This window comes from Mycobacterium sp. NGS59 (assembly GCF_059812345.1).
Genome location: NZ_JCALCN010000010.1, coordinates 1 through 115343, shown reverse-complemented (window position 1 = coordinate 115343; position 115343 = coordinate 1). Strand labels below are relative to the sequence as shown.

Here is a 115343-nt window from a genome sequence, read left to right as displayed (position 1 = left end):
GAGGCGGAGCGCGACGGCGCGACCGGTGTGGTCGGGGTGCATTTCGCGGTCTCCAACTACGCCTGGGGTCACCACACGGTGGAGTTCTACACCGCGGGAACTGCGGTGCGGCGCACCGGAAGTGGCGAGACCATCAAGCCCACCTTCGTGCTGCCGATGGACAAGTGATGAGTGACCTGGACACCGAACGGGTCAGCCGCACCATCGCGGGCGCGCTGGCCGGTCCCGGCGGGGTCGCGTTGGTGGTCAAGGTGTTCGCCGGGCTGCCCGGAGTGATACACACACCGGCCAAACGTGGCATCTTCTCGTCCAATCCGGAGCGCATCCAGATCGGCGACTGGCGCTACGAAGTCGCCCGCGACGGACGACTGCTCGCCGGTCACATCGTGAACGGGATCGTCATCGCCGAAGACACCCTGCTGGCCGACGCCGTCGGTCCGCACATCACCCGTTCGCTCAGTCAGATCGTGGCACGCTACGGAGCATCGGTCATCCCGAACATCAATGCGGCCGTCGAGGTGCTGGGCACCAGCACCGGATACCGGTACTGAGATCCGGAAACGGTTGCGCTGCAACCCTATTCGTCACCGTCCACCGGCCGGGCGCGGCGGTCGGGGCACTCGAGCAGTTCTTTGAGCGCATCCGGGAACGCGTCGGCTATCTCCCAGAGATCGGGCAGCAGGTCGGGACAGGACAGGATGCCGATACCGAGTTCGCCGTTGAGCGACATGACGGTGATGTTGAGACCGGCGCCGCCCAGCAGCGGGCCGACCGGGATCATCGAGTCGATCTTGCTACCCAAGAAATACAGCTGCCCTTGCGGTCCCGGCACGTTGGACAGGATCAAGTTGTAGACGGGGCTGGTGCTCAACGGAATTCGCGGCAGTATCCGCATGGCGGCGCCGAACATCGTCTGCCCGCCGAACTCGGTCCAGTCGTGCAACAGGGTCGGGCCCATGGCCGCGGTGTGGTCTTTGGCGGCGTTGTTTCCCGCAGCGATCGCGCGAATACGCTCGGCCGGGTCGCTGATCTGACTCTCCATCCGGCAGAACATCCACGTCGTCTGATTGCGTCCCGGACGGTCGGACTTCTCCCGCACCGACACCGGCACGGTGGCGACCAACGGAATGTCCGGCAGTTCGTTCCGCTCCAAGAGGAAGCGGCGTAACACCCCGGCGCACAACGCCACCACCACGTCGTTGACCGTCACCCCAAACCTGTTCTTCACCCGTTTGACGTCTCGCATGTCGAGTTGGGTGTAAGCGATGTTGCGGTAACGCGTCAGCGTGCCGTTGAACGGCGTCGACGGAGCGCTGAACGGTGCGGCCATGGTGCGGCCTTCACGCGCTCGCAGCACCGTCTGCAAAAGCGTCAGCACCGTCGCCGGCACCACCGTCGCCAGTCGCAGCGGTCGCTTCGCGAAATTCCACAACCCGCTACCGGCAATCTGCAGCGCAGTTGCCGGCCCGGCGCCGCGGACCGGCAAGGGTTCGGGCGCCTCGGGCTGCAAACTGCACAGCTGCGCCAGCAGGTTCGCTCCGGCGACTCCGTCGACCACGGCGTGATGGACCTTGAGCACCACGGTCAATTTCTCGGGGTGTGCGGCGCCTTCGATCACCCACATCTGCCACAGCGGGCGATCGCGGTCCAGCGGCAGCCCTGCGACGTGCCCGCAGATCTCGGAAAGTTCCCGGCGGCCTCCCGGCGCCGGCACCGCGACCCGGTGCAGGTGGCGTCGCAACGAGAAGTCCTCGTCGTCGACCCACACCGGGTGATATCCGGATTCAGCTGTGTATCAGCCAGTTTCATGCGGAACTCCGGGACTGCCTTGACCTGCTTGGTCAGCGCAGCCCGCAACCGGGCATAGCTGTAACCGCGTGGCATCGTCGACGTATCGAGTTCCAGGACGCAGCACACATTCAACGGTTGCGTCGGTGTCTCCATATAGAGGAAAAATGCGTCAAGTCCGCTTAAACGTTCCATTTAGTCGCCTGCTCAATAGATGGCGTGCAGATTTCGCCCGAAGTCCCCGGCTCCCCGTCGAGTCCGTGCCCCGGGGTCCCGCGACGCTTACCCGCTTGATCGATTCACTAAACCGATCGCCCGCGGCCGGCGAGCTGTTCGACTGCCGAGTCGATCCGGATCCTCGTACGACGGCGGTGGTAGACAACTGACATGACAGCTGGTGCCACCGCGATTTCCATCTTCCACCCACCAACCGATCCCGGCGCTTTCGACCGGTGGGTGGATGGTTACCGCGCATCGGCTCGTCGCGCTGCGGGCTTCCTCGGCGCGCGCCAATCCGTGCGGCACGGCGAAGAGCTGGATCACGCCGTCGCGGTCTCGTTCGACAGCACCGACAGGCTGGACGCCTGGCTGGACGGGGCCGACCGTCGCGAAGCACTCGCCGATGGTTTGACCCAGGGTTTCGGGCGGTCGGCGGCCGACCTGGTGTTGGCACACGGCGAGCTTCCGCCGGACAGCGCGGCCGTCTTCCTGCACGACGTGGCTGCGGGTAAGGACGCCGAATTCGTAGCCGCGCAACATGATCTGACGCTGGTGAGTTCAGCGTTTCCCGGTTATGAAGGAACCGCGCTGTTTCCGGCGGACGCGTCCGGGCAATGGATGTCGCTGCTCCGCTTCCGCTCCGCCCGGCACTTGAGCGGATGGATGCGCTCCCAGGAACGTCGCCAAGCGTTGCCGCGCCTGCGCGACGAGTTGACCCGCGACTTCGCCGAATTGCCGCGCAGTGCGCCGTTCGGTTCGACCGTCCGCATCGCCGACGGCCAGACGAAGATCACGCCGGGCTGGAAGACGGCAATGCTGGTGGTGCTGTGCCTCTACCCGACGGTGATGCTGCTCTCCGCATACTTGGCACCCGCGCTCGATCGGCTCGGGCTCGCGCAGTCGCCGGCAGTCTTCGTGGGCAACGTCGTCAGTGTCCTTCTACTGCAATGGGTTCTCGTCCCGGCCGCGTCACGGCCCTTCAGGCGCTGGCTCGATCCGATCGACGGGGCGCCGCCGGGAATAAGCCTCACCGGGGCCGCGGTGGTGGCCGTGGGCTACGTCGCGCTCGTGCTGCTCTTCTCGCTCATCGGGTAGCTGAAGCGCCGATCATCTCGTGCAACTCGGCCAGCGACCACGGCGGGCTGACGTTGTGGTCGCGGTAGCCCAGCAACTGCGGCTCCGGCCGCTGGTATCGGCCGACGAAACCCCCTGCGGCAACGAAGATCTGCCCGGTGACGTCACGCGCGAGATCCCCGGCGAGGTACCCGTAGAGAGGTGCCACGAATTCGGCGGGAGCGGGGTGCAGCGACGCGCGCATCGTCATCTCGTCGAGGAGTCCGCGGTGGTGCAGATCGGCGATGTGCGATTCGTATTCGGGTCCGGTCGACAGGCGTGTCCGTGCGCCGGGACACACCACGTTGGCCCGCACTCCGTCGGCTTTCAGCTCCGCGGCGATCGCCATCGTCAGCGCATTCACTGCACCTTTGCCGGCGGGATAGCCCGTGCCCCCGTAGTCGCCGAGGAACGCCGCCGATCCGGTGTTGACGATCGCGCCGTGGCCCTGCTCTGCCATCAGCGGCGCCGCCAGCCGACAGGTGTGGAATACCGTGCCCAGATGCGAACCGATCAGGCGATCGAACTCCTTCGGGTTGATCCGCAGGATTGAGGACTGCGGCGGTTCTGCGATACCGGCGCAGTTGACCAGGATGTCCAGCCGGCCGAACGAACTCGTGCAGGTCTCGATCAACGCGGCGGCGACCCGTTCGTTGTCGGCCGCCCCGCTGACCGCAACGGCTTGACCGCCGGCGGCGGTGATCGCGTCCACGGTCTGCGCGACGGCATCCGGGTCACGGCCGTTGACCACCACGGAAGCACCCAGACTGCAGAGCAATTCGGCGACCGCACGCCCGATACCGCGGCTGCCGCCGACCACCACCGCGGCCTGGCCTTCCAGCCGCAAGCTCATAGCGTCTTTCCTCCCAAAAATGTTGGGACAGAAATAGATTCACGCACTGATCGGCTCGAGTTCCTCCTCGGCGGCGACCGGTCGTCGTGGCCACCAGAGAAAGCGGTCGAGCACCACCATCATGGCCGGCAGCACGAACGCGCGCACCACCAGGGCGTTCAGCAACAGCCCGAGGCCTACCGTGACGCCGATCTGCGACACGCTCAACACACTGCTCGGGGCCAGCGCGATCATCGTGATTCCCACCACCACTCCCCCGGCAGCGACCACCCCGCCCGTCGCGGCGAACGCGCGAATGATGCTGGTGCGCAGGCCCGCCGGCAGTCCCTCGCGGATGCGCAGGGCGAACAGCAGATTCCCCCCGGATGCCATGCCGACCATCGACACGAACGCGATCGGCGGTACCGACCAGTGCAATTCGTGCTGCAGCAGGCGGTGCCAGATCAGCACGCTGGCACCGAGGGCACAGACATAGGACGTCGCGATGGTGCCCAGCACCACCAAACCGGCGATCGGACTGCGCAACAGCGCGGCGGAGATGAACAGGATCACGCCGAACGTCAGCACCGCCAGCAGAACCAGATCACCGCCGATGACGTCTTGAAGGTCGCGGGTGACCGGTCCGACGCCGGTGAGTTGGATAGCGGTGGATTTCAAAGTGCCGTCCCGGGTTGCATCGGCAACCGCAGCGGCTATCGCCCGGGCTCGTACCGCACCCTCGTCGCCCCACTCGTGCCCGTTGCCGTAGACGTACAGCCGAGTGGCATGACCGTTCGGCGAGAAGAACTCATTCAGCGCGGGACGCATGTTGGGGTCGGTCAGGATCTTCCGGGAGGCGTAGAGGTCGACGCCGGGGCTGCCTTGCGAGATGGAGACGAGGCTGTGCAGGTAGGTCGGCAGTTCTTGCGCCGACACCGGACGGGGGTGGTTCAGCACCTCCTTCACGCTCGCGGCCAGCGCCCGCGTCTGGTCCATCTGGCCGCTGAGACCCAGCAACGCACTCGGCAAACCCGGTAGACCCGACACCGCTGCCGCGTCGGCGATCTGCTTGGCGAGTTGCTCGGCGGTGTCGACGAGGTTGTTCGAGCCCTCGACGACGGCGCCCGACCACTGCACCGCCTCCTGAGCGGCCGAACAGACCGGAGTCGTGCGGCAGCCGGTGATCGCGCCGACGAACCGGCGCAGTGGATCGAAGATCTCGGAGACTTCCGCGGAACGATCCCGGATCTTGGTGACGGCTTCCTGCGTCAGATGAACCGCCAGGCTGACACCACCGATCGCGTAACTACCCGCATAAGCGCCGGACTGAATCAGATCGAGTCCGTGGACCAGCTCTCCCACCGCGGCGTCGAGTTTGACGAAGGTCGTGTCCCGTGCCGCGACCAGGTCGCCGAATTCGTCGAGGCGGTCACCGACATTGCCTCCGGTCGCGGTCAAAGCGGCCTGCTTGGAGACCATTCCGCCCGGGTGACTGGCGGACTGCACCATGCGCACACCCGAGATCGCCATGACCGTGCCGGTGATCTGTTCGATGGCGGTCACGCCGGCGGGATTGCGGATGTCGTGGTCGGTCTCGATCGTGACGACGTTGGGCAGCAGTTGGTTGGGCGGGAAGTGCCGGTCGACCAGGTCGTAGCCACGGCGGGATTCGGATTTGGCCGAGGTCGCCGTGATTTCGTCCCACCCGATCGGCACACCGGGCAGACCGATGATCAGGATCAGCACCAGAATGCCGCTGGCGACCAGAATCGGCGCCGGCCAACGCGCCACCTGGATTCCGATTCGTCGCCACCGGCGCCTGAGTCGTTCTGCCTGCGGCGGTCTGATCAGGTCCGCCCGGCCGGCGAGCGCGACGATGGCCGGCGTCAGGGTCAGCGCCGACAGGCCGGTCGCGAGCACGCCGATCGCGCACAGAAATCCGGTCGTTGCGAACATGCTGATCCGGGACAGGCTGAGCCACGCCAAGGCACCCAACGGCGCGACGACCATGATTATCGAGCCCACGATCGCCGGCGCCACCGCCCGGTACGCGTCGGCGAGCGCGTCGACCGGCGGGAGATCCTGTCGTCGGCGTTCGTGGTAGCGCCCGATCAGAAAGATGGCGAAGCCGGTCCCCGCCCCGACGGCCACCGCGACACTGACCGACAGCGAGAACAACGAAATGCTGATGAGCTCCTGGGCGGCAAGATGGGACACCACCGGCTTGGCCACGGCCAGCGCGACGATGACCGACACCAGAGGCACCATCGCGGTGATCATCGACCGGTAGACGATCAGCAGCAGGACGAGCAGCACCACGACAGTCGTGGCGGTGATGACCTGCGTCTGCCGGTCGATTGCCTCGAACTCGTCCATGATGGTGGCGCCGGGTCCGCTGACGTAGACACGCAAACCGTCGGGCGGGTGCGATTGCGCGACGACCGCGCGCACCGCGTTGATCGAGTCGACGGCTTCCGAGGTGCCGATCATGCCCACCAACCGCAGGGGCGCGGTCATCACATGACGGTCCTCGCTCATTGCCGCGTCCGCCGTGACCGGTACCTGCCACCAATCCGTCACCTGCAGGACGTGCGCGGTGTCCGCGCGCAGGGCCGCCACCAGCTTGTCGTAGAACGCCCGGTCCCGGTCGTCGAGAGTTCCGTTGCGCGCCAGGATCAGGTAGTCGACGTTGTCGGTGGGCGCTTGCTCGAAGGCCGCCGCCGAACGCTGCACCGCCAACGATGTGGCGGTGCCCGACGGCATGAACGTCTGATCCTCGTCGGCGACGACCTGCTCGAGCGGCGGAGTGAGGCTGTTGCCCGCTACCGCCAACAGCGCCCAGACACCGACGATCAGCAGCGCAAACCGATAGATGAACCGGCCGATCAGCACGTGAACCTCAGCCGCGCCGCGCCAGCGGTGTCACGCGGCGCCTCGTAGGAGTGCAACTGGTGCATCACCTTCTCATTCAAGACCGACCCCCGGACAAAGTCGGCTAATTCAACCACCACCGTAATCAGATCGACAGTGGTTTCGTGGTCGACGCAGCCGCTGTCGTCAAACCCGGGCGTCTCCGGGCTCGATAGGGTCTTGCGTCATGGGTGCCGGGCAGTTCCTGTGGCGACGGGTGCTGGCCTTCGACCGACTCGGTTCCCGCATCCCGCAGCTGATCCAAGTCTGGCTGTTGGAGTTGCTCTTCGCGCTGCCGTTGATGTTCTTCATCGGAAAGTTGATCGACATCCATGGCGCTTTCGGGGTGCCCGGCACCGGTGAACGGCTCGACACGGTGTTCTGGGGAGCCCTGGTCGTCGCGCTGATCTTCGGGGCTCTGTTCGTACGGTCCTTGGTGCAGCCCCGAATGGTCGAGGGATCCTGGACGCCGACGGTCCACGCCGACGTGGGGCCGGTAACCGTCTACGGCGGCAACCGGGCCTGGACGGTGACCTATCCGTTTCTGACCAGCCACCCGTCCTACGCGCTGCTGTTGCTGCTCACGGCACCGATCCCGGCCGTGATGGTCGCCGCGACTGCCAACCAGGGCGACAGCACGTTCTACTTCCGGGTCTGCGGCATCGTCGGACTCGCCATCCTCGCCGTCATGGCGCTGGCGCGCATCCTGTCCTGGTACGTCTTCCGGTTCGGGCGCCGCGACCTCGACGAGCAGCTCGCCGGAATGCCGATCTCGCAGGCCCGCCTGGGTTGGGAGATCGCGTGGAAGCCGGTGCTCGTCTTGTTGGCGATGATGTACGCGATCGTCTGTGTCCCGCTCGGCGTCATGTGGGTCAAGGAGCAACACACCATAGCCGCCTTGCCCGTCGTCACCGTCGTCGACGCGCAGCATCCCGGCGACTACCGGCGGGTGCGGGGGACGGTGACGTCGGGTCCGATCTATTGGGCGCCGCGGGGCACCGGCCGAGGCGGCAACAACTATGCGGGCGCCGGCGTGCTGGTGCGGCTCCCGTCCGGCGGTGACGCATTGTTGCTGGCCGAGGCGTTGTCGGTGCCCGACTTCCGGGGTGTGATGGCCGACGCCCGCGGCGGGGCATTGCAGGCCACCGGAAAGGTGGTCGACGACATCACCGCCGAGCAGCGGCGATATTACGGCTTCGACGAAAGCGCCTTCCCCCAGCCGACATCAGGGGGCCGGGTGATGCTGCTCCTGTCGAATCCTTGAGCCGTCCCGAAAACCGTTCAACGACCTGCTGACCGGGTTCGCCGCGCAGCCGATCTACGCCGCGAAACGCCCATCTCGCTGCGGCGTTTACCCCCGTTCTCGAAGCCGAGTGTCGTAACGTTCTCACCGGTCCCGGGGCAGACCACGAGAAACGGCACCGCATCATCGAAGGGGGTCAGCGGCATGCGCAGGCCAGTCATCGTCGTCGCCGCCTGCGCCGCACTGGTGGCGGCCGGGTGCGGCGGGTCGAAGAACACCTCGCACCATTCCGACGACAGGTCGCCGGCGGCCGAATCGGCGGAGACCACGTCGATCACCGCGACCAACGAGCCCCCGGTGGCGGCCAAGATGACAATCCGCTACGAGGACGCCACCACCCCCGAGGCGCAGCGCGGCCGCCAATTGATGGTTGACGCCAAGCTGCTGGAAAGCGTCGCCGGGCACGTCAACGACACCCTGAACCTGCCGCACGACGTCGGGGCGGTGGGCAAGCAATGCGGTGAGGCCAACGACTACTGGGACCCCAACCTCAACGAGATCCAACTGTGCTACGAGGACATCCAAGAGAGCGAGGCGCGATTCGCGCGTTTCGAGAATCCCAATCCGGCGCTGGCCGCGGTCAACGCGACGATTTCGGGGTTCTATCACGAGCTCGGCCACGCCACCCTGGCCATCTACGAGCTCGCGTTCACCGGTCGGGAAGAGGACGTCGCCGACCAACTGTCGGCCTTCGAACTGCTGGACCCCGGCGCGGACGGAAAGCCCTACCCCAACGGGGTGCGCATCGCGACCGATACCGCGCAGGACTGGAAGCTCAGCGCCCGGGAGGCGGGCGATGCGAACGAGCTTCCCTTCTGGGACGGGCATTCGATGGACATCACCCGCATGTACAACTGGGAGTGCTGGATCTACGGGTCGGACATCACCGCCAATGCCGACATCGTCAGCTCCGGAGACCTGCCGGAAGACCGCGCCGGCAATTGCGAGGAGGAATTCCGCAACATGTCCAGGGCGTGGCACCAGATGTTAGGGCCGCATCTGAAGAAGCCCGGTTAACAGCGTCAGCAGCCGCTGCCGTGTGAGCGTGAAGCCTGGGTTTTGAGTGTGAATCCTGGGCGTTGAGGGTGAAGCCTGGGCGGGATTTTTGTCGATTTCCCCGCCCTGGGCTCACTCCGAAAGCCGTGACTTCACAATCGAATCCAACGATTCACACCGAAACCGCGCAGCGGCTGACGCGCCTCACCCCGCAGCAGGAAACACGCTGGAACTCATCACGACCCCCTCAGCGTCAGCGTAATCGCCGCGTCCTGGAGCAGCTATAGCTCAGCGCCGTGCTGATTTTTCTTCGGCCAGAGCTAGTTCGAGCAACTCACCAACGCGGTGCCGTTCCCATAGGTTGAGCAGATTCGACAACATCTGCAGTGGCGCGCGGACACTTTCGTCGTCCCTGATGCGGGGGTCCTTGCGATCAGCGGGAACGTCCGCGCCGAATCGCTTGCCGATCAACGCCGGTACGTCCAGCAGCCAGGCGACACCCATCGCGGCCGCATAGAGCAGGGTGTGGCGGCGCAGCCTGTCCGGGTCCAACTCCGGTCCGCCGTGACCGCGCACTTCGTTGGCGACCAGCCGCAGCAGCGCGTCGAAATGATCGTTCCACAAGTCGGTTTCGGCGCCCGACATGGCTCCCCAGATGGCCATACCGAGGTTCATCTGGCCGACACAGCCCCAGTCCAGTAATCCGCAGCGCAGCACGCCGCCGGGGTCGCGCCAGAACCAGGCGTTGTCCACGTTGGCGTTCCAGTGGCACAGCGCAACGTAGTCGGAGTCGTTGGCGAGCAACCGCATTACGGTGCCCTCGTGCTCGGCGATGCGTGGCACGTCCTCGCGCAGCCGGGCCACAAACATCGGATCCGCCACGTTCGCGGGCAGCAGCCCAGGCGCGACGTCGACGAAATCAGCCAGCTGGGACAACCTGCGTTCGAGCTGGTCCGTACTGAGCACACGGCGCTCCCCCACCGTGGCGCCCCGTACGTCCAGCGGAAAGTGTGCGGTCAGGTATGCCGGCAACCGACCGGAGCGGTGAGTTCCCGCCAGCCGGGCCAGCGCGGCCAACAGTGCTCCATAGTGTTCGGCGGGCGCGGGCATCTCGTAGTCGAGGCACTTGTGATATTGACGCTCAATCCCGTTGCGGCCGAACTCTATCCGCTCGGTGATCAGAATCCCGGTGCCGCTCGCCCGCTGATAGTCGGCAAACAGCGCGTGCGGCACCGAGATTGGGAACGCCGGTGCACGGGACAGCGCTGCGAACCGGACTTCCGGCTCCATCTGCGTCTTGCCGCGATCCCGAATCGGGTTGCGCAGATCACGGGAGAACTTCACGAACAGCTCGGTATGCAGCGCCGGGCCGGGGCTGGCGTATTCGACCGACAGTGCCACTTTTGCGTCCGGTACTTCCGGCGTCGATCTCGTCGAAAGCCGTGACGTCGGAGACGAAGTTGTCGGCAGCCAACGCTCCTGACGCCCGGAATGCGTCGGTCAAGAACCGTGGGCCACTGTCACGTAACGCGCTGGGCTCCAGGGGAATCATCAGCCCGCTGTCGTCGCCGGGGATCCATCGGCCGTCCATCACCAGGTCTGCTCGGCCGCACGCACCAGCATGTGGTTGACCGCCACCCGACGGTCACGAGTGACCATGTACAGCACGGCATCTGCGATGTCCTCCGGAACGAGCTTGACCATATCGGCGGTTTGCCGCTCGAACGCGTCGCGGGAGGGCGCGGCCAGATGCGTGAAGATCTCGGTGTCGACGGTCCCGGGTCCCACCACCCCGACCCGGACCCGCTTGGCGATCATCTCCTGCCGGATGCCCTCGCTGAACGCGTTGACACCGAATTTCGTCAGCGAGTAGACCGCCGTGCCCGGTCGGGCCACCCAGCCCGCGGTGGAGCTGACGGTGACCAGGTCGGCCACTCCACGTGGTGAATCCGCAGCCGCCGCAACAAGATACGGCAAGGCGGCACGGGTGACGTACAGCACCCCCTGGACGTTGACCGCGACCATGTCGTCCCAGTCCCGCAGTGATGCCTCGGTCGCGGCTCCCGGCTGCATCAGGCCGGCATTGTTCACCACGATGTCGAGCCGGCCCAGCTCGGTCACGGCGCGTTCGACGGCGGCGGCTACCTGCTCGGCATCGGTGACGTCCGCGGGCACCGGAAGTGCTGTGCCGCCGCTGGATTCGAGTTCGGCCTGCAGGGCCCGCAGGCGGTCGGCCCGCCGCGCCAACAACGCCACCGCGGCGCCTTGCGCGGCCAGCGCTTTCGCCGTCGCAGCACCGATGCCGCTGCTCGCGCCCGTCACCAGTGCTGCGGTGCCGGCCAGTTTTGCCGTCATGTTCGGGCATCCGATCGTGGTTCGGTGCGCACGATCTCGCGCAGCACATATTCGGTGTCCTCGCCCAGGTTCGGTGCGCCGCGCGTGATCTGCGCCGGGTCACGGGCCATCCGCCAGGACGGTCCCACGATCGGGCGCTGACCCTCGCGATGATCGCTGACGAACCGGTACAGCTCGCGGTCCCAGAGCCGTGGGTCGCTGATCACATCCAACGAGGTGGCGCTCTTGCACGCCGCGACACCCGCTCGGCGCAGCCGGCCGCTGAGTTCGGCGGCTTCGTGGTGTCGGGTAAGCAGCGCGATTTCGGCATCCAGCTCCTGCGCGTGCCGGAGCCGACCGCCCGACGTCGCGTAGCGCGTCTCGGTTGCCAGCAGCGGCGCATCGAGCACCCGGCAAAACCGTTGCCATTCAGCGTCATCGGCAATGGCCACACTGATCCACGTGTCGTCCGCGCACGGGTAGCAACCGTGCGGGCACATGTCGGGGTTGGTGTTGCCGACGGGTACCAGCGGCTTTCCGGTGAGGCTCTGTTCGAGCAGGCTGTCCCCGATCATCGAGGACAGCGTCTCGACCGCCGCCACGTCGACGAATTGACCGGTGCCGGTGAGTTCGCGATGCAGTAAAGCCACCACGGCCGCATAGGCCGCGGCCGCACCGACCGTGGAATCGCCGTAACGCATGCTCATCCCGAGCGGCGGACCACCCGCATAACCCACCAGCGCGGCGAGCCCGGCCAACGCGGCGAAACACGGCGCATACCCGGTCTGATGCGCTTGCGGACCGTCGTTGCCCCACATTTTGATCGATACCGCGATGATGTCCGCATTGATCGCCGCGAGATCCTGAAAACCCAGACCCTGGCGCTCCATAGCCCCAGGGCGCAGGTTGTTGATCACGATGTCGCTCTGCGCGATCAGCTCACGCAGTCGCGCCCGTCCGTCCGGCGTCTTGATGTCGAGGTCGACGCTGCGGATCTCGGGGTTGATGCTCAGGAAGTAGGGCGCGTGGTCGATGTCGGTCCCCCCGTAGGCGCGCATCTCCTCGGGACTGCTCGCGGTCTCGACCTTGATCACTTCGGCACCCAACAGCGCCAGCAACTTTCCCGCGTATGGGCCGGCCCACACCTTGGTCAGCTCGACGACCCGCACCCCTTGCAGTGGTCCGCCGCGCTCCGTGCCAGGCCGGGCGGGCCGCGACCGCGGCGTCGGTCCGACGCGGCGATCGGGGCGGTGCAGGATCTGATCGGTGTGCTGCCCGAGAGTTGGTGCGGCGGAGACGAGTTCGGCAGGAGAGGCACTCAGCGCATACGGGACGCCGGGATAGGATCCGGTGCCCAGCACCGGGTGCCGCAACGTTCGGAAGAAGCCGCGGTGCCGATACTGAGCGGATCGACGCAGATCCTCGGCGTCGTTGACCGGGACCAGCGGAACCCCCAGCCGCTGTGCGCGCTCGGCAGCGGACTCCTTGTCCAGGTTGCGAACCCATGCGGCGAATCCACGCTGGAAAGTGTCGACCTTCGCGGCCGTTACCGAGAACTCCAACCAGTCATCGTCGAACTCATCCAACCAAACCGGTTGGTCCAGCAACGCTTTGATGCCCAGCCAGTGCGCGCGGTTGGTCACGTACAGATAGACGAAGCCGTCCGCGCACGCGAAGAATGACGCTGGGCCCCGCTGGTCGTAATCGCCGCGGTCACCGGTGGCGGGATCCTCTCCGGCGAGGAACCGACCGACGATGCAGTCGGCTCGCGACACCAGCACGGCCTGTGCGGAGACGTCGATGGATTCACCCTGGCCGCGTCGCAGCCGTCCCAGCAGTGCGGACACGACGCACAATGCCGCGTCGAGCCCGGCCTCATAGTCGGCGAGAAATCGACCGGGACCCTGCAGCGGCGGCGCGGCGCGGTCGGCATGACTCGGGGTGTGGTAGCCCCAACCGCTGGCGTGGAACACGTTGATACTCTTGGCGTTCTCGAACTCTCCCACGCCGAACGGCGTGATCGAACAACACACCATGGCTGGGTGCCGGGCAGCGAAGTCCGCGGCGCTCGCGCTCAGCACGACGTCCGCTCCGCCGATCAACCGCTCCAGGCGGTGCATACCCGCGGAATCGGTGACGTCCAGCTCCACCGAGTACTTGTTGGTGTTCAGGTAGCCGAACAGCGCACTGCCGTCGCGTGTTTCGGCGACGACCGGTGACATGACCCGGGTGCGGCTGCCAACCCCCGGCGCTTCGATCTTGACGACCTCGGCGCCGAAGTCCGACAACAACTTTCCGCAGTACTCGACCGCCACCGAGTCGTCCAACTCGACGACGACGATGCCGGTCAAGGCCGACACGGCGATCAGGGCTTCTGACGACCCGATCGGCTCAACCGCCACTCCGGGGGAAAGTTCATGTCGTTGTCCTTGACCACATTGTTCAAACCCTTCTCGAAGGTGCCGGCGGTCAGGTCGACCTCTTGCGCATCGTTGGCGATCATCGGCAGCATTCCTTCCACCATGCCGGTGAGCAGGCTGCCGAAGTATTCACCCTTGTGCTGCTTGTAGAGCTCCAGGAAAGTCTTCTGCACCGCGACGGTGTCGGTCGGGCGGGAGCGCGAACAGGCGAGCGCGTATTTCTCGGTCTCGGCTTCCAGCTTGTCGCGGGGCACCACGCTATTGACGAATCCGCAGTCGTACATCTCCTTGGCGCTGAACGGCCTTCCGGTGAACAGCATCTCGGAGAACTTGCGCAGCCCCATGGTTTCGGCCCACCACCACAACCGCGGACCCCAGCCCACGTAGCGAAAGGCGGGGTGACCGAAAAGCGCGTCGTCCGAAGAGATCACCAGGTCGGCGTCGCCGGCCTGGTAGAAGTGCCACCCGTAGCAGTAGCCCTTCGCTTCGATGATGCTGATCTTGCGTAGTTCTTGAAGCGGGCGGTTTCCGGCTCGTGCCTTGGCGTAGAAGTCGGTGACGGTGGACAGGTACCGGTACGACCCGCCCGGTGGGTATTTGACATCGTCGTCGTTGATCGCGAGTTCGTGCAGCAACGGCATGCCCGGGTTCTCGAGCATCCCGCGCTGTTCGGGCAAATCCCCGCCACTGCCGAAATCCTCGCCCTCACCCCGGATCACCACCACCTTGACGTCGTCGTCCACGTTGCATTTGTGGATCAGGTCGGCGTAGTTCTGCCGCATGCCCAAGGTGGTGGAGTTCTGGGCGTCCGGACGGTCGAAGGTGATGTAGGCGATCCGGTTCTTCACATCCTTTTCGAACTTGATGTACTGCTCGGCTTCCTTCTTCATCTCTTCGTAGTCGTATTCGGGCATGGGTTCTCCAGTTCTGTTGCGTGGTTGAGTCAGGGATTACTTGAGCAGTGCGCCCGCGTCGACGGGCAGCGAAACACCGGTGATGTAACGGGATTCGTCTGAGGCCAGGAACAGCACCGCGTTACTGATGTCGACGGCCTCCACCCACGGCACCGGCAGCGTGTGCGTCATCTGGGAGAACGGCGCGAAGTCCTCGGGTCCGGGATTTTCCAGGTCCGGCCGAAACAGCCGAAACGTCACCTCGTTCATCGTCATCGGGGTGTTGACCTGGCTGGGGTGGACCGAGTTCACCCGGATCATGTGCTGACCCAGCTCGACGGCGAAGCTGCGCATCAGACCCATCACACCGTGCTTGGCGGCGATGTAGTGGCCGGTGTAGGCAAGCGCCTTGTGCGACCCGACCGAGCCGGTCAACACGATGGAGCCGCCCTGCTTGCCGGCGATGATATGTGGCACACCGGCTTTCACGGTTTTCCAGACGCCGGAGAGGTTGACGTCGATCATGTCCTGCCAGACGTCCTCGCCGATCTTGTGCAGCTTGTTGCCGAAGGTGCCGATGCCTGCGTTGGCCACGACGACGTCGAGCCTGCCGAGTTGTTCCACCCCACCGTCCACCGCCGACTTGAGGGCGTCGTAGTCGCGGACGTCGACCTGGGCGGTCACGATGCGCCGGTCGAGTGCCTTCACCAGGTCGGCCGTCTCGGCGAGATCGTCGGGCGTGGCATGAGGGTAGGCGAGATTCTCGATGGGCCCGCAGATGTCGACCGCGATGATGTCGGCGCCTTCCTGGGCCAGGCGCACCGCGTGACTGCGGCCCTGGCCGCGCGCGGCGCCGCTGATGAGCGCCACTTTCCCTTCGACCCGACCGCTCATCGAGACACCTGCGCCGGCATGGATTCCCAGCCTCGCACCGTCGACGTCGGGCTGAGGTGCGCGTTCGTGAGATCGACCTCCCACTCCGGGAAGCGTTTCAGGATTTCTTCCAAAGCAATACGTCCTTCCAGGCGAGCCAGGGCCGATCCCAGGCAGAAGTGGGTGCCGACGCTGAAGGTGAGGTGCGGACGAGCGGGACGGTGAATGTTGAATTCGTCGGCGTCAGGCCCGAATTGGCGCGGATCCCGACATGCGGCGCCGATCAGCATCATCATCACCGAGCCCTCCGGCACCGTCTGCCCGTACCAGGTGACATCTCGGGTCACGTACCGCGAAACATGCGGAGCGGGCGGCTCGTAACGAAGCAACTCCTCGATCGCCTGCGGGATCAGTCCGGGATCCCGGGCCAGCTCGCGACGCTGGTCGGGATGCTCGGCCAATACCTTGCCCGCCCAACCGATCAGCCGGGTCGTCGTCTCGTTGCCCGCTCCGGCGACCACATTGAGATAGACCAGGATTTCGTCTCGCGTCAGGTGCCGCGTGGTGCCGGATTCGTCGACGAACTCGACATTGAGCAGTTCGGTCATGATGTCGTCGGACGGATTGTCTGCGCGCCAGTCGATATAGGCCGCGAACTGCTCCCCCACCGACACGCCCTGTTCGGCAGCCCGCATCGGTTGGCCTGCTTCGGTGCGCAGCTGGGCGTTGCCCCGGTCGCGGATGTATTCCTGATCGTTCTCGGGAATCCCCAACAGCGCGCTGATCACCTTCATCGGCATCTGAGCCCCAAGGTCGGTGACGAAGTCGAACTGGCCGGCGCCGATACAGGGATCGAGGCACTGCGCGCAGAAGTCACGGATCATCGGCTCGAGTGCACTGATCTTGCGCGGGGTGAACATGCGCGACAACAGCTTGCGGTGCACGTCGTGAACCGGCGGATCCTCGAAAATCAGTAATCCCGACGGGATGTCGAGGTTGGCCTTGATCAGCTCCAAGATCGCACCGCGCGCGGAACTGAAAGTGGCGTGGTCGACGAGCGCCTTGTTCACATCGGCGAACCGGCTCAGCGCGAAGAAGTCGAACTGCGCGTTGTAGTAGAGCGGCGCCTCTTCCCGCAGCCGCGCGAACATGGGGTACGGATCGGCGATCAGGCCGACGTCGTAGGGGTCGAAGCGGACCTGGCTGTCGGTGCTTGTCGTCACGAAAGCTCTCCTACCACTGGCGTTTTGACCCGACCCGGGCTGCGAGCGAGGTCATAGAAAGCCATTCTCTATACTCGTAGAGAACCACACGTCGGGTGCCGTGGCAAGACCGAATCCGCGCATCTAACCCGGTGCTTTGGTGTTGCGGCGGCGAGGCGGCGGGGGGTCGCCGGCACCGGTCAATTGGCCCTTCATCGGGCTTTTGAGAACACCGCTGGCGATGGCCGCCAGGATCCGGTCGAGTTGCTCTGCGCTGTCGATGATTCGGTCGCCGTGGGCGAAGCGCAGCAGCAGACCGTTGATGAAGGTCAGCGTGACGTTGCTCAGATCTTCCACAACGGCCGATTCCAGCTCCGCCCCATGGGGCATCAGTTGCACCAGGATTTCGCGGTGCAGCTTGGTGAACGCGTCGGTTCCCTGGGCCAGCGTGGCCGCCAACTGAGGATCACGCGCGGCCTGCATCGTCAGCTCGTATCTGGCCCGGGTCCGGGACAGTTCCGGCTCCCGGCCGGACTGGATCACTACCTGCGACAGCAACGAAGGCGATCGCTGCGCGCGGCCGGCGTCGGGATCGTCGGCCACGGACTGCAAGTTCGCCAGATCCAACTCGGCCAGGCGTTCGGCGACCGCGAGCAACAGCGCGGACCGGGTCCGGAAGTAGAAAGACGTCGTCCCGGCGGGCACCGCCGCTTTGCGGTCGACCTTCAGATGGCTGAGCCCCTTGGCGCCGTCATCGGCCAACAACTGGATCGCCGCGTCGCAGAGATCACGGCGGCGCTCGGCGGGATTGGGTTTGCGGCGCTTATCCACGGCGCCGTCGACGGGGTTGTCGCACGGGTGCACTCTACATTAGTAGAGCCACCCCGCGACAGACTTGGGTTGATCAGGCCGAACTCAGGTGCAGGGAATGCCGTGCGGTCCGCCGATCCAGTGTCCAGGCGGCGACTGCCACGGGCAGTATTGCTTGACCTGACCAGGCGCAGGCTTCCATCCGTCGACCTGACCCGGCGGAATCGGCGGGGGTCCCGGCACGTGCGGTTTCGCTGACGCCGTCCCGATGCCCATTCCCATCGACCCGGCGACCAAAGCGCCGCTGATCAGGGCAGTTCCAGTGATCTTCTTGATGTTCATTACCGTATTCCCTTCGGCTCATTCAGCGGTTGCGACGAGCCTTGTATTCGTGGGGTACCCGAATGATCCGCGGCCGAATCGTGCCGGGATGGCGTGCCACCTGGCGGTCGAGATCGAGGGTCCACAACGGTCGTTGGCATCGGGCCGGGGGTGAGTCCAATCGACCGGCTGCGGCCGTGCGCCGGCTGCTCCCGGAAATTCGTTGAAGGATCAGAGGATTCGCGTAGCGTTCACGGACGGCGCGCGAAGGCCGGTGCATGCTCGGGCAGCACACCCACCCCGATGAAGTATGCCGGCACCACCGACAGCCATGGCAGCCGTTCGATCACCCGGAACAGCGCAGCCGGCGGTGCGGGGTCCTCGCCGCGCAGCAGCGGGCCGAGCAGCCCCCGGTGCAGCATCCGCTGCACGAATTGGGTTGTCGCGGTGGGAAACACACGGCGTCGCCGGACCGCCGCCAGGTGACGGCCGGTGACCCGACGTCGTAGCAGCGGCTCGGCCAGAATGGTGGCGGCAGCCACGGCGTCCTGTACCGCCAGGTTGATCCCGACTCCCCCTAGCGGGGACATGGCGTGAGCGGCGTCACCAATGCACAGCAACCCGTCGCAGTGCCAGCGGCGCAGTCGATTCACCCGGACGTCGAGGTGCTTGACGTCGTCCATCGACGCGAGTCCGTCCACCGAGTTCGCTGAACCAGAGGCCTCGGGCACCAACTCGGCGACGTCGCGACGGAAGGCCTCGATACCCTGCGCGCGCAACTGGGCGTCGGTGCCCTTGACTCCGATGTAGGCGATCTGGAAATAGCCTTCGCGCGGGATGACACCCAAAGCTTTGCCCGGGCCGGTGCGCGGCAGGAAGGAGAACTCCGTGTCGTCGTCGCGCGGCAACTTGAACCACCACACGTCGAACTTCACCGGATAGTCGTGGGCGGGCAAACCGGCTTCCTGACGCGCGATCGACCAGCGGCCATCGCAACCGACGGTGAGGTCGGCGCGGAGCTCGCCAGGACCGTCCGGGCCGCGGTAGCGGACTCCGGCGACTCGGCCCCCGTCCCGGATCAATCCGGTGACCTCACTGTTCATCCGCAGCGTAAAGGTGGGTTCGGTGCCGGCCGCCTCGGCGAGCAGGTTCAGCAGGTCCCATTGCGGCACCATCGCGATGAACGGGTGCGGTTGACGCAGCCGCTCGAAGTCGATGTAGGTCACCGAGCGACCGTCGGATCGGAAAGCGGCCTTGCGCACCTCGGTAAAGGGCAAGGCCGAGAACGACTTCCACAATCCGAGCTCGTCGAGTAGCCGCATCGTCGAGCAATGCACGGTGTCACCACGGAAGTCGCGCAGGAAGTCACCGTGCTTCTCCAGCAGCGTGACGTCCACACCCGCACGCGCCAGCAGGAGACCCAGGACCATGCCTGCCGGGCCGCCCCCGATGATTGCGCACGTCGTCTTCTCCGCCATTGCCGCAAGCATAGGCGGGCACTGCCCGAATGCGGTCCCGTCTACCCCCATCCGCCGGCGTTGTCATAACATCACATCCGCAATGTTTTCCACCTCGGTGTCCGCGCGATGATGTCGCGGCGAAACGCTCCGACCCGGCCGGCGCACGGCAATCAGATCAGGGCCCAGCGCACCCGCGCGATGGTGATCGACGTGACCGTCCAGATCCTGCTCAGCGAAGGCATCGCCGCGGCCAGCGGCAGGCACATCGCCGACACCGCCGGGGTCACCTGGGGAGTGATCCAATACCATTTCGGCGACCGCGACGGTTTGTTGATGGCGGTGGTAGACCGTGGTTTCGCCGAATTGCTGGACGCGCTGAAATCGTTGCCGCCCGCCACGCCCGGCACTCCGACGCGGGAGCGGGTGAGCGCAGTGGTAACCGCTGCCTGGCAAGCGATGTCGAGCCCGACCGCACGCGCGGCGACCGAGATCCTGATCGGCACCCGCGCAACCCGCGGCGCCGCGGCGACCGGACACATCAAACGTCTGGGCAAGGCTTTCAGCACGCTGGGCGCGGAGCTGGACCGCGACCTGGACCCCACCCAGAGCGCGGCCATCGGTGGGCACCTGCTGACCACGTTGCGCGGTATGGTGGCCAACCAACTGGTCATGCACCGTCCGGTCGACACCAGCAAGGAACGTCGCGTGCTCGTCGACATCCTCAGCAGCTACCTCGAGCTGCAGCACAGCGCGACCCGACAACGGACGGAACCGAATTCATGAGCGACACGATCCAGGCACTGCTGCGAGAGCGGCTGTCAGACTCCGCGATTGCAGTGAAATACGGTGAGCTGCAATGGACTTGGAGTCAGTACCTTACCGAATCGGCGGCGCGGGCCGTGGCCCTGCTGGCCGTCGCCGATCCGGACCGTCCCATGCACATCGGGTCGCTGCTGGCCAACACGCCGGACATGCTGACGCAGTTGGCGGCCGCCGGGCTCGGCGGTTATGTCCTGTGCGGACTGAACACCACGCGACGGGGTGAGGCGCTGGCCGCCGATGTGCGGCGGTCGGACTGCCAGATCGTCGTCACCGACGCCGAGCACCGGGGGCTGCTGGACGGGCTGGACCTGGCCGGGGCACGGATCCTGGACACCTCGACAGCGGAGTGGACGGACATGGTTGCGGGCGCCGGCCCGCTGGTCCCCCATCGTGAGGTCGAGATGATGGACCCGTTCATGATGATCTTCACGTCCGGGACCAGCGGCAACCCCAAAGCCGTGCAGTTTCCGCACCTGATGCCGGTGTTCTCCGGGCGAAACCTGGCCGAGCGCTTCGCCCTGACTTCTGCAGACACCTGCTATGTGTCCATGCCGCTGTTCCACTCCAACGCAGTGGTCGCGGGATGGGCGCCCGCAGTGGCCTCCGGCGCTGCCATCGTGCCGGCGAAATTCTCGGCGAGCCAATTTCTCGATGACGTCCGCCGGTACGACGTCACCTACATGAATTACGTCGGCAAACCCCTGGCCTACATCCTGGCCACACCCGAACGCGACGACGACGCCGACAACCCGCTGCGAGTGGCGTTCGGTAACGAGGCCAACGAGAAAGACATCAAAGCGTTCGGCAGCCGCTTCGGAGCCCGGGTCGAGGACGGTTTCGGCTCCACCGAGAACGCGGTCATCGTGGTGCGCGAACCGGGCACCCCGTCGGGCTCGATCGGCAAAGGCATGGCCGGAGTCGCGGTGTACGACAGCGACACCGTCACGGAGTGCCCACTCGCCCGGTTCGACGAAGACGGTGCGCTGGCCAACGCCGACGAAGCGGTGGGCGAACTGGTCAACACGACGGGTTCGGGCTTGTTCGCCGGCTACTACAACGATCCCGAAGCCAATGCCGAACGCATGCGGCACGGCATGTACTGGTCCGGGGACCTCGCCTACCGCGATGCTGAGGGCTGGATCTACCTGGCCGGGCGCACCGCCGATTGGATGCGGGTGGACGGGGAGAACCTGGCGGCCGCGCCGATCGAGCGAATCCTGTTGCGGCACAACGCGGTCAACCGGGTGGCAGTGTATGCCGTTCCGGACGAGCGGGTCGGCGACCAGGTGATGGCCGCGGTGGTGCTGCACGACGACGGCGCCTTCGACCCGGAATCCTTCGAAGCGTTCCTCGACGAGCAACCAGATCTGTCACCCAAAGCGCGCCCGCGCTACGTCCGAATCGCTGCCGAGCTGCCCAGCACCGCCACCCACAAGGTGCTCAAACGCCAGTTGATCGCCGAGGGCACCGCGATCGGCGCGGACGAAACCCTCTGGGTGCGCGACGAGCGGGGCACCGTCTACCGAATGATCGGTTGATGACGGACGATGGCCAGGTGACCGACTCCAGCGCGACCCGGGTGGCCGTCTACTTCGACTTCGACAACATCGTCATCTCCCGCTACGACCAGGTCCACGGTCGCAGCACTTTCCAGAAAGACAAAGCAAAGGGACTCGACAAGGAACGGCTGCGGGTCGCCACCGTCGACCTCGGCGCGATCATGGACTTCGCGTCCTCGTTCGGCACGCTGGTGCTCACCCGCGCCTATGCCGACTGGTCAGCGGAGGTGAACGCGAACTACCACGGCCAGCTGGTCGGGCGCGCCGTCGACCTCGTCCAGCTTTTCCCGGCAGCCGCCTACGGCAAGAACGGCGCCGACATCCGGCTGGCAGTCGACGCCGTCGAGGACATGTTCCGGCTGCCCGACCTCACCCATGTCGTGATCGTCGGCGGCGATTCGGACTACATCGCGTTGGCGCAGCGCTGTAAACGGTTGGGCCGCTACGTTGTCGGCATCGGCGTGGCCGGCGCCAGCAGCCAATCGCTGGCCGCCGCCTGCGACGAGTTCGTCACCTACGACGCGCTGCCGGGGATCTCGACCGCGCCCGCCGCGCCCCCACCACGCAAGCGCGGACGGCACGCAAGTCCGTCCGAACCCGAGGACGAGCCGCCGCCACCGGACCCGCAACTCGCGGCGACCGGGCTGCTCGAGCGGGCGCTGCGGATCGGCCAGGAGAAGGACGACGCGGACTGGCTGCACAACTCCGAGGTGAAGGCACAGATGAAGCGGATGAACCCGTCGTTCAGCGAAAAGTCATTGGGCTTCAAGTCTTTCAGCGATTTCCTGCGGTCCCGCAGTGACCTCGTCGACCTCGATGAAAGCACCACCACGCGCATGGTGCGGCTGAAGGGCTAGCTGTCGATCTCACCGGCGATCGCACGCTCGATTGCGGCGCGAGTGGCGTCGGGGAGCACGATGAGGCCGTCGAGCTCGGTGCGCGCCAATCCGTATGCATGCTGGCGTTCCTGGGCTGTCGCGCCGCTGTCTGCGGCGACCCGAAGCAGGCTTTGCGCCCGGGCCAGCCGTTGATTTTCCTCGGCGGAGAAATCGCTGCGCCGCCGGCGGGTCGCTTCGGCTTCCGCGGCGTTGAACGCGGTGACGTAATCCTCGACGGCCTCCAGATACTGGCGCGCAGCATCGCGGTCGTCGAAGAGGTCTTCTGCCCGCAGCGGTTTGTGCAGGTCCGCACGCAACCTCGCCTTGTGGAAGCTGGCGGTCAGCGGATCCCGCAGATCGGTCATCAGCGGGTAGTCCAGCAGGCGCGACGCGTCGAGCTCATACTGCAACCAGCGTGCGTCGGTCTGCTCGTGCGCCTCCAGCGCGCGCCGGATCGCCCGCCAGTGCGCCGCGGGGTTTCTCGCCGAGACGCCGCCCAGGTCATCGGCACCGACGTTCTGGTCCGCGGTGTCAGCGTTCTGCGTCGCCCGACGGTTCATCGACGAGATCGCCTTGATACCGGCCGCGATCAGGCCGACCAGCGGCAGCATCAGCAACAGCAGCTCGAGTAACCGGAACAGCACTCCCACCAGGCCAGGATGCCATCACATTTTCACCGCTTGTGGGTCTGTCCGGCCGCGACTTGGTCCGCTGCCTTCACGGCTATGTTTCCGGCCAGACGTGAGGCAACTTCCGGGGCGGTGGCGGCGAACTGTCCCAGCAGTCGCTGCTGCAGTGGCGCGACCGTCACTTCGCGCCGATTGCGTTCGATGGCGGTGACCACACCGGCGCCCACCTGTTCCGGTGTCCCGGTGCCCATCAACGCCGGTGCCGGGGCGCCGGACTCGGCGAACATGCCTGCGTTGCCGATCATTCCGGGGCTCACCACCGAGACGCCGATGCCCTCGGGGCGCAGGTCATCCCGCAGGCAGAAAGCGAAGCCGCGCAGGCCGAACTTGGTTGCCGCATACAGCGACGCGCGGGCGGTGGCCGCTTTGCCGGAGATCGACGAGATGTAGACGAAGTGGCCGGACCCGCGTTCGACGAACGCCGGGATCAGTTCGCGGGTCATCTGCACCGGCACCTCGAGATTGACTCGCAGGGCGCGGTCGACCTGCTCAGCGGTGTAGCTGTCCAGCTTGCCCGAGGCCGGCAGCGCCGCGTTGGCGACCAGCACGTCGATCGGGCCGGCCGCGCCGAGCAGAGCCAGGCCGGCGCCGGGGTCAGCGAGATCGCTGACGATCGTCCGGTGCCCGTCGCCGACGAGCGAGGCCGACAGGTCGTCAAGTTCTTGCTGTTTGCGCGAACTCAGGATCAGATGGGCGCCCCGCTGGGCGAGCGCCTTGGCGATCGCGCGGCCCAGGCCGCCGGTCGCACCGGTGAGCAGAACTGTCTTGCCGGTGAGCTGCATGACAGTGACGCTAGTCGATGGGCGGTACGGGTCAGTAGCCGAAGCGGTTCAGCACGTCGTAGGAGGATCCGAGAATTCGCGAAAGCCCTTTGTAAATCAGACGTACCGGCCGCACCGGAATCTTGTCGTGGTCGGCGAGCACCGGCCGGCGCTCCAAAACATGCAGTCGCGGATTCCAGGCTTCCAAAGCGCGGACGTCCCGGATTCCCCACTTGACGATTCCCTTGGTGAACACCCTGGACAACACCGGTCCGAACGGTGCGACGGTATCGAAAAGCATTTCGCCGCTGGCGAATTGATCGGTCAGGCGGCTCAGCAACTCGCGGACGTCGCGTTCGGGTAGATACATGAGCAGTCCCTCGGCGACGACTAGCGTGGGCCGTCCGGTCGCGATGTCAGTCAACCACTGCGGGCTGGTGACCGACGAGCCGATCATGCGGTACCGGTCGGTCTGCTCGTAGAGCCGACGACGCAACGCGATCACCGAGGGTTGGTCCAGGTCGTACCACTGCACGGACTCGGGCACGGCGAGCCGGAACGCCCGGGCGTCGAGGCCACAACCGAGATGCAGTACGACCGCGTCGGGCTCTCGTTGCAAGAACGCGGCGCACCAATCGTCGATCCGTTTGGCGCGCAGGGCGACGAGATATTGATTCACCGCGGGCAGCATGGTGCGGCGCATCCGGCCGAAGTCGTAGGTGATCCGGTTCACGGCCGCGGCAGCCTCGTGGTCCCCCAGAATGGTTCGCGGCGAACGGCTTTCATATGCCCGCAGGTACAGTGTCACCAGGTTTGTCCACTCCACCGACCCCCACGGGACGGCACTGAAGTCGACGTGGTCCGTGTTCACCATGTCCTTCCCCTGTCAGCTCGACCCAGCGTAGCGACCTGCTCGGGTCCGGCGGCCATACATCGACTGTCATGCGTATGGTGGACCCGTGCCGGCGGGTGTGCCACGATTACCCGCGGCCGGTCCCAGATAGGAGTTTGGATGTCAAACCGATTGACCGACAAGGTCGCTCTCGTCAGTGGCGGCGCCCGCGGGATGGGTGCCGCGCACGTCCGGAGGTTGGTGGCCGAGGGAGCCAAAGTGGTGTTCGGCGACATCCTCGACGACGAGGGCAAGGCCGTCGCGGCCGAGGTCGGCGACGCGGCACGCTACCTGCATCTCGACGTCACCGACCCCGAGCATTGGGATACCGCCGTCGAGCTCGCGGTGACAGAGTTCGGCCGGCTGGACATCCTGGTGAACAATGCCGGCATCATCAACATCGGGACGTTCGAGGACTACGCACTGTCGGAGTGGCAGCGGATCCTCGACATCAACCTGACCGGTGTCTTTCTCGGCATCCGGGCGGTCGTGAAACCGATGAAGGCGGCCGGTCGCGGATCCATCATCAACATCTCTTCCATCGAGGGTCTGGCCGGCACCATCGCCTGCCACGGCTACACCGCCACCAAGTTCGCGGTCCGCGGCCTGACCAAGTCCGCCGCGCTGGAGCTCGGCCCGAGCGGTATCCGGGTCAACTCCATCCATCCCGGACTGATCAAGACGCCGATGACCGAGTGGGTGCCCGAGGACATCTTCCAGACCGCGCTGGGCCGCGCCGCCGAACCGGAGGAAGTGTCCAGCCTGGTGGTGTACCTGGCCAGCGACGAGTCCAGTTATTCCACCGGCTCGGAGTTCGTCGTCGACGGGGGCTGTGTTGCCGGGCTGGGGCACAAGGACTTCTCGGCGGTGGACACCGCCGAGCAACCCGAATGGGTCACCTGATGTCAGAAGGCTTCGGGGTCGCGCTGGATTTCGGCCGGCACCGGATGCTGATACAGCCGTGACGCGTTCTCCCAGGTGATCTTGCGGATGACGTCGTCGGGCAACCCACCGATCTGTTCGTGGATCGTCTGCTGAGTGTGCGGCCACGTCGAGTCGCAGTGCGGATAGTCGGCCTCCAGCATGATGTTGTCCACCCCGATGCGGTCGTACTGCATGAACGACGACTTGTCCTCTACCGCGCAGAACCAGAAGTTGCGCGTGAAAACCTCGGCGGGAGTCAGTCTTTCGCCCAGCGCCTGCCAGGTGCCGTACATCTCGTGGTAGCTGAGCATGTGGTCAAGGCGGTCCAATAACCCCGCCACCCAACCGATTCCGCCCTCCGACAGGCAGATCTTGAGGTCGGGGAACCGGCTGGGCAGACCGGAATACAGCCAATCCACCGCCGCTGAGAGCGCGTAGGCGAAGAACAGCACGCCTTGCACGTCCGGCGGGGCGTCGGCGGTCGTCGACGGTGACGAACCGGAGGACCCTATGTGCAGGTTGACCACCGTGCCGGTCTCGGCACACGCCGCCATCATCGGGTCCCAATGACCGGAGTGGATACTCGGCAAGCCGAGCATGGCCGGGTTCTCGCTGAACGTCACCGCGTGGAAACCCCGTTCGGCGTTCTCCCGGATCATGGCCGCACCCAGCGCCGGATCCAGCAGCCAGGGCAGTTGACACGGAATGATCCGACCGGGATAGGGGCCGGCCCACGCCTCCAGGTGCCAGTCGTTCCAGGCCCGCACCGCGGCCAGGGCCAGGTCGCGATCCCCGGTGACCTGCTGCAGGCGCTGGCCGGCGAATCCGGGCAGGAACGACGGGAAGTTCAGCGACGCGTAGATACCGTTGAGGTCCATGTCCCGGACGCGAGCGTGGATATCCCAAGCGCCCCTGCGCATTTCGTCGAATCGGACCGGTTCGAACCCGTACTCAGAGACGGGCCGCCCCACCACCGCGTTGAACCCGACGTTGGGCAGTATGTGGCCGTCGTAGACCCACGTCTGTCCGCCCTCGGGGGTGTCGACGACCTTCGGTGCGCGGTCGGCGAACTTGCGCGGCAACCGCCCGGTGAAGGTGTCCGGCGGCTCGACGATGTGGTCGTCCACCGAGATGACCGTGTAGCGGCGTTGCGCCCGAGGCGGATCCGGCAGCAACGTCACCGACCGCTCGGCGCCGGTCTTTGCGGTGGTGAAGTTCAGGTCGGCGGCCAGGTCGTCGATCGATTTCATGCCGGGGTCTCCTTTAGGTGGCGAGCAGACGCAAAAGCACCCCAATTCGGTAAGAATTGGGTGCTTTTGCGTCTGCTCGCGCAGGGTTAGGTGAGCACATCGGGGTCGGCTTTGATCGTCATGCGTGCTGCTCCCGCCCAGTAGACGACGGCGGCACGCTCGATCAGCGAGGCCTGCATGCCCTTCATGTCCGACCACTTCATCTCCGACGGCGATCTGCCGGTCAGCAGGACGTCGTAGGCCAGCTTGCACACCCGCTCGATCGACGCCGCGCGGTAGACGGCTTCCGGCAGGGTGCGTCCGGTGGCGATGACCCCGTGGTTGGCCAGGATCGTCAGGTTTGCCCCGCCGATGTGTGCCGCGAGATCGGCTGCGCGAGAGGGGTTGTCAACTTCCCCGTCGTAATCCTCGACGAGGCACAGATCGTCCAGGAACAACGCACCGGTTTGATGGACGAGTTCGGGCAGCCGGCCCAGAGCCGCCAGCACGCACACGTAGTACGGGTGGTTGTGGATGACGACCCGAGCGTCGTCGCGTACCCGGTGCAGTTCGGTGTGGATGTGGATGGCCGGAGTGACGTCCCAGCGGCCGCGGATCACCCGCGCGTCGGCGTCCACCGTGCAGATGTCGGAGGCGGTGAGTTCCTGCCACCACAACCCCCATGGGTTGACCAACATCTCGCTCTGCCCGTCGGGTTGCCAGGTGATGTGACCGGCCATGTTCTCGGCGAACCCGATGGACGCGAGGTGGCGGAAGGCTATCGCCAGCGCCTGTTCGTCGGACAGGTCGACGCCGATCGGCGGCACCACCGAAGGCGCCCACACTTCCAGTCCGCCCCGGCGTGCGTCAGGAGCATTCATCGGCGGCCTCCATCCTGCTTCGGATATCCTCGCGGAGCTGGCCTTTGGCGACCTTACCCCCGGACGAGCGCGGAAGCTCGCCGACTACCACAAGCCGCTCCGGCAGCAATTCCTTCGAGACTCCCAGCGCCAGTAGATGTTCGACGAGCTCGCTCAGTTCGAGGCTACGGCGGCCGACGAGTTCGACGTAGAGACAGACCTTTTCGCCGAACACCGGATCGGGCATGGCAACCGCCGACGCCCCCGCGAGTGCCGGATGGGTCATGGCGGCGTCTTCGACCTGGGCGGCGCTGATGTTCTTGCCGCCCCGCAGAATGAAGTCCGAGGTTCGTCCGGTGACTGTCAGGTAGCCGTCGGCGTCGATCTCGCAGATGTCGCCCATCCGCATCCAATCGTCGCGGGTGAACAATTCGTCGTGGTCGGTACCGGTTCCCAAACCGCCTTCCAAGCCGCCTTCCAAACCGCTGAGGTACCCGAGGCTGGTCGCCGGGCCCCGGCAAGCGGGCTGGCCGCGACCCGTGTGGGTGACGTCGAGGTCACCGTCGAAAAGACGTACCGACATCTCCGGGATTATCCGCCCGCCGGTTCGCAGGCGTTGTTGCTGCGGGTCGTCCAGCGTGGTCCCGCTGAGCACTCCGGTCTCGTTGGAGCCATAGAACTGCAGGATTTGGGCGCCGCTGAGGTCCTCGAACTCCGCAGCGGGCCGGTACGGCAGCGCCTCGCCGCCGGTGAAGACCACCCGCAGCGAGCTCATGTCGTGCCCCCGGCGATCCGGGTCCGCCATCAGCATCGTCAATTGCGTACTGACACAACATAATACGGTCACACGGTGTCGGGCTATCGCTTCGTACACCGCAGCGGTGGTGAACCGCTCCAGGATCACCGTGGTCGCACCCAGGTGAATCGGGGTGGTGTGGCTGGTCCATATTCCGAATCCGAATGGCATCGGGATCACCGGCAACATTACGTCGTCGGGGGTCAGCAGCCCGTGGGCGACGGCCTTCCGATGAAAGTAATGCCAACGGTTCTGGGTGTGCACCACGCACTTGGGTAGTCCGGTGGTCCCGGAGGTCGAGTTGATCAGGAAGACGTCGTCGGGTCCCAACTGAGCGGCAGCCTCGACGGCACCGGGGCGCACGTCCGGGTCCAGACGCAAGTCGGGGCGCAGGATCAGCACCGGCAGTCCCACCATGGTGGCCGCATCAGTCGCTGCCGCCCCGCGCGGCGGATCGCTGATCAGCAACGTGGGCTGCGTGGCACGCAACAGATGAGCGCCTTCCCGCACCCCGGCGCGCGCGCCGATGCCGACCACGACGGCGCCGCAGCGTTCGACGGCGACGAACAACACGTGGATGGCCGCCGAATCACCGTGCCACACCGCGACCCGGTCGCCGAGCCGGACCCCGCAGGCGACCAGCCGTCCAGCCAAAGCCGTTGCCGGCGGTGTCGAATTCGTGCCACGTCAGCGCCGCTGCCGCACGGTCCTGCCGCGAGTCGAGGTACGCCGTGCGCTCCGGCGAGTGCTGTGCGTGACCGCGCACCGCGTCGGACAGCGTCGTATCCGACCACCAGCCCGCCGCGCGGTAGCGGGCTGCGTCTGCAGCCGCATAGGCGGGCGATCGCGCCATCGTCAACGCGCTGGCGTGCATAGCCATGATGATAGGAAACGACGTCCGGGGCTGGTGGTCCCGGAGGCGCGTCCAGGTTCAACTTTCTGACCGGTGAATTTATCGGGCTCCAAGGATTTATAGAGAATCCTTTAAGACCGTTGCCGAAGTCTGATGTGGCCCGCCACCAACCGGGAGCGGGCTGACCTCATACAGGAGCTCAGGCACCGTCATGGCCATTGTCGACTCGCCGGCACACCATCACGCCCATTTCCCCGGATCGCACCACGCGCCGCCCGGACCAGCATCGGGCCCAGTCGGCTACCGGGATCAGCCGGTTCGCCACCCGTGGGAGATCGGTCTGCTGGTCCTGGTCATCTTGACCAGCGTGGTCCTCTACCTGATCGCGATCGCCGTAGTGGTATCCGGCAAGACCAGTCTGCTGTGGCTTTCGGTGCTTGCCACGCCGCTGGCGCTGTTCCTGGGCCGAGGATTGAACTACGGCCGGCAACGCACCAACGGTGTCAAAATGTCGCCCACCCAGTTTCCGGAAGGCTACTGGCTGGTCGTCGAAGCGGCACAGCGGTTCGGTCTGACCGAAGTCCCGGACGCCTACGTCGTCTTGGGCAACGGACAGATCAACGCGTTCGCCAGCGGCCACGGCTTCCGCCGGTATGTGGTGGTGTACAGCGACCTGTTCGAGGTCGGTGGCCAGGCTCGCGACCCCGAGGCGTTGGCTTTCGTGATCGGTCACGAGGTCGGACACATCGCGGCTGGGCACGCCTCCTACTGGCGACAGCTCAGCCAGTTGGCCATGAAGGTTCCGTTCCTCGGTCAAGCGCTGTCCCGGTCGATGGAGTACACCGCCGACAACTACGGCTACGCGTTCCGCCCGGAGGGCGCCCGCCGCGCCATCGGAGTGCTCAGCGCCGGTAAGTACTTGCTGCGCTGGGTGGACTTCGATGGGATGGCCGACCGGGCCAGCACGGAGACGGGGTTTTTCGTGTGGCTCTCCAACATGATGGCCTCCCACCCCGTCAACACCTGGCGGGCATCGGCCCTGCGCAATCGCTCCGCCGCCGGCTCGCTGTTCCTCCGCCCCAAGCAATCGGCCCTTCAGCCGACCCACTGGACGGCACCGCAGCACGGCAATTGGGCGCGCTAGCCTCCGATAAACACCAGACCGGGTCGGGTCCGGGCTGCCGAGCGGCGCCACGCGACGGCGTCGCTCGGTAGTCGTCGGGACGCACCGCTCAGCGGAGCGCACCAACGGGTAGACATATCAGCATGACTTCGGACAAGCATGACCTGGCCGTGCGCATGGCCAAGTTGGCGCAGACCATAGCCACGCCGCGCACCATCGAGCAGATTCTGAGCGACGTCACCGCGGCTGCCGTCGAGCTGATACCCGGCGCCGACACGGCCGGAGTGCTGCTGGTCCACCGCGGCGGCACGTTCGAATCGCTCGGCGATGTCACCGAGCTGCCCGAAAAACTCGACGAACTGCAACACCGCTTCCAAGAGGGCCCCTGCTATCAGGCCGCGCTACACGACACGATCGTGCGGACCGACGATTTCCGGACCGAAGAACGCTGGCCGCAATACTCGCCGGCTGCCCTCGAACTCGGCGTGCTCAGTGGGTTGTCCTTCAAGCTCTACACCGCCGAACGCACCGCGGGCGCGCTGAACCTCTTCGGGTTCGAAGCCGGCGTCTGGGACGCCGAAGCGGAAACCATCGGCACCGTGCTCGCGGCGCATGCCGCCGCGGCGATCCTGGCCGGACGCCAGGACGAGAACATGCAGGCGGCGCTGTCCACCCGAGACCGCATCGGGCAGGCCAAAGGCATCATCATGGAGCGTTACAACGTCGACGAGGTACGTGCGTTCCAGATGCTGCGCGCCCTGTCCCAGGAGAGCAACTCCAAACTCGTCGACATCGCGCAACGGGTCATCGACACCCGCGGCGGCGGCACCGCCGAGTGATCAGCCGCTCTTCAGCCGGATCTTCCAGCGCACGAAGCCCAGGTAGAAGATGCTCAGCACCACAAGCATCGCCATGTCGAAGATCCAGGCGCCCGCGGTGTGTTTCCAGTGCGAGTCCTTCGGCACCTGGGGCACCGGACACAACGTGGTCAGGTCGATGGTGGAGGCCGACGCCGCGAAGCCCCATCGCGCCGGGGTGACCCACGACATCTGGTCCAGGCCCATCCGGTTGGTCACCGGGATCATGCCGCCGGAGAACACCAGCTGCGACATGACTGCCACCACGAGCAGCGGCATGATCTGCTCGTTGGACTTGGCGACGGCCGACAACACCAATCCGAGCATGGCCGACGCGACCGTGGTTGCCGCGATGTCGACGTAGAGCTCCAGCGCGGCACTGCCCAGCACGGAGGCGTCCACCTTGGGGCCGGGCTTGCCGAGGAGCGCGATGATGGTCACGATCGCCGACTGGACCAGCGCCATGACGGTGTACACGCAGACCTTAGCCAGCAGATAGGCGGTGGTGGACAGGCCCACCGCCTGTTCTCGGAGGAAGATCGCCCGCTCGCCGATCAGGTCGCGGATGGTCAGCGCCGTCCCCATGAACACCGCACCGACATTGAGCAGCACCAAGATCTGAGCCGGCTCGGTGGGAGCGTCACTCGGATTGGGTGGGGCCATGTTCGGGGCATTGAAACCGACGTCACCGGGCACCGACATGGACAGCGCACCCATGATGAACGGCAATATCGCCAGGAAGATGAAATAGCCGCGGTCGGAGATGATCAGCCGCAGCTGACGTCGGGCGATCGTGGAGAACTGCCGGAGCAGGCTGGTATGCGCCGCCTCACCCAACTCGGCGGGTTGCTCGGTGGGCGGCACTGGCGGTGGCGGACCGGTGCGTTCCAGGTACCGGGCCTTGGCCCCGTCCGGGTCGTCGGCGACGGTGCTGAAGATGTCGGCCCAGTTGGTCGTGCCCATGGACGGGCCGATCTGGCTCGGCGGCCCGCAGAACGCGGTCTTGCCGCCCGGCGCCAGCAACAGCACCTGGTCGCAGACGTCGAGGTAGGTCAGCGAGTGGGTGACGACCAGCACCACACGCCCGGCGTCGGCCAGTTGCCGAAGCATCGTCATGACCTGCCGGTCCAAGGCCGGGTCCAGACCCGAGGTCGGCTCGTCGAGGATCAGCAGCGACGGGCCGGTGAGCAACTCCAGCGCCACCGAGGCGCGTTTGCGCTGACCACCGGACAGCTTGTCGACGCGGGTCTCGAGGTGCTTGGTCATCTCGAGTTCCTCGAGCACCCGGGCGACCACCTGTTCGCGGTCTTCCTTGGTGGTGTCCGGGGGCAGGCGCAGCTCGGCGGCGTACATCAGAGCCTGACGCACAGTCAGCTGACCGTGGACGACGTCGTCCTGCGGCACCATGCCGATCCTGCTGCGCAGCGACGCGTACTCGGCGTGCACGTTGTGACCCTCGAAGGCGACCGTGCCGCTGGTCGGGTGGGTGTAGCCGGCGACCAGCTTGGCGAAGGTCGATTTGCCCGCACCGGAAGGACCGATGACCGCGGTAAGCATTCCGGGGCGTGCGGTGATCGAGATGTTGTCCAGCAGCGTCTTGTTGCCCTCGATCGTCCACGTCACCCCGCGCACGTCCAGTCCGCCGGTACGGGTTTCGAGCAGGCTCTCTTCGCGACGGGACAGGACACCGTTCTCGAAGACGAGGTCGATGTTGCCGATCGTGACGACGTCGCCGTCGCGCAGCACGGCGGACTCGACCCGGGTGCCGTTGACGAAGGTGCCGTTGATGCTGCGGTTGTCGCGTATCTCGATGCCGTTGGGCGACGGGATCAGGGTCGCGTGGTGGCGCGAGGCCAGCACCTCGGGGATGACGATGTCGTTGTCGTCGGCGCGACCGATCTTGATGGCGTTCGGCGGCAGGTCGCCGCCGGCCTTGCCCGGCCGCAGGATCTTCATCATCGAAGTCCTGCCGCCCACGTCGGCCGTGCGGCCGATCACCGGCGGCGGCTGCGCTCCGGCGGCGGGACGGTAGATGTGCGGCGACGAACCCGGTCCGCCTTGCTGCGGGTGCATCGGTTGCGGGCCGGACGGGTAGCGCGGCTGCGGTCCCGACGGCGGCGCCGCGGGCATCCGCGCTGTCGACGGGGGCGCCGGCGGCTGTCCCCAATTCTGGCCGCTCTGTTGGGGAATCGGACCGCTGGGCCGCGCCGGTATCGCCATCGCCGTCGTCGGCGGCGGGCGACCCACCGTTCCCTGGCTCCGGCGGCCCACCTCGAAGTCCAGTGCCGGGCCGTCCGGGTTGCCGATGTTGACGCGCTGCCCGTCCTGTATGTCGACAACCGGCACACGTCGGTTGTCGACATACAGCCCGTTGAGGCTGCCGTTGTCGATGGCGACCCATCGGCCCTGGTCAAACCGCAACAACAGGTGCACGCGGGAGATGAGGGGGTGTGCGACGCGGACGTCCGCGCGCAAGTCACGCCCAATGACTACGTCGTGGCCTGCTGCGAAGGTGCGTTCGGCTCCGTCATACCGCACGGTCAACACAGGCGGGGCAGCTGTCTGGGTCATCGCAGACAACTGTATCGGCAGGTTGGTCGTTTGCAGAAGGAAGACGTCAAATATGTGTTACCGATGCTGCGGCGGCCGATCAGCGGCGTGGCGGCGCGTTGCCTCGGCGGATCTCCTCCAGGCACTGCAGCCGCGTCTGCCCGGTCTGCTGCACGCAGACCTGAACCGGGGTCTCTTGCTCACTGGGCAGCGGCGTCTCGTTGGGTCCCGGAGCCGAGGTGACGGTGGGACTCGCGACGGGCCCCTTGGTCAGCGACCAGATGCCTTTGTCCGGGTCCTGCACGCCCTGCAGCGGCGAGCAGAAAGCGTCGGCGTCGGCCCGTGTCGTTCCGACGCTGCCAAGCGGGTAACACTCCGCACCGATCGCGACCACCGGTACCGGCTCGACGTTTCCCGGGATCGGTGTGCCGGCGGCTGCGGAGGTGGTAGCGGGCGCCGACGGTGCCGCGCTCGCCGTGGTCGTCGCGGTCAGCGAAGCGGTCGCGGCCCGCTCGTCTTCGTCGGCACGCAGGAACTCCCGCAGCCCGAAAACAATGGCGATCACCAGCAAGATCGCCAGAACCCCGGGGACCAGGACGGCGGGCCGCAGCAGCGACCTACTCGATGGCGGCGACGCGACCGCGGGCAGGGACAGGTTGGTCTCGTCGGCGTCACCGGTGTCGCCCAGGTGATGGCCGAGCGCACGCGCGAAGTCGACGCACCGCAGGTAGCGGTCTTTGGGATCTTTGGACAGCGCCTTGCTGAACACCGGATCGAGATCGGCCAGGGAGGGACGCCGTTCGCCGATCGGCGGGGGTGCCGCGGTGAGATGCTGACTGATCACCACCGCCGGGTTCGTGTGCTGGAACGGGGGCGAGCCGGTGAGCAGCTGGTAGGCCGACGCCGCGAGTGCATACTGGTCCGCCCGGCCGTCCAGGTCGTTGCCCATCAGTTGTTCGGGGGCCGCGTAGGCGACGGTGCCGACCGTCATGTTCGTGGCGGTCAAGCCGGTCGATTCGCCCACCAGGCCGGCAATCCCGAAGTCGGCCAACAGGATTCGTCGAGCCGGTGAATCGGGCTGGGCAATGAGCATATTGGCGGGCTTGACGTCGCGGTGCATCATCTTGTGTTCGTGCGCGTAATCCAGCGCCTCGGCCACCGCGGTGATGATCTCGACGACCTCGGGTCCCGGCATCCCGTTCGGATAGCGTTCTTCCAGCAGAGCGCCCGCGTCGGTGCCGTCGACGTAGTCCATGTCGATCCACAGCTGCCCGTCGGTTTCGCCACGGTCGTGCACCGCCACGATGTGCGGGTGCCATAGGGCCGCGGCGGTCTCGGCCTCGCGATAAAAACGCTCGCGGTATTCGCTGTCCGCGGATACATCGGCCTTGACGACCTTCAGCGCATCCTGGCGCGGCAGTCTCGGGTGTTGAGCCAGATAGACCTCACCCATCCCGCCGGATCCGAGCCGCCGGACAATGGTGTATCCGGCGAACGTGGAGCCTTCGTCGAGCGGCATGGCGGCATAGTAGCCTGCGGCCACGTTGCGCAAACCCAGTCTCGGCTGCGGCGCCGGCATCCGCGTTCTGGTGGGCCCGCGCCCGGAAGCGACCAGCCAACTGGCCGGGTTGAGCGGGGCACCGCGCGGACGAGAACGCAACAAAGGTTTGGTTGTGGGTTTGACCTGCACAGAAGTCGGGGAATCTGCACAGGGCAGCCCAGCCGCGAGCGAGGCTGGGCATGCAATACACGACCTACACTCACAGTGAACGTGTGGTACCCGCGTGTCGAATGCAGGATCTCTCATAATCATTGCTATGCAACATATTTCGGATCTTTGTTTTATCTGAGTGAACAACTGTGTACTGTTGGACCCATGGCGGAACGCGGCGCTCAGCCTCAGGTATCCCGTGGCCGTAGGTTGTTCCTGAAAGCTGTCCGGAACTTATTCAAGCCCCTACAGCCCGACGACTACATCGAGATGATCAACCCGTTATGGACAACGAAGGAGTTGCGCGGGAAGGTCGAGCGGGTCGAGTCCCAGGGCTCGGAAGCCTCGAGCGTTCTGATTCGCCCGGGTTACGAGTGGCCCGGCCATAAACCCGGCCAGTATGTGCGGCTGGGTCTCGTCATCGACGGGGTCTACCACTGGCGCGCGTACTCGCTGACATCTGATCCGGAACCCGTCGACGGTCTGATCAGCGTGACGCCCAAGAAGGTGGACAGCGGTGTGGTGTCGCCTTATCTGGTCGAGAAAATCCGGCCCGGGGAACTGGTGCGACTCGGCGAGATCGAAGGCGTGTTCACCCTGCCCGAGCCCTTACCCGACAAGATGCTGTTCATCAGCGCCGGCAGTGGCATCACGCCGATCATGAGCATGCTGCGCAGCCTCGATCACCGCGATGAACTGGGCGACGTGGTGCACATTCACTCCGCTCGCACCCGCGAGCAAGTGATGTTCTTGTCCGTCCTCGAAGATCTCGACGGCCGTCACGAGAAGATGCGACTGGACATTCGCCTGACCGGAGATCGCGGCCGACTCGAACCCGAGGACCTGGATGAGGAGTGCCCGGACTGGCGCGAGCGTGAAGCGTTCTGCTCGGGACCGGAAGAGATGCTTGATGCGCTGATCGAGCATTGGGAGAAAAACGGCGATCCGGATCGCCTGCACTTCGAGCGATTCCAGCCGAAGATCGGCGGTGACGCCGGCGACGGCGAAGGCGGCGAAGTCAACTTCCTCAAGAGTGACAAGACGGTCGAATGCGACGGCGGCACATCCATTTTGGAAGCAGGCGAGAACGCCGGCCTGGAACTCGCGTTCGGATGTCGCATCGGGATCTGCCACACCTGCGTGGGCACCCTCAAATCGGGAAAGCTGCGTGATCTGCGCTCCGGTGACATCAGTGAACCCACCGAGCAGGAAGTTCGGATCTGCATCAATGCCGCCGAAGGCGACGTCGAACTAGAACTGTGATCGAAAGGAACCGCAGTGACTTCTACGGTGCAACGTACCGAAAGCCCGTTCGCCCATTTGGGGGAACAAGAGCGAGAGAAGCTGGGTAAAGAACTCGACGCGATTCATGACGACGTGTTCGCCGATCTCGGTGACCGCGACCGCCGGTACATCAAGTCGGTCATCACCGCCCAGCGCCAAATTGTGGTGGTGGGCCGGGTCCTGCTACTGGCCTCTCGATCTAGAACCGCGTGGGTCGTCGGCGCGGCGTGTCTGGGGCTGGCGAAGATCCTGGAGAACATGGAGATCGGGCACAACGTGATGCACGGTCAATGGGATTGGATGAACGATCCCGATATTCATTCTTCGAAATGGGACTGGGACACCGCGTCAACTGCGGAGTCATGGCGGCACTCGCACAACTACATCCATCACACGTACACAAACATCCGGGGCAAGGACAAGGATCTCGGCTACGAGATCATGCGGATCGACCCCAATCAGAAGTGGCGTCCGTACTACCTGGGGCAACCGCTCTATAACTTGCTGCTCACCATCCTGTTCGAGTGGGGTGTCGCCGTACACGACATGGACATCGAGGCGATCCGGGCCAGGGAGAAGCCGTGGTCGGAGGTGCGCAAGGACCTGAAAGGCATCAGCGTCAAGGCGCGCTCGCAGATCATCAAGGACTACATCGGATGGCCGGTAATCAGTGCGGGCGCATATGCCTTGGTACAACTGGCCTTCGGTGGACAACTCGAACCGCCGGCGGCATCGCGACTCGGCCGGCGTCTGCGCAAGATTTCGGGCACGGGACGGGTGGGCGCGGCAGCCACATTCTTCGACAAGGTGTTACCCGGGGTGGAGAGCACCTACCTGCGCACCTTGGCCGCCGACGTGCTGGCCAATGTCATCCGTAATGTGTGGGCACACGCCATCATTTTCTGCGGGCATTTTCCCGACCAGACCTACACGTTCAGCGAGGAAGAAGTCGAGGACGAGACGCGCCCGGAGTGGTATTTGCGCCAGTTGGTCGGCGCGGCCAACATCGACGGCAGTCCGCTGTTCCACGTGATCAGCGGCAACCTCGGCTACCAGGTGGAGCATCACCTGTATCCGGATATGCCGGCCAGTCGGTACTCCGAGATCGCGCCGAAGATCAAGGACATCTGCGAGCGCTACGAGCTGCCCTACAACACCGGGCGGTTCTCTAAACAGTGGTTCATGGTGCACCGCACCATCTTCCGACTGGCGTTCCCGGGCGGTAAGCCACGGCCGAAGCCCGGACCGTACCGCAGCGGGGAGCGGTCCACCCCTCGCCACGAATACAGTGAGGCAAATCGTTCCCGCGAGCGGGTCCCTGCCGAGCACCCGGACTCCGGCCCCGAGCACGAGTCGAGCGGCGTGGAGGTGCAACCGCCGCCGCGCGGCAAGGAGTGACTCGTTACCCCAGCGTGGTGTGCATCAGCATCACGTCGTATGCCGACCACAGCGAGAGGTTGAAGTACACGTCCTTGCCCGTCGACCAGGGATGCATCATCGGCGCGTAGACACCGCCGGGCATCTGGAAGTTCGAAACCAGCAGATGCTCCGGGCTGTACGGTCCTTGCGGCGTCGGCGCGGTCCGCGCCACGACGTCGTTGGCGCCGTTGGTGTACATCACCAGGTACTGCTTGAGGTAGGTGTTGTACTGGGCCGACATCTCAGCGACCGGACCCGGGATCACCGGTGTGGCCGCCGACGGCTTGTTCGGGACCCAGGAATTCGAATCCCCGTTCCAGTACTCATATTTGGTGAGGTCGGGGATGAAGCGCGGCTGCACCCGCGACAGGTGCGCCGCCCCACCGCGACCATTCGGAGTGCCGAACGAATACAGGTAACCGTCACCGCCCTTGACGTAGGCGCCCATCTGGAAGTTCTCGTTGCCCTCGACGTACGGCACCCGCGCGGCATCGGGTCCGTTTGCACGGATGGTGCCCGGGTAGACAGCCCAGTTCTGGCCGTTGTCGGTGGACATCGCGATCCCCGAGTAGTTGGTCCACCACTCGCCGTCGCGACCCCAGTCCTTGATCGACATGAAGTTGATGTACTGCGTCTTTCCGACGGAGATGGCAGCGGTCGGGATGATTCCCGTCTCTTCCTTCGCGTATTTGATGCTGTTGATGACCTGTCGGGAAAAGCCCGGCTGTTGTGTCGGGGAACCGGCGTATCGGTTGGACGGATCACCGGCGGACACGTGCAGTCCATGGGACAGATCCTGGTCGGTGCTGCGGAACAGCACGTTGTAGCGCCACTGGTCACCCTTGACGGCGCAGTAGCCGAAGGTGTCGCCGAATGCCATCAGCACCTGGTGGTTGGCGGGATCGCCGTTGTCCCAGAGGATCCCGAGATCGGTACCGGAGATGCCGAAGCGCTCGAGGGTCTTGTTCGGGCCTTCCGGACCGGTCACCCACTCGACCAGCGCGGTGTTCGAGCCTCCCAGAGCAGCACCGGAATCCGGTGCACCCTCGGGCACGGCCGGTGCCGGCGCCGGGTTGGGCGGGACGGCCGCCTCGGGGGCCAACTGTCCGGCGGGGGCCTGCTGGCCGGCTGCGGGAGGCGCCGGGGCCGGCGGCGCGGGGTTGGCGCCGGGGACCAGCGCCTGCTGTTGCAGCGGCGCGGAATACCGCTGACCAGGTTGCTGGACGCGCTGCAGCGGACCCACCCGCGGCAGCGGGGCGCGATCATTCGCACCGCGGGGCCGCTTGTTCATCGGGCCGAGCACCTTGCCGCCCGGGTTGGTCACCACCGCGTTGGCCGGCGGCGGGACGTTGGCTTCGGGCGCGCTGCACGGCAGCGCATGCGCGTTGGGTGTCAGCCCCGGGACAAGGACGGTCGGGAGCAGCAGCCCGATCGTGGCTGTCGCTGCCAGCGATACCGAAACGAAGCGAGGAATCGCCGACATGTCGCACCTTTCCAGGGTCGGACGCCGAATTGACGTCCGCAGTGGGTTGATGTGACGATAGTGACCGTTGTGACCGTTGTGACCGTTGAGCAGACAATAGGTACCCGTCCGTGACCGTGTCGCAATCCATTCGTCGGTCGTCATCCGGCGAGACGACGAGCCGTGCGGGAGCCCGAAACCACCGTCGCCGCAGGCGAATTCACGCAGCACGCACCACCTTGACGGCGACGCCGCCGCGCCCACGGTAATGCGTCGGGCATTGAGAGACATCTCATGCTTAGGTCGCCCTTGCAGCGGATATACAGGCGGGGGTCGCGGTCCGGATCGGACACCCACATCTAGGAGGCACGGTGGTCACCATTGGCAGTTCGCAGGGCACCGCCGGCGACAGGACCGCTCCGGAAGAGCGTCCCGAAGTCTGGCCCGGCAAGGCCTACCCGCTGGGCGCGACCTACGACGGATCCGGGACGAATTTCGCGGTGTTCAGCGAACTCGCCGAACGGATCGAGCTGTGCTTGTTCGACGACGAGGGCAACGAGACCAGGATTGCGCTGCCCGAGGTCGACGGATTCGTCTGGCACGCGTTTCTGCCCAGCGTCGAGCCGGGTCAGCGGTACGGATTCCGGGTGCACGGTCCCTACGATCCCGGCAACGGTCAGCGCTGCAACCCCAACAAGCTGTTGGTCGACCCATACTCCAAGGCGATCGACGGCAGCTTCCAATGGGACCAGTCGCTGTTCAGCTACAACTTCGGCGATCCCGACAGCCGCAACGACGAGGACTCGGCCGCCAACATGCCCAAGTCGGTGGTGATCAACCCGTACTTCGACTGGGGGGTGGACCGGCCGCCCGGTCACGAATACGCCGACACCCTCATCTACGAGGCGCACGTCAAGGGCCTCACCCAGACCCACCCGGCGATCCCCGAGCGCATCCGCGGCACCTACTCGGCGATCGCGCACCCGGCGATCATCGAACACCTGACCAACCTGGGCGTCAATGCCATCGAGCTGATGCCGGTGCACCATTTCGCCAACGACTCGACGCTGATCGACAAAGGGCTGTCAAACTACTGGGGCTACAACACCATCGGATTCTTCGCCCCTGACTTCAAGTACACCGCCAGCAACAATCCGGGCGGGCAGGTGCAGGAATTCAAAGCCATGGTGCGCACCCTGCACGAAGCCAACATCGAGGTGATCCTCGACGTGGTGTACAACCACACCGCCGAAGGCAACCACATGGGGCCCACGCTGTCGATGCGCGGAATCGACAACGCCGCCTACTACCGGCTGGTCGAGGACGACAAGCGGTACTACATGGACTACACCGGCACCGGCAACAGCCTCAACGTCGGGCATCCGCACACCCTGCAGCTGATCATGGACTCGCTGCGCTACTGGGTGACCGAAATGCACGTCGACGGCTTCCGGTTCGATCTGGCCTCCACACTGGCCCGCGAGTTCTACGATGTCGATCGCCTTTCCACGTTTTTCGAACTGGTGCAACAGGATCCGGTCGTCAGCCAGGTCAAGCTCATCGCCGAACCGTGGGATGTCGGCCCTGGCGGCTACCAGGTGGGCAACTTCCCCCCGCAGTGGACGGAATGGAACGGCAAGTTCCGGGACAGCATCCGCGACTTCTGGCGCGGTGAGGACGCCATCCTCAGCGAGTTCGCGTCCCGGCTCAGCGGTTCGGCCGACCTCTACGAGCACACCGCGCGACGCCCGGTGGCCTCCATCAACTTCGTCACCGCGCACGACGGTTTCACGCTGCGAGACCTGGTGTCCTACAACGAGAAACACAACGAAGCCAACGGCGAAGACAACAACGACGGCGAGTCGCACAACCGGTCGTGGAACTGCGGCGCCGAAGGTCCTACCGACGATCCCGAGATCAACGCGCTGCGCGCCCGCCAGCAACGCAACTTCTTGGCGACAACCATTCTGTCGCAGGGTGTTCCGATGATCTGTCACGGAGACGAACTCGGCCGCACCCAGAACGGCAACAACAACGGCTTCTGCCAGGACTCCGAACTGACCTGGATCGATTGGGAGAACGCCGACACCGAGCTCATCGAGTTCACCCGTGCGGTGACCACCCTACGGGCCGAGCATCCGGTGTTTCGCAGGCGGCGCTTCTTCACCGGCGCCCCGGTGCGCCACCGCGGTTCGGCGGGCATACCGGATATTTCGTGGTTCCGCCCCGACGGCTCGGAAATGAGCGACGAGGACTGGGACTCCGGCTTCGGCAAGTCGGTGGCGGTGTATCTGAACGGGCTGGGCATTCCGGGCACCGATACGCGCGGTCAGCGCATCACCGACGATTCCTTCGTGCTGTGCTTCAACGCCCATCACGAGCCGATCGAATTCGTCCTTCCCCCTGACGAATTCGGGCCGAACTGGATTCCGGTGCTCGATACCGCGACCGGCGACGGACAAGTCGAGCAGAACGATCCGCTGCCGCCGCAGGGCAAGATCACCGTCGAGGGTCGCGCCGTGCTCGTATTGCGGCTCGAGCGCACCGATTAACCACGAGTTCACGCCGCCGATGCCGATACCCGACCGACGTTCGGTGCCGATTCGACGGCGTCGTCGCCGGGTATCTGATTAAGCAACCGTCCGGAAACGAAGGATTGTCATGAGCGCGAAGTCGAAAACCTTGTACATGCCGCTGTCGATCGTCACCAGTGTGACCGGTGGGCTGCTGGCCGGCGCCGTTTTCAGCCAGGTGTGGAAGCGATTCAGCAACGACGAACCCGCGCCGCCGGATCCCAAGGATCTCAGCAACTCCATGCGCTCCGCGCTGATCGGCGCCGGCCTGCAAGGACTGATCTTCGGCGTGGTCAAGGCTGCGGTGGACCGGGCCGGTGCCCGCGGCTATCAGGCCGTGACCAACGAGTCCCCCGTGCCCTGACGTCACCGGTCGCTGTACTAGAACGTGTTACAGTCTGCCCGACCGGGGCCTCCCGGGCAGCATGGGCAAGGAGACCCGATGGCTTCTCACCGCCGACGAGATTCTCGAAAAGCACAGTCGCAGCAATGAACCGGTGATGAGCAAGACGCGTTCGCTGGCGCTGGTGACCGTCGCATACGTGGTCGCGGTCGGCGTCGCCGCCGTCTGGCTGGCATGGGGACCGACCACCGGACGCCTCTGGCTGGACACGTTCGTCGCCGACGTGCTGGCGACCCTGGTGGTGTTCGCGTTCAGCCGCGGGTATCGCAATTCCAGTTTCTACGACGCTTATTGGAGCGTCATTCCGCCGCTGCTGACCTTTTACTGGTGGAGCCAGTCCGGCGTGGACCAACTGCGGTGTTGGCTGGTCGCGGTACTGGTCACGGTGTGGGCGGTGCGGTTGACCGCCAACTGGGTGTACGGATTTCCCGGACTGCATCACGAGGACTGGCGCTACGGAATGTTCCGGGAGCGCGCCGGGCGCTGGGAGTTCGTCGTCGACCTGGTCGCAATCCACCTCATCCCGACGGTTCAGGTCTTCGCCGCGATGCTGCCCGTGTATGTCTGCGTGACGCGTCCCGGCAGCGACATGCGGTGGCTGACGGTGACGGCCTTCGTCGTCGGGCTGGCCGCGGTGACCCTGGAATTGGTCGCCGACGTTCAGCTGCACCGGTTCGTGGCGAACCGGCGCCCCGGCCAGGTGATGGACCAGGGACTGTGGAGCTGGTCGCGGCACCCGAATTACTTCGGGGAGTTCACTTTCTGGCTCTCCCTGGCATTGTTCGGAGTGGCCGTCGCACCGTCGGACGCGTGGTGGCAAATCCTGGGGGCACTGGCGATGCTGGGGATGTTCCTCGGTGCCAGCATCCCGATGATGGAGACGCGCAGTCTCGAGCGCCGGCCCGAATATCGACACGTCATGGACCGGGTGCCCCGCTTCGTGCCGCGACCACCGCGGCACGCCCCGGCATGAGTCGCAAGCGCGTCGTCATCGCCGGCTTGGGTGACGTGGGTTTGTTGACCGCGATCCGGCTGGCTCAGCATGCCGACGTCGTCGGAATCTCGGCGAAACCCGGGCTGGTCAGCGGGCAGGAGCTCGGCGTGAGGCTGGCCCGTCCCGATGACTGGGCGCGCGACTACTGGATACCGTTCGACCGCTTCCGGGGACTGGACCGGGTGCGCACCGTCCAAGCGACGCTGACAGGGCTGGACTTGACAGGCCGCACCGTCGCGGCCCGACGCGCCGACGGCACGGTCGTCACCGAATGCTTTGACGCGCTGGTCATTTCGACCGGGGTCAGTAACGGGTTCTGGCGTCAGCCCACGCTGCAGTCGCCTGCGGATGTGGGTGCGCAGCTCTACGCCGCCCACGAGCGGCTGGCGACCGCGAAGTCGGTGGCCGTCATCGGCGGCGGAGCGGCCGCGGTCAGCAGTGCCGTCAACCTGGCCACGACGTGGCCGGACAAGCAGATCGACCTGTACTTCCCCGGGGACCGCCCGCTGCGCGAGTACCACCCGCGTATCTGGAACCGCGTCCATGCCCGATTGACCGGACTCGAGGTGGGCCTGCATCCTGGGCACCGCGCCGTGATCACCGACAGCTTCACCGGCAACGAGATCACCAGTGACCCCGTTCGCTGGAGCACCGGACAGACCCCGGCCGTCGCCGACGCCGTGCTCTGGGCGATCGGCCGGGTGCGCCCCAACACCGAATGGTTGCCGCCCGAACTGCTCGACGAATGCGGATTCGTCCGGGTGACACCGGAGCTGTGGGCTCCCGGGCATCGGGACGTGTTCGCCGTCGGCGACGTCGCCGCCACCGATCCGCTGCGCAGCTCGGCCCGAAACCGCGGAGATGCGTTGGTGGCCAGCAACATTCGTGCTGCGTTCGCCGGGCGCCCGTTGCAGCCTTTCCGTGCCCCCCATCGGCGGTGGGGTTCGTTGGTGGGTATCCAGCCCGACGGGTTGGAGGTCTTCTTCCCCACCGGTCATGCGTTCCGCTTTCCCGCTTGGGCGGTCGAGCGGGTGGTGATGCCGGGGATCGTCCGCTGGGGTTTGTACCGCGGTGTGCGCGAGAACCGTCCCTTCGGGTGAGAGGAGCAAGACGTGGAACTCTGGGAATTGGTTGCCCGCGAACAGATCAGAGATACCCTCGCGCGGTACAACTGGTCGGGTGACGCCGGGCGGGTGACAGCACTGGCCGAAACGTTCTGTGCGGACGGCGTTCTCGAGGTTCGTGGCATGGAACCGCTGCGCGGCCGGTCCGGCATCGCGGCGTTTCTCGGCAACGTGGCGGGTGGCGTCGCCACCACCGGTTCGGACGTCAAACCCGTCGTCCGGCACATCCTGACCAACGTGTGGTTCACCGAGCTGGCTCCGCAACGTGCCGAGGTCTCGTCGTACTTCACGGTCGCAACTCACGTCGGGCTCGACCACTTCGGTCGTTATCGCGACATTCTGGTACCAAACGGCCACACATGGCTGATCCAGCACCGAAAGGTATCGACCGACTGGGCAGCACCCGACTCGGTGATGGCGCGGCCTAGCTGATCGCCGGTACCCGTCGGCCGACGCTGAGCCGTGCGGCCGCCGCGGCCGTCAGGAAACCGCCGAGTGCCGTCCACCCGTCGACCCCGGCCAAGCCGTTCTTCGCCAGCAGCACCAGCGCAATGCCGGCTGCGCAGACCAGCGCCCCGGCCACCGCCGACCATCTGCCGGGTTCGACTGGCGCGTCCCACCATGGCAGCCGCCGATGTTCGAGCGGCGACAGCAGGCGAAAGGTCACCGCCATGACGGCGGCGAACACCAAGGCGCGCAACGCCAACAGCCCCCAGAACCCCGGTGCGTGCACGTCATAGGCATCCAGGCCGACGGCATGCAGAGCGAAGGTGGCCACCGCGATCGCCGGGATGTGCCACAGGTAAAGAGTCATCGCGCCGCCGTTGCCGACCATGACCGCGCGCCAGACCTTGGGTCGCTCGGCCCAACGGCGGACCGGGCCGGCAACAGCGACGAACATGCACGACATCCAGGTGCAGTGCAGCGCCAGTAACAGCGTCGGCGGGGACACGTTCGAGATCCGCTCGGTACCGGTCACCACCAACGACACCTCGTATGTTCCGGTGACGGCCAGCACAACCTGCGCGGCGAGCGCGGACAGCGCCGCGACGATCGCTGCGCGCACACCGATCAACTGCCGCGCGTAGGCGACACCGATCGCTACCGGGATCAGCCACACGATCACGAAGTTCGCGACACCGGATTCGGCGGTGCCGACCGCGAACCGGATCCCGTCGACCCCGGCAGCGGCCACCAGCAAGCCGACCACCACCAGCACGACCACGCGCCCGGAGCGCATCCGAGTCATCATCGGCACGAAGGCCAGCACCACCAGGTAGACGCCGAGGAACCAGAGCAGCGCCACGCATTCGCGACCGAGCCCCGCCGCGGATTCCGCTCCGAGGGTCGCCTGCGCCACTACCAGGGCAGCGGCCCACGTCGCGAGGTACCAGAACACCGGCCGGCACAACCGCTGAGCGCGGGTGAACAACCACACTCCCCACTTCGTGCCCGAGTGCCAGCCGTAGGCGCCGGCCGCACCGCCGGCCAGGAAGAACAGCGGCATCACCTGGACCACCCAGGTGACCGGGGCTATTGCCGGCAGCGCGCCGAGCAGATTCCCGATCTGTACCCCGTCGGAGTCGATGGTGGCCAGCAACAGCGCGCAGTGCCCGAACATGACGACGACCAGTGCGGTCAGGCGCGCGACGTCGACCGCGCGGTCGCGTCCGCGCACCGCTGCCTCGGAAACCGCAGCCGGAAGGGGCAGGAATGTGGCGAAGGGCATTCGACCAGGATGCCCGGTTCGCGGCGGGCTGCGAATGAGTAGTCCTACGCGTTCGGCGAAGACCCGGGTTGACCTGCGAGGACGCTGGCGCGGAGCTTACCTCGTGCCGCTATGGCGGGGATAGCCGCGGCGCACGGTTCGGTCCAGGATGCCCAGCGTCGCCCGCAGCGCGCCTTCGGAGATGACGGGGAAAATTCCCGCGTCGCGCCACTTCTGGTCGATGTCGGACCAGTCGTAGAACGAGGTGACCACGGTGCCGTCGGAGCCGGCCGGTTCCAGCCGGTACCCGTAGACGTGGCCGATCTGGGGCCGGATCTGACCCAGGATCGTCCACGCGATCAGCCGGTCCGGTTCGAATTCGCTGATCTCGACCGTGACGTCGTATTTCCCGAGTTGCGGAAAATCATTCAGCGACTCGCGATCCATATGGACCACGAAACTGTCGCCGACCGCTTGGACCGGTCCGCCATCGGCGTCCTGCAGCATGCCCGACGAGTCGATCGCCACGTGACCCTGGGGATCGCACAGCACCGCGAAGATGTCCGCCGCCGGAGCCGCGATGGTGCGTTGGATTTCGATTCGATCAGTCATTGGTCCTCGCAGTCAGGAGTTACGGGTCGAGACATCAGCCGGTCAGCTTCGTCAGCCAGTTCGGGTTCTGCAGGTCCACGCCCCCGCTGCCGTCCCAGACGAACGGGGTGCCGCTGGCATGGAAGCCGGCCAGGCTGGTGCTGGCGTTCGCGGCCTTGACCTGGGCGGTGCCCAGGTCGCTGCGTGACCGGATGCAGTTTGTGGTGGTGGTGTTCGCTCCGACGGTTTGGGCCAGGTTCGCCAGTTCGATGTCGGTGCGGTCGGACAGCGCGCCTTCCTGCGGCTGGAAGTCGCTGCCGAAAATGGCGTCGTAGAAACCGGTGTAGACCTTCGGATCATTCTGCGCTGCAACGCAATACGAGGCGGCGATGGCGCGCGTCGAGTAGTTCTTGGTATGCGACTGTTCGTCGAGGAAGTTGAGCAGGTGGTAGCGCACGGCGAGCTTCTTGCCGGCGACGGCGTTGTCGATGTCACCTGCGTAGGACCTGATGAAGGCCCCACACGGCGGGCAGATGGGTTCGTTGAAGATGTCGATCGTCGCGACCGCCGTCGAACTGCCGATGAAGACGCCGTCGTTGAGGACTTTGAGCTGGACCGCATCAGGCTCGACGGTGGGCGTGGCCGACGACTGGTAGGTCGGCTGCGGCGCTGATCGATTGGTGCCGGAGAAGCCGATGATCAGACCACCCGCGATGGCCACGACGACGGCGACCGCCAGCCCCGCCCATAGCCAGGGTTTGCGCAGCAATCCTGTTGGCCTGGAAGGAGGTTGACCCCACGCCGGCACGCCGGCGGTACCCGGCGGCCAGCCCTGGGTACCGCCCCACTGCGCCGGCACGGGCGCTATCGGACCTGACCCGGGCCCGGGTGGCGGTGTCCACCCCGGGCCCGGTGGCATCGACGGGTGTGCCTGCGGGGTGAAGCTGGGCGGCGGCGGCGCGCCGTACGCGGGCGGCAGCGATGCCACCTGGCTGCGCTCCAAGATGTCGCTGGCGCGGTCCTGGTCGGGCGTGGCGAGCGCCGCATAGGCGGCCGCCGACAAATCGCCGCAGGTGGGATAGCGGTCGGCGGGGTCCTTGGCCATTCCGCGGGCGATCACCTGGTCGAAGGCGCTCGGCACGCCGGGCCGGGCGACGCTGGGCCGCGGAATCGGCTGGTTGATGTGTGCGCCCATCACGCTGAGCTGGTCGCCGCGGTAGGGCGGGGAGCCGACCAGGCACTCGTGCAACACGCACGCCAATGCGTAGATGTCGGCCCGGTAGGTCACTTCGGCCTCGCTGAATCGCTCCGGAGCCATGTAGTAGAGAGTGCCCACGGTGCTGCCCAGCTGCGTCAACCGCTCGTCGGAGGTCGCGCTGGCGATCCCGAAATCGACGAGGTACGCGAAGTCGTCCTTGCTGATCAGGATGTTCTCCGGCTTGACGTCGCGGTGCGTCACCCCGGCCGCATGCGCGGCGTCGAGCGCCGATCCGATCTGGCGCACCACGGCCACCGCACGCGGTGGGGTGAGTGGTCCGTAACGCTTGAGAATGGCGGCGAGATCCTTGCCGTCGATCAGGCGCATGTCGACGTAGAGTTGCCCGTCGATTTCGCCGTAGTCGTGGATCGGCACCACGTGGGGTTCCTGCAGCCGTCCCGCGGTGCGGGCTTCGCGCTGCATGCGCTGACGGAACACCGGGTCCATCGACAGCGACTGCGACATCAGCTTCAGCGCGACGATCCGTTCTTTGACGGTGTCCTCGGCTTCGTAGACGTCGCCCATGCCGCCGCGACCCACCAGGCGTCGCAGTAGATACGGCCCGAACCGCGTTCCCTCCCGGGAACCCTCGGTACTGTCATCCATCGCCGACTCCTCACCCGCCTTCCGGGCAGCTGATCAACAGCGCCTTGGCCGATTGCCACTGTGGGGAAACGAACACACGGCGACAAGCCAGGCATAAGGCTAATGGTTTGGGTGATTGTAGGGTGCGGTTCGCAGTCGCATCAGGAGGCGCGAGTTCACCCACGGGCGGGTCAGGGAAGACCGTCGCGCCCGTCCTTACCCAGCAACACGCCACCCGTGCCGCCGGCCCCGCCCTGATATAACGGTGTGCCGCTGTTGCCGCCATTACCACCGACGCCGATCAGCACGGCGTTGCCGCCGTTGCCGGACAGCACCGTGTCGCCGCCCACCGAAGCTGCCACGCCGCTCTGACCGCCGGAGCCGCCGGCACCCCCGATGCCGATCAGGGCGCCGCCGCGGCCACCATGCCCACCGTCGCCCGCGCTGCCGCTCTGCAAGGTACCGCCGCTGGACCCACCGACTCCGCCGGCACCGCCGCAGCCGAACAGTGTCGAGTTGCCGCCGGTCCCGCCGTTGCCGCCGAACAAACCCTGGCCGCCGGAGCCGCCACTGCCGCCAGACATCAGCAGACCGGCATTGCCGCCGGTGCCGCCTGCGCCGCCGGTGCCGACTTGGCTGTAGCCGCCCGAACCGGCGGCTCCGCCGTTTCCGAACAGTGTTCCGCCGTTACCGCCGGCGCCACCGACTCCACCGTTGCCGGAATTCACGGTGAACCCGGAGCCGCCGGCACCCCCGGCGCCGCCCGCTCCGCCCGGTCCCCCGAGTAGGCCGGCATCACCTCCGGCCCCGCCGGCGCCTCCGTTGAGCAGACCGTTGCCGCCGGCTCCGCCGTCACCACCGCCGGCTCCGACCAGGCCGCCGAACAACCCGCCGGTTCCCCCACGTCCGCCCGTTCCAGCGGTGCCGTCTTCACTGAAACCACCGACGCCACCACCGCCGCCGGCACCGAAAAGCCCTCCCGCGCCGCCTCGTCCGCCGACCGCGGCAATCCCATCACCGACTGCCGTACCGCCGGTGCCGCCGGCGCCACCGTTGCCCAGGAACCATCCGCCGGTGCCGCCGGCACCGCCCGACCCGGCGGAACTGGTGGGGTCCACCAGCGAGAATTGACCGGAGCCACCGGATCCGCCGGTGCCGAAGAGACCCGCGGCACCGCCGGCGCCGCCGTTCTGGCCTGCGGTACCGGCCGAACCACCCGCGCCGCCGTCGCCCAATATCCAGCCGCCGGCGCCGCCTTCGGCTCCGGTCGCGTGCCCGCCGGGGGTGCCGTTGCCGATCAGCGGTCGTCCGGTCAGCAGGTGCGAAGGCACGTTGATCGCCTTGAGCACATTCTGTTGGAGGTTGTGCAGCGGCGAAGTGCTGGCCGCAGCGTTGAAACCATCCAGGCCGATCAACGCGCCGCCGACGCCGCCGACGCCCAGCGCGGTCCCGACACCAGCGTTGCCACCGTTGCCGATCAGCACGGCATTGCCACCGTTGCCGCCGGCTACCGGAATAGCTGTGCCGCCCAACCCGATTGAACCGCCTGCCCCGCCATTCCCAAGGAACAGGCCGCCCCGGCCACCGTTGCCGCCGCCTCCCCCGAGCAGCGATTCGGCATTGCCGCCGGCGCCGCCCACGCCGCCGTTGCCGATCAGGCCGGCATTGCCACCGGCTCCGCCTTTGCCGCCGCCGTCGTCGGCGAACCCACCCGTGCCGCCCGCTCCGCCGCCCGAGAAGAACAGCGCACCGTTGCCGCCGTTCCCACCGACTCCGCCCACACCACCGCTGCTGTATCCCCCGTCGCCGCCACCACCGCCGGCACCGAACAACAGTCCGGCATTGCCACCGTCGCCGCCCCTTCCGCCAGTCCCGCCCACCGAAAGCAGATGCGAACCGGCCCCGCCGTCACCACCCGAACCGCCTGAGCCCGAGACAAATCCGCCATCGCCGCCGGCCCCGCCCTGGCCTCCGGCGAAGAAACCGGCGCCCCCAGTGCCGCCGTTGCCGCCGGCGCCGCCGAGGAACCCGCTGAACACACCTCCGCGACCGCCGGCACCGCCCGCGCCGCCGGTGCCTCCAGCGGCGCCGGTGCCGCCGATGGCGTTCGGGCTCAACCCGCCGTTGCCGCCGTTTCCGCCGGCGCCCAGCAACCCGCCGTCGCCACCGGTCCCTCCGGCGCCACCACTGCCGGAGGTCGTCCCGCCGGTACCGCCGGTGCCACCCGCACCACCGTTACCGGCGAGCCATCCGCCGGCTCCCCCGTTGCCGCCCGCGCCGCCATTTCCCATGTAGTTCCCAGCCGTGCCTGCGCTTCCGCCTGCCCCGCCCGCTCCGCCGCTGCCCAAAAGTCCGGCGGCACCGCCGTTTCCGCCTTTCTGGCCGGGCGCCCCCGAACCGCCCGCGCCGCCGTCGCCCAGCAGCCAGCCGCCGGGGGCACCGTCGAGGCCGGATCCCGGTGCGGCATTGGCTCCGTTGCCGATCAATGGGCGCCCGGTCAGCGACTGGACCGGCGCATTGACGGCATCGATGACGACTTGCAATGGCGAGGCGTTAGCCACGTCTGCGGTGGCGTAAGCACTCGAACTGAGGACCAGCGCCCGGATAAAGCTGTCCTGGAACCCAGCCACCTGCGCGCTCAACGTTTGGTAGTTCTGCGCGTGGCCGTAGAACAACGCCGCGATTGCCGCTGATACCTCGTCCTCGGCCGCGGCCAGAAGCTGCGTAGTCCAGTGCGCCGCGGCCGCATCTGCCTGCGCCACCGTCGAGTTGAGAGTGGTCAACTGCTGGGCTGCAACGCCTAACAGGTCCGGAACCGCCACGACGAACGACATCACTGACCCCTTACCGACCCGACCGGAAGCGCATCTTCGCGGGGCCACCCTATCGCGGTGAGGTCACCGGATCAGAGCGAACGATCAGCATGCGAACAGTGGGTCTGCCCGGCGGTCGGGTCGGGGTTGTGCAATACTCGCGTGCAATAAGGTAAGGGTAGCCATACTTAAGGAGATCGGGACGCCTGCGTTGCTTCCTGGACGGACACCGATGACGCACGATATATCTGCTATCAGCCAACCCAATTCGGACCGGCCGCAATGATCGCTCCTGTCTGGATAGCCGCGCCACCCGAAGTGCACTCGGCCCTGCTGAGCAGCGGTCCGGGACCCGGATCTTTGTTGGCCGCCGCCGCGGCGTTGAACAGTCTCAGTGCCGAATACGCGGCGGTTGCGGCGGAGTTGTCCGCCCTGCTGGGCGGGGTGCAGGGAGGTTCCTGGGAAGGGCCGACCGCGGCGCGGTACGCCGCCGCACATGTGCCGTATCTGACTTGGTTGACCCAGACGAGCGCCAAAGCCGCCAGCGCTGCCGCGCAACACGAGGTGGCCGCCGGGGCCTATTCCGCTGCGCTGGCGGCGATGCCGACGCTGGCCGAACTGGCCGCCAACCACGTGGTGCACGGCGTCCTGGTGGCGACGAATTTCTTCGGGATCAACACGATCCCGATCGCGCTGAACGAGGCGGACTATGTCCGGATGTGGATTCAGGCAGCCTCCACAATGACTGTGTACGAAGCGATTTCGTCATCCGCGCTGGCGGCGGTGACACCCACCGAGCAGTCGCCACGCATTCTGGCCGCCGAGGCGGCACCCGCGGAACCCGCGACCACAGCGCCCGCCGACCCCATCGAAGAATTATTGTCCGGGTCCGAACACTTCACCAGCATGTACCGGGCGCTCAAAGGTCTGATCTCCGACCCGCTCGGCACCGTGGTGCAGTTGATCACCGACTTCGCCGCCAACCCCGCCGAAGCGGCGGTGACCTGGCTGCCGCTGTTCTACGTCTTTGCCTACGCGGCGGTTTTCGGGGTGATGGGGACACCGATGTACGCCGCCGCCGCGGGTCCGTTCGGCGTGATTCCGCTCGCGCTGGCGCTCTCGACCATCTCCGTGGTCGCCGAGGTTCCCGCCGAGCTGATCGCCGAGGTTCCCGCTGTCGCCGCCGACCAGCGGGTGATGCCGGTAGTCAGCGTCACGCCGACGGTGACCACCGCCGGTGCGGTGCCGGCACCAAGCAGCCTCCCGGCACAGGCTCCCGCGACGGCTACTGCGACCGCTCCCCCAGCTTCGGGCTTCCAAGGTTTCGCCTATCTGGTGGGCGGACCCGGCGCCGGCCCCACCCTGGGTCCGGCACTGCATAACAAGGTGACCGCGAGTGCACCGGCATCGGGGATCTCCGCGGCAAGCGCCGCATCGGCGGCCGCTGCTGCGCAGGCGAAGGCCCGTCGTCGTCGTCGTGGCGACGTCAAGAACCGCGGCTACCGTGACGAGTACCTCACCCTCGACAACACTGCGGACTGGACGCCGGAGGAACCTCCGGCCGACGAGTTGACGGCGTCCACCAGCGGTGCCGGACGACTTGGATTCACCGGCACCGCAACGAAATCCAGAGTCCGCGACGCGGCCGGATTGACCACCCTGGCCGCCGACTCCTTCAACAGCGCACCGACCGTGCCGATGATGCCGAGCACCTGGGCCACCGAATTGCCCGACGGGCAACCGCACGCCGACTGAGCCGCCCGGCCGCGCGTGCGTCGCCGGCCGGGGTCGCCGGGCGGGGGATCGCGAATCACCAGGTCCGCTGTTGCGGGCGACCCCCACACCCGACGACGGTCACAGGATGTAGAGCATCTCCTGATAGGTCGGCAACGGCCACAGGTCGTCGGCCACAACGCCTTCCAAGGCGTCGGCCGCGGAGCGGACCGCCTCCATCGCCGGCAGCAACTCCTGCTGGGCGTGCGTTGCCTCTTCTAGCGCCGATGTCGCCGCGTGGTCCGACAACGCCGACTTCAGCGTCGCCAACGCGGTGGTGAGATCAGCAAGGGGTGTCGAAACCGCTTCCAGCGCAGCGGTACTCGGTTCCAGACCGGCGGCTCTCAGCGTCGCGACATTCTGCGCGAGCTCGGTCTGGTAACGCACCGCTGCCGGCAGAATGACCGTCGTCCCCATCTCCAGCGCCAACTTCGCCTCGACCGCAATGGTCAGTGCGTACTGCTCCAGCCGGACCTCGTAGCGACTGCGCAGCTCACGTTCATTGAAAACGCCGTATTTCTCGAAGACCTCGATTGCTTCCGGTTTGATCAATTCCGGGATGGCGTCCAAGGTGGTCTTGAGGTTGGGGAGTCCGCGCTCGGCCGCCTCGATCTGCCAGTTCTCCGAGTACCCGTCGCCGTTGAACACCACGGCACCGTGTTCGGTGATGACGTCGGTCAGCAACGTCTGCACCGCGGCGTCGAAGTCCACCCCGTCGGCGACGGCCTGCTCCAGGATGGTGGCCAGGTAGTCGAACGAGTCGGCCATGATCGTGTTCAGGATGATCATCGGCACGGCGACGGTCTGCCCTGAGCCGGGTGCCCGGAACTCGAATCGGTTGCCGGTGAACGCAAATGGGCTGGTACGGTTGCGGTCGCCGGCGTCGGTGGGCAGGTGCGGCAGGGTGTCCACACCGATGATCATGGTGCCCTTGCCTTTTGACGACGTCGCGGCGCCCTTGGCGATCTGCTCGAAAACGTCGGCGAGTTGCTCGCCGAGGAAGATCGAAATGATCGCCGGTGGTGCCTCATTGGCGCCCAGCCGGTGGTCGTTGGTCGCCGAGGCGACCGAAAGTCGTAGCAGCCCGGCGAATTTGTGCACGGCCCGGATCACCGCCGCGCAGAACACCAGGAACTGGGCGTTCTCATGCGGTGTATCGCCGGGGACCAGTAGCGAGCCCAATTCGGAGTTGCCCACCGAGAAGTTGACGTGCTTGCCGGATCCGTTGACACCGGCAAAAGGCTTCTCGTGGAACAGACATTCCATGCCGTGCTTTTTGGCGATGGTCTTGAAGATCGTCATCAACAGTTGCTGGTGATCGGAGGCGATGTTGGCCCGCTCGAACATCGGCGCCACCTCGAACTGTCCGGGCGCAACCTCGTTGTGGCGGGTCTTGGCCGGAATGCCGAGTTTGAACAACTCCCGCTCGGTGTCCATCATGAAGCCCAGCACACGTTCGGGCACCGCCCCGAAGTAGTGGTCGTCGAACTCCTGGCCCTTGGGCGGCTTGGCACCGAAAACCGTCCGTCCGGCATTGATCAGGTCCGGACGGGCCAGGAAGAAGTGCCGATCGATCAGGAAGTACTCCTGCTCCGGGCCACAGAACGAGACCACCTTGTTCAGGTCGGTGTGACCGAACAGCGCCAGGATCCGTTCCGCGTGCACGCCCATGGCCTGCTGACTGCGCAGCAACGGTGTCTTGTAGTCCAGCGCTTCGCCGGTCATCGACACGAAAACGGTTGGGATGCAGAGTGTATTGCCGTTCGGGTTCTCCAGGATGTAGGCCGGGCTGGTGACGTCCCAGCCGGTGTAACCGCGCGCCTCGAACGTACTGCGCAGTCCGCCCGACGGGAAGCTGGACGCGTCCGGCTCGCCCTGGATGAGAGTCTTGCCGGCGAATTCGGCCAGCGTCTGGCCGTCGGAGACGGGTTCCAGGAAGCTGTCGTGCTTTTCGGCGGTGAACCCCGTCATCGGGTAGAACACGTGCGCGTAGTGGGTGGCGCCGTGTTCCAGTGCCCAGTCCTTCATTGCTACCGCGACGGTGTCGGCGACGGCCGGGTCGAGTTTGGCGCCCTTCTCGATGGTCGCCATGATGGACTTGTACACCGACTTGGGCAGCCGTGCCTGCATCTCTGCCTTGGTGAAGACATTCGAGCCGAAAATTTCACCCGGGGTCTCGCCGGCCACGAAACTGACTGCCGGAGGGATGTATGCCTCGACGTTGTTGATCGCCTGCAGGCGGACCGCGTTTCCGCTCATTGAGTTCCTATCGATGCTCGATCGGGCCCGTGGCTCAAGGCGCCACGGGCGCTAGACCGCCCCACCGTAGGAGGATTCGATGGCGATCCTGTTACACCCACGTCAACGCTGCGAGGCGTTGATTGCGTCCGTAGCGTTGGCGACGTGACGAGCGGTGACCTGCCCGGCCGCGGCGCGGGTGATGCGTTGCGGCGCAGTCTGGGTGTCGGCGATGCGGCGGTGATCGGACTGGGTTCGATGCTCGGCGCGGGAATCTTTGCCGCACTGCCGCCCGCGGCGCACGCCGCCGGCGCGGGGCTGATGGTCGGGCTGGCGGTGGCCGCGGTGGTGGCCTATTGCAACGCGACATCGTCGTCGCGCCTGGCGGCCCTGTACCCCGCTTCGGGTGGCACCTACGTCTACGGGGGCCGGCGCCTGGGCGAGTTCTGGGGATACCTTGCCGGATGGGGTTTCGTGGCCGGCAAGACCGCATCGTGTGCGGCGATGGCGTTGACCGTCGGATGGTATGTGTGGCCACAGCACGCCCATGCGGTCGCGGTCTGTGCTGTGGCCGGTTTGGTCGTGGTCGACTGTCTAGGTGCGCAGAAATCGATGTGGCTGACCCGGGGCATCGTCGGCGCGGTGCTGCTGGTGCTCGCTGGGGTGGTGCTGTCGGTGCTGCTCGGCGGGACCGGCGAGGTTGCGAATCTTGCTCTAGCTGAGAGCCTTTCACCCGGCGGGGTGCTGCAGTCGGCGGGTCTGCTGTTCTTCGCATTCGCCGGCTACGCCCGTATCGCGACGTTGGGTGAGGAGGTGCGCAACCCGGCTCGCGCCATCCCGCGAGCGATTGCGATCGCATTGGCGATCACCTTGGCGGTCTATGCCGCCGTAGCTGTCGCCGTGTTGACGGCGCTGGGGCCGAAACGGCTGGCTGCGGCATCGGCTCCGTTGGCGGAGGCGGTGCGGGTGACCGGCGCCTCGTGGTGGGTGCCCGTGGTCGGAGTCGGCGCGGCACTGGCCGCCCTCGGTTCATTGCTGACGCTGCTGATGGGTGTTTCGCGCACGACATTGGCGATGGCTCGCGATCGACATCTGCCGCATCAGCTTGCCGTCGTGCACCCGCGATTCGGAGTGCCGGCGCGCGCGATGGTCACTGTCGGCGTGGTCGCTGCGATCCTCGCGGCCACCCTCGATCTACGTGGCGCCATTGGATTCTCGTCGTTTGCGGTCCTGGTCTACTACGCGATCACCAACGCGTCAGCGCTCACGCTGCGGGTGGACGAAGGGCGTCCGCCGCGGGTCATACCGGTGGTGGGATTCATCGGTTGCGGAGTGCTCGCGTTCGCCTTGCCGGCTGCCTCGGCGGTCACCGGCATCGCGGTACTTGCGCTGGGCGTCATTGTGTTCTGGGTGCGCCGTGCCTCGACACGGAAGACCGGAGACACGACGAGCCCATGACGTCGCAACCTGCCGGTTGACCGACACCTTTCGTCCCGTCGGAAAAGGACTTTCGCCAGGTGTGCGGGAGCGGTGTCGTCCCATAGCCTGACGGCATGACGCATCGAATCCACGACGACAGCGGTGGCGCCATCCTTTCGGCGAAAGAATGCTGGGATCTGCTGGCGGGTGCGACGCTGGGGCGACTGGTCACGGCCGCGGACGGTCGGCTCGAGATCTTCCCGGTCAACTACGCCGTCCAACGCAAGACCATCCTGTTTCGCACCGCCGGCGGCACCAAGCTGGTGAGCACCGCCATCAACAACCACGTGGTCTTCGAGGTCGACGACCACAATGTTGCAGAGGGTTGGAGTGTGATCGTCCGGGGCACCGCGCGTTCGGTCCGCAGCGATGAGGAAATTGCGGAAGCCGAACGTGCGCAGGTGCTGCCGTGGACGGGGTCTGTCAAATCGCACTATGTGCGGGTGATTCCGGAGATCGTCACCGGCCGCCGGTTCCAGTTCAGTCCGGCCGCACAGCAGCAGATTCTCGCCAACGGGTAGTCCGAGTACGGTGTCTCGGGCAATGGCGTCGGGTTGCTGGGGAGGCTGAGTGCACGAGAGTCCGCAAAATGCCGGAAAACCCGTGCCACGCCATACATTTTGCGGACCCTCGCGGGTCGCGGCAGCGACCTTAATCACCGGTGCGGGTGAACTTCACGTCGACATCGGTGCTGGGGCACGCGGCGCCCGTCACCTCCATCCTTCCGTGACCGGTCAGCAGCGTAACCGGATCCTGTACGGGTTGCGGCATCGCGAACGGCACCGTGACTTTCACGTGCGCCGTGCCGCCCTTCCAGCACTTGGCATCGAATTCACGCTCATAGACCCAGGTTCCGTCGGTGTACAGCAGCACCAGGACCGTCGCCGGCGCGGTGTGCAACAGGCTGACGCAGCGCTCACCGGTGCGCAGGCAGTCCGTGCGGGCGACGTAGTCCTTCTGCTCGGTGAAACCGTTTGGCTGCGTTGATGTCTGGTGATATCGGCCGCGCAGATTGGCCGCGGGTGAGACCACCCGGGGCGGTAGCGTGGCCGGGTCGGGCACTGTGTCGAGTCCGACGTCTCCGGTGCGGGTGAACGTGACGGTGCGTTTGTTGGAGCAGCCTTTGCTCATGGTCTCGACGGCCTCCCCGGCGAAGGTTCCGTCTGCAAGTGGTTGCAGCGTGAACATATCCCAGACCTCGCCCTCGACGTCCCCGCAAGTGCTCGAGCCGACACTCACCGCGACCCAACTGCCGCCGACCTCGTCGAGCACCATCGTCGGCACCTGCATGGTCCTGCCGTCCAGACGGGACGCCGTCGCGACGCATCCGTCAACCCGGCACACCGAACGCACCGCCCACAGTTCGGTGGTCGGGGTGACGTGCTTTTCCGCGGGTTGGCCGTCGATGCCGGTCACCACGCCGAAGGCGACCTGGTAGACGCCGGTGAACGGACCGGTGTTGGGCGGCGACGTGCTGGTCGGCGCGGCAGCCTTCGACGGGGCTGTGACACCCGACCCGTCGCCGGAGGTGAGTTGCACGGTGGTGAAAACGCCGCCGATCAGCAACAGCGCGATGCCCACCAGTGCGCCGACCAGCACAGCGCCCCGCCTGCGCCGTGGTGTCGCGGCGATCGGCGCCGCGCGGGTCAGTCCCGGTGACGTCACGGCGTATGCGCTCTGGGGGTATCGGGCATGAGTGACGGACGGCACCTCGCTCGCGTAGGCGCGCCCCGGGCCCAACTGCCAGGCCAACTGCTCGGCGAACTCGGTGCAGCTGCCGAACCGTCGGGACGGATCCTTGGCCATCGCGACAGCGAACACCCAATCCAGGCCCGCCAGGTCCGGCCGCAGCACTCCGATCGAGGGCGGCGGGGCGTTGACGTGGTGAGTGATCACCACGGCGGGATTGGAGTCGGCGTAGGGCGGTGTCCCGGTCAGCAGATGGAACGCCGTGCAGGCCAACGCATATTGGTCGGCGCGCCCGTCGATCGGCTCGCCCCTCAACTGCTCGGGAGCAGAGTAGTTCACCGTGCCCACGGTCATGTTGGTCGCGGTCAGCCCGCTGGCGTCGTCGATGCGCCGCGCGATGCCGAAATCGGCCAGGTAAATGCGCCGCGGCTGACCGTCGCTCTCTGCCAGCAAGATGTTGGCCGGTTTGACGTCGCGGTGCAGCAGACCCGCGTGATGCGCGTAGTCCAGAGCCGAGCCGACCGCGGCGACGATTTCCAGGACATCGTGCAACGGCATTCCGCCCGGAAACTCCTCGCGCAGCAGCTGCGCCGCGTCGGTACCGGCCACGTAATCCATCGACAGCCAAAACCGGCCCTCGTACTCGCCACGGTCGTGGATCCGCACAATGTGCGGATGTGACAGGCCGGCCGCCACCTCGGCCTCCCGTTCGAACCGCGCGCGGTAGACCGGGTCGTCGCTCAAGTGCACCGGCAGCACCTTCAGCGCGTTCTCGCGCGGCAACCGTGGATGTGTCGCCAGGTACACGACGCCCATCCCGCCCTCCCCCAGCACCCGGTTGATCCTGAATCCGGCGAACTCGTGACCGGTTGTCCACTCGAGCGGAGGGGTGGTGTCCACGGTGTGCCTCTTTCGGCCGGCGACGTCTTCCCCGGGCGGGGGGTCAGCCGAATCGGCCGACAGCACATACGTTGCCGTTCAAGGCTTGCCGCATCGTGTCAGATTTCTTGCGAAATTCTTGCTCCCTCGGACAAGCCGAACCGATCATGCAGGCGCACCAACAATTTCGGTGCCCACCAGTTGAGTCGGCCGAGCACGTGCATGAATGCCGGCACCAACAGCATCCGGACCAGCGTGGCGTCTGCAAGCACCGCCACGGTCAGCCCGAAACCGAACAGCCGCATCACCGAAACCTGGGCAGCCATCAGAGCCGCGAACGAAATCGTCATGATCAGGGCTGCCGCGGTGATGACCCGGCCGGTGTGCGCAACACCCAGCGCGACACTTTCGTCATTGGCATCCGGTCCGCGGTCGGAAGCCAACCAGTATTCCCGTATCCGGGATATCAGGAAAACCTCGTAGTCCATGGAAAGCCCGAATGCTATGCAGAACAACAACACTGGCAGCTGCACGCCCAGAGTGCCGGTGGCGGCGGTGCCCAGCCCGCCCAGGTGTCCCTCCTGGAACACCCACACCAGCGCACCGAACGCCGCGGTCAACGACAGGGTGTTCATCAGCACCGCCTTGAACGGCAACACCACACTGCCCGTCAGCAGGAACAGCAGGATCAGGGTGATGGCGACGATGATGGTGAGCACCCACGGTAGGCGCGACGCGATCGCGTGCACGCTGTCGCGGTTGCTGGCCGCTACGCCGGTCAACAGCGCTGCTCTGCCCTTCGGCGGCGTCACGGCGTGCAGGCGGTCCAGCTGTGCGGTCGAGGCTGCCGTGTACAGCGGGGTGGTGGTGCCCACGGTCAGAAACGCGCTGCCGTCGCGGAGTCCGTAGGGCGCCGACGGCGGACCAAACCGCGCGCCGCCGACGAAGGTGCCGCTGAGCCAGGACACCCAGGACACGTCGGGCACCCGGGACAGCGCGGCGGCGTACCCGTCCAGCTCGGCGGGACTCAAGCCGGTCGCGTCCGGAAGCACCACGGTGACGTTGGGAACACCACCGTCCCTGAAGTCTCTGCGCAGCTGCTCGCCGACCTGACGTGCGGAAGCCGAGGGGGGCAGAATGCGGTCGTCGGCGAAGCCCCAGCGCGCATTGTGAAACGGCGCACCGAGCAGCAGCAATATCACCGTGATGGTGATGCCGACCGGAATAGCATGGCGGATAACGACTTTCGTCCACCGGTACCAGGACCAGGAGTCGAAGAACCCCGGCGGACCAGTTGTCCCCCACAGGATACGGCGCATGCGCGGACGCATTCGCGACGAGTCGAGTCGCCGGTGCAGCAGCACGATGGCCGCGGGTGTGACGACGATCGCCGCGGCGGCGGCGAACGCGACCACCGCAACCCCGGCATACCCGAAAGACTTCAGGAAGTACTGCGGAAACAGCACCATGGTGGCCATCGACAGCGCGACCGTCAGCGCCGAGAACAGCACGGTGCGACCCGCGGTGACCATTGTCCGGGTCAGCGCCGCGTCACGGGATCGCCCTTCTGCCAGTTCGTCTCGGTATCGACTCAGAATCAGCAGGGTGTAGTCGACGGCCAAGGCCAGCCCCATCGCAACCGACAGGTTCAGCGCGAAGATCGACACATTGGTGAACAGCGCGATACAGCGCAGCGCCGCCATGGAACCGATGATCGCGAAGATGCCCACGCCCGCTGGTATCGCGGCCGCGACCAGACCGCCGAACACCCAGACCAGCACCAAGAAACTCAGCGGCAGCGCCACCGATTCCATCGCCAACAGGTCGTGCTGGGTCTGCTCGTTCACCTGCCAGTAGACGGTGGCGTCACCTCCGGCGCGCACCACGACGCCGTCGCGGCCGTTGACGATCTTGTCGATTTCGTCCGCCAACTGCCGTGCGGTTTTCTGGGCATTCGTGTCGCCGCCGGTGAGTGCGGCCATGATCAGACCCGTCCGGCCGTCCTTGCTGATCAACAACGACGCGGCCTCGGGCGGCGCGGTCCACACCGAGCGCACCTCTCGAACACCCGGCCAATTCTTCAGCCGCCCAACGAGATCGGATCCCACCGCCCGGCCGCGCGGTCCTAGTGCGCCGTCGTCGGAGGTCAGCGTGAACACGATGGCCATATCGCCCTGGTCGAATTTGCCGGTCAGCAACGCGGTCGCGCGCGCGGATTCAGCGGCCGAATCCAGTCCTTCACCGGACGAAAGTGTCCTGGTCACCGGGAGTCCGAAGATCGCGGCGGCGATCATGACCAGCACGGCCGCGACGATCACCCGGCGCGGCGCGGTGATAGCGAGTCGAGCGATTCGGTGCAGCAAGACTTTTCCTTCCGAGTTGCCGATGCGCCTCGCTAACGGGGGGCGAGTTCATGCTCGATCAGTTCGCGGTAGACCGGCACCTCGAGGAGTTCGGTGTGCGTGCCCGTTGCCTGGATCCGGCCGTGTCGCAGGACCAGAATCTGGTCTGCGTTGGTGACCGTCGAGAGTCGATGCGCCACGACGAGCAGGCTGCGTTCACCGCGGGCCTGCCGCACGTTGGCCATCACGTCGTACTCGTTGGCACGGTCGAGATGGGCGGTGGGTTCGTCCATCAGGATGAGCTCCGACCGCGACAGGAAGGCTCGCGCCAGGGCCAGCCGTTGGCGTTGACCGCCCGACAGGCTGCGCCCGCGCTCGAGTATCGGCGTGTCGAGTTGTGCTGGCAACGCGGCGATTTCGTCGGCGATGTTGGCTTGCTGCAGCACCACCCATAGGTCGTCGTCGGCGGCGCCGGGATCGGCGATGAGCAAGTTGTCGCGGATGGTGCCGTGCAGCACGGGAGCGTCCTGCTCGAGCAGGCCGAGACGACCGCGTAGTTCGCGCAGCGCGATGCTGCGGAAGTCTCGGCCGTCCCAGCGCAACGACCCAGACGTCGGGTCGTGGAAGCGGCACAACAGCGCGAGGATGGTCGACTTCCCCGCACCGGATGGGCCGATCAGCGCGGTGATCTGGTTGCGGGCCAGGGTGAACGACACGTCGTGCAGGACGGTGTCGGATCCGTAGCTGAACGACACCCGGTCGAACTCGACGAGCGTGCCGTCGGGTGGTGTTCTCGCGTCGGGCCCGGTGACGGCCAGTGCCGGGGGGTCACCCTCGGGAAGCTCCCGCAGGATGGTGTCGAGGTGCTGATATGCCCCGGCCGCGGAACGCAGCACGGTGAGCGCGATGAACGCGGCGTTGATCGGAAAGATCGCGTACATGGCGAAGGCGAACAGACTGACGAACTGCCCGACAGTCAAAGCACCGCCGGCGACCCGGCTGCCGTCGACGATCATGATCGCCAAGAACGACCCGGTGATACCCAATCGTACGATGCCGATGTTGGTCGCGGTGGCAGCCGCGACGCGAACACCCGCATCGTAGGCGGCATCCGCGCTGAGGCTGATGGACTCGGCTTCGCGGTTCTCGGCGCCGAACAGCTTGATCGTGCGGGCCGCACCCAGCGCCCGGTCGAGTCCGGAGGTGTAGTCGCCCAGCGCATCCTGGCGACATAACGATGCCCGCTGAATACGGGACAGGAACGGATTGCCCGCGGTGAAAGCCACCGCCAGCGCGGCCACCACCACGGCCACCGTGACCGCGTCGATGGCCAGCATGAACATGCTGGCTCCGAGCAGGGTCACGGTGCCGAACACGACGTCGGCGACCGCGCGGGGCATGTCGCGCAGCAGGCCAGCATCGCTGGTGCCCCGGGCCAGCAGTTCACCCGTCCGGGCGCGGTCCAGCAGTCCGATCGGCAGGCGGACAACATGATTGGTGAAGTCGTTGCGCAGTGTCAGCACGATTTTCTCGCCGATCCGGTCCAACCCGAAATGTCCCAGTGACTCCAGCAGCAGCTGAACCACCAGCATCGTCACCAACGCGACGACGAAGCCCCGGATCGGGACTTCTGCGGAGGCGCGGTCCACCAGCCGGCCGGCCAGCAGTGGCTGCAGCAACGTCAGCGCGGTGGCCGCGGCGAGCAGCACCAGAGCCACCGTCATCGAAAGCCGATGGGCGCGAAGCAAAGTGAGCATGAGCGGCCTAGACCAGTCCGAGGCGCTGCAGGACGGCCGCGTAATGGCGGATGACCGGCGCCGAGATGTGCGGAATGTCGTTGTCGGAGCCGATCTTCGCCTCCCGCACCGCGGCCCGGAACCGGTCCGTCGAGGCGTAGGCGCCGCGGGTCGGCGACAACGGGCGCAGTTGGGCGGCATCGCGCAACAACAACGTCTGCAGCACCGAGTGCTGACGCTGTCGGGTCGGGAGGGCACGCAGTCCGGCTTCGAACAACCGCACCCATTCGTCGAAGTCACCCACCCGCCGGATCGGATATCCGGCCTCGCTCAGCCAGTCGACATACTCGTCCAGTCCGATACCGTCGTCGTGCGGATTCATCACGTGGAACGTCTGGAATCCGTCCACCGCTCGCCCACCCAGCACAGCGATCGCCTCGGCGACGAAATCCACGGGCAGCCCGTCGAAGTGCGCGCGTTGCCGGCCTCCGTTCGCGTCGAGCCGATAGAACGATGCGGGTGCGATGCCGGTAGCCAGCACGCTCAGCACCATCCGGGTCACGGTGTCCGACAGGTTCAGCGGGCCGGTGGCGGTGCCGTCGGCGAGGACCATGTCGCAGCGGAACACGGCCACCGGCAGGCCGCACAGCTCGTTGGCCTCCCGCAGCAGTACTTCACTGGCCCATTTGCTGGTGGCGTAGCCGTCGGCCAAGCCGCCGTTGATCACCCGGGTGGGACTGACGACGCGGATGTCGGCGTTCTCGGTGAAGGCCGACGGCTCGATCTGGTTGCCGACGTCGGCGGTGGACACATAGGCGAACGTCTTACGCTTGGCCGTCAGCGCGAGGCGGATCAACTCGGCCGTGCCGACGACGTTGGGTCCGAACAACTCGCTGTAGGACAGGACCGCGTTGACCACGGCCGCGGAATCCACGATCAGGTCGACGGTCTCGGACAGCCGCTGCCAGGATTGCCGGTCCAGACCCAGATCGGTTGCTGCTTTGTCACCGGCGAAGACCCTCAGATGATCGGCAGCCAGATCGCGGAACACCGAAAGCGTTTCCGGGTCGCCGCCCTCGAAGACCTGTTCCAGGCGCCGCCGGCCGTCCTCGTCCGTGTCCGCCCGGACCAAGCAGACCAGCGTGCCGTCGACCGACTCCACCTGCTTGAGCAACTCCAAGACCAGGTATCGACCGACGAAACCGGTGGCGCCGGTGAGCAGAACGGCCCGGACTTCGGCACTCGGGCCCGGCAGGCCGGGGGCGCCGGTGAGCGTCGCGTCGTCGACGAATTCGTCCAATGTGAGGTCCGCGGCGCGTACCTCGACGCCGTCGCGTCCGTGCACGGCCAGATAACGCGCGTGCACGGCCGGGCTGGCGGTGCCCAACCGCTGGCTGAGGCTTCGGACCGATGGGGCGTCGAGCAGGGTGCGAACCCCGAGATCGCTGCCCAGCGCGGCGTTAATCGCGGTGATCGCCCGCATCGCCAAGATGCTGTCCCCGCCGAGTTCGAAGAACGAGTCGTCGACGCCGACACGCTCGAGTCCGAGCACCCGGGCATAGATCCCGGCGAGGGTGTCCTGGACCGCGTTGATCGGCGCCCGGTACAGCTCGCCGTCCTGGTACTGCGGCGCCGGGAGGCCGCGGGTGTCGAGTTTGCCGTTGACCGTGAGCGGCAGCGCATCCAGGACCACCACCGCGGCGGGCACCAGGTAGGAGGGCAGCCGATCGGCCAGCGCCGCCCGCACGTCGGTTCGATCGACGGCCCCGGTCACGTAAGCCACCAGCCGCCTGTCCCCGGGCCGGTCTTCGCGGGCGATCACCACCGCCTGATCGACCTCGGCCAACTCGGTGAGCGCCGCCCGAACCTCTCCCGGTTCGATGCGGAATCCGCGGATCTGGACCTGTTCGTCCGCCCGACCCACATAGCGCAGTTGCCCGTCGACGTCCCAGCTCACCAGATCACCGGTGCGGTACATGCGCGCGCCGGGAACGCCGAACGGGCACGCCACGAATCTCGATGCGGTGAGCCCTGATCGACGCCAATAACCCACACCCACACCGTCACCGGCGACGTACAACTCGCCCACCACGCCGGTCGGCACCGGCCGGAGCCAACCGTCCAGCACGAACAGCGCCACCCCGGGCACTGGCGAACCGATCGGCGGCGCCCCGCACCCGGGCAGCAGCGCGGCGCTTCTGGCCGCATCCACGGTGGTCTCGGTCGGTCCGTAAGCGTTGACCAGTAGACGCCCGCCAGCCCACCGGTCGACGACCTCGGCCGGGCATGCCTCGCCGCCGGTCACCAACGCGAGCGATTCGAGACCATCCGGAGACAACGCGCCCAGCGCGGTCGGGCTCAAATCGAGGACGGTCACCCGTTCGGCGACCAACAGCGCGTGAAATTCGTTGGGCGACTGCATGGTTGCCTCCGGGACGATCACCAGCCGTCCGCCGCGCAGCAGCGCACCCCAGGTCTCCCACACCGAGACGTCGAAGGCGTAGGAATGGCACTGCGCCCACACTCCCCCGCGCGGCAGCGATGCGTCCAGCGACGCCACCATGTGGGTGACGTTGCGTTGAGTGATGGCCACGCCCTTGGGCAGGCCGGTGGTGCCCGACGTGTAGATCAGGTAGGCGATCTCATCGGGCGCGGGCACCGGAACGGTGGTGCCGGGATGGTCGCCGCTGCCGCGCCCATCGATGATCAGCGGATCGTGTCCGTTCAGCCGCGCGGCCAGTTCCGCCGTGGTCAGCACGATGGTCGGGACGGTATCGGCGAGCATGACCTCGATCCGGGCGGCGGGCAGGGCCGGGTCCAGCGGCAGATAGGCCGCCCCGGTTTTGAGGACCGCCGTGATGGCGACGATAGCCTCGATCGAGCGTGTAAACATCAGCGCCACAACGGCTCCCGGGCCGGCACCGAGACCGATCAGCCGGCGCGCCAGCCGGTTCGACGCCTCGTCAAACTCCCGGTAGGTCATCGTCGAGCCGATGCAACTCAGCGCGACCGCATCGGGGGTGCGGGCGACCTGAACGGCCAACGCCGCCGGAATCGATTGTGCCGTCGCCGGACCCCGGGCCAACACCACGCGGTTGGCCCATCGATCCAGTTGCGCCCCCTCCGCGGGATCCAGCAGATCCAGTGACGACAACGAAAGCCTCGGGTCGTGGGCCATCGTGACGAGGATCCGCCGCAACCGGTCCGCCAGGCCGTCGATGGCCGCCGCGTCGAAGAGGTCGCTGCGGTAGTCGACGTCCAGGCGCAGTTCGTCGCCGGGTGCGGCTTGCATCACCAGCGGGTAATGCGTGTGTTCGCGGGTGGTGACGCCGGTGACGGCGATTCCAGGCGTATCCAGCAGGACGCCGGTGTCGAGCGGGTAGTTCTCGTAGACGACGAGGGTGTCGAAGAGGACCTGGTGGCCAGTGATGCGGTGCAGATCGCGCAACCCCAGGTGTTGGTGCTCGAGTGTGCGGTGGTGATGAGTGTGCAACTGGCGCAACAAGTCTGCGGTCGTGGTTGCCGCGGTGACGCGCGCCCGCACCGGGACGGTGTTGATGCACAGCCCCACCATCGATTCCGCGCCGGCCAACTCGGTCGGCCGGCCCGACACCGGGACACCGAAAACGACATCGTGGCAACCGGTCTGGATGACGAGCAAGTGGGCCCAGGCGGCCTGCAGGACGGTGCTGATGGTGGTGCGGAATGCGCGCGCCAGTTCGCCGAGCAACCGAGTGTCATCGGCGGACAGCCGGACCCCGACGGAGTTGCGCGGACCCTGCCCGATCCGGTCGGCGGGGGCCACCAGTGTCGGGGTGTCGAAGCCGGCCAGGACCTCGCCCCAGGCGGCGTGGGCGGCGGCAACGTCCCGGTCGGCCAGCCAGGCCACCAAGCGGCGGTACGGCGGGGCCGCGGGTAGCCGCTGCCGGTGATAGCCGGCGAAGATCTCCCGCAGCAGGATCGGCATCGACCATCCGTCGGCTACGACGTGGTGATTGGTCAGCACGAACCGGTACTGATGCTCGGCAGTGCGGATCAGCAATGCCCGAAATCCTTGTGCGTCAACGAGGTTGCATACCGCCGCGCGCTCGTCGGCGCACAGTTGCCGGATCTGGTCTTCGTCGTCGAGCTCGGCATAGCGCCACCGGGCGGCGGGGTCACCGGCGAGAACCTGCACGGGCTCGTCGAATTGGGTGCTGAAGCGTGCAACCAGGTGCGGGTGCCGCTCGACGACCGTTTGCACCGCGTCGCGCAGCCGGCCGGGTTCGACGGCTCCGGTGACCGTGATGTCCAGCTGGACCGTGTACACCTCACCGGACTCCGCGGTGCTGGTGTGGAAGAGCAGCCCCTGTTGCATGGGGGTCAGGGGTAGCACGTCCGCGACCCGGTGTTGCCGCTGCAGCTCGTCGATCTGCTGTTGAGTGAGTCGGGCGGGCGCGATGTCGGACGGGGTCAACCCGCCTCCGCCGGATCGCACGTGCGCGCAGATGCCGCGCAGCGCTTCGAACCACAATCCGCTGAGCCGGGCGACCCGGATGTCGTCCAGTGTCGACGGTGCCCACGTCCAGGTGGCATGCAGCTGTGGGCCGGTATCGGTGTCCAGGGTGGCGGCGTTGAGTTCGACGGTGTGCAGCAACGGCATGGGCAATGCGGTGCCCACGGTGTCGGTGAACAGGGAACCCCAGTGGCAGATGCGCCAGCCGTCCTTGCGGGCGGCAGCGCCCAGTCGTCCCAGGTAGTTGAATCCGATCGTGGGATCGGTTGCGGGCAGGGTTATTTCGTCGTTGAGATAGCGCAGCATGCCGTAGGTCAGGCCGTCGGGCACGGCCCGGAGCTGCTCCTTGACGTTCTTGACCACGTCACCGAGTGCCGGCTGGCCGGCCACCACCTGCGGCCAGGTCAGCCCGCCCGCCGTCAGCGCCACCGGGTACTTCGCGGTGAACCAGCCCACGGTCTGCGACAGGTCGATTCCGGGTGCCCGTTCGTCGTCGCGTCCGTGGCTCTCGACGTCGACGCCGATCGGTGTGTCCATTGCGTCGAGGAATTCAGCGCACGCCAAGACGAAAGCGATCAACAAGATGTCGTGCACGCCGGCGTGAAACGCTGCCGGCACCTCGCCCAGCAGCTCCCGCGTGGTCTCGGTGTCCAACGTCACCGCCAGGTTCCCGGCGGTGGCGAACGTGTCGAGCGCGGCGTTCACCGGCGGCAACGCCGGGGGCGTCACGGCTACTCGGCGCCATATGTCCGCGGTCGCGACAGCTTGCGGTGAACGCGCTTGCTCACGTAGCAGTGCCGCCCAGCGCCGATACGACGTCCCGGCCGCCGGCAGTTCGACCGGCTGACCTGTGCGGCGGTGCACCCACCCGGCATTGATGTCCTGCAACAGGATTCGCCAGGACACCCCGTCGACTGCCAGGTGGTGCACGATCAGCACCAGCTGGCCGACCGAGGTCACCCACAAGGCACTCAACATCATGCCCGCAGCCGGATTCAACCGGGACCGCGCCGCGAGCAACGCGTGGTCGGACAGCACCTCGACCGATTGCAGGCAATCGGTGGCGTCCAGCGCATCCGGGTCGGGCACGTGCATCGCCCAACCCCCGGTGCCGTCGTCGTCGACCCGCAAGCGCAGCATGGCATGTCGGTTCAACAAAAAACGCAGCAGCGCAACGACATCCGCTTCGGTGACGCCCGCCGGAGCCTGCAGCAACACCATCTGGTTGAACTGTGCCACCGGCGCGTCCAGAGCGTGTAGCCAGCGCATCATCGGTGTCAGCGCTACCTCGCCCACGACGTCGTCGTCGTCCGCGTGGGTTTCGTCGGCGATCGCGGCGACCTGGGCTACCCCGGCGACGGTCTGTTCGACGAAGATGTCGCGTGGCCGGCAGAGCACCCCGGCCGCGCGCACCCTCGACACGACCTGCATCGCCAGGATGCTGTCACCCCCCAGCTCGAAGAACGACTCGTCGACACCGACGCGCTGCAGCCCGAGGACTTCGGCGTAGACGACCGCCAGCACTTCCTCCACCGGGCTACCCGGGGCGCGGTAGGTGTCGGCGTCCTGGTAATCCGGCGCCGGAAGTGCCCGCGTGTCCAGCTTGCCGTTGACGGTGAGCGGCCACGCGTCCAGGAGGACCACCGCGGCCGGCACCATGTACGACGGCAGCCGCTCGGCCAATGCCGCACGCGCACCGGCGAGATCGGGCACTCCGGTGACGTAGGCGACCAGTCGCTTGTCGCCGGGCCGGTCTTCGCGGGCGATCACCACCGCCCTATCCACTCCGTCGAGGCCGGCGACCGCGGCCTGAACCTCCCCGAGTTCGATGCGGTAGCCGCGGATCTTGACCTGTTCGTCGGCGCGGCCGAGGTACTCGAGTTGGCCCTCGGCTGGACCGTTGTGGCACCACCGCACCAAGTCCCCGGTGCGGTACATGCGCGCGCCCGCCGCACCGAACGGGCAGGCGACGAATCGAGACGCCGTCAACCCGCCCCGGCGCCAATACCCCAGGCCGACACCCCTTCCCGCGATGTAGAGCTCGCCAACCACACCGGGCGGCACCGGGCGCAACCAGTTGTCCAGCACGAACAACGACGCCCCCGACACCGGTGAGCCGATGGGAGGCGAACCCGGCAGCCCCGCTTTCAGGGGTGCGCTCATCGAGGCATAGATGGTGGCCTCGGTCGGGCCGTAGGCGTTGATCATGATCCGCCCGGGCGCCCACTGTGCCACCACGTCGGGCGGACATGCCTCACCGGCGACCACCAATGCCGTCGATTCCAGCCCCGCGGCGGGCAGGACCCTGACTGCCGACGGGGTTTGGCTGAGCACGTCGACCTTCTCCGCGGCCAGCAGATCGTGGAAGTCTGTCGGCGAGGCGGCCACTTCCTCCGGGACGATGACCAGTCGGCCACCGCGCAGCAAGGTGCCCCAGATCTCCCACACCGACACGTCGAATGAATACGAATGCCACTGCGCCGCAGCGAACGCGAACGGCTCCGGGGACGCCTCGAAGTAACCTGAGTTGCCGAGCAGCTGCGTCACGTTATGGTGCGTGATCGCAATGCCTTTGGGCACACCGGTGGTGCCCGACGTGTAGATGAGGTAGGCGATGTGGTTCGGCGCCGGCACTGGCAGGGGTGTGCACGGCAGTTGCTGGATCTCGGGGTCGGTGACGTCGATCACCGGCAGCTCGTGCCCGTCCAGCAGGTGTGCGCGGTCGCTGGCCGTGACCGCCGCGACCGGGGCGGTGTCGGCGAGCATGAATGCGATCCGCGCCGGCGGCAGCGCCGGGTCGATCGGCAGGTATGCCGCACCGGTTTTGAGCACCGCCGTCATTGCCACGATCGCCTCGGCGCAGCGACAGAACAACAGCGCCACGCCGGTGCCGGGGCCGACGCCATGCTGGGTGAGCCTGCGCGCCAACCGGTTCGATGCCTCGTCGATTTCCCGGTAGGTCCAGGACCGCGGCCCGCAGGTGAGCGCCGTCGCATCCGGGGTGCGCGCGACCCGAGCCGCCCACGCCGCCGGGATCGACACCGCAGGGGGTGCGGGCTGGGTCAGCACGGCGCGGTTGCCCCAGCGGTCCAGTCGGGTCTGTTCGTCGGCGACAAGCAGGTCCACCGCGGACAATCGGCGTTTCGGGTGCGCGGTGAGTTCGGTCAGCAGCCCCTCCAGCCGGTCGCACAGCGTCTCGATGGTGGCGACGTCGAACACATCGGTGCGGAACTCGCACGTTCCGCCAATGCCGGCCGGTGCGCCCGCGTCGGTGAGACGTTCACCGAGCGAGAACATCAGATCCATTCGCGCGGTGTGGGTATCGACCGCTACGGGGGTGACCTCGAGGTCACCCAGCGTGAGTTCGGGCGCGACGTTGTTCTGCCAGGCCAGCATGACCTGAACCAAGGGATGGTGGGTCAGCGACCGTTCGGTGTCAAGGCGTTCGACGAGCAGCTCGAATGGCACGTCTTGATGCTCGTAGGCGGCCAGGCTGCGGTGGCGCACCTGCACGAGCAGATCGGCGAACGTCGGACACTGGGCCAAATCGACCCGCAACACCAGCGTGTTCACGAAAAAGCCGACCACACCGTCCAATTCCGGGGCGCCACGACCGGCGACCGGGAATCCCACCGCCACCTCGGGGTTACCGCTGAGCTTCGACAGCAGCACCGCCAGCGCCGACTGCATCACCATGAAACTGGTCACGCCGTGCGCGTGGGCGACCTCGCGTACCCGCCTTTGCAGACTTGCCGGCCAGGTGACCACCACCTTGTCGCCCTGGTGATCGGCGACCGGGGGGTACGGCCGGTCGGTGGGCAGCTCCAGACGCGACTGCAGTCCGGCGAGCGCGTTTTCCCAGTACCTCAACTGCGTCGCCATCCGACTACGACCGTCGTCCAGATCTCCCAACGTCTCCCGCTGCCACAGCGTGTAATCGATGTATTGCACCGGCAATTGCGGCCACGCCGGCGCCAGCCCAGCACACCGGCTCGCATACGCCGCACCCAACTCGGCGGCCAGCACGCCGACCGACCACCCGTCGGCGGCGATGTGATGCAGCGTCAGCAACAGCAGGTGTTCCCGCTCGTTGCTGCTGAAAAGCATTGCCCGCAAAGGCGTCTCGTGCGTCAGGTCGAAGCTGCGGCGCGCGGCATCACACAGGGCCTGCTGCACGCGGACCGCCGGCCAAGTGCCGGTGTGGACGACCCGCCAACCCAGGTCGACCTGCTCGGCGGGGACGACCTGCTGGCGGGGGATGCCGTCGACCGACGGGAACATGGTGCGCAGGCTTTCGTGCCGGGCCACCAGATCGGCCAGCGCCGCACCCAACGCCCGGATGTCGAGCTCGCCACGCAACCGCAACGCCACCGGCATGTTGTAAACCGCGGAGCGGCCGTGGAATTGGTCGATGATCCACAACCGGTTCTGCGCGAACGACAATGGGACGATTGCCGGGCGCTCGACGGCAACCAGCGAACCCGACCGATTCCCGCCCACCATGATCCGCGCGGCCAACTGCGCTATGGCCGGCGAGTCGAACAGTGTGCGCACCGCCAGGTTGGCATTTAGGGCGGCGTTGACCGCCGCGACGACTCGCATGGCCATCAGCGAATCACCGCCGAGGTCGAAGAAGGAGTCGTCCACGCCGACTCGCTCCACACCGAGCACGTGGGCGTAGATGCCCGTCAGGATCTCCTCGACCGGCGTTGTCGGGGCACGGTAGTCGCCCCTGTCCCGATGGCGCGGGGCGGGCAGGGCGTCGACGTCGAGTTTGCCGTTCACGGTCAGCGGCAACGCCTCCACCGACAGCAACGCGGCCGGCACCAGGTAGGACGGCAGCCGCTGCGCCAACTCGGTGCGCAGCACGGCCGGGTCGGCCGTCCCGGTCAGGTATCCGATCAACCGCCGGTCCCCCGGACGGTCCTCACGGACGACGACCGCCGCCTGCTGCACCCCGTCCAGCCCGGCCAGAACGCTTCGCACTTCACCCAATTCGACGCGGTAGCCGCGGATCTTCACCTGGTCATCCACGCGCCCGGCATAGTGCAGTTGTCCGTCAGGACGCCACGACACCAGATCACCGGTGCGGTACATACGTGTCGCGGACGTTCCCGGGCCGGCGAAGGGGCAGGCCACGAATCGCGATGCCGTCAAACCGGTGCGGCCCACATACCCGTAGGCGACGCCGTGGCCGGCTATGTACAACTCCCCCACCACACCGGGCGGCACCGGACGCAGCCACTCGTCGAGCACGAACAACGCCGCACCGGGCACCGGGGAGCCGATCGGTGGCGATTCGGGCCGCCCGGCGGTCAAGGGCGCGCTCGAGGTCGCATAAATGGTTGTCTCGGTGGGCCCGTAGGCGTTGATCATCACCCGCCCCGGCGCCCACCGATCCACCACGTCGGCCGGGCACGGTTCACCACCCAGCAGCAGCGCGGTTGATTCCAGGCCGGCGGTGGCCAACATGCCTGTCGCGGAAGGGGTTTGGGTGAGCACGTTCACCTGTTGGGAGACCAGCAGGCCGTGAAAGTCGGTCGGTGAGCCCGCCACCTCTTCGGGCACCACCACCAGTCGACCACCGTGCAGCAGGGCGCCCCAGATCTCCCACACCGAGAAATCGAAGGCGTACGAATGACATTGGGACCAGACCTGCTCCGCTGCCAGGCCTGCGATCGGGGACCGGATGAGTTGGGTCAGGTGGTGGTGACTGACGGCGACGCCCTTCGGGACACCGGTGGTGCCCGAGGTGTAGATGATGTAGGCGATGTCGTGCGGGTCCGGGGCTGACAGGGCGGTGCCGGTTTCGGGGTCGGCCCGGAGCGCTTCGTCGAGGTCGGTCACCGGCAACCGGTGTCGGTCCAACCGGTCAGCCAGATCGGCGGTGGTGACCGCGGCGATCGGTGCGGCGTCACCGATCATGAAACCCATTCGGCTACTGGGTGATTGGGGGTCCAGCGGCAGGTAGGACGCACCGGTCTTGAGGATGGCCAGCATCGCGATGACAGCCCGCGCCGACCGATGCAACAGCAACGCGACGCACGCCCCCGGTCCCGCTCCGCGCTGGGAGAGCAACCGGGCCAGGCGATCAGCGGCCCGGTCGACGTCGTAGTAGGACCACGAGGACGCCCCGTCGGTCAGCGCCACCGCAGACGGAGACTTCGCGACCTGCAGCTGCCAGGCCGCCGGAATCGATATCGCTGGGGGCGCCGCGCTGGTCAGCACCGCGCGATTGCCCCATTGCGCCAGTTGCGCGTACTCCTCGGTGCTCAGCACATCCAGGGCCGACAACCGTTGGCCGGGATGCGCTGTGACGGCTGCCAACACCGTCGCCAACCGCGCGATCAGCGTTGCGATCGTGGCGACGTCGTACACGTCGGTGCGGAATTCGGCCCGCACGCCGACGCCGGCGGGTTCGCCGCTATCCGTGGCACGCTCGACGAGGAACAACGCCAGATCCATGCGGGCGGTGTGGGTGTCGACCGGCACGGAGGTGATCTGCAGGTCACCGGCGGCCAGTCCAACGGTCGGATCGTTACTCTGCCAGGCCAGCATCACCTGGACCAGCGGATGGTGTGCCCGCGACCGAGGCGGATTGAGCCGATCGACCAGCGCCTCGAACGGCACATCCTGGTGCTCGTACGCGGCCAGGCTGCGCCGCCGCACCTGCGCGAGTAGCTCGGTGAAAGTCGGGTCACCGCTCAGGTCGACGCGCAGCACCAGTGTATTGACGAAGAAACCCACCAACGCCTCGAGCGCCGGGTCACCGCGACCCGCGATCGGGAAGCCCACCGCCACATCGTGACTCGCGCTGAGCCGAGACAACAGTGCGGCCAACGCCGCCTGGACCACCATGAAGCTGGTCGCGTTGTGCGCGCGGCCGAGGTCTCGAACCCGGCGTTGCAGTGAGGCCGGCCATTCCACGACGACCTGGTCACCGTGATGATCGGCGACCGGCGGATACGGCCGATCGGTCGGCAGCTCCAGGCGCTGCGGCAGCCCGGCCAATTCCGTCGCCCAATAGTCCACCTGAGCTGCCAGCGGGCTGTCCGGGTCGGTCAGGTCGCCGAGGTTCTCCCGTTGCCACAGCGTGTAATCGATGTACTGCACGGGCAATTCGGCCCAGTCCGGCGCCTGGCCCGCGCATCGGCTCAGGTATGCGGTGATGATGTCGCCGGCCAGCACGCCGATCGACCAACCGTCGCCGGCGATGTGGTGCACCACGACGACCAGCACGTGTTCCCGCTCAGAGAGCGCGAATAGCGTTGCGCGAATGGGTATCACCGCTGCCAGATCGAAACTGTAACGCGCCGTCTCCCCGATGGCCTGTTCCAGTTGGTCCGGTGCCCACCCAGCGGCGCAAACGATCTGCCAACCGAAGTCGGCGCGCGCTGCGGGTACGACCACCTGCCGGGGCACGCCGTCGACCGCGGCGAACACCGTACGCAGCGCCTCATGGCGCCGCACGGTGTCGATCAAGCCCGCACCCAGCGCGTCGGTGTCGAGGTGGCCGAGCAGTCGCAACGCGACGGCCCGGTTGTAGACCGGCGAGGCCCCCTGCAACTGGTCGATGAACCACAACCTGCTCTGCGCATACGACAACGGCACGATCGCCGGCCGCGGGACGGCCCGCAACGGCTTGAGCACACCGGAGTCACCGACGATCCGTGACGCCAGCTGGGAGATGGTCGGCGCATCGAAGAGCGCACCGACCCGCAGATCGGCGTTGCAGGCCGCATTGGCCGCGACGATCACCCGCATCGCCGACAGCGAGTCCCCACCCAAGTCGAAGAACGATTCGTCGATACCGACCCGCTCGGCACCGAGCACCTGGGTGAAGATGTCGGTCAGCAGCTGCACGATTTTCGCGGCTTCCTCGTCGGACCGCGGTGGTCCCCCGGTGTCGAGTTTGCCGTCAAGCGTTGTCATCTCGCCGCCAAGTTCCCGACGGCCCGCAACTCAGAAGCCCGTGCCCTGCGCCAACCTCTCGCGCAGGCTCTTGGGCCGGATGTCGGTCCAGTTCCGGTCGATGTAGTCCAGGCAAGCGGCTCGATCCGCTTCGCCGTACACCACCCGCCACCCAGCCGGAACATCGGCGAAGACCGGCCAAAGGCTGTGCTGCTCTTCGTCGTTGACCAACACGACAAAGCGACCACTGTCGTCGTCGAACGGATTGATACTCACTCGTTCTCCTAACCACCTAGCGATGGGTCAACGGCTAGACCAGCGAGCGCGGACCGTCTTGGTGTGCACGGACCAGCGTCGACAAGATAACACCGGCAACCTGTTCTTCGGGACTCCAAAACCCCGGTTGCCACATAGCTTGCGGCGCAGCGCTTGCCGTCGCTTCGCGGATTTCTTGCGGAATTCTTGCGCGTACCGGATCGGCATTCGATATCCAGAACCGGCCACTCGGGCGGATAATCGACACGCCGTCGACGATTGGAGCGCACCATGCCCGTCATGCCCAAGCCCTACCGATCTTTGCAACTGGCACTCGTAATCTTCGGCTCGGTAATGCTTCTCGTCTATCCCTTGGCCGTGGTCTGGCCGTCGGGTTGGGCCTGGCATCCCGGACCGCCCCACCACTCCGACTACTTCATGATGATCGTCGGGGTGTACGCGACCCTGGGCGTGTTCTTGATCAATGCGGCCCGCAGCCCGCAGCAGCACCTCAGCCTGATCTGGTTTGCGATCTGGTCCAGCGCTGTGCACGCGGCGATCATGGCGGTCGAGTCCTTCGGCGGCCACCATCGAATGGGACACCTATGGGGCGATGTCGCCGCGCTGCTTCTGGTGGCGGTCGTGTTGGCCGTGCTGGTACGGCTGTCCGACCTCAAACAGCCTGCCGCCGGCCACGTCAGCCGGTAGGCGTCACGACGCCGGTGACTCCTCCGGAGTCCAGGCTGGTGGTTGGCCCGGCCGCCCGGGAAACAGGAAGTCGACGAAAGCCGCGGCGGTGGGCTGTGGTTCGTGGTTGGCCAGCCCTGGTCGCTCGTTGGCTTCGATGAACGCGTACTCGTCGCCGGCGACGTCGGGTACCAGCAAGTCGATGCCGGTCACCGGGATGCCGATCGCCTCGGCGGCCGACACGGCCACCCGACACAGTTCCGGGTTCACCTGCGCGGTGACGTCGTGGATCGTCCCGCCCTGATGAAGGTTGGCGGTGTGGCGAACCCGCAATCGGATCCCTTCGGGAAGCACGTCGTCGAGCGACCAACCCGATTCGGCGACGGTGGCCTCGGTGAGGTCGTCGAGCGGGATGCGAGATTCGCCGCCGGTGGACGCCGAGCGCCGCCGGCTCTCGGCACCGATCAGATCCCGGATGGTGTGGTCGCCGGTGCCGATGACTTCCGGCGGCACCCGCAGCGCCGCGGCGACGACCCGGCCGTCGATCACCACCAGCCGAAGGTCGTTGCCCGGCACCCGCTGTTCGATCAGCACCTCCCGGTACTGTTCCCGCGCCCGCGCGAGGGCGGCGGCAAGCTCACCGGGCCCGCGTTCGGCGGTGATGCCCACGGTGATGCCCTTGCCCTGCTCGCCGCGGGTGGGTTTGACGACGACCTCCCCGACCTCGGTCAAGAACGCGTAGTCCGCGTCGTCGAAGGTGGCCAGCCGGGCACGCGGTACGGTGATGCCGACCTCGGAAACCAGCCGGCGGGTCAGCCGCTTGTCGTCGCACCGACACATCGCGACAGCCGACGTGAACTCCGACAGCGACTCCCTGGTGACGATACTGCGACCGCCGTGCGAGAGCCGGATCTCGCCGGTCTCGGCGTCCAGGACCTCCACCCAGATACCGCGGCGCAGAGCCTCGTCGGCGATGATCCTGGCATAGGGGTTGAGGTCGTCGACGGTCTCGGGCGACGGGGTGAACAGCGGTTCGTTGATCGCATTCTTGCGCTTGATCGCCAGCACCGGGACCCGCCGGAAACCCAGCTTCTCGTACAGGGCGGTGGCAGCGGCGTTGTCGTGCGCGACGGACAGATCCATGTAGGCACGGCCCTTGGCCCGGAAGTGCTCGGCCAGCGCCCGGGTCAGGGCCGCGCCCAGTCCGGGCAGCGCGGCGGCGGGATCCACCGCCAGACTCCACAGACTCGATCCGTGTTCGGGATCGGAGAACAGCACTTCGTGGTCGACTCCGGTGACGGTGCCCACCACCGCACCGTCCTCGTTGCGTACCGCCAGCAGATAGGTCAACGCCTCGACCCCTAGATGGTTCTGCCAGATCGTCTCGACCGGCGCGGGGACCATTCCGCACCGGACGCAGACGCGGTTCATCGCGTCGGCGTCGCCCACATCGCTCAGGGTGCGCACCGTGACATACGGAGGTGGAGTCGGCGGCTCCTCGTCGCTCAGTTCGGCGAAGCGCAGCCGGTAGGTGTGGCTGGGGTCGATGAACAGTTCAGCGGGAGCCTTGGCCACCACCACATGGGACTCGCGCGCATAGATGCAGATGTCGCGACGGCCGGGCGCCTCCCGACGCAGCGTTTCGGCCAATGTGTCGGCGTCGGCGAATGTCTGCCCGAAAATCAGTCGGCCCCAGCCTAATTCGAGTTCCACATCGTGCGACATCAGCTCTGCGAACTCCGGTGGTGCGGCATTGTGCAGAGCGAGGGTGATCGCCTCGGGGTTGTCCTCCGACGGGTCGAACTCGCTCATTCCGCGGTCCCGGTGACGCCGTGCTTCTGCAACCACATCTCCAGCAGGGCGATCTGCCAGAGTTCGTTGCCGCGCAACGGAGTCAACCTGCGGTTGGGATTGGCCAACAGAGCCTCGACGGCGTCGGCGCGAAACAGGCCGCGCTCCTTGGCAACCGGCGCGTACAGCGCGTCACGGACCATGTCCAGATAGGGCCCCTCCAGATGGGTCAGGGCCGGAACCGGGAAGTATCCCTTGGGGCGGTCGATGACCTCGGCGGGAATGACCCGGCGCGCAGCCTGTTTGAGGACACCTTTGCCTTCGTGCGCGATCTTCAACTCCGGCGGACAGGTCGCGGCGAGTTCCACCAATTCGTGGTCGAGGAAGGGCACCCGTCCTTCCAGACCCCAGGCCATGGTCATGTTGTCCACCCGCTTCACCGGGTCGTCCACCAGCATCACCGTCGTATCGAGACGCAACGCCCGGTCGATACCGGTCTCGGCATTGGCGCGCGCGAAATGTTCGCTGACGAATCGCTCGCTGGGATCGCCGGGCGCGATGTGCTCCGGTGCCACCAAACCCGCGAGACCGGTCACGTCCCGGTCGAAGAAGGCGCTGCGGTACGCCGCGACCGAACCTTGCAGGCTGCCGGCCTCCGGCGCGCCCATCGGCGGATACCAGTGATAGCCCGCGAACACCTCGTCGGCACCTTGGCCCGACTGCACGACCTTCACGTGCCGTGACACTTCCTGGCTGAGCAGATAGAAGGCGACACAGTCGTGGCTGACCATCGGCTCGCTCATCGCCCCGATCGCGTCGTCGAGCGCCGGCAGCATCCGGTCGGTCCCGATCCGGATCTGGTGATGATCGGTACCGAAGCGGTCCGCGATGATGTCGGAATACCGGAATTCGTCGCCCTCGACGCCGCCCACCGACTCGAAGCCGATGGAAAACGTCGCGAGCCCGTGCTGGCCCGCCTCGGCGAGCAGCCCGACGATCAGGCTGGAGTCCACACCACCGGAGAGCAGGCAGCCGACCGAGACGTCCGCGACGAGTCGGCGCTTGACCGCGGTACGCAGCGCCGCGAGGACGGCGTCTTCCCAGTCGTTCTCCGACCAGTCGGCGCGCTCGGCGTGGCGGGTGAAATCGGGCACCCAGTAGGTGGTGGCGACGCGCCGGCCGTCGGGTTCGATGGCCAGCAGCGAGCCCGGCGGGATCTTGCGCACCCCACGCAGGATCGTCAGCGGCGCCGGGACGACGGAGTGGAACGTCATGTAGTGGTGCAGCGCGACGTGGTCGATCCGGGTGTCCACGCCACCCCCGGCCAGTAACGCCGGAAGGGTCGAGGCGAACCGGATCCGGTGGCTGTCCTCGCTGAGGTACAGCGGTTTGATGCCGAGCCGATCGCGGCCGAGCAGCACCCGGCCGCTGTCCCGTTCGACGATGGCGAACGCGAACATGCCGTGCAGGTGGGAGACGAAGTCGTCACCCCAACGGTGGTACGCCTTGAGCAGCACCTCGGTGTCGCTGTGCGAGAAGAACCGGTAACCCTGGCCCTCCAGCTCGCGGCGCAGATCCTGGTAGTTGTAGATGCAGCCGTTCCAGACGATGGTCAGGCCCAGGTCGGCGTCGACCATGGGCTGGGCCCCGGCCTCGGTCAGGTCGATGATCTTGAGGCGACGATGACCCAGGGCCACCCGGCCTTGTGACCAGGCGCCCGCGGCGTCCGGACCGCGCGGTGACATCACGTCGGCCATCGCCGCGACCGCCGCCACGTCGGGCACCCGGCCGTCGAGTCGCACCTCCCCGGTGGCTCCACACACGTTTCGACCTTATCGGTCCAATTCGACGCGTGCAGAGCGGCCACGGCCGTTCAGCGGCGATGTACGGTTCGACGGTGCAGGTCGACGTGATGACCATTCCGCAGCCGTTGGCGCGGATCGGCGATGTGGCCCGACGCGCGCAGGCGGCCGGATTCAGCGGTCTGTTGTTCACCGAGACGGGCCGGACCGCCTATCTGAACGCCGCGGTGGCCGCGCAAACCGCGCCCGGCCTCGAACTGTCGACCGGGGTCGCGGTCGCGTTCCCCCGCAGCCCGTTCGTCACCGCCGCGACGGCATGGGAGCTGCAGGAGGCGACCGGCGGGAAGTTCCGGCTCGGTCTGGGCACCCAGGTGCGCACCCACGTCGTGCGGCGCTACGGGATGCCGTTCGATCGTCCCGGTCCCCGACTGCGGGACTACGTGCTCGCCGTCAAGGCCTGTTTCACCGCGTTCCGGACCGGGACCCTCGATCATCACGGCGAGTTCTACGACCTGGACTTCATCACCCCGCAGTGGTCCGCGGGTCCTATCGACGCACCCGATCCCAAAGTCGACGTGGCGGCGGTGAACCCGTGGATGCTGCGGATGGCGGGCGAGGTCGCCGATGGCGTGCATGTCCATCCGCTCGGCGAACCCGGGTATCTCGCGCGGCACGTGGTGCCCAATATCGCAGCCGGCGCGGCCAAGGCGCGGCGCACTCCGTCGGACGTCGCGGTGATCGTGCCGGTCATGACCATCGTCGGCGACACCGAAGAGGAACGCCGCAACGAGCGCGAACTGGTGCGCGCCAGCCTCGGCTTCTACGCGAGCACACCCAACTACGCCTTCATCCTGGACGAGGCCGGATTCGAGGACACCACCGCGCGGTTGCGGACGAAGCAAAAAGCCGGCGACCTCGCCGGGATGGCCGAGGAGATCACCGACGAGCACATCGCTGTCTTCGCCACCGAGTCGACGTGGGATGGTTTGGCCGACGCACTTCTTGGCAAGTACCAGGGAGTCGCCAGCCGGATCGTGCTGTACAACGCGCTGGGCGACCCCGAGCGTTTCGAGCGTTACGGGGAGATCGCCCAGCGCATAGCGGCTTTAAGTTGAGGACATGATCCTCGAGCGCACTCGAGAGGTAGCGATAATGCCTGCACCGTCAGCCGAGGTCTTCGACCGCTTGCGTCAGCTCGTCGCGATCGACGGCTTCACCGAACGCCCGACCAGAACCATCGACGAGGTCTTCACCGGCAAGCCGCTCACCACGATCCCGATCGGGACCGCGGCCGACGTCGAGGCGGCATTCACCAAAGCCCGTGCCGCACAAGCGGATTGGGCAAAGCGTCCGGTTTCCGAACGGATCGAGGTGGTTCGCCGCTACCGCGACCTGGTGATCGAGAACCGCGAGTTCCTGATGGACCTGCTGCAGGCCGAGGCGGGCAAGGCCCGCTGGGCGGCGCAGGAGGAGATCGTCGACCTGATGGCCAACGCCAACTACTACGTCCGGGTCAGCGCCGACCTGCTCAAACCCCGCAGGGTGCAGGCGCTGCTGCCGGCGATCGGCAAGGCCACAGTGGGTTACCAGCCCAAGGGCGTGGTCGGGGTGATCTCGCCGTGGAATTACCCGATGACGCTCACCGCCTCGGACTCGGTGCCCGCGCTGCTCGCCGGCAATGCGGTGGTGCTCAAGCCCGACAGTCAGACGCCGTACTGCGCGCTGGCCTGCGCGGAGCTGCTGTACCGAGCCGGTCTGCCTCGGGCGCTGTACGCGATCGTGCCCGGGCCGGGGTCGGTCGTGGGCACCGCTATCACCGAGAACTGCGACTATCTGATGTTCACCGGCTCGTCGGAAACCGGCAGCCACCTCGCCGAGCAGGCCGGTCGTCGGCTGATCGGGTTCTCCGCCGAGCTCGGCGGCAAGAACGCGATGATCGTGACGCGGGGCGCCAATCTGAGAAAGGCGACCAAGGCCGCCATCCGGGCGTGCTTCTCGAACGCTGGACAGCTGTGCATCTCCATCGAGCGGATCTATGTCGAAAAGGACATCGCCGACGAGTTCACCCGCAAGTTCGGTGAGGCGGTGCGCAACATGAAGCTGGGCACCTCCTATGACTTCTCCGTCGATATGGGCAGTTTGATCTCCGAGGATCAGCTCAAGGCCGTCTCCGGTCACGTGGACGATGCAACGGCCAAGGGCGCCAAGGTGATTGCCGGCGCGAAGGCCCGCCCGGACATCGGGCCGCTGTTCTACGAGCCGACCGTGCTCACCGATGTCACACCGGAAATGGATTGTGCGTGTGACGAGACGTTCGGTCCGCTGGTCTCGATCTACCCGGTGGCCGACGTGGACGAAGCCGTCGAAAAGGCCAACGACACCTCCTACGGTCTCAACGCCAGCGTGTGGGCCGCCTCGTCCGCAGAAGGCGAGGAGATCGCGGCCCGGTTGCGGTCCGGGACGGTGAACGTCAACGAGGGCTACGCGTTCGCGTGGGGCAGCCTCAGCGCCCCGATGGGTGGGATGGGCATTTCCGGCGTAGGCCGCCGGCACGCCGCCGAAGGACTGCTGAAATACACCGAGTCGCAGACGATCGCCACCGCGCGGGTGTTCAACCTCGATCCGCCGTTCGGGGTTCCCTCGACGCTGTGGCAGAAGGCGCTGCTGCCCATCGTGCGCACCGTGATGAAGCTGCCGGGCCGCACATAACAAGATCACCAAGATCTGCCACTTGCGCCCCACACGACACTAGAGTGCTCTAGGTGGGCAAGAGCACGTCAGGCAACGGCTACGGCCGCTGGCTGGCGATCGCGGTCTCGCTGGTCGTCGCCGGCGGGATGATCTACGCGCAGGACACCAAGCCGAAGACGCAGTGCTGCGCCGAGACACCGTCGGCTTCCGCTTCGGCAGCCGCACCCACCAGCCAACCCACCGCGCCACCGGCCGGAGCGCCGCACGTCGCCACCGCCGAGGAGGCTGCGATGCTGACCGGGAACGCACCCGTCGCCGCCCAGGACTTCCAGGTCGCGCTACCGGCTGGAGTGGCGCCGGAGCAGGGGCTGCAGATCAAAACCATCTGGGCGGCGCGCGCCATCGGCGTGCTGTTCCCCGAGATCACCACCATCGGCGGATACCGACAAGATGCGCTGCGGTGGCACCCGAGCGGCCTGGCGATCGACGTGATGATTCCTGACCACGGCAGCGAGGCGGGCATCGCGCTGGGCAACCAGATCGCCGGGCTGGCCCTGGCCAATGCCAAACGCTGGGGCATCGATCACGTGATCTGGCGGCAGAAGATCTACATGGGCATCCGGACCGGCAGCTGGACAGCTGACCTGGGCAACGAGACCGCGAATCACTACGACCACGTTCACATCGCCACCAATGGCGGTGGTTACCCGACCGGGCGCGAGACCTACTTCATCGGGTCGATGACGCCGACACCGCCGGACTGAGCGCACCGGCCGCGAGACGCGGATCGGGTTGCCGGGGTTACTGGCGGCGTGGGTGCCGTCGGATCACGCGACGTCAGCCCTAGGGCGTCCGGAGTGAAGCCTGGGCGTTCGGAGTGAAGCCTGGGCGTTCGGAGTGAAGCCTGGGCGTTCGGAGTGAAGCCTGGGCGTTCGGAGTGAAGCCTGGGCGGGAAATCGTCGGAAATTCCGCCCTGGTTACCCGCTCAACGCCCTGGTTTCACGCTCAACGCCCTGGTTACCCCCTCAACGCCAGGATTTCACGCTCAACGCCAGGGTTTCACGCTCAATGCCAGGGCTTCACGACCGCCTGCGGAGCCCGGCCAGCATTTACTTGCCGGATCCCCGTGTTTTCGTCGTAGGCTCCTCGATGTCAGGGTTCACATCGCAGATCAGGAGTCCCCCATGAAGGTGGATGCCAAAGAGCAAGAGGAAGAAGCCCGCCGGGTCCGCACCGACGCCCGCCGGTTGCGCGAGTTCGCCACGTTCGAGAAGTTCTCGGACAGCGAGCTGGAACGTCTGGTCGGCACGGCTCACCACACGGCGCAGTCCTCGCCGTGGCCGCTGATTCGCGAGCAAACCCCGTCGGACGCGTGCTTCATCCTGCTCAGCGGCGAGGCCGGTGTCTACGTGGGCCAAGACCGGGTCGCGGTGGTCGGACCGGGTGAGGTGATCGGCGAATCGGCGTTGCGCCGCGGCAAACTGCGTTCCGCGACGGTCACCACCATCGGGCCCGCCGAGGTGCTGCGCATCGAGCGCGACGACCTCGACCGGCTGCTCCGGGAGATTCCCGCGCTGCGGGAAACCATGGACGCGACGGCCGCCAAGCATGTGCAGGCCGAGCAGCCGCCGAAGCCGAAGCCGGAGCGCTCCAAGGTGAGCGCCTCGATCCCGACCGACTTGGTCGAGCGATTCGAGCAGGCCGCCGACGCTGCCGGAGTGAGCCACTCTTCCGCGCTGGAGGATGCACTCAGCCAGTGGGTGGAACGCAACAGCAAGACGTAGCTGACTTGTCCGTGAGATAGGGGTTCTGTCAACGGCTTTCGGACCCCCTATTCTCGCCCGGCCCTCAAGACTGGCGGGTGCACGGTCATTGGTCGACTCTGCCACCGAAGGCGCGTAGGGTTGGGCAGTGGCGGGCTGACCTGCGTACGGGCGCCAGGTACGCCGCCGGTCAAAGAGAGTTTGTCAGCTGGCGGTCGAGGCGGTAGCGCCGCCCCTCTGCATTTTGACGGTACCCGCCACATGTCGCGCGGCGATCTGCCGCAACACGACGCAGTTCGACCGCGTGGTTGCCGCACTGGGGCGTGCGTTCCCTGCATCACGTTGTCGACCGACTATGCACGAGGACTCGGCTCTCAGTCGCCGACACGAAATGGAAGCCGGCAGAACAGATATGGCAGTAGTTGGACGAACGAGTCCGATACCGATGAGCAATGCGGCAGCACCGACCGAGGCGCGCTGATGGTCACTCGATTGTCGCAGTCGGAGGTGGAGCAGCTACCTGACCACGATGCGACGATGCCGTCGGCCACCGTCTCGTTCCTGGTCATCGAGGCATCGACCGAGATGAGCCACGAGCGCTTGCACCGGCTGATGAGCAGGTCGCTGCAGCAGTTCGCGCGATTCCGCAGCCACCTGGTAGGCAAGCCGCTGGGCATGGGCCAGCCTGTCTGGGCCCAGATCGACGACTATGACCCCACACCGCAAATCCATCGCGTGTCTGTTGCCGCGCCCGGCGGACAGCCCGAATTGGCAGACCTGATTGCGCAATTGAGTAGTGCGGCAGATGACGGAACGGAAACTTTGTGGGACGCCTGGAGTATAGACGGGTTGGCCGGCGGACGATGGGCTCTGGCACTGAGGACGGCACCGATACTCAACGGCGGGGGTGGCAGCGCCGCTTCCGTGTGGTCGCAATTGGTACGTCCCGGGCGGCACGAACGCACGCGCGACGACCGGCCGACCGAGCGGAGCCTGGGTATCCCGGGGACCGGCGACCTCGTCATCGACACGATGAGCGAACTGCTCGGAAACTACGTGAAGACTCTATGGCTGATCGGAGAGACCGGTATCGGCGCGGTGCGGACAGTCCGCGAAAGGCTCTTCGGCACTGAACAATCCAGTCCGATGCAGAAAGCCGTGTCGTCGATGAGCGGACCCGTACCCGACAGTGTGTTCAATGCTCCGCTGACCGCGCGACGCGCAGTCGCCTTCGCCTCGATCCGACTCGCAGATCTGGAGACGGTCAGGCACGCGTTCGGGGGCACGGTCACCAATGTGTTCCTGGCGGCCTGCACTCTGTCACTGCGCGCCTGGCTGCAACGCCACGACACCGTTCCCGATAGTCCACTCGCGATTCGGATGCCGTTGACACTGCCCGGCATCGACGTCCTCCCCGGGAATTCGCCGGCAGTCAAGCGAATTCGCATCCCCGTGCAACTCGACGACCCCGTGCAGGTGCTGATCAACCTCCACACCGCGACCGACATCTTGAACGCTACTCAGGTCGTCGATATCGAAACCCCGGGGCTCTCGATCGATTTGGCAAAGATCGCCGCGCTGGTTCCGCCGGCCCTGGCTTGGGTGGGCAAGCGGATGTACACCGGGCTGGGCATGAGACGACGACAATCGTCCAGATGTCACGGAAGTATCTCTTATGTCCGTGGCCAACCGGCGCCGCGGTACTGCGCCGGAGCGGAAGTCGTTGGTATGCAAACCGTGCCACCGCTACGGCAAGACTGTGGACTGAATCTGACGTTGACCTCCCGCGGTGACGTCATGGATCTCAGCGTGTGCGTGTGCCCCGATAACGTGCCGGCGGTGGAAGACATCGCCAGCGGAATTGCCGCTTCTGTCGATCTATTGGTCACCGCTGCACAGAAATCCCCGCGCGGCCAGGGTCCTTCGGTCGTCACACAGATCAAGTGAACGCTGGCGGCAGTGTGCTGCACGATGACAAGATCAGAGCGGCGATGATATGGAAATGGGCTGGCAGGACGAAACCCACCAGCCCATACGCGACGGAACTATCCTAAACGGGTGTCACACCCGTGGCTTGAGGGCCCTTCGCGCCTTGGCCTACTTCGAACTGAACTCGCTGGTTTTCTTCGAGCGACCGGTAACCGCTGCCGCTGATTTCGGAGTAGTGAACGAATACGTCCGCTGCGCCGTCGTCAGGAGCGATGAAGCCGAAGCCTTTGTCGCTGTTAAACCATTTCACAGTTCCCTGTGTCATACTTTCAACTTCTCTCATTGGAATGGATGTACCAAAAACACCCTGAACAAGGATAGCACGGACCACGCGCCCCCAAGTGTCGGAGGTACGGTCAGCGACTGCAGCGACCAGCTCGGCGAGTTGTCGAAAATACCTGCCGCAATTGCACTTTGGCGCGCTTAGTGCGTCGTGCAACGAGGTGGCCGAATCCAGGGTGTATCGTTGCTGGTAGCTCTACGTAACCAACACTGGTCCTCGTCGAATCAACCGGGCTGATTATCTGTGGGTCAGCACGAATGGAGGATCGTGGTACATCATTTCAGCGGCTTTGGCAATACTGTTGCGGTGGTTGACTTTTCGTGAATGATGCCGCGCGCGGTCGCCGGCTGGCCAGTCCTGTCCGCTTGGTCCTGGGAGCCGTTTTGGGCGGACCCTTGGACGGGGCATGGTGGCCGCATACCGCCTCGATAGCCCGCGAGCTGCCGGAGCTCACCGGTGCGATCTCGCCGCGATTAGGCGAAGTGCTGGCTATCAGCATCAACTGGTCTTCGTTGGAGGGTTCGCCGGATCTCGACGCGCTGAACCACACCAGAACCGTCGGTCCCCGCCGGGTCGCCGGTCACCAACGCTTGATGACAGTCACCGGAGACAGAGCCGCGGCGAGCCTGCTCGTAGTGCCGTGCAGAACCTCCAGCGCTCTTGCGATCGCGCTGATGCGTCAGGCGGCGACCCTTCCCGTTCTGGCTGGCGAAGCGAATACTGTCGAATTCCGGACCGCGGATGAAATCGTGCACGCGGCGCGGCTGGAAAGCGCTCAGTGTGCTGAGCGGTTGAAGGTCGCCGAACGGCCACCGGTGGGAAATTTCGACTACAACGGTGACGCGTTGCAGGGGCAGTATGAAGCGTGAGGTAGGCGCCGAGCTCGAAGTAGAGATCACCGCGCCGACGACGCTGGAGTTCCAGATCGCCGTTGCGCCACAACCGAATTCGAGAGTGACGGAGCGGCTGTCGTTCCTGCTGGACGGAACCGAGGTCCATCCCGTCGAGATCAGTGGGATGCACGGCAATCGCATCCATAAGTTCGACTCGCCGCCTGGCTCGCTCAGTGTGTCCTACGCCGCGACGATCTGGGGTCGGACCGATCCCGCGCCGGTGACCGAAGCCGACCTGTCGATGTATCTGCGTCCCAGCCGTTACGCCGAGGCTGACAAGTTGTATGGTTTTGCCGCAACGGAATTCGGCAATTTCGCTGACTCGACGACCCTGCTGGAACGGGTTTCGTTGTGGGTCGGCACTCGACTGAACTACGTGCCGGGATCCAGCGATCCGATCGACGGAGCGGTGGAGACCCTGCTCGCAGGCGCCGGGGTATGCCGCGACTTCGCTCACCTCGCGGTGGCACTGCTGCGGGCGGTGAAGGTGCCTGCCCGTGTGGTCTCGGTGTATGCACCCGGGCTGTATCCGATGGATTTCCACGCCGTCGCCGAAGCGTATGTCGAAGGCCAATGGTGGGTTGTCGACGGAACCCTGTTGGCGCCAAGGCAATCGCTGGTGCGCATCGCCACCGGTCGAGATGCCGCCGACATCGCGTTCCTGGACAACCACAGAGGCGCAATCACACTGAACAGTGTGACGGTGACGGCGATCGTCGACGGTGACCTGCCGAACGACTCCATCGATCAGCTGGTATCGATCACCTGAGGCATTGCCGAGCCGGGCTACCCTGATTATCAAGATGACACAAATCAGTCGCTGGCTGGACGTCGTGTGTCGCGGCGTGGCCGTACCGGCTGTTGCGGCCGCGGCCGTCTGCGCGATGCCGCCCCCAACGGGTTTCGAACCCACGACAGGTTTGACGTACGTAGCGCTCGGCGACTCGGCGGCGGCCGCGCCGATGGTGCCCGATCCCGCCGGTCCGCCCGGGTGCTTCAAGTCGACCAACGACTACCCCGCGGTGTTGGCCCGCCAACTCGGCGCCACCACCTTCACCGACGTGACCTGCAGCGGCGCCACCACCGCCGACATCACCGAGCGGGCCCAACAGACCAGCGGCGGCGCCGTGCCCGCCCAGATCGACGCGGTAGCCCGCGACACCGAGTTGATTACGATCACGATCGGCGGCAACGACGTCGGTCTGGCAAGCAGCGCGTCGAAGTGCCGTCGCAGTTCACTTGCCGAGCCCCCGTGCTTCGACACCTTCGCCGGGGGCGGAACGGATCGGTTCAGTGCGGCGATTCGCGAGCAGGTTCCGTTGTGGGAAGCCATGATCGACGCCGTGCGGGCACGCGCTCCGCGGGCCAGGATCGTCCTGGTCGGGTACGGAATCTACATCCGGCCCGGCGGCTGCTTCGCCGAGCAACCCATCAACCCCGTTGACGCCGACTACTTTCAAGCCAAAGTCGGCGAGATCGACGACCAGCAGCGGACTTTGGCCGCCAGAAAGAACGTCGAGTTCTTCGATACGCGGCCGGTCTCGGTCGGCCACGACATGTGCGCCGCACCCGACGACAGATATTTCGAGGGCTTCGTGCTAGCTCATCTTGCCGCACCCCTGCATCCCAATGCGCTGGGCGCCGGCGCCGTGGGCGACGCGCTTGCCGACCGGATCGGGAAAGACCGCACCTGGTGACCAACGACGGGCCGACCCGGCAGCGACTGAAATCCACGATCCTAGCCCTGGCTGCGCACCGCGGTCCGGACAGCAGCATCTGCCCGTCCGATGCCGCCCGGACCGTCGGCGACGACAACTGGCGCGAGCTGATGGACGACGCTCGCGACGTGGCTCGGGAACTCGCCAGGTCCGGCGACGTGCAAATCACTCAGCGCGGCACCGCGCTGGATCCGGATGCCACCTGGCGCGGCCCCATCCGCATCAGGATCGTTCCGCGCTGACGACGTAACCTGGCCCGCATGGCCATCGAATCGGCAATGCTCGCACTCGGCACCCCCGCCCCGTCCTTCACGCTGCCCGACCCAGCGACTGGGGCGACGGTCAGCCTCGAGGACCTGACCGGCCCCGCGTTGGTCGTCACCTTCATCTGCAACCACTGCCCCTACGTCCAGCACGTCGCGGCCGGGCTGGCCGCGCTGGGTCGGGACCTGGCCGGGCAGGGTGTCGCGATGGTCGGCATCTCCAGCAACGACGTCGTCACGTATCCGCAGGACGGACCCGAACAGATGGTCACCGAGGCCCGCCGGCACGGCTGGACTTTCCCGTACCTCTACGACGAAACCCAGGACGTCGCCCGCGCCTTCTCCGCGGCCTGCACGCCGGATACCTTCGTCTTCGACGGTGAGCGCCGACTCGTGTACCGCGGCCAGCTCGACGACTCCCGGCCCCAGAACGACCGGCCGGTGACGGGTGCCGACGTGCGGGCGGCCGTCGACGCCGTTCTCGCCGGACGACCGGCGGACCCGAACCAACGGCCGTCGATCGGATGCGGCATCAAGTGGCGGTCCATATAGGGATCCACTCGCCAGCGGGGCAGAATTCACCGTGGAGCTGGTCGACGTCGACACCGGGAGGGGCACATTGAGCAAGAAGAACGACGAGCGCGACGTCGAGCAGGACGAACCGAAGGGCGGTCGACCCGGCCCGGCCGATCACGGTCGCGAGGGCGGCATGGCCACCCGCGAACAGGCCCCCGAACTCACCGAGCCCAGCGACGGGGACTGACACGAACTGGTCGAGCTGGGTTTGCACTGTGCGATCGCCGTCGGCTTCGGACGTCTGGCCGCGACCTGGGACGTGGCGGACAACCTGCCCGCGGAGTTCCAGGCCCGGGGTGAGACGCCCGTTGGACCGTGGGCCGGCGGCGGGGTGGTCGCGTCGGGGTGACAGCTCAGCCGTACACCCGGGCATAGATCTCCTCGATTTGTTGTCCGGTGGGGACGACCGGATTGTTGGCCGGCGAACCGGATGCCAGCGCTTGCTGAGCCATCAACGGAGTCACCGACTCCCATGCCTGACGGTCGATACCGTAGGAGCGCGGTGTGGGAACTTCCAGTTCGGCACACAACTCGGCCAGCGCCCGCACCAGAGCTTGAGCGGCCACCGCATCGGCGACGTGAGCGTCTGCCACTCCGTAGGCACGGGCGCAGTCGGCATACCGCGACTCGGCGCCGGTGACGGAGAACTCGGTGACCGCCGGGAACAGCATGGCGTTCGACAAGCCGTGGGCTACCTGGAAATGCGCGCCGATCGGGCGGCTCATGCCGTGCACCAGCGCGACGCTGGAGTTGGAGAAGGCCATCCCGGCTTGCGTGGCGGCCAGCATCATGGCCTCACGCGCCTGCGAATCGGAGCCGTCGCGGTAAACCCGGTTGAGGTTGCCGGAGATGAGCCGGATGGCCGACAGCGCAAGGCCGTCGCTGACGGGATTGGCCTTGCGACTCACGTACGCCTCGACCGCGTGGGTCAGCGCGTCGACACCGGTGTCGGCGGTCAGCCTCGGCGGCATCGACAGAGTCAGTTCGAAGTCGACGATCGCCGCGACCGGCAGGAACGACACACCGGGGCACAGCATCTTCTCGTGGGTGTCACTGTCGCTGATCACAGTGAATTGCGTTGCCTCCGAACCGCTTCCCGCGGTAGTCGGAATCGCGATGACGGGCAGCGCCGGGCCTGCGTAGCTGTTGGGCGCCTTGAAATTGCGCATAGGTCCGCCCTGATGTGCCAGCACTGCAAGGGCTTTCGCGGAGTCCATCGGGCTGCCGCCGCCGAAGCCGATGACACAGTCGGCGTTGTGGTCGCGCACTGCCCGTACCCCGTCCTCCAGGGAGGCGGTGGTGGGATCCGGGACGGTGCGGTCGAAGAGCGCGGCCGCTATGCCCGCCACACGCAGCAGGTCGAGCACTCGTTGCGCGGCACCGGTGTGGGTCAGGAACGAATCCGTCACCAGCAGAGGACGTTTCAGCTCCAGGCCGGTGAGCACGTCCGCGATCTCGTTGATCGACCCCGCCCCGATCCGTAGCTGCCGGGGAAACGCGATCAGTGCGGACAAGGTATAACCTCTCGATGCATTAGCGGTACCGCTCGGCCAGCGTCTCGGCCTGGCGGTCGGCCAGCGCCATCGCGGTGAGCATTGGGTTGGCCATCGGGCTGGACGGGAACAAACCGGTGTCGCACACGTAGATGCCGTCGAGTCCGTGCACCGCGCCCCAGGAGTCCGTGACGTACCGTCGCGGGTCCGCACCCATCGGGGTGGTCCCGAACACGTGGTTGGCCACCAGGCGAAAGTCGTTGGGCGACAGGCGCGCCGACCGGATCGCGGCTGCGGCTTCGGCTGCGCCGTAGCGGGGTTCGAGGCCGTGGATGCCGGGTACGACGGTGCGCGCACCCGCGGTTTGGAACATCTCGGCCAGTCGCGCCGCGCCTTCCTGGATGCGGCGCACGTCACCGGCACCGACGTCATAGCGCAGGCTGGTCGCGCCGCCCGGCCGGGCCCGCACCCGTCCGACCGAGTCCTGGCCGCTCACCCACACCGTCCAGGTGGCGACGTGTTCGTAGTCGGCCAGTGAGCGCACGAACTCCTCGCCGGTGCCCGGGTGCAGCATGCCCAGCACCGACGGAGTGGCCCAGATCGACTCGAGTTTGATGCCCTCCTCGAGGAATCCGGTGACGTGGTAACCCTGGGTCGCGCCGGTCCACGGTGCGACCTCCTCGTCGAACGCGCCCATCACGATCACACCGGGATGCATCCGCACGTTGCGCCCCACCGGGTCCGCGTCGTGACCGCTGCGCTGCAGGATCTGCGGGGACGCCAACGCACCGGCGGCCAGCACCGTGCATCGGGCGTTCACGCGCACCCGATGGGTGCGCCGGCCGGTGATCGGGTGGACGACCGCACCGCGCAGACCATGCACTCGATTGCCCTGTCGCAGCAGGCGATCCACCTGTACGCAGGTGTAGACGCGACCACCGGCCCGCAGCAGTTCGGGTATCCCGCGCCGGTCCATCGACTGCTTGGCCCCTGACGGGCATCCGGTGATGCACTGCCCGGAGCCGCGACAATCGTGCTCGTTGCGCCGCAACGGTTCGACCTGATAGCCGAGCGCTTCGGCTCCGGCACGGAACAGATCGTTGCGCCGGCCCTGCACCTGCGGTTGCACCGGACGCACTCCGAGGAACCCCTCCACGGCGTCGTAGTGACGCGCCATTTCTTCCGGTGTGATCCCGTCGACGCCGTGCTCGCCCGCCCACCTCTGAAACACGAAGTCCGGGGCCCTCATACAGATGCCCGAGTTGATCACCGACCCGCCACCCAGACACCGGGCCTGCAGGGTGGGTATCACCACGTTGCCCCGCGTAGTGCGCATCCCGCCGTCCCAGAACCAGCGGGCGAAGGTCTCCCCGGCCTCGACGCCCCGGTCGCGCTGACGCATGGCCGCGCCGGCTTCCAGCACGACGACGTCGAGTCCTTCGTCGGCGAGTCGATGCGCGAGCACAGTGCCCGCCGGCCCGGAACCGACCACGCAGACATCGCAGTCGAGCGCCAGCGCACGGTTGTAGTCTGAATATTCCTGCACGCGTGCGCGTTTGGCTGTGTCCGGGACGGGACGGCGTGCATCGAACTTTGTCTTCGCTTCGTTGAGCACATGCCGAGCTACACCGCCGGCCATTCCGACCACCGGGCCGGATGTGGGCCGGCGGTACGCGGAGAGCACTTCTTCGAACGCGCTCAGGAACCAGGCCACTTCGTCGTCTTCGAGGGTGACCGGCGGCAGCAGTTTGATCATGTTGAGGTTGAATCCCGGTATCTGGACCAGGATTCCGCGCCGGTGCAGGTCGATGTGCACCGCGGCGGCGAATGCGCCCGGATCGCCGATGCCCATCAAGGTCTGCTGCATGCGCAGTGCGAGGTTGGCCGATGTCTTGAACACCACGCCGATGATCAGACCCTGCCCGGTGACGCGGTCGATCACGTCGTACCGGGCGGCCAGATCCTGTAGGCCCCTGCGGAATTTGTCCGACAGGGCCTGGGCGCGGGTCGGCGCGTCGAGTTCTTCGAGCACGTCGAGGGTGGCCAGGCCGGCGGCCATCGCCAGGTTGTTCTCGGCGAACGTCGACAGGTAGATCGGGCCGGATTTGAAGGCGGCGTAGACGCGGTCGTAGATGTCCTGGGTCAGCAGCACCGCACTGACCGGCGCCTGGCCACCAGACAGCGCTTTGCTGACGGTCAGCATGTCCGGTTGAACCCCGGCGCCGTGGCAGCCGAACCAGGTACCGAGCCGTCCGAGTCCGGTCTGCACCTCGTCGATGACCAACGCCGTACCGTGTTGCGCGCAAAGCCGTTGCGCCTCTTGCAGATATTCGGCCGACACCACTTCGCACGTCATCCCCTGAACAGGCTCGACGACGAACGCCGCGACATCCCCGTAGGACAGTTCGCGGCGCAAGGCGTCGATGTCGTTGCGCGGCACCGGTGTGCAGGTCGGCATCAGCGGGTCGGCGGTGACCTTCATCTCGTCGAAACCGCACATCGAGATCGCGGCGTAGGTGCGTCCGTGAAATGCCCCGTCCAGGTACAGATAACGACGACGCCCGGTGGCCTGTCGGGTGAACCGGACGCAGATCTCGGTGGCCTCGGTGCCGGAGTTGGCGAACACCACCTTCTGGAATTGTGGGCCGGCCAGCGCGATCAGCCGCTCGGCCAGCAGGCCGCCGAGCACCGAGGCGTTGGCCACCGACAGGTTGGGCAGGTCCATGTCCAGGACGTCGCGCAACGCCGAACGGACCTTGGGGTGGTTGCGGCCGATGAAGTGCACTCCCCCACCGCTGAGCAGGTCGAGGTATCGGCGGTTGTCCTCGGTCCACAGATAGGCACCTTCGGCACGCGTGAAAACCGCATCCATTCCAGCCAATTCGAACATGTACAGCAGCTTGGGGTGGACGTGACGCCGCGACAGGTGCGTGCTGGAATGCAGGTGCTCCTCGACGAACTCGTGGAACGTCATGACCGATGATCCAGTGAGTAGCCGTACTCGTCGAAGACGAACTTCCAGTGCTCGCGCACCAGGTCGGCGAGTTCGTCGTCGACGCTGAGCCGATTGGTGCGGTACCCCTTGAGGCCGTTCAGATAGCCGCCGATCGTGGCGTCGTAACGATCGCCCTGCGGGATGTCGAGGTGCCGGTAGATGCCGTCGAGTACCTCGCGCGGATGCGCGCACAGGTCTGGGTAGGCCACCTCGATGTAGTTCTCGGGTGGGATCAGCGCGCGATCTTCGAAGAAGCGCTCGAACAACAGTTGCCCGACGACGACCACCTGCGTCGGCAGGTTCTCCACGAAGGACACCTCGGGCACCTGCAGGAAATTCTCCCAATCGGTCTGCTTGCGCATGTGGATGGTAGAAGCGGCGACGGTGAACGGATCACGGTGTATGTGAACGAATTTCGCGTCCGGGAAGACGTCGAGCAGCATCCGGACCCGGGCCATGTGGGCGCAGCTCTTGATGACCGGGCGCCGCCCACCGGAGTGCAGCCGGATCTTGCCGACGAACCAGCGCAGCGCCGCCTTCCACTCGTCGCGTTCGCTTTCGCGGGCCTGCAGGAAGTCGAAATACCGTTCGTAGCGGGGCAGCAGGTCGGGCAGCATGAACGCCAGGTAGGGCGACAGCCCGGTCAATTTGGCCAGTGCGATCTCGTCCTCGGCGGCTTCGTTCCAGCCTTGCGCGACATTGTCGTAGCCGCGGGTTTCGGCGAGCATTCCGGCGGTCAGCGGCGGGATCGTGCTGCCCGTGGTGATGAACGCGGTCGGGAACACCACCTGATAGACGGTGGGATAAGTGTTCTCGGGGTCGCGGCCCAGCAGGTTGTGCAGGTGCGTGGTGCCGCTGCGCCAGTGCCCGAGGATGAAGATCGGGGGCGGGTCGATCGGTGTCGAAGCGATGCGCCGGTCGTAGCGGCGGCGCTCGACCGTGCCGACTGCGGTGGCTACCCCGCTCCATCCGGTGATCCAGGCGACCCGGTGCAGATAGCGCGCGCTGACCCGAAACCGCGCACCGGCCAACAGCTCGAACCATTCAGGGATCTCGATGCCGGTGATGAGCTGATCGGTGTTGAAGAGACGCTCGAGTCGCTTGACCCGCGGGCCGCTACGCAACCGGGTAGGCCGGCCGGGCCGCCGCACTGGGACCGGTGGACGAGTCGCGGACGGCGGTAGGCCGATCCGTTGCTGCACCGCCGGGTCGGCCAGGTATGCGAGCGTGAAAAGCCAACGCAGCGCGGAGAATAACGCGCGCCGCGGGTAACGGCGTGCGCCTTCCCAGCCCTGTAGTCGCGCGATGCGCTCGTCCAGTGGCGCGGCGGAGAACACGGTTCCGCGGGCCGTGATGGCGGTGCCGACTTCGAATACCAGCAGCAATGCACGCAACTGGGCGCGTTTGGGTAATGGGAGCCGGGCCAACATCGTGTCGACGTAGGTGACCGCGCCCGCCGCGCCACCGCTCACCCCGATGGGTCCGCGCGCCGGGAAGAACGCCTCGGCGATCGAGTCGACGACGACGCATTCTCTGCTGGTCAGCACCTGCAAAGGGCCCCCCTTTTCGGCTGCATACGCCACTGTATCGCCGATCAACCAGCACGACGGTTCGAATGGAACCGCTACCGTTCGGTGCGTCTAGTGGCTCGCTGGTGTGCAACCGCCGCCGGTGACGCGGGCCGGCAGCACCGGGCGTCCGCCGGGCTGAGCGCTCTCCCACCGAGACCAGATGCCCTCCGAGTAAGGTCCGGGAACGCCGTTTCGCTCGTAAATTCCCTGGGGGTCATAGATATTCGTACTCGGCCACGGCCATGGGCACACCACTGACGTCGCCGCTCCCGACCAACGGGTGACCGCGGTGTAGACCAGTCCGTAGGTCATGAACGCAAGATTGACCCCGACGAGCATCACCACGAAGGAACCCAGCGCGGGCCGGGACGGGAAGACCTTGGCGCGCTGCGCCAGCTTTTCGGCGACGCTGCGTCCGGTGTCGTCGCGATAGATCATCAGCGCAGCCGGGATCATCAAGATATTGATCAGCGACGACTGCCAGAGCAGCGGGAACTGCCAGCGGGTGCCGAGGAAGATCGATCCGAACGGTATGACCTGGCTGAACGTGTATAGCCCAATGCGGACGCACAGCAGTTCCATCGCGAAGTCGTAGACGAACCCGAAGGCGAACACCAATCCCGACAGACTGAGCAGCGGATGCCGCGAGACGAAGGAATCCTGCGGACCGCGCGCCTGCAGTCGTCGCAACGCCCAGATCGCCGGGAAAAACGGTGGCACCACGAACATTGCGATGGCCGAGATGAAGAGCGGTTCGACGGTCGGAGACAGCGAGACCAGCGGCCAGTCCTCGGGCCAGTGCCACAGGTCGGGGTTGTAGACGGCAAAGGTTACCCAGTTCATCGGCGCGTCCTGCCACGCCAAGGTGGTGACTGCAATCGTCATCAACAGGTAAGGGTGTTTCGGGTGCCGGCGCCACAGGACGGCGACGAGAGCCACAATGGTGACCAACGCCAGGTAACTGAAGATCTCGATGGTCACGATCCAGTGGTTGTAACCGAACAACGGATCCGACAGCGGGTGCGGACCGCCCGTGTCCTGGGGATTGCGGATCCGCGGGGAGACGGCGCCATACCGGGCGTTGTGGATGATCAGCCCTAGGAGCACAACCCCGATCGCTCCCACCGCCCACAGCGGACGTTTGGTGGTCGCGGGGTCCGGTGTGCCTGGCTGATCGGTTTCGGTCTTATGACCTAACATTTGGTCAAACTAGCGCCGCCGTGCTCGCGGATCAATGCAGGCGGCACGCTGAGCTATGCCGGCGCGTTGAATTCGTGATTCGGGAATTCGTTTTCGGCTAATGGATCCGGGCCGAATCGGTTAGGCCCGTCCGTGCCCTTGGTGGCGCCCCAGATGACGAGTATGACGAAGCCGACCAGCGGCACGAAGCTGATCAGCACCCACCAGCCGGAGTTGTCGATATCGTGTAGGCGCCGAACGGTCACGGCCAGGCTGGGTATGAACGTGACGAGTTGGATCAGCAAGTTGACGAACTGGGTCTCGAGCTGCGCGTCGATGACCAGGCTGAGCAGGCCGAGAATGACGGTGAAAAGCGTCCAATACCAGAATTCGGAGCGGCGGGCTCGATCACTGAAATCGAAATATTTGGCGAACCCGGTCGAAATCGCTTGCCCGAAGCCCATTTCATCTCCCCACTTGGGAAACCCGCTTGTGGAAGCGAAAGAATATCAAGTTGGGTCAAAGCGGTCGACTATGTCCGTCAACCGACCTACGCTGAGCGGGTGCTCAGCATCACGGAGTCCACGACGACATCGCCAGGTATCTGCCGCATCTGCTCGGCTCATTGCGGAGTGTTGGTCACCGTCACCGACGGCAAACTGTCCAAGGTCACCGGGGATCCCGACAACCCGATGTTCAAGGGCTACACCTGCGCCAAGGGCCGGGCGCTGCCGGAGATCCACAACAATCCCGCGCGCCTGTTGCACAGCCAGAAACGACGGTCCGACGGGACCTATGCCGCTATCGACAGCGAGCACGCGATGGACGAGATCGCCGCGCGCCTGCAGCAGCTCATCGACGAACATGGACCGCGCTCGGTGGCCATGTATCTCGGAACCAACGGCTTGCCCTACCCGGCGAGTCCGTTGATGGCGAACGCCTTCATGCGCGGCATCGAGTCGCCGATGTTCTTCACCGCCAACACAATCGACCAACCGGGCAAACAGATCGCGCTGTCCGCGCACGGTCACTGGCTCGGCGGTGACGTCAACTTCAACGAAGCCGACAGCTGGATGCTGGTCGGGACCAATCCGGTCGTGTCCAAGTCGATCGGCATCCCGGGCCAGAATCCGGCCCAGCGGATCAAGGAAGCCGTCGGCCGCGGTATGAAGCTGATCGTCATCGACCCGCGCCGCTCGCAGACCGCTGCCCGCGCGGCGATCCACATCCAGCCGCGACCCGGTGAGGATGTCCCCATCCTGGCCGCCATCATCAATCGAATCATCGCCGAAAACCTCTGTGACACAGAGTTCTTGGCTGAACATGTCGACGGCTTCGACAAGTTGGCCGCGGCCGTCGCGGGGTTTACTCCCGAATACGTGGCCGAGCGCGCCGACGTCCCCGCCCAGCAACTGATCGACGCCGCGCACCTGTTCGCCAGCTACGGATCCCGCCGCGGCATGGTGAACTGCGGTACCGGTGCCAACTTCGGACTGCACGGCAACCTGCTCGAATATCTCGCGCTGTGCCTCACCACCATCTGCGGACGATGGCAACGCGCCGGCCAACCCGTGACGCGCCCAAACACGTTGATGCCCGCCTACACCGCCAAGGCGCAGGCGCTGCCGCCGTACCAGGGTTGGGGCTACGGCGAGCAACTGCGGGTGCGCGGACTGACCGACGCGGTGTGCGGCATGCCCACGGCGGCTCTGGCCGACGAGATCCTGATGCCCGGCGATGGGCAGGTGAGAGCTTTGATCTGCGTCGGCGGCAACCCGATGGCGGCGTGGCCCGACCAGCGCAAAACCCAGCGCGCGATGGAGAGTCTGGAGTTGCTGATCACGCTGGACACCGAGATGTCGCTCACCTCGCGGCTGGCGCACTACGTCATCGCACCCAAGATGCAGATGGAAACCCCGGCCATGACGCAGGGCAGCGAGCTGATCAAGTACTTCGCGAGTGGCACCGGGATTCCCGCCGCCTACGCGCAGTATGCGCCGCGGCTGGTCGATCCTCCGGCAGGATCGGATCTGGTCGAGGAATGGCAATTCTTTCTGGGGCTCGCCAAGCGTATGGACCTCACGCTGTTCTTCGTCAACTTCTTCGGCGGGGGCGGCGGCCGCTACATGGAGTCACCGCCGATCGTGCTGACGATGGACGGCAACACCGGGTTGACCACCGAGGAATTGTTCGCCGAGATGTGCGCGACGGCACGCGTCCCGCTCGACGAGGTGAAGAGCCACCCGCACGGCAAGATCTTCGACGTGGACGCGGTGGTCGCCGAACGGGATCCCGACTGCCTGGCGCGTCTGGACGTCGGCAACGACTACATGCTCGGCGAGTTGGCTGCGACGCTGGCCGAGGACTTCCGGTCGGCTCGCAGCGACGCGGCATTCCCGTTTCGGCTGATTCCGCGCCGGCACGGCAACTTCATGAACTCCTCCGGCACCAACCTGTCCACACTGAACCGCGGCAAGCCCTACAACCCGGCCTACATGCATCCCGAAAGCATCGCCGCCCTGGGCCTGCAAGCGGGCGCCGCGGTGACGATCACGTCGCCGCACGACCACATCCCAGCTGTGCTCGAAGCCGACCAGACCTTACGACCGGACGTCATCGCCATGCATCACGCTTTTGGCGGACTCACCGACGAGGACGCCGAGTTCCGTTGTCGCGGAAGCAATGTCGGGCGCCTGGTGCCGACTGACGTCGAGTACGACCCGATCACCGGATTGCCCCGGCAAGGCAATATCCCGGTGAACGTGAGCCCGCTCTAACCCGTTGGCACCTGGAAGACGTCGATCGATCGCACCGTCTTCAGCATGACCAGCGGGATGTGCCGGCTCGTCGATCGCTGATAGGACACGTACGGCGGGTAGAGGTGGCACATGTAGTCCCACACGTCGTGACGTTCGATCGCCTCGGGCTCGCGCCACGTCGCCTCGAACGCCTGGGTCGCGATCTGCACACCGATGGTTTCGCTGGCGACGACGTTGAGGTACCACTCCGGGTGTTTGTCCGCCCCACCCTTGGACCCGACAACCACGATCTCACCGCCGACGTTGCCGTAGATCAGCGGCTTGACGAAGGTCCTGCCCGACTTGCGGCCGGTGTACCTGATCAAGCAGTTGGTCGTCATCTCACGGCCGCCGAGGGCACTGAGATCGAGGATATGGCCTTGTGCGCCACCGGAATCGAGGTATGTCGCGAGGTGATGCTGCATCCAGTCAGTGCGCTCTGCGCGGATCGCAGCGGCGTCGGCATCGGCCATGATCACTTCCCTTCGCCGGTCGCTTGGCCTACGGGTTCGTCCGGTCGAGGATTTGACTAGATCGACGTCAGTCAAACACCGACCAAGAGGGTTCACCCTGGATGACCCGCACCAGGAATTCCAGAGCCTCCTCGGACTGTCTGTCGGAATCGTCCCCGTGGGCGAGGCGGCAGGATTGCGGGTCGATGGACACGATCCACACCCCCTCCAGGCCTGGCTCACGCTGGGAGATGGTCGGAGAGATCACATCGGCCGCGTACGCGAACGCTCCGGCTTCGGTCAGGCCGTCGCTGTAATCCAGGTAACTCTGGTCACGCAGCGTGACGACGTGGTAGTGCGGCATGGTGGCCAACTGATCGGAAAGCGTTTGCGGCCGGTTGTTTTCCGCACTCACAGCCTTGATCTAACACCGTTGGGCGCTCGGCTGCATCATGGGAAGCGCGCCCGAGCAATGGCGCGCAACCGTATTGCGTTCGGACTCAGATCGGTTCAGGGTTGATACAGTCCGCGCCGAAAGGGTTTCTGATGATGATGCGAATTCTCGGGGTTCCTGCCGTGTCGTTCGCCGTCGCCGCCCTGGTTTCGGTCAGCGCTCCGCCCGCGGCCGTAGCGGACACCTACTGTGGCAAGTCGAGCCGCGGGGCTTCGGTTTTCGCCGGCAACTCGGACACCTCGTGCGAATTCGCCATGAACACCGCCGAGACGTATCACGCGCATGGCAACGGCTCGAATCCGTTCGACGTGTACAGCCCGATCACCGGCCGCTCGTACTCGATGACGTGTACCGCCGCCGGGACGGTATGCCAGGGTGGCAACAACGCGCTGGTCTATCTGCGTTAGCACGACCCGTCCGGGTGACAGACGCGGATGGGCGAAGCTACCGCAGTCGTCCCCACCGCGCGAACCGCACCAGATACGGCACCAGCCGGGAAACCGGCACGCACCTCGGCCAGTCACCCGCGCGGAAATAGGCATCAGATCCGCCGTCGACGAAAATCACACTCCCACACAGGAAATCGGCCGCATCCGACAGCATGAAACATGCCCATTCGGCGAGTTGGGCGGGATCACCGAACCCGCCCACCGGGACGGGGAACGCTTGTACCGCTTTGGCCTGTTGCGGCGCCGCGAGCTGCTCTTGCAATAGCGGGGTCAGGATGGCCCCGGGTGCCAGCACGTTGAGCCTGATGCCGGCTCCGGCCCATTCCGGTCGCACCGCCTGCTGTCGAACCCATTGGGTGAGCGCCGTCTTCGACGCGGCGTAAACCATCGTCGGAGCACCCTTGCCGAGCCACCGCACCGAACGCACGGCCTTCTCAGTGTCGCGGGCCAATATTGACCGCACGGTTCGGCGCGGCACCGCTGGCGTGGTGGTGGTCGAATTGCTGCCGATCACAACCACTTTGGCGGGTGAGCCGCTGGCCAGCGCCGCTCGCCACTCGGTGAGCAGGTCCACGACGCCACAGAAGTTCACTTCGGCAATCTCGCGCAGCCTGCCGGGCGTCGGGCCGAGGCCGGCGGCCAGCACCGCGCCGTCGAGGGTGCCGTTGGCTGCGGTCAACACCGCCCGGGCGGCGTCTCTGCGGCCCTCGGACGTCGAAAGGTCGGCTACGACATCGGCGTTTCGGATATCGATGCCGATGACCGTGTGACCGCGCTCGCGCAGCAGTTGTGCGGCCGCATGGCCCATCCCTGATGCGGAGCCCGAGACCGCATAAGTTCCCATCTCGCGGACCTCAGGCGAGTACGGTCTCGGTCTCGCGCACCACGCAACGGGTGCCCGTATAAACCGTCGGCATGCATTTCATGCAGTGCACACAGGATCCCTGGACGGCCCGACCGCTCTGCAGACTGTTGATCAGACCCGGGTCGCGCAGCAGCGCCCGCCCCATCGCGACGAACTCGAAGCCCTCGTCGAGGGCGGATTCGACAGTGGCCAGCGCGTTGATGCCGCCGAGCAGGATCAACGGAATGTCCAGCGCTCGGCGGAATTGACGTGCCAGCGGCAGGAAGTAGGCCTCTTCGAAGGGATACTTGCGGAACAATCGGCGGCCGATGACGCGCAGGCCCAACCCGACCGCGGCGGGCTGTACGGCGATGAAATCCGCCATGGGCACGTCGCCGCGAAAGTAGTACATCGGGTTGAGCAGGGAGCTTCCCCCGGTCAGCTGCAGCGCGTCGAGATGCCCGTCAGCCTGCAGCAGCGCGGCGGTAGGCAGACTGTCGGTCAACCAGAACCCGTGCGGCACACCGTCGTCCATGTTGAACTTCGCTGTCACGGCTACCGAATCGCCGGTCACCGCGCGTACCCGCTCGGCGACCCGGCGCGCCAACTCGGCGCGCCGGTGCACGTCGCCGCCGAACTCGTCAGTGCGCTTGTTGAGGTTCGGGCTGAAGAACGACGACAACAGATAGCCGTGGCCCATATGGATCTCGACCGCGTCGAAACCGGCGTCGACGGCGTTGCGCGCCGCGGTACCGAACTCGTCGACGACAGCGGCGAGTTGCTGTCTGGTGGCGCCCTTCACCACTCCCATCGCAGGCGCGCTCAGGCGGGTGGTCGGCGCCAGGGAAGGGGTGCGATTGGAGCGCATGTTGGCAACCAAGCCCGCGTGGCCGATCTGTGCGCAGACCAGCGCACCCTCGGCGTGCACCGCGTCGGTGAGCCGCCGCAACTGCGGCACTGTTTCCTGGTTCAGCACGATGGTGTCGCGGTGTACCCGGCCGCCGGGTGAGATCGCACAGTAGGCGACAGTGGTCATCGCCGCTCCCCCGCGAGCGACCTCGGCATGGAACTCGATGAGCTCGTCGCTGACTTGACCGCGCGGCATGACACCCTCGAACGTGGCGGCCTTGATGAATCGGTTCTTCAACGTCAGCGGGCCCAGCCTGGCTGGGGTGAAGGGCGCGCCATGCGCTATTTTCGATGCCGTTGGCATCAAAATAGCATGCACGGCGGGTACCAGGAGGTCAACATGCATGTCGCGGTGACGGGCGGAACCGGTTACCTGGGCGCCCATACCGTACGGGCGTTGCTGCAAGCCGGCCACACCGTTCGGCTTCTGGTGACCATCGCCGAAGCCGGCGCCCCGGTGATCGGGCATTTGCGGGCGTTGGGAGAGCTGACGGTCATACCCGGGGACATCCGCGAACGCATCACGGTAGACCAGCTGCTCGACGGCGTGGAGGCGGTGATCCACGCGGCCGGGGTCGTCGGTACCGACAAGCGGCGCGAGGAGTTGATGTGGGCCGTCAACGCCTACGCCAGCGAAACCATCCTGAATCGGGCCGTCGCCCTCGAGCTCGACCCCGTGGTCCTGGTCAGCAGCTACAGCGCCCTGTTCCCGCCGCCGCCGGGACAGGTAATCGGTCCCGACACGCCGACCGCGCCCGGGCGCAGCCCCTATGCCCGCACGAAAGCCCACGCCGAGCGCGCCGCGCGGCAGTTGCAGAGCGACGGCGCACCGGTCGTCGTCACCTACCCCTCCAGCGTGGTGGGACCGGCGTTCTTCACCGCCGCCGGGGTCACCGAACGCGGCTGGGAACCGATCATTCGCGCCGGGGTGGCACCGCGCCTGCGCGGCGGCATGCAGATGGTCGACGTGCGTGACATCGCCGAGGTGCACGCCCGGCTGATGCGTCCCGGCCGCGGGCCCCACCGTTACATCTGCGGGGGCGAGCTGCTGACGTTCGACGAAATCATCGACGCGTTGGAGGAGGCCCGCGGATCCCGCATCCGGCGAGTTCCGGTCTCGCCGCGAGCCTTTCGGGGGGCCGGCCGGTTCGCGGACCTGATCGGAGGTGTGATTCCGCTCGGGGACGGCCTCAGTTACGAGGCCGCGCTGCTGCTGACCGCGGCCACACCGACCGACGACTCGAAAACGCTCGCCGATCTCGGCCTCAGCTGGCGCTCGCCGCGTGAGTCAATCATCGAGGCGTTCCGGCGGCGCGGCTTCGACACCGGCGATCAGTAGCTGCGCAATCCGGCGGCGCAGCGCGGCCGAATCGTCGCCGGCCGCCACCGTGGTCACGAAAAGCGCCGCACCCGCCGCCATCGTCAGCACAGCGCGGGCGTCGAGTTCCGCACGTTCCCGTTCGGCGGGTTCGGCGGCGTGCACATCCTCGACGAACAGCTCAACCGCCGGACCGCTGAAGTTCGCCCACAGCGCGCGTCGCAGCTCTTCGTCGTCGCGCAGCGCCAGCAGCAACCACGGCACCGCCGCGGCGACGTCGGAGCGACTGAACAAATCATGGCTACCCCGCACCACGTAGTCGATCCAGCCGCCGACATCGGTGCCCTCGAACGGCGCAAGGTCGGGTGTGACGCCCAGGATCGCGTCCAACACCAACGCCACCTTCGACGGCCACCTCCGGCTCAGACTGGCCCGACCGACACCGGCTCGCAGCGCCACCAGCCGCAGCGAGATGCCCTGCCAGCCGCTTTCGACCAACATCTCGCGGACAACGGCCAGGACCCGGTCGTCGATCGAGGCGTCACGAGGGCGGCCCGATCGAGGAGCACTGTCCTGGCTCATTGCACCATTCCAGCATCCGCATGCCGGCAGCGGTCATCGCGCCTCAACCGCCATGGCCCCGAAGAGACGAGACCCAACACTGAGGTATCGTTCACTCTCGTCTGTCGACGTGCCGAGGCAGGCTAGCGGGCTGTGGCGCAGTTTGGTAGCGCACTTGACTGGGGGTCAAGTGGTCGCAGGTTCAAATCCTGTCAGCCCGACCAGAGTCGAGGTTGCGCAGCAGCGTTGTTGAGTGCGGCGATGTCCTGGATGAGCAGGTCGTGATTGATCACCTGGCAGTAGAGCCGTCAGTGCGACCCTTGCAGGAAGTCAGACCGTGCCCGTCGGGCCCGACGCCGGTCGCTATCTAGCTTCATGAATGCGCTTTGCAGTGTTGCCACAGACCCCGCCCGGCCGGCGATATCAGAGGCTCAGCAAGACGCGAGACCCGTCTGGGCGCTTCACCGCAACTTCTAGCTCACCGCCGGTCGCCTCAACGTACTTGCGGAGTGTGTCGACCCGGCTGGTGCCCAGATTGCCGTGCTCCATTTGAGAAACGCGGTTCTGTCCGACACCGATTGCTGCCGCCAGGGAGGTCTGGGTGTAGCCGGCGTCTTCGCGCAGCTCGCGCAGACAGTACTGGGCAACCTCGCGATCCATCTCATCCTTGATTGCGTCGATGCGGGCACGGTTTCCCGGACGGCGACGTCGAAGATCATCAAGCGAGGTCATCGTTTCTTCCCCTTTCTTGTCTTCGGCTTGGCGGCTTTGGCCGCTTCAGCCTCCTTTATCAACTTCTGTTGGTGTTCGGTGAACAGTCGATCGGCGGTGGGGATGTTCGTCGCGTACCACTTCGTCCAATTTCCTGCCTTGTCTCCGGCGACCAGCATGATCGCCCGAGATTGGATGTCGAAGGCGAAGAGCACTCGTATCCCTCCCATTTCCGCACCATGGCACATTATCAGCTTTAACTGATATCAGCTAGAGATGATTCCCTTAGGCAGCGGGGGTCGCGCTGGGACCACCCAGGGACCACACGTCATGCGCGACGATGATGACGGCGATGCGGAATCGCAAGGTCAGAGACTGCTGAGGTCGCCAATGATGGACTGCGCCGCAGAAATCAGCACCAGAGCTTCGAATCCGGCCGCGATCGAGAACAACCCCACGTCAGCAGCGATCGGGTTGCCGATCGCGTTGATCAGGCCGACGGGATCGCCGGTCAGGGCTTGCGTGATCCCGTCGGCGAATAAACCGACGTTATATGCCGGTAAGGAGAGCAGCGCCGCCGTCGCGAAGTCGGCCGTGGGCAGCAGCACCGAATACCCGGTGGAAATGGCGCTGGCGACGGTGTTGACGGCATCGGCCGGTGCGGCCAGAATTCGCTCCACCACACCGAGCGACGGCTGCGGAAGCGCTTCCAGCGTGGCGACGAAATTGGCCGGTGTCAGGCTCGACGCGGTGACGCCGACCTCCCGCGCGAAGTCGCTGACTCCCTGCTGGGCGCCGGCCACCAGGGCGCCGGTTACCTCGACCGGATCAAGCGGCGGGAACAGCCCGAACGGGGTGTGCACGTTCGGAGGTCCCGTCGACCAACCCTGATGCGGACTGCCGTAGCCCAGGTTGACCAGCACCCGGACGTCCGGCTCGATCAAGCTCGTCAGCGCAGGACCCACGACCGGCACTGCGCGCAGCGGCTCCAGCAGGGGCAGCCGCGGATTGGGGATCATGTAGTAGTCGGTCGTGGTAGGCCCGACGGTGTCGGTCAACGGGATCGCCGTCGCGATCTGCGCGGGTGTGAGATCGGCGTAGGTGCCGTGCACGTAGTAGATGCCGGCTAGCGCGTTGAGGTCGGCAAGCAGGTTGATCGGATACTGCGGGAAGTCGGCGAATCCGTCGTATTCGATCGTGTAGATGTTCGTAGTGAAGCTGTTGGACGGTGTCGCCCCGTAAAACGTGAAACCCAAACTGGGCATGGACAGGCCAGGAAAACGGGCCAGCAGACCACCATTGGGATTCATCGGATTGCCCAGCAGCGTGAATACGATCGGCAGCGGACTCGGCGTGCCGCTGGGATTGAGCGCCATCATCTCCAGCGACGAGATAATCGAGCTCTGCGAAAACCCCAGCACCGCAACACTATTGCCCGCAGCAAGCTGCTGTTGGATCGCTCCGTCCAGGATTCTTACGCCTTCTGCCACCGACACGTTGGGGATCAGATCCCTGACGCCGGTGAGCGGATAGAACGCCTCGGGAGTGAACAACACCTGCGCGTTGGGCACGGTAAAGGCCGGAAAGTGCGGCGTGATGTATTTGGTCACAACGTCATTCAGGTAGCTGAACGACGGTATCGGGTTGCCGCTGCCGCCCATCACCAGCGTGACGTCGGTGGCCGCCGCGGCCGCGTTGCCCAGTTCGGCCTCTACATAGGCCCTCCCCGCCGCTGACAACGCCCGGGCGAATTCCTCCTGGAAGACGGCCGCCTGCCGCAGGACGGCCTGACCTTGCTGGCCATGTACGCCGAAGAACGCGGCGATGGCTTCCGACACTTCGTCGAGTGCGGCCGCCACCAGACCCGTGGTACGACCCGCGGCGCGTTCGACCACCGGCCCGATCTCCGCCAGGTCGGTGGCGGCGGCCGCCAACGTCTGCGGCACGGTGGTCACGTAGCTAATCGGGCATCCTCACACAAGTCGGTAGACCGCAGCCTAATTCGCCGCCGACGACCTGTCTCAGCTTTACCGGCGCTTCCCGCCGCGCTTCTCGCGCACCCGCACATTGATCCGGATCGGGCTGCCCTCGAACCCGAACGTCTCACGCAGCCGGCGCTCCAGGAACCGCCGGTAGCCGGCCTCCAGGAAGCCCGACGTGAAAAGTACGAACGTGGGTGGCCGTGCGGTGGCTTGGGTGGCGAACAGTATGCGCGGTTGCTTGCCGCCGCGCACCGGCGGCGGCGTGGCCGCAACGACTTCTTTGATCCAGCTGTTCAGCGGGCCGGTAGCAATTCTGGTGTCCCAGGACGCGAGCGCGGTCTCCATGGCCGGCACCAGCTTTTGCACCGCGCGGCCGGTCTTGGCGGAAATATTGACCCGCTGCGCCCAGCGCACCTGCACCAGCTCGCGGTCGATTTCGCGGTCAAGTAGATCCCGCCGGTCCTCGTCGACCAGGTCCCACTTGTTGTAGGCGAGCACCAGCGCCCGGCCGGCCTCGATCACCATCGACAACACCCGCAGATCCTGTTCGGTCAGCGGCTGCGACGCGTCGATCAGCACGATCACGACTTCGGCGGCGTCGATGGCCCCGTGGGTGCGCACCGAGGCGTAGAACTCGTGTCCGCTGGCCTGTCCGACCTTGCGGCGCAATCCGGCGGTGTCGACGAATTTCCAGATTTTGCCGCCGAGTTCGATCAGCGAGTCCACTGGGTCGACGGTGGTGCCCGCGACGTCGTGCACCACCGAGCGTTGATCACCGGCCAGCTTGTTGAGCAGGGAACTCTTGCCGACATTCGGTTTGCCCACCAGCGCGACCCGTCGCGGACCGCCGGTGCCCGCTTCCACTTCGGACACCTCGGGCAGCGCGGCTAGTACAGCGTCGAGCAGGTCGGCCACCCCGCGGCCATGCATCGCGCTGATCGCATGGGGTTCACCGAGCCCCAGCGACCACAGCTCGGCAGCGTCTGATTCGCCTCGATCGCTGTCAACCTTGTTGGCCGCCAGGAAGATTGGTTTGCCCGAGCGAACCAGGATGCGGGCGGCGGCTTCGTCGGCGGAGGTGGCGCCGACCGTGGCGTCGACCACCAGGATCACTGCGTCGGCGGTACGCATCGCCACCGACGCCTGTTCGGCGACCAGCTGCTGCAGGCCTTTGGCGTCGGGTTCCCATCCCCCGGTGTCCTGCACCACGAACCGCCGTCCGGTCCACAACGCGTCGTAGGACACCCGGTCCCGGGTGACGCCGGGCACGTCCTGAACGACCGCTTCGCGCCGGCCGATGATCCGGTTGACCAGTGTCGACTTGCCGACGTTGGGACGACCCACTACCGCCACGACGGGTGCCGGCCCGGCCTCGTCCAACTCGGACAGACCGAAATCGTCGACTTCCCAGTCACTTTCGTCCGCCCAGGTACCGTCCTCGGTCACCGCCGTGCCCCACTTCGCTGGATGACCAGTTCCCGCAGGTGGTCGATCACCTGCGCTTCGGTCATGTCACTGGTGTCGACGACGATCGCATCCGAAGCCGCGCGCAGCGGCGAGACCGCCCGCGTGGAGTCCAGATGGTCCCGGCGCTGCACGTCGGCCAGCACGGCCGGAAAGTCGTCGGCCAGACCCGCCTTGACGTTCTGGGCGTTGCGGCGCTCGGCGCGTGTCTCGGCAGAAGCGGTCAGAAAGATCTTGACCGCCGCATCGGGAAACACCACCGTGCCGATGTCGCGTCCCTCCACCACGATGGTCTCCGGACCTTCCGACATCTGCCGTTGCAACTCGACCAACCGGGTCCGCACAGCAGGCACCGCCGACACCGCGGACACCGCGCGGGTGACGTCGTCACCGCGAATCTGCACCGAAACATCCTCTCCGGCAAGCTCAAAACTGTTGGCGGACGGGTCGTATCCCACCGACAACTGCACCCCCGCGGCACATTCGGCGACTGCCTCAGCGTCGGAAGGATCGATACTCGCACGCAATACGGCCAAGGTCACTATCCGGTACATCGCACCGGTGTCGAGGAAGCGCGCATCCAGTTCGCGCGCCAATCCCCTTGCCACCGAAGACTTTCCCGTCCCCGCCGGCCCGTCGATCGCCACGACCCCGCTCACAAGCCGACCGCCTTGTACAGATTCCCGATCTCGTCGTGCCGCAACGCCCGCACCGAACCCGGACGCTGCTTACCCAGCGTCACCGCGCCGATGTCGGTGCGCACCAACGCCTCCACCGGAAACCCGACCGAGGCCAGCAGTCGGCGCACGATCCGGTTGCGGCCTTCGTGCAGCGTCACTCGTACCAACGTCTTGCCGGGTATCGAGTCGACGACCGCGAAATCGTCGACGCGCACCGGCCCGTCGTCCAGCTCGACGCCGGCGCGCAGCTGTTTGCCCAGGCCGCGGGGCACCGCGCCCGTCACCGTCGCGAGGTAGGTCTTGGGCACCTCGTGCGAGGGGTGCATCAACCGGTGCGCCAGTTCGCCGTCGTTGGTCAGCAGGATCAGTCCTTCGGTGTCCGCGTCCAGACGCCCCACGTGGAACAAGTTCTTGTTGCCCCGGACTTTCCGTTCGATCAGGTCGCCGATGCAGGGACGGCCGCGGTCGTCGGACATCGTCGAGTGCATTCCGCGCGGCTTGTTCAGCGCCAGATACACCAACGTTTCGTCGAGCACCACCCGCGCCCCGTCGACGCGGATCACCGATGCGTCCGGGTCGACCCGCGTGCCCAGTTCGGTCACCACCTGCCCGTCCACCTCGACGCGGCCGTCGAGAATCATCTTTTCCGCTGTCCGCCGTGACGCAATTCCGGCCTGGGACAACACTTTCTGCAAGCGGGTCCCCTGTGGTTCGTCGAATTCGACCATCAGTCGTGGTCCACGTCGAAGGTCAACGCCGGATCGGGCGCCTGGCTGCCACCGAGTTTGATGAAACGTGGCTCGCTGTCCAGGGATTCGGTGAGGTCGTCGATGGTGTCGACGTCGGGCAGCAGCGGCGCGATGTCCGGCAACTCTGTCAGGGACGTCAAACCCAAACGCTCCAGGAACAATTCGGTGGTGGCGAATGTGACCGCGCCGCTGTCCTCGTCGTTGCCGACCTCGGTGATCAACCCGCGGGCCAGCAACGTGCGCATCACGGCGTCCACATTGACACCACGCACCGCGCTGACCCGTGCGCGGGTCACCGGCTGGCGGTAGGCCACCACCGCCAGCGTCTCCAGCGCGGCCCGGGTCAGTTTGGTCCGCGCACCGTCGAGCAACAACTTCTCGACGTAGGGCGCGAACCGTGCCCGGGTGTAGAGTCGCCATCCCTCGCTGGTATTCCGCAGGTCAATGCCGCTGTCACGGGCGGCCAGCTCGTCGGCCATCTGCCCCAATTTCGTGGCGACCCGGTAAACCGGTTGCTCGGTAGCCGAAGCCAGCGCCTCGGCGGTAGCCGGAGTGTCCACCACCAGCAGCAGCGCCTCCAGCACCCGACCGAGTTCGTCGGGATCCAGCTCCGCGGCCTGCGCGATATCGGGGATGCCAGCGTCCAGATCGGGCGGCTGGTCAGTCATGGTCTCGCACTTCTAATAAGGATTCGCTGCTCGGTCGCTCCCCGGTCCACGAAACCTGGAGCACGCCAAGGGGCTCGGACTGGTCGAATGCTACCGCCCGGGACCGATACAGTTCGAGCAGCGCCAGGAAGCGCCCGACGATCTCGACCGGCACCGTGCAATCGGCGACCAGTTCGGAGAACGACGCCCACTGCCCGCTGCCCCGCCCTTCCAGCAGCGCCAGGATGTGGCGGGCCTGTTCGGGCACCGACACCGTCTGCACATGCAAGTGCCCGGTGGCCACCGTCGGAACCGGCCGGGGGGTGAACGCGATCGCCGCGATCTCGGCAAACCGGGCGGCGTCCACGCCCAGCATCACCTCCGGCAGCAGACCCTCGAAGCGCTCCTCCAGCGACACCGACCGCGGATAGCTGCGCAGCGCGGTAGCTTCCAGCTCGGCGAACATCTCGGCGACGTGCTTGAACGCGCGGTACTGCAGCAGCCGCGCGAACAGCAGGTCGCGCACTTCCAACAAAGCCAGGTCTTCCTCGTCGTCGACCTGTCCGGTGGGCAGCAGCCGGGCGGCCTTCAAATCCAGCAAAGTCGCGGCCACCACCAGGAACGCGGTGGTCTCCTCGAGGTCGAGCCGGGATCCGATCGCCTTGGTGTAGGCGATGAAATCGTCGGTGACCTGGTGCAGAGCCACCTCGGTGACGTCGAGCCGGTGCGCGAAGATGAGCTGCAACAGCAGGTCGAACGGCCCCTCGAAATTGGTCAGCCGGACCTGAAAACCGCTCTCGGGTGCGGCGTTCACACGCCGAATCGGTCGATGAACTCGCGCGCCAACGCCCGATACGCGACGGCGCCGCCGGACCGCGGAGCCCACGTGGTGATGGGTTCGCCGGCGACACTGGTCTCCGGGAAGCGCACGGTGCGGGTGATCACGGTGTCGAACACTAGATCACCGAACCGCTCCACGACGCGGGCCATCACCTCGCGGGAGTTCACGGTTCGCGGGTCGTATCGGGTGATCAGGATCCCGCTGATGTCCAGCTTCGGGTTGAGCCTGTCGCGCACCTTGTCCACGGTGTCGGTGAGCAGCGCCAACCCGCGCAGCGAGAAGAACTCGCACTCGGTCGGGATCACCACGCCCTCCGAGCACGCCAGCCCGTTGACCGTCAGCAGCCCCAGCGACGGCTGGCAGTCGATCAGCACGTAGTCGTATCGGTCCAGGACGGGGTACAACGCCCGCGCCAGCGTCTGCTCGCGCCCCACCTCGTTGACCAGCTGAATCTCCGCCGCGGACAGGTCGATGTTGCTGGGCACCAGATCGAGGTTCTTGACCCGGGTATTGATCAGCACGTTGTCGATCGACGTCCGCGGCTCGACCAGCAGGTTGTAGACGGTCTTGTCCAGCTCCCAGTGCGGCACACCCAGACCGGCGGACAGCGCGCCCTGCGGGTCCATGTCCACCAGCAGCACCCGTCGCCCGTACTCGGCCAACGCGGCACCCAGGTTGATCGTCGAGGTGGTCTTGCCGACGCCGCCCTTCTGGTTGCACATGGCGACGACCTTCGCCGGGCCGTGCGAGGAAAGCGGCTGAGGTTCGGGAATCGCCCGCGGCGGCCGGCCGGTGAGGCCGAGCTCCTGGCCGCTGGCGGGGTGGTCGGTCATGCCCGTGCGTGACTGGTGGTGACGGGCGTCTGCTTGGACATCGCAGGAAGTCTAACTGCTACTTCGGCCATGATCGGAGATCCCGGTCCGCGGGTTTCACGTCGTCGCGTCGGGTGCCTGCCTGTGCGTTCACCCAGCAAGACCGGGATTCCTCGGCTTAGGGTGTCGCTATGGATCTCAAGCGGCGAATTCCCCTACTGCGCTGGTCGGTCTGGCGGATGGCCACCGGGGTGCGCAATATCACCAAGACCGGTCAGATCGGCGACGGGCGCGAGGCGGCGGCAGTCGACTACGCGCTGAACAAATCCCGCGCGGGTGACATCGACGACGTGCTGGCCGCCATCGACAAGTTCGCCTACGAGAAGTCGATGTTGATGAACGTCGGGGACGAGAAAGGGGCGTTGCTGGACGCGGCGGTGCGGCGCGCGAACCCGGCGGTGGCCCTGGAGTTGGGCACCTATGTGGGTTACGGCGCGCTGCGCATCGCGCGGGCTGCTCCCGAGGCAAGGGTGTATTCGGTCGAGCTCGCCGAAGCCAATGCCGCGAACGCCCGCCGGGTCTGGGCGCACGCCGGCGTGGCCGATCGGGTGACGTGTGTGGTCGGCACGATCGGTGACGGTGGGCGCACTCTTGATGTGCTGGCTGCAGATCATGGATTCGCTTCTGGCGTATTGGATTTCCTGTTCCTCGATCACGACAAAGAGGCTTATCTGGCTGACCTGCACAGCATCCTGGATCGGGGTTGGCTGCATCCGGGCTCGATCGCTGTGGCCGACAACGTGCGGATACCGGGAGCGCCGAAGTACCGCGCGTACATGCGGGAACAGCAGGGCAAGACGTGGAACACCACGGAACATCAGACGCATTTGGAGTATCAGTCGATGATGGCCGACCTGGTGCTGGAGTCGGAGTACCTGGGCTGAGTTCCCCTCGCAGGCTGGGGTGAGTTCCCCTCGCGAGCAGACGCG

88 protein-coding genes, 1 tRNA gene and 4 pseudogenes (1 of these 93 running past the window's edge) are annotated in these 115343 nt (G+C 66.3%); 39 read left to right on the top strand and 54 right to left on the bottom strand.

Annotation, left to right across the window (positions count from 1 at the left end; genetic code table 11):
* Together AC5Y46_RS13735 and AC5Y46_RS13730 are read left to right on the top strand one after the other, a co-directional pair.
* On the top strand, window positions 1-168 hold the 3' portion of the coding sequence (locus AC5Y46_RS13735) for a heavy metal-binding domain-containing protein (protein ID WP_499991660.1). Its footprint begins 621 nt before the window's first position; only the last 168 of its 789 coding nucleotides appear in the window; the start codon falls outside the window, past its left edge; it ends in the stop codon at window positions 166-168.
* Window positions 168-551, top strand: a complete 384-nt coding sequence (locus tag AC5Y46_RS13730; protein WP_499991659.1) for a DUF5073 family protein — start codon at window positions 168-170, stop codon at window positions 549-551. Before AC5Y46_RS13735 ends, AC5Y46_RS13730 begins: the two co-directional genes overlap by 1 nt.
* Before the next feature lie 26 nt (window positions 552-577).
* On the opposite strand, the pseudogene AC5Y46_RS13725 reads toward AC5Y46_RS13730, so the two are convergent.
* Window positions 578-1983, bottom strand: a pseudogene (locus AC5Y46_RS13725) (WS/DGAT/MGAT family O-acyltransferase).
* A 192-nt stretch (window positions 1984-2175) separates the two neighbouring features.
* Here AC5Y46_RS13725 and AC5Y46_RS13720 point away from each other — a divergent pair.
* On the top strand, window positions 2176-3102 hold the full coding sequence (locus tag AC5Y46_RS13720) for an antibiotic biosynthesis monooxygenase (RefSeq protein ID WP_499991657.1): 927 nt from the start codon (window positions 2176-2178) through the stop codon (window positions 3100-3102).
* Here the strand turns inward: AC5Y46_RS13720 and AC5Y46_RS13715 are convergent.
* Together AC5Y46_RS13715 and AC5Y46_RS13710 are read right to left on the bottom strand one after the other, a co-directional pair.
* Window positions 3092-3973, bottom strand: a complete 882-nt coding sequence (locus tag AC5Y46_RS13715) for an SDR family NAD(P)-dependent oxidoreductase (protein WP_499991656.1) — start codon at window positions 3971-3973, stop codon at window positions 3092-3094. The two genes, AC5Y46_RS13720 and AC5Y46_RS13715, sit on opposite strands and share 11 nt — an antisense overlap.
* 39 nt (window positions 3974-4012) lie before the next feature.
* Complete coding sequence (locus AC5Y46_RS13710; RefSeq protein ID WP_499991654.1) at window positions 4013-6844, bottom strand: MMPL/RND family transporter; 2832 nt, start codon at window positions 6842-6844, stop codon at window positions 4013-4015.
* Window positions 6845-7049: 205 nt separating this feature from the next.
* Here AC5Y46_RS13710 and AC5Y46_RS13705 point away from each other — a divergent pair, with 205 nt between their 5' ends.
* Window positions 7050-8126 carry a hypothetical protein gene (locus AC5Y46_RS13705; protein ID WP_499991653.1) on the top strand — a complete coding sequence of 359 codons (1077 nt, stop codon included), beginning with the start codon at window positions 7050-7052 and terminating at the stop codon, window positions 8124-8126.
* 348 nt (window positions 8127-8474) lie between these two features.
* The gene (locus tag AC5Y46_RS13700; protein ID WP_499991781.1) at window positions 8475-9182 is read left to right on the top strand and encodes a DUF4344 domain-containing metallopeptidase; all 708 of its coding nucleotides are present in this window, start codon (window positions 8475-8477) and stop codon (window positions 9180-9182) included.
* Window positions 9183-9449: 267 nt separating this feature from the next.
* Here AC5Y46_RS13700 and AC5Y46_RS13695 read toward each other — a convergent pair.
* From AC5Y46_RS13695 to AC5Y46_RS13655, 9 genes and pseudogenes are all read right to left on the bottom strand, one after another.
* Window positions 9450-10752 (bottom strand): annotated as a pseudogene (locus tag AC5Y46_RS13695) (hypothetical protein).
* Window positions 10752-11516 carry an SDR family NAD(P)-dependent oxidoreductase gene (locus AC5Y46_RS13690; RefSeq protein WP_499991651.1) on the bottom strand — a complete coding sequence of 255 codons (765 nt, stop codon included), beginning with the start codon at window positions 11514-11516 and terminating at the stop codon, window positions 10752-10754. The pseudogene AC5Y46_RS13695 and the gene AC5Y46_RS13690 overlap by 1 nt, the downstream one beginning before the upstream one ends.
* A complete protein-coding gene (locus AC5Y46_RS13685; RefSeq protein ID WP_499991779.1) occupies window positions 11513-13855 on the bottom strand; it encodes a CaiB/BaiF CoA transferase family protein in 2343 nt (780 codons plus the stop codon). The genes AC5Y46_RS13690 and AC5Y46_RS13685 overlap by 4 nt, the downstream gene beginning before the upstream one ends.
* Window positions 13856-13860: 5 nt before the next feature.
* Window positions 13861-14829 (bottom strand): enoyl-CoA hydratase/isomerase family protein, encoded by a 969-nt coding sequence (locus AC5Y46_RS13680; RefSeq protein WP_499942575.1) that lies wholly within the window; start codon window positions 14827-14829, stop codon window positions 13861-13863.
* Between the two features lie 36 nt (window positions 14830-14865).
* Window positions 14866-15702: a mycofactocin-coupled SDR family oxidoreductase gene (locus AC5Y46_RS13675; protein ID WP_499991649.1), complete on the bottom strand. Its 837-nt coding sequence runs from the start codon at window positions 15700-15702 to the stop codon at window positions 14866-14868.
* Entirely contained in the window at window positions 15699-16904 is a 1206-nt protein-coding gene (locus AC5Y46_RS13670; RefSeq protein WP_499991647.1) for a cytochrome P450, read from the bottom strand. Before AC5Y46_RS13670 ends, AC5Y46_RS13675 begins: the two co-directional genes overlap by 4 nt.
* 123 nt (window positions 16905-17027) lie before the next feature.
* Entirely contained in the window at window positions 17028-17714 is a 687-nt protein-coding gene (locus AC5Y46_RS13665) for a TetR/AcrR family transcriptional regulator (protein WP_499942871.1), read from the bottom strand.
* An 84-nt stretch (window positions 17715-17798) separates the two neighbouring features.
* Entirely contained in the window at window positions 17799-18035 is a 237-nt protein-coding gene (locus AC5Y46_RS13660; protein WP_499942581.1) for a hypothetical protein, read from the bottom strand.
* A 230-nt stretch (window positions 18036-18265) separates the two neighbouring features.
* The gene (locus tag AC5Y46_RS13655) at window positions 18266-19492 is read right to left on the bottom strand and encodes an FAD-dependent oxidoreductase (protein WP_499991641.1); all 1227 of its coding nucleotides are present in this window, start codon (window positions 19490-19492) and stop codon (window positions 18266-18268) included.
* Between the two features lie 111 nt (window positions 19493-19603).
* On the opposite strand from AC5Y46_RS13655, the gene AC5Y46_RS13650 reads away from it, so the two are divergent.
* Genes AC5Y46_RS13650 through AC5Y46_RS13640 form a run of 3 tightly spaced genes read left to right on the top strand, consistent with a single transcriptional unit; the run spans window position 19604 to window position 22712 of the window.
* On the top strand, window positions 19604-20257 hold the full coding sequence (locus AC5Y46_RS13650) for a TetR/AcrR family transcriptional regulator (RefSeq protein ID WP_499991640.1): 654 nt from the start codon (window positions 19604-19606) through the stop codon (window positions 20255-20257).
* A complete protein-coding gene (gene fadD1, locus AC5Y46_RS13645; protein WP_499991639.1) occupies window positions 20254-21834 on the top strand; it encodes a fatty-acid--CoA ligase FadD1 in 1581 nt (526 codons plus the stop codon). Before AC5Y46_RS13650 ends, fadD1 begins: the two co-directional genes overlap by 4 nt.
* Complete coding sequence (locus tag AC5Y46_RS13640) at window positions 21834-22712, top strand: NYN domain-containing protein (protein WP_499991638.1); 879 nt, start codon at window positions 21834-21836, stop codon at window positions 22710-22712. Before fadD1 ends, AC5Y46_RS13640 begins: the two co-directional genes overlap by 1 nt.
* On the opposite strand, the gene AC5Y46_RS13635 is transcribed toward AC5Y46_RS13640, so the two are convergent.
* The 3 genes from AC5Y46_RS13635 to AC5Y46_RS13625 are packed head-to-tail and all read right to left on the bottom strand — an operon-like array spanning window position 22709 to window position 25057.
* Window positions 22709-23383 (bottom strand): hypothetical protein, encoded by a 675-nt coding sequence (locus AC5Y46_RS13635; RefSeq protein ID WP_499991637.1) that lies wholly within the window; start codon window positions 23381-23383, stop codon window positions 22709-22711. The two genes, AC5Y46_RS13640 and AC5Y46_RS13635, sit on opposite strands and share 4 nt — an antisense overlap.
* A 23-nt stretch (window positions 23384-23406) precedes the next feature.
* Complete coding sequence (locus AC5Y46_RS13630; protein ID WP_499991636.1) at window positions 23407-24204, bottom strand: SDR family NAD(P)-dependent oxidoreductase; 798 nt, start codon at window positions 24202-24204, stop codon at window positions 23407-23409.
* Between the two features lie 31 nt (window positions 24205-24235).
* Window positions 24236-25057 (bottom strand): class I SAM-dependent methyltransferase, encoded by an 822-nt coding sequence (locus AC5Y46_RS13625; RefSeq protein WP_499991634.1) that lies wholly within the window; start codon window positions 25055-25057, stop codon window positions 24236-24238.
* Between the two features lie 138 nt (window positions 25058-25195).
* Here AC5Y46_RS13625 and AC5Y46_RS13620 point away from each other — a divergent pair, with 138 nt between their 5' ends.
* A complete protein-coding gene (locus AC5Y46_RS13620) occupies window positions 25196-25978 on the top strand; it encodes an SDR family oxidoreductase (protein WP_499991632.1) in 783 nt (260 codons plus the stop codon).
* A 2-nt stretch (window positions 25979-25980) separates the two neighbouring features.
* Here AC5Y46_RS13620 and AC5Y46_RS13615 read toward each other — a convergent pair whose 3' ends face one another.
* The 3 genes and pseudogenes from AC5Y46_RS13615 to AC5Y46_RS13605 all read right to left on the bottom strand — a co-directional run bounded on the left by AC5Y46_RS13615 (window position 25981) and on the right by AC5Y46_RS13605 (window position 29758).
* Window positions 25981-27249 (bottom strand): amidohydrolase family protein, encoded by a 1269-nt coding sequence (locus AC5Y46_RS13615; RefSeq protein WP_499991631.1) that lies wholly within the window; start codon window positions 27247-27249, stop codon window positions 25981-25983.
* 86 nt (window positions 27250-27335) lie between these two features.
* Window positions 27336-28109 (bottom strand): class II aldolase/adducin family protein, encoded by a 774-nt coding sequence (locus tag AC5Y46_RS13610; protein WP_499991629.1) that lies wholly within the window; start codon window positions 28107-28109, stop codon window positions 27336-27338.
* A pseudogene (locus tag AC5Y46_RS13605) lies at window positions 28096-29758 on the bottom strand (class I adenylate-forming enzyme family protein). Before AC5Y46_RS13605 ends, AC5Y46_RS13610 begins: the two are co-directional and overlap by 14 nt.
* Before the next feature lie 190 nt (window positions 29759-29948).
* Here AC5Y46_RS13605 and AC5Y46_RS13600 point away from each other — a divergent pair.
* Window positions 29949-30881, top strand: a complete 933-nt coding sequence (locus tag AC5Y46_RS13600) for a M48 family metallopeptidase (RefSeq protein ID WP_499991627.1) — start codon at window positions 29949-29951, stop codon at window positions 30879-30881.
* Window positions 30882-31003: 122 nt separating this feature from the next.
* Complete coding sequence (locus AC5Y46_RS13595; protein WP_499991625.1) at window positions 31004-31699, top strand: GAF and ANTAR domain-containing protein; 696 nt, start codon at window positions 31004-31006, stop codon at window positions 31697-31699.
* Here the strand turns inward: AC5Y46_RS13595 and AC5Y46_RS13590 are convergent, their stop codons facing one another.
* Both AC5Y46_RS13590 and AC5Y46_RS13585 read right to left on the bottom strand, forming a co-directional pair.
* Window positions 31700-34288 (bottom strand): FHA domain-containing protein, encoded by a 2589-nt coding sequence (locus tag AC5Y46_RS13590; RefSeq protein WP_499991624.1) that lies wholly within the window; start codon window positions 34286-34288, stop codon window positions 31700-31702.
* Window positions 34289-34367: 79 nt separating this feature from the next.
* Complete coding sequence (locus tag AC5Y46_RS13585; protein WP_499991621.1) at window positions 34368-35786, bottom strand: serine/threonine-protein kinase; 1419 nt, start codon at window positions 35784-35786, stop codon at window positions 34368-34370.
* A gap of 357 nt (window positions 35787-36143) precedes the next feature.
* On the opposite strand from AC5Y46_RS13585, the gene AC5Y46_RS13580 reads away from it, so the two are divergent.
* Entirely contained in the window at window positions 36144-37241 is a 1098-nt protein-coding gene (locus AC5Y46_RS13580; RefSeq protein ID WP_499942874.1) for a ferredoxin reductase, read from the top strand.
* A gap of 15 nt (window positions 37242-37256) precedes the next feature.
* Window positions 37257-38660 carry a fatty acid desaturase family protein gene (locus AC5Y46_RS13575; RefSeq protein ID WP_499991618.1) on the top strand — a complete coding sequence of 468 codons (1404 nt, stop codon included), beginning with the start codon at window positions 37257-37259 and terminating at the stop codon, window positions 38658-38660.
* A gap of 4 nt (window positions 38661-38664) precedes the next feature.
* On the opposite strand, the gene AC5Y46_RS13570 is transcribed toward AC5Y46_RS13575, so the two are convergent.
* Complete coding sequence (locus AC5Y46_RS13570) at window positions 38665-40164, bottom strand: glycoside hydrolase family 183 protein (RefSeq protein WP_499991616.1); 1500 nt, start codon at window positions 40162-40164, stop codon at window positions 38665-38667.
* A gap of 359 nt (window positions 40165-40523) precedes the next feature.
* On the opposite strand from AC5Y46_RS13570, the gene glgX reads away from it, so the two are divergent.
* The 5 genes from glgX to AC5Y46_RS13545 all read left to right on the top strand — a co-directional run bounded on the left by glgX (window position 40524) and on the right by AC5Y46_RS13545 (window position 45669).
* Window positions 40524-42695 carry a glycogen debranching protein GlgX gene (glgX, locus tag AC5Y46_RS13565; RefSeq protein WP_499991777.1) on the top strand — a complete coding sequence of 724 codons (2172 nt, stop codon included), beginning with the start codon at window positions 40524-40526 and terminating at the stop codon, window positions 42693-42695.
* Between the two features lie 109 nt (window positions 42696-42804).
* On the top strand, window positions 42805-43080 hold the full coding sequence (locus AC5Y46_RS13560) for a DUF4235 domain-containing protein (protein WP_499942640.1): 276 nt from the start codon (window positions 42805-42807) through the stop codon (window positions 43078-43080).
* 136 nt (window positions 43081-43216) lie between these two features.
* Entirely contained in the window at window positions 43217-44092 is an 876-nt protein-coding gene (locus tag AC5Y46_RS13555) for a DUF1295 domain-containing protein (protein WP_499991614.1), read from the top strand.
* On the top strand, window positions 44089-45213 hold the full coding sequence (locus AC5Y46_RS13550; RefSeq protein ID WP_499991613.1) for an FAD-dependent oxidoreductase: 1125 nt from the start codon (window positions 44089-44091) through the stop codon (window positions 45211-45213). Before AC5Y46_RS13555 ends, AC5Y46_RS13550 begins: the two co-directional genes overlap by 4 nt.
* A gap of 12 nt (window positions 45214-45225) precedes the next feature.
* Window positions 45226-45669, top strand: coding sequence for a nuclear transport factor 2 family protein (locus AC5Y46_RS13545; RefSeq protein WP_499991610.1), 444 nt, complete (start codon window positions 45226-45228; stop codon window positions 45667-45669).
* Here the strand turns inward: AC5Y46_RS13545 and AC5Y46_RS13540 are convergent.
* The 4 genes from AC5Y46_RS13540 to AC5Y46_RS13525 all read right to left on the bottom strand — a co-directional run bounded on the left by AC5Y46_RS13540 (window position 45662) and on the right by AC5Y46_RS13525 (window position 52213).
* Window positions 45662-46966 carry an acyltransferase family protein gene (locus tag AC5Y46_RS13540; protein ID WP_499991608.1) on the bottom strand — a complete coding sequence of 435 codons (1305 nt, stop codon included), beginning with the start codon at window positions 46964-46966 and terminating at the stop codon, window positions 45662-45664. The genes AC5Y46_RS13545 and AC5Y46_RS13540 overlap by 8 nt on opposite strands.
* A gap of 96 nt (window positions 46967-47062) precedes the next feature.
* The gene (locus AC5Y46_RS13535; RefSeq protein WP_499991607.1) at window positions 47063-47557 is read right to left on the bottom strand and encodes an SRPBCC family protein; all 495 of its coding nucleotides are present in this window, start codon (window positions 47555-47557) and stop codon (window positions 47063-47065) included.
* Window positions 47558-47591: 34 nt separating this feature from the next.
* Window positions 47592-49400: a serine/threonine protein kinase PknE gene (locus AC5Y46_RS13530; protein WP_499991605.1), complete on the bottom strand. Its 1809-nt coding sequence runs from the start codon at window positions 49398-49400 to the stop codon at window positions 47592-47594.
* A gap of 170 nt (window positions 49401-49570) precedes the next feature.
* A complete protein-coding gene (locus AC5Y46_RS13525) occupies window positions 49571-52213 on the bottom strand; it encodes a PE family protein (protein WP_499991603.1) in 2643 nt (880 codons plus the stop codon).
* Window positions 52214-52474: 261 nt separating this feature from the next.
* Here AC5Y46_RS13525 and AC5Y46_RS13520 point away from each other — a divergent pair, with 261 nt between their 5' ends.
* On the top strand, window positions 52475-53947 hold the full coding sequence (locus tag AC5Y46_RS13520) for a PPE family protein (protein WP_499991601.1): 1473 nt from the start codon (window positions 52475-52477) through the stop codon (window positions 53945-53947).
* Window positions 53948-54046: 99 nt separating this feature from the next.
* On the opposite strand, the gene AC5Y46_RS13515 is transcribed toward AC5Y46_RS13520, so the two are convergent.
* Window positions 54047-56224, bottom strand: a complete 2178-nt coding sequence (locus AC5Y46_RS13515) for a glutamine synthetase III family protein (RefSeq protein WP_499942658.1) — start codon at window positions 56222-56224, stop codon at window positions 54047-54049.
* 237 nt (window positions 56225-56461) lie between these two features.
* On the opposite strand from AC5Y46_RS13515, the gene AC5Y46_RS13510 reads away from it, so the two are divergent.
* Window positions 56462-57661 (top strand): APC family permease, encoded by a 1200-nt coding sequence (locus tag AC5Y46_RS13510; protein ID WP_499942879.1) that lies wholly within the window; start codon window positions 56462-56464, stop codon window positions 57659-57661.
* 95 nt (window positions 57662-57756) lie between these two features.
* Window positions 57757-58203, top strand: coding sequence for a pyridoxamine 5'-phosphate oxidase family protein (locus tag AC5Y46_RS13505; protein WP_499942659.1), 447 nt, complete (start codon window positions 57757-57759; stop codon window positions 58201-58203).
* Window positions 58204-58333: 130 nt separating this feature from the next.
* Here the strand turns inward: AC5Y46_RS13505 and AC5Y46_RS13500 are convergent, their stop codons facing one another.
* The 6 genes and pseudogenes from AC5Y46_RS13500 to AC5Y46_RS13475 all read right to left on the bottom strand — a co-directional run bounded on the left by AC5Y46_RS13500 (window position 58334) and on the right by AC5Y46_RS13475 (window position 77010).
* Window positions 58334-60271, bottom strand: coding sequence for a serine/threonine-protein kinase (locus AC5Y46_RS13500; protein ID WP_499942660.1), 1938 nt, complete (start codon window positions 60269-60271; stop codon window positions 58334-58336).
* 98 nt (window positions 60272-60369) lie between these two features.
* Window positions 60370-62613, bottom strand: a complete 2244-nt coding sequence (locus AC5Y46_RS13495; protein WP_499942661.1) for an MMPL family transporter — start codon at window positions 62611-62613, stop codon at window positions 60370-60372.
* Window positions 62614-62645: 32 nt separating this feature from the next.
* Window positions 62646-64316, bottom strand: coding sequence for an ABC transporter ATP-binding protein (locus tag AC5Y46_RS13490; protein ID WP_499942662.1), 1671 nt, complete (start codon window positions 64314-64316; stop codon window positions 62646-62648).
* A gap of 40 nt (window positions 64317-64356) precedes the next feature.
* Window positions 64357-73326 carry an amino acid adenylation domain-containing protein gene (locus AC5Y46_RS13485; RefSeq protein ID WP_499991776.1) on the bottom strand — a complete coding sequence of 2990 codons (8970 nt, stop codon included), beginning with the start codon at window positions 73324-73326 and terminating at the stop codon, window positions 64357-64359.
* A gap of 12 nt (window positions 73327-73338) precedes the next feature.
* A pseudogene (locus tag AC5Y46_RS13480) lies at window positions 73339-76755 on the bottom strand (non-ribosomal peptide synthetase); the annotation flags it as partial.
* Between the two features lie 30 nt (window positions 76756-76785).
* Window positions 76786-77010: an MbtH family protein gene (locus AC5Y46_RS13475; protein WP_499942664.1), complete on the bottom strand. Its 225-nt coding sequence runs from the start codon at window positions 77008-77010 to the stop codon at window positions 76786-76788.
* Window positions 77011-77289: 279 nt separating this feature from the next.
* Between AC5Y46_RS13475 and AC5Y46_RS13470 the strand changes: the two genes are divergently transcribed.
* Entirely contained in the window at window positions 77290-77697 is a 408-nt protein-coding gene (locus tag AC5Y46_RS13470) for a DUF6632 domain-containing protein (RefSeq protein WP_499942668.1), read from the top strand.
* A 3-nt stretch (window positions 77698-77700) separates the two neighbouring features.
* On the opposite strand, the gene ngg is transcribed toward AC5Y46_RS13470, so the two are convergent.
* Both ngg and AC5Y46_RS13460 read right to left on the bottom strand, forming a co-directional pair.
* Window positions 77701-79488, bottom strand: a complete 1788-nt coding sequence (gene ngg, locus AC5Y46_RS13465) for an N-acetylglutaminylglutamine synthetase (RefSeq protein WP_499991596.1) — start codon at window positions 79486-79488, stop codon at window positions 77701-77703.
* Entirely contained in the window at window positions 79485-81290 is a 1806-nt protein-coding gene (locus tag AC5Y46_RS13460) for an N-acetylglutaminylglutamine amidotransferase (protein ID WP_499942672.1), read from the bottom strand. Before AC5Y46_RS13460 ends, ngg begins: the two co-directional genes overlap by 4 nt.
* Window positions 81291-81364: 74 nt before the next feature.
* On the opposite strand from AC5Y46_RS13460, the gene AC5Y46_RS13455 reads away from it, so the two are divergent.
* From AC5Y46_RS13455 to AC5Y46_RS13435, 5 genes are all read left to right on the top strand, one after another.
* Window positions 81365-82384, top strand: a complete 1020-nt coding sequence (locus AC5Y46_RS13455) for a TIGR03617 family F420-dependent LLM class oxidoreductase (protein ID WP_499991774.1) — start codon at window positions 81365-81367, stop codon at window positions 82382-82384.
* A 37-nt stretch (window positions 82385-82421) separates the two neighbouring features.
* Window positions 82422-83978 carry a succinic semialdehyde dehydrogenase gene (locus AC5Y46_RS13450; protein WP_499991595.1) on the top strand — a complete coding sequence of 519 codons (1557 nt, stop codon included), beginning with the start codon at window positions 82422-82424 and terminating at the stop codon, window positions 83976-83978.
* Between the two features lie 53 nt (window positions 83979-84031).
* Complete coding sequence (locus tag AC5Y46_RS13445) at window positions 84032-84724, top strand: VldE C-terminal domain-containing protein (protein WP_499991594.1); 693 nt, start codon at window positions 84032-84034, stop codon at window positions 84722-84724.
* A gap of 420 nt (window positions 84725-85144) precedes the next feature.
* Window positions 85145-85744 (top strand): cyclic nucleotide-binding domain-containing protein, encoded by a 600-nt coding sequence (locus AC5Y46_RS13440; RefSeq protein ID WP_499991592.1) that lies wholly within the window; start codon window positions 85145-85147, stop codon window positions 85742-85744.
* Between the two features lie 240 nt (window positions 85745-85984).
* Window positions 85985-87670 carry a wax ester/triacylglycerol synthase domain-containing protein gene (locus AC5Y46_RS13435; RefSeq protein ID WP_499991591.1) on the top strand — a complete coding sequence of 562 codons (1686 nt, stop codon included), beginning with the start codon at window positions 85985-85987 and terminating at the stop codon, window positions 87668-87670.
* A gap of 103 nt (window positions 87671-87773) precedes the next feature.
* Here the strand turns inward: AC5Y46_RS13435 and AC5Y46_RS13430 are convergent, their stop codons facing one another.
* A complete protein-coding gene (locus tag AC5Y46_RS13430) occupies window positions 87774-87977 on the bottom strand; it encodes a cold-shock protein (protein WP_499991772.1) in 204 nt (67 codons plus the stop codon).
* Window positions 87978-88315: 338 nt separating this feature from the next.
* On the opposite strand from AC5Y46_RS13430, the gene AC5Y46_RS13425 reads away from it, so the two are divergent.
* The 7 genes from AC5Y46_RS13425 to AC5Y46_RS13395 are packed head-to-tail and all read left to right on the top strand — an operon-like array spanning window position 88316 to window position 91794.
* The gene (locus tag AC5Y46_RS13425; protein ID WP_499991589.1) at window positions 88316-88864 is read left to right on the top strand and encodes a DUF5994 family protein; all 549 of its coding nucleotides are present in this window, start codon (window positions 88316-88318) and stop codon (window positions 88862-88864) included.
* The gene (locus AC5Y46_RS13420) at window positions 88854-89657 is read left to right on the top strand and encodes a transglutaminase-like domain-containing protein (protein ID WP_499991587.1); all 804 of its coding nucleotides are present in this window, start codon (window positions 88854-88856) and stop codon (window positions 89655-89657) included. Before AC5Y46_RS13425 ends, AC5Y46_RS13420 begins: the two co-directional genes overlap by 11 nt.
* A 34-nt stretch (window positions 89658-89691) precedes the next feature.
* Window positions 89692-90585, top strand: a complete 894-nt coding sequence (locus AC5Y46_RS13415) for an SGNH/GDSL hydrolase family protein (protein WP_499991585.1) — start codon at window positions 89692-89694, stop codon at window positions 90583-90585.
* Window positions 90582-90848, top strand: coding sequence for a DUF3253 domain-containing protein (locus AC5Y46_RS13410; protein WP_499991582.1), 267 nt, complete (start codon window positions 90582-90584; stop codon window positions 90846-90848). The genes AC5Y46_RS13415 and AC5Y46_RS13410 overlap by 4 nt, the downstream gene beginning before the upstream one ends.
* Before the next feature lie 18 nt (window positions 90849-90866).
* Window positions 90867-91421 carry a thioredoxin family protein gene (locus AC5Y46_RS13405; RefSeq protein WP_499991581.1) on the top strand — a complete coding sequence of 185 codons (555 nt, stop codon included), beginning with the start codon at window positions 90867-90869 and terminating at the stop codon, window positions 91419-91421.
* 31 nt (window positions 91422-91452) lie between these two features.
* Window positions 91453-91632 carry a hypothetical protein gene (locus tag AC5Y46_RS13400; protein ID WP_499991786.1) on the top strand — a complete coding sequence of 60 codons (180 nt, stop codon included), beginning with the start codon at window positions 91453-91455 and terminating at the stop codon, window positions 91630-91632.
* A gap of 21 nt (window positions 91633-91653) precedes the next feature.
* Entirely contained in the window at window positions 91654-91794 is a 141-nt protein-coding gene (locus tag AC5Y46_RS13395; RefSeq protein WP_499991578.1) for a hypothetical protein, read from the top strand.
* A 4-nt stretch (window positions 91795-91798) separates the two neighbouring features.
* Here AC5Y46_RS13395 and AC5Y46_RS13390 read toward each other — a convergent pair whose 3' ends face one another.
* The 5 genes from AC5Y46_RS13390 to AC5Y46_RS13370 form a co-directional block, all read right to left on the bottom strand.
* The gene (locus AC5Y46_RS13390) at window positions 91799-92959 is read right to left on the bottom strand and encodes an iron-containing alcohol dehydrogenase (RefSeq protein WP_499991576.1); all 1161 of its coding nucleotides are present in this window, start codon (window positions 92957-92959) and stop codon (window positions 91799-91801) included.
* A gap of 19 nt (window positions 92960-92978) precedes the next feature.
* Window positions 92979-95912 carry an aminotransferase class III-fold pyridoxal phosphate-dependent enzyme gene (locus AC5Y46_RS13385; protein ID WP_499991572.1) on the bottom strand — a complete coding sequence of 978 codons (2934 nt, stop codon included), beginning with the start codon at window positions 95910-95912 and terminating at the stop codon, window positions 92979-92981.
* Window positions 95909-97480, bottom strand: coding sequence for a sulfotransferase (locus AC5Y46_RS13380; RefSeq protein WP_499991570.1), 1572 nt, complete (start codon window positions 97478-97480; stop codon window positions 95909-95911). The genes AC5Y46_RS13385 and AC5Y46_RS13380 overlap by 4 nt, the downstream gene beginning before the upstream one ends.
* 93 nt (window positions 97481-97573) lie before the next feature.
* Entirely contained in the window at window positions 97574-98704 is a 1131-nt protein-coding gene (locus tag AC5Y46_RS13375) for a spirocyclase AveC family protein (RefSeq protein ID WP_499991568.1), read from the bottom strand.
* Between the two features lie 53 nt (window positions 98705-98757).
* Complete coding sequence (locus AC5Y46_RS13370; RefSeq protein ID WP_499942710.1) at window positions 98758-99147, bottom strand: DUF805 domain-containing protein; 390 nt, start codon at window positions 99145-99147, stop codon at window positions 98758-98760.
* 99 nt (window positions 99148-99246) lie between these two features.
* Between AC5Y46_RS13370 and AC5Y46_RS13365 the strand changes: the two genes are divergently transcribed.
* Window positions 99247-101460 carry a molybdopterin-containing oxidoreductase family protein gene (locus AC5Y46_RS13365; protein WP_499942714.1) on the top strand — a complete coding sequence of 738 codons (2214 nt, stop codon included), beginning with the start codon at window positions 99247-99249 and terminating at the stop codon, window positions 101458-101460.
* On the opposite strand, the gene AC5Y46_RS13360 is transcribed toward AC5Y46_RS13365, so the two are convergent.
* Both AC5Y46_RS13360 and AC5Y46_RS13355 read right to left on the bottom strand, forming a co-directional pair.
* Window positions 101457-101954: a nitroreductase/quinone reductase family protein gene (locus AC5Y46_RS13360; RefSeq protein ID WP_499942717.1), complete on the bottom strand. Its 498-nt coding sequence runs from the start codon at window positions 101952-101954 to the stop codon at window positions 101457-101459. The two genes, AC5Y46_RS13365 and AC5Y46_RS13360, sit on opposite strands and share 4 nt — an antisense overlap.
* Before the next feature lie 67 nt (window positions 101955-102021).
* Complete coding sequence (locus AC5Y46_RS13355; RefSeq protein WP_499942721.1) at window positions 102022-102348, bottom strand: hypothetical protein; 327 nt, start codon at window positions 102346-102348, stop codon at window positions 102022-102024.
* A 134-nt stretch (window positions 102349-102482) separates the two neighbouring features.
* Between AC5Y46_RS13355 and AC5Y46_RS13350 the strand changes: the two genes are divergently transcribed.
* A complete protein-coding gene (locus tag AC5Y46_RS13350; RefSeq protein ID WP_499991564.1) occupies window positions 102483-102794 on the top strand; it encodes a hypothetical protein in 312 nt (103 codons plus the stop codon).
* Window positions 102795-102831: 37 nt separating this feature from the next.
* Here the strand turns inward: AC5Y46_RS13350 and AC5Y46_RS13345 are convergent, their stop codons facing one another.
* A complete protein-coding gene (locus tag AC5Y46_RS13345) occupies window positions 102832-103680 on the bottom strand; it encodes an SDR family oxidoreductase (protein ID WP_499942724.1) in 849 nt (282 codons plus the stop codon).
* Between the two features lie 10 nt (window positions 103681-103690).
* Complete coding sequence (locus AC5Y46_RS13340; protein WP_499942727.1) at window positions 103691-104893, bottom strand: NADH:flavin oxidoreductase; 1203 nt, start codon at window positions 104891-104893, stop codon at window positions 103691-103693.
* 36 nt (window positions 104894-104929) lie between these two features.
* On the opposite strand from AC5Y46_RS13340, the gene AC5Y46_RS13335 reads away from it, so the two are divergent.
* On the top strand, window positions 104930-105928 hold the full coding sequence (locus AC5Y46_RS13335) for an NAD-dependent epimerase/dehydratase family protein (RefSeq protein ID WP_499942885.1): 999 nt from the start codon (window positions 104930-104932) through the stop codon (window positions 105926-105928).
* Here the strand turns inward: AC5Y46_RS13335 and AC5Y46_RS13330 are convergent.
* Window positions 105878-106489 carry a TetR/AcrR family transcriptional regulator gene (locus AC5Y46_RS13330; RefSeq protein WP_499942730.1) on the bottom strand — a complete coding sequence of 204 codons (612 nt, stop codon included), beginning with the start codon at window positions 106487-106489 and terminating at the stop codon, window positions 105878-105880. The two genes, AC5Y46_RS13335 and AC5Y46_RS13330, sit on opposite strands and share 51 nt — an antisense overlap.
* A 126-nt stretch (window positions 106490-106615) precedes the next feature.
* Between AC5Y46_RS13330 and AC5Y46_RS13325 the strand changes: the two genes are divergently transcribed.
* A tRNA-Pro gene (locus AC5Y46_RS13325) sits at window positions 106616-106692 on the top strand.
* Window positions 106693-106891: 199 nt separating this feature from the next.
* On the opposite strand, the gene AC5Y46_RS13320 is transcribed toward AC5Y46_RS13325, so the two are convergent.
* From AC5Y46_RS13320 to AC5Y46_RS13280, 9 genes are all read right to left on the bottom strand, one after another.
* Window positions 106892-107200, bottom strand: coding sequence for a helix-turn-helix domain-containing protein (locus AC5Y46_RS13320; protein WP_499942733.1), 309 nt, complete (start codon window positions 107198-107200; stop codon window positions 106892-106894).
* Window positions 107197-107394: a type II toxin-antitoxin system RelE/ParE family toxin gene (locus AC5Y46_RS13315; RefSeq protein WP_499942735.1), complete on the bottom strand. Its 198-nt coding sequence runs from the start codon at window positions 107392-107394 to the stop codon at window positions 107197-107199. Before AC5Y46_RS13315 ends, AC5Y46_RS13320 begins: the two co-directional genes overlap by 4 nt.
* Window positions 107395-107547: 153 nt before the next feature.
* Complete coding sequence (locus tag AC5Y46_RS13310; RefSeq protein ID WP_499942888.1) at window positions 107548-109143, bottom strand: PE family protein; 1596 nt, start codon at window positions 109141-109143, stop codon at window positions 107548-107550.
* 63 nt (window positions 109144-109206) lie between these two features.
* Window positions 109207-110607 carry a ribosome biogenesis GTPase Der gene (der, locus tag AC5Y46_RS13305; RefSeq protein WP_499942737.1) on the bottom strand — a complete coding sequence of 467 codons (1401 nt, stop codon included), beginning with the start codon at window positions 110605-110607 and terminating at the stop codon, window positions 109207-109209.
* Window positions 110604-111284, bottom strand: coding sequence for a (d)CMP kinase (gene cmk / locus AC5Y46_RS13300; protein WP_499942739.1), 681 nt, complete (start codon window positions 111282-111284; stop codon window positions 110604-110606). Before cmk ends, der begins: the two co-directional genes overlap by 4 nt.
* Entirely contained in the window at window positions 111281-112033 is a 753-nt protein-coding gene (locus tag AC5Y46_RS13295) for a pseudouridine synthase (RefSeq protein ID WP_499942742.1), read from the bottom strand. Before AC5Y46_RS13295 ends, cmk begins: the two co-directional genes overlap by 4 nt.
* Complete coding sequence (gene scpB / locus AC5Y46_RS13290) at window positions 112033-112722, bottom strand: SMC-Scp complex subunit ScpB (protein WP_499942746.1); 690 nt, start codon at window positions 112720-112722, stop codon at window positions 112033-112035. The genes AC5Y46_RS13295 and scpB overlap by 1 nt, the downstream gene beginning before the upstream one ends.
* Complete coding sequence (locus tag AC5Y46_RS13285; protein WP_499942751.1) at window positions 112715-113515, bottom strand: segregation/condensation protein A; 801 nt, start codon at window positions 113513-113515, stop codon at window positions 112715-112717. Before AC5Y46_RS13285 ends, scpB begins: the two co-directional genes overlap by 8 nt.
* A complete protein-coding gene (locus tag AC5Y46_RS13280) occupies window positions 113512-114375 on the bottom strand; it encodes a ParA family protein (RefSeq protein ID WP_499942754.1) in 864 nt (287 codons plus the stop codon). Before AC5Y46_RS13280 ends, AC5Y46_RS13285 begins: the two co-directional genes overlap by 4 nt.
* Before the next feature lie 170 nt (window positions 114376-114545).
* Here AC5Y46_RS13280 and AC5Y46_RS13275 point away from each other — a divergent pair, with 170 nt between their 5' ends.
* A complete protein-coding gene (locus tag AC5Y46_RS13275; protein WP_499942756.1) occupies window positions 114546-115298 on the top strand; it encodes an O-methyltransferase in 753 nt (250 codons plus the stop codon).
* Window positions 115299-115343: the final 45 nt, after the last annotated feature.

Bases quoted from the DNA above. Each gene is read 5' to 3' on its own strand.
- AC5Y46_RS13525 (WP_499991603.1), bottom strand. From the start codon at position 52,213: ATGTCGTTCGTCGTGGCGGTTCCGGACCTGTTAGGCGTTGCAGCCCAG.
- AC5Y46_RS13505 (WP_499942659.1), top strand. From the start codon at position 57,757: ATGACGCATCGAATCCACGACGACAGCGGTGGCGCCATCCTTTCGGCG.
- AC5Y46_RS13595 (WP_499991625.1), top strand. From the start codon at position 31,004: ATGACTTCGGACAAGCATGACCTGGCCGTGCGCATGGCCAAGTTGGCG.
- AC5Y46_RS13335 (WP_499942885.1), top strand. From the start codon at position 104,930: ATGCATGTCGCGGTGACGGGCGGAACCGGTTACCTGGGCGCCCATACC.
- AC5Y46_RS13550 (WP_499991613.1), top strand. From the start codon at position 44,089: ATGAGTCGCAAGCGCGTCGTCATCGCCGGCTTGGGTGACGTGGGTTTG.
- AC5Y46_RS13610 (WP_499991629.1), bottom strand. From the start codon at position 28,109: ATGAATGCTCCTGACGCACGCCGGGGCGGACTGGAAGTGTGGGCGCCT.
- AC5Y46_RS13375 (WP_499991568.1), bottom strand. From the start codon at position 98,704: ATGTTAGGTCATAAGACCGAAACCGATCAGCCAGGCACACCGGACCCC.
- AC5Y46_RS13630 (WP_499991636.1), bottom strand. From the start codon at position 24,204: ATGCAGCTCACCGGCAAGACAGTTCTGCTCACCGGTGCGACCGGCGGC.
- AC5Y46_RS13600 (WP_499991627.1), top strand. From the start codon at position 29,949: ATGGCCATTGTCGACTCGCCGGCACACCATCACGCCCATTTCCCCGGA.
- AC5Y46_RS13715 (WP_499991656.1), bottom strand. From the start codon at position 3,973: ATGAGCTTGCGGCTGGAAGGCCAGGCCGCGGTGGTGGTCGGCGGCAGC.
- AC5Y46_RS13555 (WP_499991614.1), top strand. From the start codon at position 43,217: ATGAGCAAGACGCGTTCGCTGGCGCTGGTGACCGTCGCATACGTGGTC.
- AC5Y46_RS13615 (WP_499991631.1), bottom strand. From the start codon at position 27,249: ATGAAATCGATCGACGACCTGGCCGCCGACCTGAACTTCACCACCGCA.
- AC5Y46_RS13730 (WP_499991659.1), top strand. From the start codon at position 168: ATGAGTGACCTGGACACCGAACGGGTCAGCCGCACCATCGCGGGCGCG.
- AC5Y46_RS13350 (WP_499991564.1), top strand. From the start codon at position 102,483: ATGATGCGAATTCTCGGGGTTCCTGCCGTGTCGTTCGCCGTCGCCGCC.
- AC5Y46_RS13700 (WP_499991781.1), top strand. From the start codon at position 8,475: ATGACAATCCGCTACGAGGACGCCACCACCCCCGAGGCGCAGCGCGGC.
- AC5Y46_RS13360 (WP_499942717.1), bottom strand. From the start codon at position 101,954: ATGGCCGATGCCGACGCCGCTGCGATCCGCGCAGAGCGCACTGACTGG.
- AC5Y46_RS13560 (WP_499942640.1), top strand. From the start codon at position 42,805: ATGAGCGCGAAGTCGAAAACCTTGTACATGCCGCTGTCGATCGTCACC.
- AC5Y46_RS13720 (WP_499991657.1), top strand. From the start codon at position 2,176: ATGACAGCTGGTGCCACCGCGATTTCCATCTTCCACCCACCAACCGAT.
- AC5Y46_RS13320 (WP_499942733.1), bottom strand. From the start codon at position 107,200: ATGACCTCGCTTGATGATCTTCGACGTCGCCGTCCGGGAAACCGTGCC.
- AC5Y46_RS13515 (WP_499942658.1), bottom strand. From the start codon at position 56,224: ATGAGCGGAAACGCGGTCCGCCTGCAGGCGATCAACAACGTCGAGGCA.
- scpB (WP_499942746.1), bottom strand. From the start codon at position 112,722: ATGACTGACCAGCCGCCCGATCTGGACGCTGGCATCCCCGATATCGCG.
- AC5Y46_RS13620 (WP_499991632.1), top strand. From the start codon at position 25,196: ATGTCAAACCGATTGACCGACAAGGTCGCTCTCGTCAGTGGCGGCGCC.
- AC5Y46_RS13440 (WP_499991592.1), top strand. From the start codon at position 85,145: ATGAAGGTGGATGCCAAAGAGCAAGAGGAAGAAGCCCGCCGGGTCCGC.
- fadD1 (WP_499991639.1), top strand. From the start codon at position 20,254: ATGAGCGACACGATCCAGGCACTGCTGCGAGAGCGGCTGTCAGACTCC.
- AC5Y46_RS13415 (WP_499991585.1), top strand. From the start codon at position 89,692: ATGACACAAATCAGTCGCTGGCTGGACGTCGTGTGTCGCGGCGTGGCC.
- AC5Y46_RS13655 (WP_499991641.1), bottom strand. From the start codon at position 19,492: ATGGCGGAGAAGACGACGTGCGCAATCATCGGGGGCGGCCCGGCAGGC.
- AC5Y46_RS13675 (WP_499991649.1), bottom strand. From the start codon at position 15,702: ATGAGCGGTCGGGTCGAAGGGAAAGTGGCGCTCATCAGCGGCGCCGCG.
- AC5Y46_RS13470 (WP_499942668.1), top strand. From the start codon at position 77,290: ATGCCCAAGCCCTACCGATCTTTGCAACTGGCACTCGTAATCTTCGGC.
- AC5Y46_RS13510 (WP_499942879.1), top strand. From the start codon at position 56,462: ATGCTCGGCGCGGGAATCTTTGCCGCACTGCCGCCCGCGGCGCACGCC.
- AC5Y46_RS13650 (WP_499991640.1), top strand. From the start codon at position 19,604: ATGTCGCGGCGAAACGCTCCGACCCGGCCGGCGCACGGCAATCAGATC.
- AC5Y46_RS13580 (WP_499942874.1), top strand. From the start codon at position 36,144: ATGGCGGAACGCGGCGCTCAGCCTCAGGTATCCCGTGGCCGTAGGTTG.
- AC5Y46_RS13340 (WP_499942727.1), bottom strand. From the start codon at position 104,893: ATGCCAACGGCATCGAAAATAGCGCATGGCGCGCCCTTCACCCCAGCC.
- AC5Y46_RS13435 (WP_499991591.1), top strand. From the start codon at position 85,985: ATGTCGCGCGGCGATCTGCCGCAACACGACGCAGTTCGACCGCGTGGT.
- AC5Y46_RS13680 (WP_499942575.1), bottom strand. From the start codon at position 14,829: ATGCCCGAATACGACTACGAAGAGATGAAGAAGGAAGCCGAGCAGTAC.
- AC5Y46_RS13625 (WP_499991634.1), bottom strand. From the start codon at position 25,057: ATGGTGAACACGGACCACGTCGACTTCAGTGCCGTCCCGTGGGGGTCG.
- AC5Y46_RS13275 (WP_499942756.1), top strand. From the start codon at position 114,546: ATGGATCTCAAGCGGCGAATTCCCCTACTGCGCTGGTCGGTCTGGCGG.
- AC5Y46_RS13640 (WP_499991638.1), top strand. From the start codon at position 21,834: ATGACGGACGATGGCCAGGTGACCGACTCCAGCGCGACCCGGGTGGCC.
- AC5Y46_RS13280 (WP_499942754.1), bottom strand. From the start codon at position 114,375: ATGACCGACCACCCCGCCAGCGGCCAGGAGCTCGGCCTCACCGGCCGG.
- AC5Y46_RS13485 (WP_499991776.1), bottom strand. From the start codon at position 73,326: ATGGTGGGCGGGAATCGGTCGGGTTCGCTGGTTGCCGTCGAGCGCCCG.
- ngg (WP_499991596.1), bottom strand. From the start codon at position 79,488: ATGAGCGAGTTCGACCCGTCGGAGGACAACCCCGAGGCGATCACCCTC.
- AC5Y46_RS13405 (WP_499991581.1), top strand. From the start codon at position 90,867: ATGGCCATCGAATCGGCAATGCTCGCACTCGGCACCCCCGCCCCGTCC.
- AC5Y46_RS13660 (WP_499942581.1), bottom strand. From the start codon at position 18,035: ATGAACATCAAGAAGATCACTGGAACTGCCCTGATCAGCGGCGCTTTG.
- AC5Y46_RS13430 (WP_499991772.1), bottom strand. From the start codon at position 87,977: ATGACACAGGGAACTGTGAAATGGTTTAACAGCGACAAAGGCTTCGGC.
- AC5Y46_RS13420 (WP_499991587.1), top strand. From the start codon at position 88,854: ATGAAGCGTGAGGTAGGCGCCGAGCTCGAAGTAGAGATCACCGCGCCG.
- AC5Y46_RS13540 (WP_499991608.1), bottom strand. From the start codon at position 46,966: ATGCCCTTCGCCACATTCCTGCCCCTTCCGGCTGCGGTTTCCGAGGCA.
- AC5Y46_RS13520 (WP_499991601.1), top strand. From the start codon at position 52,475: ATGATCGCTCCTGTCTGGATAGCCGCGCCACCCGAAGTGCACTCGGCC.
- AC5Y46_RS13535 (WP_499991607.1), bottom strand. From the start codon at position 47,557: ATGACTGATCGAATCGAAATCCAACGCACCATCGCGGCTCCGGCGGCG.
- AC5Y46_RS13385 (WP_499991572.1), bottom strand. From the start codon at position 95,912: ATGACGTTCCACGAGTTCGTCGAGGAGCACCTGCATTCCAGCACGCAC.
- AC5Y46_RS13690 (WP_499991651.1), bottom strand. From the start codon at position 11,516: ATGACGGCAAAACTGGCCGGCACCGCAGCACTGGTGACGGGCGCGAGC.
- AC5Y46_RS13345 (WP_499942724.1), bottom strand. From the start codon at position 103,680: ATGGGAACTTATGCGGTCTCGGGCTCCGCATCAGGGATGGGCCATGCG.
- AC5Y46_RS13570 (WP_499991616.1), bottom strand. From the start codon at position 40,164: ATGTCGGCGATTCCTCGCTTCGTTTCGGTATCGCTGGCAGCGACAGCC.
- AC5Y46_RS13530 (WP_499991605.1), bottom strand. From the start codon at position 49,400: ATGGATGACAGTACCGAGGGTTCCCGGGAGGGAACGCGGTTCGGGCCG.
- AC5Y46_RS13705 (WP_499991653.1), top strand. From the start codon at position 7,050: ATGGGTGCCGGGCAGTTCCTGTGGCGACGGGTGCTGGCCTTCGACCGA.
- AC5Y46_RS13450 (WP_499991595.1), top strand. From the start codon at position 82,422: ATGCCTGCACCGTCAGCCGAGGTCTTCGACCGCTTGCGTCAGCTCGTC.
- AC5Y46_RS13585 (WP_499991621.1), bottom strand. From the start codon at position 35,786: ATGCCGCTCGACGAAGGCTCCACGTTCGCCGGATACACCATTGTCCGG.
- AC5Y46_RS13370 (WP_499942710.1), bottom strand. From the start codon at position 99,147: ATGGGCTTCGGGCAAGCGATTTCGACCGGGTTCGCCAAATATTTCGAT.
- AC5Y46_RS13330 (WP_499942730.1), bottom strand. From the start codon at position 106,489: ATGAGCCAGGACAGTGCTCCTCGATCGGGCCGCCCTCGTGACGCCTCG.
- AC5Y46_RS13590 (WP_499991624.1), bottom strand. From the start codon at position 34,288: ATGACCCAGACAGCTGCCCCGCCTGTGTTGACCGTGCGGTATGACGGA.
- AC5Y46_RS13490 (WP_499942662.1), bottom strand. From the start codon at position 64,316: ATGACGGTGGCTCTGGTGCTGCTCGCCGCGGCCACCGCGCTGACGTTG.
- AC5Y46_RS13295 (WP_499942742.1), bottom strand. From the start codon at position 112,033: ATGGTCGAATTCGACGAACCACAGGGGACCCGCTTGCAGAAAGTGTTG.